129 protein-coding genes and 4 tRNA genes (1 of these 133 running past the window's edge) are annotated in these 107637 nt (G+C 64.3%); 66 read left to right on the top strand and 67 right to left on the bottom strand.

Going from position 1 to position 107637, the window contains the following annotated elements; all coding sequences use genetic code 11:
* Nucleotides 1-148: 148 nt before the first annotated feature.
* Nucleotides 149-859, top strand: a complete 711-nt coding sequence (locus HSRCO_RS10795; protein WP_259517654.1) for a TFIIB-type zinc ribbon-containing protein — start codon at nucleotides 149-151, stop codon at nucleotides 857-859.
* Between the two features lie 49 nt (nucleotides 860-908).
* On the opposite strand, the gene HSRCO_RS10790 is transcribed toward HSRCO_RS10795, so the two are convergent.
* The 3 genes from HSRCO_RS10790 to glyA form a co-directional block, all read right to left on the bottom strand.
* Nucleotides 909-1844, bottom strand: coding sequence for an alpha/beta hydrolase (locus HSRCO_RS10790; RefSeq protein ID WP_259517653.1), 936 nt, complete (start codon nucleotides 1842-1844; stop codon nucleotides 909-911).
* Nucleotide 1845: 1 nt separating this feature from the next.
* Nucleotides 1846-2739, bottom strand: coding sequence for a bifunctional methylenetetrahydrofolate dehydrogenase/methenyltetrahydrofolate cyclohydrolase FolD (folD, locus tag HSRCO_RS10785; RefSeq protein ID WP_259517652.1), 894 nt, complete (start codon nucleotides 2737-2739; stop codon nucleotides 1846-1848).
* An 88-nt stretch (nucleotides 2740-2827) separates the two neighbouring features.
* Complete coding sequence (gene glyA / locus HSRCO_RS10780) at nucleotides 2828-4075, bottom strand: serine hydroxymethyltransferase (protein WP_259517651.1); 1248 nt, start codon at nucleotides 4073-4075, stop codon at nucleotides 2828-2830.
* Nucleotides 4076-4224: 149 nt separating this feature from the next.
* On the opposite strand from glyA, the gene tbsP reads away from it, so the two are divergent.
* The gene (gene tbsP / locus HSRCO_RS10775) at nucleotides 4225-5052 is read left to right on the top strand and encodes a transcriptional regulator TbsP (RefSeq protein ID WP_259517650.1); all 828 of its coding nucleotides are present in this window, start codon (nucleotides 4225-4227) and stop codon (nucleotides 5050-5052) included.
* 57 nt (nucleotides 5053-5109) lie between these two features.
* Nucleotides 5110-6816, top strand: a complete 1707-nt coding sequence (locus HSRCO_RS10770; protein ID WP_259517649.1) for a YcaO-like family protein — start codon at nucleotides 5110-5112, stop codon at nucleotides 6814-6816.
* Here HSRCO_RS10770 and HSRCO_RS10765 read toward each other — a convergent pair.
* From HSRCO_RS10765 to proC, 7 genes are all read right to left on the bottom strand, one after another.
* Nucleotides 6813-7937, bottom strand: a complete 1125-nt coding sequence (locus HSRCO_RS10765; RefSeq protein WP_259517648.1) for a DUF63 family protein — start codon at nucleotides 7935-7937, stop codon at nucleotides 6813-6815. The genes HSRCO_RS10770 and HSRCO_RS10765 overlap by 4 nt on opposite strands.
* An 82-nt stretch (nucleotides 7938-8019) precedes the next feature.
* Nucleotides 8020-8469, bottom strand: a complete 450-nt coding sequence (locus HSRCO_RS10760; protein WP_259517647.1) for an Lrp/AsnC family transcriptional regulator — start codon at nucleotides 8467-8469, stop codon at nucleotides 8020-8022.
* Between the two features lie 42 nt (nucleotides 8470-8511).
* Nucleotides 8512-9321 (bottom strand): inositol monophosphatase, encoded by an 810-nt coding sequence (locus tag HSRCO_RS10755; RefSeq protein ID WP_259517646.1) that lies wholly within the window; start codon nucleotides 9319-9321, stop codon nucleotides 8512-8514.
* Nucleotides 9322-9481: 160 nt separating this feature from the next.
* A complete protein-coding gene (locus HSRCO_RS10750; protein WP_259517645.1) occupies nucleotides 9482-10708 on the bottom strand; it encodes a hypothetical protein in 1227 nt (408 codons plus the stop codon).
* Between the two features lie 355 nt (nucleotides 10709-11063).
* Nucleotides 11064-12395 carry a glutamate-5-semialdehyde dehydrogenase gene (locus tag HSRCO_RS10745; RefSeq protein WP_259517644.1) on the bottom strand — a complete coding sequence of 444 codons (1332 nt, stop codon included), beginning with the start codon at nucleotides 12393-12395 and terminating at the stop codon, nucleotides 11064-11066.
* A complete protein-coding gene (proB, locus tag HSRCO_RS10740; RefSeq protein WP_259517643.1) occupies nucleotides 12388-13233 on the bottom strand; it encodes a glutamate 5-kinase in 846 nt (281 codons plus the stop codon). The genes HSRCO_RS10745 and proB overlap by 8 nt, the downstream gene beginning before the upstream one ends.
* Complete coding sequence (gene proC, locus HSRCO_RS10735) at nucleotides 13214-13987, bottom strand: pyrroline-5-carboxylate reductase (protein WP_259517642.1); 774 nt, start codon at nucleotides 13985-13987, stop codon at nucleotides 13214-13216. Before proC ends, proB begins: the two co-directional genes overlap by 20 nt.
* A gap of 249 nt (nucleotides 13988-14236) precedes the next feature.
* On the opposite strand from proC, the gene HSRCO_RS10730 reads away from it, so the two are divergent.
* Entirely contained in the window at nucleotides 14237-15214 is a 978-nt protein-coding gene (locus HSRCO_RS10730; RefSeq protein WP_259517641.1) for a hypothetical protein, read from the top strand.
* A 361-nt stretch (nucleotides 15215-15575) separates the two neighbouring features.
* Here HSRCO_RS10730 and HSRCO_RS10725 read toward each other — a convergent pair.
* Nucleotides 15576-15659: transfer RNA gene (locus tag HSRCO_RS10725), tRNA-Leu, on the bottom strand.
* Nucleotides 15660-15771: 112 nt separating this feature from the next.
* Between HSRCO_RS10725 and HSRCO_RS10720 the strand changes: the two genes are divergently transcribed.
* Both HSRCO_RS10720 and HSRCO_RS10715 read left to right on the top strand, forming a co-directional pair.
* On the top strand, nucleotides 15772-16260 hold the full coding sequence (locus HSRCO_RS10720) for a DUF309 domain-containing protein (protein ID WP_259517640.1): 489 nt from the start codon (nucleotides 15772-15774) through the stop codon (nucleotides 16258-16260).
* Between the two features lie 38 nt (nucleotides 16261-16298).
* Entirely contained in the window at nucleotides 16299-17087 is a 789-nt protein-coding gene (locus tag HSRCO_RS10715) for a succinylglutamate desuccinylase/aspartoacylase family protein (RefSeq protein ID WP_259517639.1), read from the top strand.
* Here the strand turns inward: HSRCO_RS10715 and HSRCO_RS10710 are convergent.
* Nucleotides 17084-17533, bottom strand: coding sequence for a UPF0179 family protein (locus tag HSRCO_RS10710; RefSeq protein ID WP_259517638.1), 450 nt, complete (start codon nucleotides 17531-17533; stop codon nucleotides 17084-17086). The genes HSRCO_RS10715 and HSRCO_RS10710 overlap by 4 nt on opposite strands.
* A gap of 79 nt (nucleotides 17534-17612) precedes the next feature.
* Between HSRCO_RS10710 and HSRCO_RS10705 the strand changes: the two genes are divergently transcribed.
* The gene (locus tag HSRCO_RS10705) at nucleotides 17613-18020 is read left to right on the top strand and encodes a universal stress protein (protein ID WP_259517637.1); all 408 of its coding nucleotides are present in this window, start codon (nucleotides 17613-17615) and stop codon (nucleotides 18018-18020) included.
* A gap of 44 nt (nucleotides 18021-18064) precedes the next feature.
* On the opposite strand, the gene HSRCO_RS10700 is transcribed toward HSRCO_RS10705, so the two are convergent.
* Complete coding sequence (locus tag HSRCO_RS10700) at nucleotides 18065-18379, bottom strand: hypothetical protein (RefSeq protein WP_259517636.1); 315 nt, start codon at nucleotides 18377-18379, stop codon at nucleotides 18065-18067.
* 297 nt (nucleotides 18380-18676) lie between these two features.
* On the opposite strand from HSRCO_RS10700, the gene HSRCO_RS10695 reads away from it, so the two are divergent.
* Nucleotides 18677-19720: a hypothetical protein gene (locus HSRCO_RS10695; protein WP_259517635.1), complete on the top strand. Its 1044-nt coding sequence runs from the start codon at nucleotides 18677-18679 to the stop codon at nucleotides 19718-19720.
* A 157-nt stretch (nucleotides 19721-19877) separates the two neighbouring features.
* Here the strand turns inward: HSRCO_RS10695 and HSRCO_RS10690 are convergent, their stop codons facing one another.
* Together HSRCO_RS10690 and HSRCO_RS10685 are read right to left on the bottom strand one after the other, a co-directional pair.
* Nucleotides 19878-20297, bottom strand: coding sequence for a CBS domain-containing protein (locus tag HSRCO_RS10690; RefSeq protein ID WP_259517634.1), 420 nt, complete (start codon nucleotides 20295-20297; stop codon nucleotides 19878-19880).
* 123 nt (nucleotides 20298-20420) lie between these two features.
* Nucleotides 20421-20684 (bottom strand): hypothetical protein, encoded by a 264-nt coding sequence (locus tag HSRCO_RS10685; RefSeq protein ID WP_259517633.1) that lies wholly within the window; start codon nucleotides 20682-20684, stop codon nucleotides 20421-20423.
* 132 nt (nucleotides 20685-20816) lie between these two features.
* On the opposite strand from HSRCO_RS10685, the gene HSRCO_RS10680 reads away from it, so the two are divergent.
* A complete protein-coding gene (locus HSRCO_RS10680; protein WP_259517632.1) occupies nucleotides 20817-21203 on the top strand; it encodes a VanZ family protein in 387 nt (128 codons plus the stop codon).
* A 45-nt stretch (nucleotides 21204-21248) separates the two neighbouring features.
* Here HSRCO_RS10680 and HSRCO_RS10675 read toward each other — a convergent pair whose 3' ends face one another.
* Both HSRCO_RS10675 and HSRCO_RS10670 read right to left on the bottom strand, forming a co-directional pair.
* Nucleotides 21249-21647 carry a PPOX class F420-dependent oxidoreductase gene (locus tag HSRCO_RS10675; protein ID WP_259517631.1) on the bottom strand — a complete coding sequence of 133 codons (399 nt, stop codon included), beginning with the start codon at nucleotides 21645-21647 and terminating at the stop codon, nucleotides 21249-21251.
* A gap of 108 nt (nucleotides 21648-21755) precedes the next feature.
* Nucleotides 21756-22730 carry a hypothetical protein gene (locus tag HSRCO_RS10670; protein ID WP_259517630.1) on the bottom strand — a complete coding sequence of 325 codons (975 nt, stop codon included), beginning with the start codon at nucleotides 22728-22730 and terminating at the stop codon, nucleotides 21756-21758.
* A 324-nt stretch (nucleotides 22731-23054) separates the two neighbouring features.
* On the opposite strand from HSRCO_RS10670, the gene HSRCO_RS10665 reads away from it, so the two are divergent.
* From HSRCO_RS10665 to HSRCO_RS10655, 3 genes are all read left to right on the top strand, one after another.
* A complete protein-coding gene (locus HSRCO_RS10665; RefSeq protein WP_259517629.1) occupies nucleotides 23055-24101 on the top strand; it encodes a radical SAM protein in 1047 nt (348 codons plus the stop codon).
* An 84-nt stretch (nucleotides 24102-24185) separates the two neighbouring features.
* A complete protein-coding gene (locus HSRCO_RS10660) occupies nucleotides 24186-25643 on the top strand; it encodes an ATPase domain-containing protein (RefSeq protein ID WP_259517628.1) in 1458 nt (485 codons plus the stop codon).
* Between the two features lie 48 nt (nucleotides 25644-25691).
* Nucleotides 25692-26744, top strand: coding sequence for a sensor histidine kinase KdpD (locus HSRCO_RS10655; protein WP_259517627.1), 1053 nt, complete (start codon nucleotides 25692-25694; stop codon nucleotides 26742-26744).
* 511 nt (nucleotides 26745-27255) lie between these two features.
* Here the strand turns inward: HSRCO_RS10655 and HSRCO_RS10650 are convergent.
* A tRNA-Glu gene (locus HSRCO_RS10650) sits at nucleotides 27256-27330 on the bottom strand.
* 62 nt (nucleotides 27331-27392) lie between these two features.
* Nucleotides 27393-29354, bottom strand: coding sequence for a 3-hydroxyacyl-CoA dehydrogenase/enoyl-CoA hydratase family protein (locus tag HSRCO_RS10645; protein WP_259517626.1), 1962 nt, complete (start codon nucleotides 29352-29354; stop codon nucleotides 27393-27395).
* 157 nt (nucleotides 29355-29511) lie between these two features.
* Here HSRCO_RS10645 and HSRCO_RS10640 point away from each other — a divergent pair, with 157 nt between their 5' ends.
* Nucleotides 29512-30084, top strand: coding sequence for a DNA-3-methyladenine glycosylase (locus HSRCO_RS10640; protein WP_259517625.1), 573 nt, complete (start codon nucleotides 29512-29514; stop codon nucleotides 30082-30084).
* Here the strand turns inward: HSRCO_RS10640 and HSRCO_RS10635 are convergent, their stop codons facing one another.
* On the bottom strand, nucleotides 30085-31419 hold the full coding sequence (locus tag HSRCO_RS10635) for a RimK/LysX family protein (protein ID WP_259517624.1): 1335 nt from the start codon (nucleotides 31417-31419) through the stop codon (nucleotides 30085-30087).
* A gap of 121 nt (nucleotides 31420-31540) precedes the next feature.
* Between HSRCO_RS10635 and HSRCO_RS10630 the strand changes: the two genes are divergently transcribed.
* The 8 genes from HSRCO_RS10630 to HSRCO_RS10595 all read left to right on the top strand — a co-directional run bounded on the left by HSRCO_RS10630 (nucleotide 31541) and on the right by HSRCO_RS10595 (nucleotide 37825).
* A complete protein-coding gene (locus HSRCO_RS10630) occupies nucleotides 31541-32572 on the top strand; it encodes a succinylglutamate desuccinylase/aspartoacylase family protein (RefSeq protein WP_259517623.1) in 1032 nt (343 codons plus the stop codon).
* A gap of 84 nt (nucleotides 32573-32656) precedes the next feature.
* The gene (gene sdhC, locus HSRCO_RS10625) at nucleotides 32657-33049 is read left to right on the top strand and encodes a succinate dehydrogenase, cytochrome b556 subunit (protein ID WP_259517622.1); all 393 of its coding nucleotides are present in this window, start codon (nucleotides 32657-32659) and stop codon (nucleotides 33047-33049) included.
* On the top strand, nucleotides 33049-33417 hold the full coding sequence (locus HSRCO_RS10620) for a succinate dehydrogenase (protein ID WP_259517621.1): 369 nt from the start codon (nucleotides 33049-33051) through the stop codon (nucleotides 33415-33417). The genes sdhC and HSRCO_RS10620 overlap by 1 nt, the downstream gene beginning before the upstream one ends.
* A 1-nt stretch (nucleotide 33418) precedes the next feature.
* Nucleotides 33419-34264, top strand: coding sequence for a succinate dehydrogenase/fumarate reductase iron-sulfur subunit (locus HSRCO_RS10615; RefSeq protein ID WP_259517620.1), 846 nt, complete (start codon nucleotides 33419-33421; stop codon nucleotides 34262-34264).
* A gap of 3 nt (nucleotides 34265-34267) precedes the next feature.
* Complete coding sequence (locus HSRCO_RS10610; protein WP_259517619.1) at nucleotides 34268-36097, top strand: FAD-binding protein; 1830 nt, start codon at nucleotides 34268-34270, stop codon at nucleotides 36095-36097.
* Between the two features lie 246 nt (nucleotides 36098-36343).
* Nucleotides 36344-36631, top strand: a complete 288-nt coding sequence (locus HSRCO_RS10605; protein ID WP_259517618.1) for a hypothetical protein — start codon at nucleotides 36344-36346, stop codon at nucleotides 36629-36631.
* On the top strand, nucleotides 36631-37203 hold the full coding sequence (locus HSRCO_RS10600) for an adenylate kinase (RefSeq protein WP_259517617.1): 573 nt from the start codon (nucleotides 36631-36633) through the stop codon (nucleotides 37201-37203). Before HSRCO_RS10605 ends, HSRCO_RS10600 begins: the two co-directional genes overlap by 1 nt.
* Before the next feature lie 124 nt (nucleotides 37204-37327).
* Nucleotides 37328-37825, top strand: coding sequence for a metallophosphoesterase family protein (locus HSRCO_RS10595; RefSeq protein ID WP_259517616.1), 498 nt, complete (start codon nucleotides 37328-37330; stop codon nucleotides 37823-37825).
* 30 nt (nucleotides 37826-37855) lie between these two features.
* Here HSRCO_RS10595 and HSRCO_RS10590 read toward each other — a convergent pair whose 3' ends face one another.
* The 6 genes from HSRCO_RS10590 to HSRCO_RS10565 form a co-directional block, all read right to left on the bottom strand.
* Nucleotides 37856-38845, bottom strand: coding sequence for an LLM class flavin-dependent oxidoreductase (locus HSRCO_RS10590; protein WP_259517615.1), 990 nt, complete (start codon nucleotides 38843-38845; stop codon nucleotides 37856-37858).
* A 300-nt stretch (nucleotides 38846-39145) separates the two neighbouring features.
* The gene (locus HSRCO_RS10585; protein ID WP_259517614.1) at nucleotides 39146-39340 is read right to left on the bottom strand and encodes a XapX domain-containing protein; all 195 of its coding nucleotides are present in this window, start codon (nucleotides 39338-39340) and stop codon (nucleotides 39146-39148) included.
* Between the two features lie 50 nt (nucleotides 39341-39390).
* Nucleotides 39391-39843, bottom strand: coding sequence for a ferritin-like domain-containing protein (locus tag HSRCO_RS10580; protein ID WP_259517613.1), 453 nt, complete (start codon nucleotides 39841-39843; stop codon nucleotides 39391-39393).
* Between the two features lie 46 nt (nucleotides 39844-39889).
* A complete protein-coding gene (gene purD / locus HSRCO_RS10575; RefSeq protein WP_259517612.1) occupies nucleotides 39890-41173 on the bottom strand; it encodes a phosphoribosylamine--glycine ligase in 1284 nt (427 codons plus the stop codon).
* Between the two features lie 70 nt (nucleotides 41174-41243).
* Nucleotides 41244-42761, bottom strand: a complete 1518-nt coding sequence (locus HSRCO_RS10570; RefSeq protein WP_259517611.1) for a phosphoenolpyruvate carboxykinase (ATP) — start codon at nucleotides 42759-42761, stop codon at nucleotides 41244-41246.
* Between the two features lie 137 nt (nucleotides 42762-42898).
* A complete protein-coding gene (locus HSRCO_RS10565) occupies nucleotides 42899-43273 on the bottom strand; it encodes a co-chaperone YbbN (RefSeq protein WP_259517610.1) in 375 nt (124 codons plus the stop codon).
* 118 nt (nucleotides 43274-43391) lie between these two features.
* Between HSRCO_RS10565 and HSRCO_RS10560 the strand changes: the two genes are divergently transcribed.
* A complete protein-coding gene (locus HSRCO_RS10560) occupies nucleotides 43392-44306 on the top strand; it encodes a PLP-dependent cysteine synthase family protein (RefSeq protein ID WP_259517609.1) in 915 nt (304 codons plus the stop codon).
* Here the strand turns inward: HSRCO_RS10560 and HSRCO_RS10555 are convergent.
* The 9 genes from HSRCO_RS10555 to HSRCO_RS10515 all read right to left on the bottom strand — a co-directional run bounded on the left by HSRCO_RS10555 (nucleotide 44303) and on the right by HSRCO_RS10515 (nucleotide 53147).
* On the bottom strand, nucleotides 44303-44755 hold the full coding sequence (locus tag HSRCO_RS10555) for a DUF5804 family protein (RefSeq protein WP_259517608.1): 453 nt from the start codon (nucleotides 44753-44755) through the stop codon (nucleotides 44303-44305). The genes HSRCO_RS10560 and HSRCO_RS10555 overlap by 4 nt on opposite strands.
* A complete protein-coding gene (locus HSRCO_RS10550) occupies nucleotides 44752-45954 on the bottom strand; it encodes a tRNA sulfurtransferase (RefSeq protein ID WP_259517607.1) in 1203 nt (400 codons plus the stop codon). Before HSRCO_RS10550 ends, HSRCO_RS10555 begins: the two co-directional genes overlap by 4 nt.
* A gap of 37 nt (nucleotides 45955-45991) precedes the next feature.
* Nucleotides 45992-47197 carry a methionine adenosyltransferase gene (locus HSRCO_RS10545; RefSeq protein WP_259517606.1) on the bottom strand — a complete coding sequence of 402 codons (1206 nt, stop codon included), beginning with the start codon at nucleotides 47195-47197 and terminating at the stop codon, nucleotides 45992-45994.
* 93 nt (nucleotides 47198-47290) lie between these two features.
* Entirely contained in the window at nucleotides 47291-47836 is a 546-nt protein-coding gene (cyaB, locus tag HSRCO_RS10540) for a class IV adenylate cyclase (protein WP_259517605.1), read from the bottom strand.
* A gap of 87 nt (nucleotides 47837-47923) precedes the next feature.
* Nucleotides 47924-48781, bottom strand: coding sequence for a bifunctional 2-polyprenyl-6-hydroxyphenol methylase/3-demethylubiquinol 3-O-methyltransferase UbiG (locus HSRCO_RS10535; protein WP_259517604.1), 858 nt, complete (start codon nucleotides 48779-48781; stop codon nucleotides 47924-47926).
* The gene (locus tag HSRCO_RS10530) at nucleotides 48781-49212 is read right to left on the bottom strand and encodes a 6-carboxytetrahydropterin synthase (protein ID WP_259517603.1); all 432 of its coding nucleotides are present in this window, start codon (nucleotides 49210-49212) and stop codon (nucleotides 48781-48783) included. The genes HSRCO_RS10535 and HSRCO_RS10530 overlap by 1 nt, the downstream gene beginning before the upstream one ends.
* The gene (locus HSRCO_RS10525) at nucleotides 49209-50216 is read right to left on the bottom strand and encodes a zinc-binding alcohol dehydrogenase (RefSeq protein ID WP_259519796.1); all 1008 of its coding nucleotides are present in this window, start codon (nucleotides 50214-50216) and stop codon (nucleotides 49209-49211) included. The genes HSRCO_RS10530 and HSRCO_RS10525 overlap by 4 nt, the downstream gene beginning before the upstream one ends.
* 169 nt (nucleotides 50217-50385) lie before the next feature.
* Nucleotides 50386-51165, bottom strand: coding sequence for a CDP-alcohol phosphatidyltransferase family protein (locus HSRCO_RS10520; RefSeq protein WP_259517602.1), 780 nt, complete (start codon nucleotides 51163-51165; stop codon nucleotides 50386-50388).
* On the bottom strand, nucleotides 51162-53147 hold the full coding sequence (locus HSRCO_RS10515; protein ID WP_259517601.1) for an aldo/keto reductase: 1986 nt from the start codon (nucleotides 53145-53147) through the stop codon (nucleotides 51162-51164). The genes HSRCO_RS10520 and HSRCO_RS10515 overlap by 4 nt, the downstream gene beginning before the upstream one ends.
* A 73-nt stretch (nucleotides 53148-53220) precedes the next feature.
* Here HSRCO_RS10515 and HSRCO_RS10510 point away from each other — a divergent pair, with 73 nt between their 5' ends.
* The 3 genes from HSRCO_RS10510 (at nucleotide 53221) to HSRCO_RS10500 (ending at nucleotide 55823) form a co-directional block, all read left to right on the top strand.
* A complete protein-coding gene (locus tag HSRCO_RS10510; RefSeq protein WP_259517600.1) occupies nucleotides 53221-54321 on the top strand; it encodes a glycosyltransferase in 1101 nt (366 codons plus the stop codon).
* A 37-nt stretch (nucleotides 54322-54358) separates the two neighbouring features.
* The gene (locus HSRCO_RS10505; RefSeq protein ID WP_259517599.1) at nucleotides 54359-54727 is read left to right on the top strand and encodes a hypothetical protein; all 369 of its coding nucleotides are present in this window, start codon (nucleotides 54359-54361) and stop codon (nucleotides 54725-54727) included.
* A gap of 124 nt (nucleotides 54728-54851) precedes the next feature.
* Nucleotides 54852-55823: a peptidylprolyl isomerase gene (locus tag HSRCO_RS10500; protein WP_259517598.1), complete on the top strand. Its 972-nt coding sequence runs from the start codon at nucleotides 54852-54854 to the stop codon at nucleotides 55821-55823.
* 128 nt (nucleotides 55824-55951) lie between these two features.
* Here the strand turns inward: HSRCO_RS10500 and HSRCO_RS10495 are convergent, their stop codons facing one another.
* From HSRCO_RS10495 to HSRCO_RS10480, 4 genes are read right to left on the bottom strand one after another with little or no spacing between them, the layout of a single operon-like run.
* The gene (locus HSRCO_RS10495) at nucleotides 55952-56578 is read right to left on the bottom strand and encodes an ATPase domain-containing protein (protein ID WP_259517597.1); all 627 of its coding nucleotides are present in this window, start codon (nucleotides 56576-56578) and stop codon (nucleotides 55952-55954) included.
* Nucleotides 56579-56605: 27 nt separating this feature from the next.
* A complete protein-coding gene (locus HSRCO_RS10490; protein ID WP_259517596.1) occupies nucleotides 56606-57211 on the bottom strand; it encodes a P-loop NTPase in 606 nt (201 codons plus the stop codon).
* Between the two features lie 39 nt (nucleotides 57212-57250).
* Nucleotides 57251-57619, bottom strand: a complete 369-nt coding sequence (locus tag HSRCO_RS10485) for a hypothetical protein (RefSeq protein ID WP_259517595.1) — start codon at nucleotides 57617-57619, stop codon at nucleotides 57251-57253.
* A 2-nt stretch (nucleotides 57620-57621) separates the two neighbouring features.
* Entirely contained in the window at nucleotides 57622-58104 is a 483-nt protein-coding gene (locus tag HSRCO_RS10480) for a hypothetical protein (RefSeq protein WP_259517594.1), read from the bottom strand.
* Nucleotides 58105-58282: 178 nt separating this feature from the next.
* On the opposite strand from HSRCO_RS10480, the gene pyrB reads away from it, so the two are divergent.
* The 10 genes from pyrB to HSRCO_RS10430 all read left to right on the top strand — a co-directional run bounded on the left by pyrB (nucleotide 58283) and on the right by HSRCO_RS10430 (nucleotide 64793).
* Entirely contained in the window at nucleotides 58283-59185 is a 903-nt protein-coding gene (pyrB, locus tag HSRCO_RS10475) for an aspartate carbamoyltransferase (RefSeq protein WP_259517593.1), read from the top strand.
* Complete coding sequence (pyrI, locus tag HSRCO_RS10470) at nucleotides 59182-59646, top strand: aspartate carbamoyltransferase regulatory subunit (RefSeq protein ID WP_259517592.1); 465 nt, start codon at nucleotides 59182-59184, stop codon at nucleotides 59644-59646. The genes pyrB and pyrI overlap by 4 nt, the downstream gene beginning before the upstream one ends.
* Nucleotides 59647-59902: 256 nt before the next feature.
* Entirely contained in the window at nucleotides 59903-60733 is an 831-nt protein-coding gene (locus tag HSRCO_RS10465) for a hypothetical protein (RefSeq protein WP_259517591.1), read from the top strand.
* A gap of 67 nt (nucleotides 60734-60800) precedes the next feature.
* The gene (locus tag HSRCO_RS10460; protein ID WP_259517590.1) at nucleotides 60801-60995 is read left to right on the top strand and encodes a DUF1918 domain-containing protein; all 195 of its coding nucleotides are present in this window, start codon (nucleotides 60801-60803) and stop codon (nucleotides 60993-60995) included.
* A 40-nt stretch (nucleotides 60996-61035) separates the two neighbouring features.
* Complete coding sequence (locus tag HSRCO_RS10455; protein WP_259517589.1) at nucleotides 61036-61449, top strand: RNA-binding protein; 414 nt, start codon at nucleotides 61036-61038, stop codon at nucleotides 61447-61449.
* Nucleotides 61450-61500: 51 nt separating this feature from the next.
* Entirely contained in the window at nucleotides 61501-62199 is a 699-nt protein-coding gene (locus HSRCO_RS10450) for an RNase P subunit p30 family protein (protein ID WP_259517588.1), read from the top strand.
* Between the two features lie 71 nt (nucleotides 62200-62270).
* The gene (locus HSRCO_RS10445; RefSeq protein WP_259517587.1) at nucleotides 62271-62693 is read left to right on the top strand and encodes a hypothetical protein; all 423 of its coding nucleotides are present in this window, start codon (nucleotides 62271-62273) and stop codon (nucleotides 62691-62693) included.
* 60 nt (nucleotides 62694-62753) lie between these two features.
* Complete coding sequence (locus HSRCO_RS10440; protein WP_259517586.1) at nucleotides 62754-63233, top strand: Rpp14/Pop5 family protein; 480 nt, start codon at nucleotides 62754-62756, stop codon at nucleotides 63231-63233.
* A 4-nt stretch (nucleotides 63234-63237) separates the two neighbouring features.
* A complete protein-coding gene (gene psmA, locus HSRCO_RS10435) occupies nucleotides 63238-63981 on the top strand; it encodes an archaeal proteasome endopeptidase complex subunit alpha (protein ID WP_259517585.1) in 744 nt (247 codons plus the stop codon).
* An 86-nt stretch (nucleotides 63982-64067) separates the two neighbouring features.
* Nucleotides 64068-64793, top strand: coding sequence for a ribosome assembly factor SBDS (locus HSRCO_RS10430; RefSeq protein ID WP_259517584.1), 726 nt, complete (start codon nucleotides 64068-64070; stop codon nucleotides 64791-64793).
* A gap of 25 nt (nucleotides 64794-64818) precedes the next feature.
* On the opposite strand, the gene HSRCO_RS10425 is transcribed toward HSRCO_RS10430, so the two are convergent.
* Complete coding sequence (locus HSRCO_RS10425; protein ID WP_259517583.1) at nucleotides 64819-65139, bottom strand: FUN14 domain-containing protein; 321 nt, start codon at nucleotides 65137-65139, stop codon at nucleotides 64819-64821.
* Between the two features lie 81 nt (nucleotides 65140-65220).
* On the opposite strand from HSRCO_RS10425, the gene hflX reads away from it, so the two are divergent.
* Nucleotides 65221-66531, top strand: coding sequence for a GTPase HflX (gene hflX, locus HSRCO_RS10420; RefSeq protein WP_259517582.1), 1311 nt, complete (start codon nucleotides 65221-65223; stop codon nucleotides 66529-66531).
* On the opposite strand, the gene moaC is transcribed toward hflX, so the two are convergent.
* Genes moaC through HSRCO_RS10400 form a run of 4 tightly spaced genes read right to left on the bottom strand, consistent with a single transcriptional unit; the run spans nucleotide 66532 to nucleotide 69708 of the window.
* Nucleotides 66532-67014, bottom strand: coding sequence for a cyclic pyranopterin monophosphate synthase MoaC (gene moaC, locus HSRCO_RS10415; RefSeq protein ID WP_259517581.1), 483 nt, complete (start codon nucleotides 67012-67014; stop codon nucleotides 66532-66534).
* A complete protein-coding gene (locus HSRCO_RS10410) occupies nucleotides 67011-68444 on the bottom strand; it encodes an NAD(P)H-hydrate dehydratase (RefSeq protein WP_259517580.1) in 1434 nt (477 codons plus the stop codon). The genes moaC and HSRCO_RS10410 overlap by 4 nt, the downstream gene beginning before the upstream one ends.
* Before the next feature lie 40 nt (nucleotides 68445-68484).
* On the bottom strand, nucleotides 68485-68766 hold the full coding sequence (locus HSRCO_RS10405) for an acylphosphatase (RefSeq protein ID WP_259517579.1): 282 nt from the start codon (nucleotides 68764-68766) through the stop codon (nucleotides 68485-68487).
* Between the two features lie 39 nt (nucleotides 68767-68805).
* Entirely contained in the window at nucleotides 68806-69708 is a 903-nt protein-coding gene (locus HSRCO_RS10400; protein WP_259517578.1) for a DNA-3-methyladenine glycosylase, read from the bottom strand.
* Between the two features lie 86 nt (nucleotides 69709-69794).
* Between HSRCO_RS10400 and HSRCO_RS10395 the strand changes: the two genes are divergently transcribed.
* Nucleotides 69795-70226 (top strand): DUF555 domain-containing protein, encoded by a 432-nt coding sequence (locus HSRCO_RS10395; RefSeq protein ID WP_259517577.1) that lies wholly within the window; start codon nucleotides 69795-69797, stop codon nucleotides 70224-70226.
* Between the two features lie 169 nt (nucleotides 70227-70395).
* Here the strand turns inward: HSRCO_RS10395 and HSRCO_RS10390 are convergent, their stop codons facing one another.
* Nucleotides 70396-70635, bottom strand: a complete 240-nt coding sequence (locus HSRCO_RS10390; RefSeq protein WP_259517576.1) for a UPF0058 family protein — start codon at nucleotides 70633-70635, stop codon at nucleotides 70396-70398.
* 168 nt (nucleotides 70636-70803) lie between these two features.
* On the opposite strand from HSRCO_RS10390, the gene HSRCO_RS10385 reads away from it, so the two are divergent.
* Together HSRCO_RS10385 and HSRCO_RS10380 are read left to right on the top strand one after the other, a co-directional pair.
* Complete coding sequence (locus HSRCO_RS10385; RefSeq protein ID WP_259517575.1) at nucleotides 70804-71202, top strand: translation initiation factor IF-2 subunit beta; 399 nt, start codon at nucleotides 70804-70806, stop codon at nucleotides 71200-71202.
* A gap of 1 nt (nucleotide 71203) precedes the next feature.
* Nucleotides 71204-71824, top strand: coding sequence for a class I SAM-dependent methyltransferase (locus tag HSRCO_RS10380; protein WP_259517574.1), 621 nt, complete (start codon nucleotides 71204-71206; stop codon nucleotides 71822-71824).
* Between the two features lie 8 nt (nucleotides 71825-71832).
* Here the strand turns inward: HSRCO_RS10380 and HSRCO_RS10375 are convergent, their stop codons facing one another.
* The 3 genes from HSRCO_RS10375 to HSRCO_RS10365 are packed head-to-tail and all read right to left on the bottom strand — an operon-like array spanning nucleotide 71833 to nucleotide 72518.
* Entirely contained in the window at nucleotides 71833-72018 is a 186-nt protein-coding gene (locus HSRCO_RS10375) for a hypothetical protein (RefSeq protein ID WP_259517573.1), read from the bottom strand.
* A gap of 58 nt (nucleotides 72019-72076) precedes the next feature.
* Nucleotides 72077-72343 (bottom strand): elongation factor 1-beta, encoded by a 267-nt coding sequence (locus tag HSRCO_RS10370; protein ID WP_259517572.1) that lies wholly within the window; start codon nucleotides 72341-72343, stop codon nucleotides 72077-72079.
* A gap of 1 nt (nucleotide 72344) precedes the next feature.
* Nucleotides 72345-72518: an HVO_2753 family zinc finger protein gene (locus HSRCO_RS10365; protein ID WP_259517571.1), complete on the bottom strand. Its 174-nt coding sequence runs from the start codon at nucleotides 72516-72518 to the stop codon at nucleotides 72345-72347.
* Nucleotides 72519-72615: 97 nt separating this feature from the next.
* Here HSRCO_RS10365 and HSRCO_RS10360 point away from each other — a divergent pair, with 97 nt between their 5' ends.
* From HSRCO_RS10360 to HSRCO_RS10340, 5 genes are read left to right on the top strand one after another with little or no spacing between them, the layout of a single operon-like run.
* Nucleotides 72616-73452 (top strand): NOP5/NOP56 family protein, encoded by an 837-nt coding sequence (locus tag HSRCO_RS10360; RefSeq protein ID WP_259517570.1) that lies wholly within the window; start codon nucleotides 72616-72618, stop codon nucleotides 73450-73452.
* Nucleotides 73449-74078, top strand: a complete 630-nt coding sequence (locus HSRCO_RS10355; RefSeq protein ID WP_259517569.1) for a fibrillarin-like rRNA/tRNA 2'-O-methyltransferase — start codon at nucleotides 73449-73451, stop codon at nucleotides 74076-74078. The genes HSRCO_RS10360 and HSRCO_RS10355 overlap by 4 nt, the downstream gene beginning before the upstream one ends.
* Nucleotides 74079-74131: 53 nt before the next feature.
* Nucleotides 74132-75205 carry a glutamate--cysteine ligase gene (locus HSRCO_RS10350; RefSeq protein ID WP_259517568.1) on the top strand — a complete coding sequence of 358 codons (1074 nt, stop codon included), beginning with the start codon at nucleotides 74132-74134 and terminating at the stop codon, nucleotides 75203-75205.
* Between the two features lie 49 nt (nucleotides 75206-75254).
* Nucleotides 75255-75836, top strand: a complete 582-nt coding sequence (locus HSRCO_RS10345; protein WP_396266396.1) for a winged helix-turn-helix domain-containing protein — start codon at nucleotides 75255-75257, stop codon at nucleotides 75834-75836.
* 25 nt (nucleotides 75837-75861) lie between these two features.
* A complete protein-coding gene (locus HSRCO_RS10340; RefSeq protein ID WP_259517567.1) occupies nucleotides 75862-76353 on the top strand; it encodes a phosphopantetheine adenylyltransferase in 492 nt (163 codons plus the stop codon).
* On the opposite strand, the gene HSRCO_RS10335 is transcribed toward HSRCO_RS10340, so the two are convergent.
* Nucleotides 76354-76662, bottom strand: a complete 309-nt coding sequence (locus HSRCO_RS10335; RefSeq protein WP_259517566.1) for a transcription initiation factor IIB family protein — start codon at nucleotides 76660-76662, stop codon at nucleotides 76354-76356.
* Between the two features lie 114 nt (nucleotides 76663-76776).
* On the opposite strand from HSRCO_RS10335, the gene HSRCO_RS10330 reads away from it, so the two are divergent.
* The 3 genes from HSRCO_RS10330 (at nucleotide 76777) to HSRCO_RS10320 (ending at nucleotide 78722) form a co-directional block, all read left to right on the top strand.
* Nucleotides 76777-76860 (top strand) — tRNA-Leu (locus HSRCO_RS10330).
* A gap of 454 nt (nucleotides 76861-77314) precedes the next feature.
* Entirely contained in the window at nucleotides 77315-77977 is a 663-nt protein-coding gene (locus HSRCO_RS10325) for a hypothetical protein (protein WP_259517565.1), read from the top strand.
* A gap of 229 nt (nucleotides 77978-78206) precedes the next feature.
* Nucleotides 78207-78722, top strand: a complete 516-nt coding sequence (locus HSRCO_RS10320; RefSeq protein WP_259517564.1) for an ester cyclase — start codon at nucleotides 78207-78209, stop codon at nucleotides 78720-78722.
* Nucleotides 78723-78808: 86 nt separating this feature from the next.
* Here HSRCO_RS10320 and HSRCO_RS10315 read toward each other — a convergent pair whose 3' ends face one another.
* The 3 genes from HSRCO_RS10315 to HSRCO_RS10305 all read right to left on the bottom strand — a co-directional run bounded on the left by HSRCO_RS10315 (nucleotide 78809) and on the right by HSRCO_RS10305 (nucleotide 80881).
* Complete coding sequence (locus HSRCO_RS10315; RefSeq protein WP_259517563.1) at nucleotides 78809-79126, bottom strand: zinc ribbon domain-containing protein; 318 nt, start codon at nucleotides 79124-79126, stop codon at nucleotides 78809-78811.
* A gap of 103 nt (nucleotides 79127-79229) precedes the next feature.
* Complete coding sequence (locus tag HSRCO_RS10310; RefSeq protein ID WP_259517562.1) at nucleotides 79230-79448, bottom strand: hypothetical protein; 219 nt, start codon at nucleotides 79446-79448, stop codon at nucleotides 79230-79232.
* A gap of 191 nt (nucleotides 79449-79639) precedes the next feature.
* Nucleotides 79640-80881: a cation:proton antiporter gene (locus HSRCO_RS10305; protein WP_259517561.1), complete on the bottom strand. Its 1242-nt coding sequence runs from the start codon at nucleotides 80879-80881 to the stop codon at nucleotides 79640-79642.
* A gap of 423 nt (nucleotides 80882-81304) precedes the next feature.
* On the opposite strand from HSRCO_RS10305, the gene dacZ reads away from it, so the two are divergent.
* Both dacZ and HSRCO_RS10295 read left to right on the top strand, forming a co-directional pair.
* Entirely contained in the window at nucleotides 81305-82117 is an 813-nt protein-coding gene (gene dacZ / locus HSRCO_RS10300; protein WP_259517560.1) for a diadenylate cyclase DacZ, read from the top strand.
* Nucleotides 82117-82890 (top strand): mechanosensitive ion channel family protein, encoded by a 774-nt coding sequence (locus tag HSRCO_RS10295; RefSeq protein WP_259517559.1) that lies wholly within the window; start codon nucleotides 82117-82119, stop codon nucleotides 82888-82890. Before dacZ ends, HSRCO_RS10295 begins: the two co-directional genes overlap by 1 nt.
* Here HSRCO_RS10295 and HSRCO_RS10290 read toward each other — a convergent pair.
* Complete coding sequence (locus HSRCO_RS10290; protein ID WP_396266395.1) at nucleotides 82887-83408, bottom strand: acyltransferase; 522 nt, start codon at nucleotides 83406-83408, stop codon at nucleotides 82887-82889. The genes HSRCO_RS10295 and HSRCO_RS10290 overlap by 4 nt on opposite strands.
* Before the next feature lie 75 nt (nucleotides 83409-83483).
* Here HSRCO_RS10290 and HSRCO_RS10285 point away from each other — a divergent pair, with 75 nt between their 5' ends.
* A complete protein-coding gene (locus HSRCO_RS10285) occupies nucleotides 83484-83708 on the top strand; it encodes a helix-turn-helix domain-containing protein (protein WP_259517557.1) in 225 nt (74 codons plus the stop codon).
* On the opposite strand, the gene HSRCO_RS14550 is transcribed toward HSRCO_RS10285, so the two are convergent.
* Both HSRCO_RS14550 and HSRCO_RS10280 read right to left on the bottom strand, forming a co-directional pair.
* Nucleotides 83689-83856: an HEWD family protein gene (locus HSRCO_RS14550; protein WP_310795434.1), complete on the bottom strand. Its 168-nt coding sequence runs from the start codon at nucleotides 83854-83856 to the stop codon at nucleotides 83689-83691. The genes HSRCO_RS10285 and HSRCO_RS14550 overlap by 20 nt on opposite strands.
* 137 nt (nucleotides 83857-83993) lie before the next feature.
* Nucleotides 83994-84998, bottom strand: a complete 1005-nt coding sequence (locus HSRCO_RS10280) for a DUF5784 family protein (protein ID WP_259517556.1) — start codon at nucleotides 84996-84998, stop codon at nucleotides 83994-83996.
* A 97-nt stretch (nucleotides 84999-85095) separates the two neighbouring features.
* Between HSRCO_RS10280 and HSRCO_RS10275 the strand changes: the two genes are divergently transcribed.
* Both HSRCO_RS10275 and HSRCO_RS10270 read left to right on the top strand, forming a co-directional pair.
* Nucleotides 85096-85482, top strand: a complete 387-nt coding sequence (locus HSRCO_RS10275) for a hypothetical protein (protein WP_259517555.1) — start codon at nucleotides 85096-85098, stop codon at nucleotides 85480-85482.
* Between the two features lie 278 nt (nucleotides 85483-85760).
* A complete protein-coding gene (locus HSRCO_RS10270; RefSeq protein WP_259517554.1) occupies nucleotides 85761-86186 on the top strand; it encodes a CBS domain-containing protein in 426 nt (141 codons plus the stop codon).
* On the opposite strand, the gene HSRCO_RS10265 is transcribed toward HSRCO_RS10270, so the two are convergent.
* From HSRCO_RS10265 to HSRCO_RS10255, 3 genes are all read right to left on the bottom strand, one after another.
* Nucleotides 86187-86669, bottom strand: a complete 483-nt coding sequence (locus HSRCO_RS10265) for an N-acetyltransferase (protein ID WP_259517553.1) — start codon at nucleotides 86667-86669, stop codon at nucleotides 86187-86189.
* Entirely contained in the window at nucleotides 86666-87865 is a 1200-nt protein-coding gene (locus tag HSRCO_RS10260) for a phosphoglycerate kinase (protein WP_259517552.1), read from the bottom strand. Before HSRCO_RS10260 ends, HSRCO_RS10265 begins: the two co-directional genes overlap by 4 nt.
* Before the next feature lie 74 nt (nucleotides 87866-87939).
* Nucleotides 87940-88488, bottom strand: a complete 549-nt coding sequence (locus tag HSRCO_RS10255) for a CBS domain-containing protein (RefSeq protein ID WP_259517551.1) — start codon at nucleotides 88486-88488, stop codon at nucleotides 87940-87942.
* Between the two features lie 134 nt (nucleotides 88489-88622).
* Between HSRCO_RS10255 and udk the strand changes: the two genes are divergently transcribed.
* Nucleotides 88623-89240 carry a uridine kinase gene (udk, locus tag HSRCO_RS10250; RefSeq protein WP_259517550.1) on the top strand — a complete coding sequence of 206 codons (618 nt, stop codon included), beginning with the start codon at nucleotides 88623-88625 and terminating at the stop codon, nucleotides 89238-89240.
* On the opposite strand, the gene HSRCO_RS10245 is transcribed toward udk, so the two are convergent.
* On the bottom strand, nucleotides 89241-89561 hold the full coding sequence (locus HSRCO_RS10245) for a DUF5785 family protein (RefSeq protein ID WP_259517549.1): 321 nt from the start codon (nucleotides 89559-89561) through the stop codon (nucleotides 89241-89243).
* A gap of 214 nt (nucleotides 89562-89775) precedes the next feature.
* Here HSRCO_RS10245 and HSRCO_RS10240 point away from each other — a divergent pair, with 214 nt between their 5' ends.
* Together HSRCO_RS10240 and HSRCO_RS10235 are read left to right on the top strand one after the other, a co-directional pair.
* Nucleotides 89776-90300, top strand: a complete 525-nt coding sequence (locus tag HSRCO_RS10240) for a DoxX family protein (protein WP_259517548.1) — start codon at nucleotides 89776-89778, stop codon at nucleotides 90298-90300.
* Nucleotides 90301-90318: 18 nt separating this feature from the next.
* Nucleotides 90319-90531 carry a hypothetical protein gene (locus tag HSRCO_RS10235; RefSeq protein ID WP_259517547.1) on the top strand — a complete coding sequence of 71 codons (213 nt, stop codon included), beginning with the start codon at nucleotides 90319-90321 and terminating at the stop codon, nucleotides 90529-90531.
* Between the two features lie 191 nt (nucleotides 90532-90722).
* Here HSRCO_RS10235 and HSRCO_RS10230 read toward each other — a convergent pair.
* Nucleotides 90723-90806, bottom strand: a tRNA-Ser gene (locus HSRCO_RS10230).
* A 199-nt stretch (nucleotides 90807-91005) separates the two neighbouring features.
* Between HSRCO_RS10230 and HSRCO_RS10225 the strand changes: the two genes are divergently transcribed.
* Nucleotides 91006-91218 (top strand): hypothetical protein, encoded by a 213-nt coding sequence (locus HSRCO_RS10225; RefSeq protein ID WP_259517546.1) that lies wholly within the window; start codon nucleotides 91006-91008, stop codon nucleotides 91216-91218.
* Nucleotides 91219-91304: 86 nt separating this feature from the next.
* Here HSRCO_RS10225 and HSRCO_RS10220 read toward each other — a convergent pair whose 3' ends face one another.
* Complete coding sequence (locus tag HSRCO_RS10220; protein ID WP_259517545.1) at nucleotides 91305-92063, bottom strand: DUF2064 domain-containing protein; 759 nt, start codon at nucleotides 92061-92063, stop codon at nucleotides 91305-91307.
* 118 nt (nucleotides 92064-92181) lie between these two features.
* On the opposite strand from HSRCO_RS10220, the gene HSRCO_RS10215 reads away from it, so the two are divergent.
* Nucleotides 92182-92382 (top strand): hypothetical protein, encoded by a 201-nt coding sequence (locus HSRCO_RS10215; RefSeq protein ID WP_259517544.1) that lies wholly within the window; start codon nucleotides 92182-92184, stop codon nucleotides 92380-92382.
* Here HSRCO_RS10215 and HSRCO_RS10210 read toward each other — a convergent pair.
* From HSRCO_RS10210 to aroA, 3 genes are all read right to left on the bottom strand, one after another.
* The gene (locus tag HSRCO_RS10210; RefSeq protein WP_259517543.1) at nucleotides 92373-94124 is read right to left on the bottom strand and encodes an acetate--CoA ligase family protein; all 1752 of its coding nucleotides are present in this window, start codon (nucleotides 94122-94124) and stop codon (nucleotides 92373-92375) included. The two genes, HSRCO_RS10215 and HSRCO_RS10210, sit on opposite strands and share 10 nt — an antisense overlap.
* A gap of 41 nt (nucleotides 94125-94165) precedes the next feature.
* Nucleotides 94166-95323 (bottom strand): chorismate synthase, encoded by a 1158-nt coding sequence (gene aroC, locus HSRCO_RS10205; protein WP_259517542.1) that lies wholly within the window; start codon nucleotides 95321-95323, stop codon nucleotides 94166-94168.
* A 63-nt stretch (nucleotides 95324-95386) separates the two neighbouring features.
* Complete coding sequence (gene aroA / locus HSRCO_RS10200; RefSeq protein ID WP_259517541.1) at nucleotides 95387-96670, bottom strand: 3-phosphoshikimate 1-carboxyvinyltransferase; 1284 nt, start codon at nucleotides 96668-96670, stop codon at nucleotides 95387-95389.
* A gap of 78 nt (nucleotides 96671-96748) precedes the next feature.
* On the opposite strand from aroA, the gene HSRCO_RS10195 reads away from it, so the two are divergent.
* The 8 genes from HSRCO_RS10195 (at nucleotide 96749) to HSRCO_RS10160 (ending at nucleotide 104169) form a co-directional block, all read left to right on the top strand.
* Nucleotides 96749-97921 (top strand): Xaa-Pro peptidase family protein, encoded by a 1173-nt coding sequence (locus tag HSRCO_RS10195; RefSeq protein ID WP_259517540.1) that lies wholly within the window; start codon nucleotides 96749-96751, stop codon nucleotides 97919-97921.
* A 69-nt stretch (nucleotides 97922-97990) separates the two neighbouring features.
* Complete coding sequence (locus tag HSRCO_RS10190; RefSeq protein ID WP_259517539.1) at nucleotides 97991-99685, top strand: thiamine pyrophosphate-binding protein; 1695 nt, start codon at nucleotides 97991-97993, stop codon at nucleotides 99683-99685.
* A 73-nt stretch (nucleotides 99686-99758) separates the two neighbouring features.
* Complete coding sequence (locus tag HSRCO_RS10185) at nucleotides 99759-100727, top strand: NADPH:quinone oxidoreductase family protein (protein ID WP_259517538.1); 969 nt, start codon at nucleotides 99759-99761, stop codon at nucleotides 100725-100727.
* A 56-nt stretch (nucleotides 100728-100783) separates the two neighbouring features.
* Entirely contained in the window at nucleotides 100784-101509 is a 726-nt protein-coding gene (locus HSRCO_RS10180; protein ID WP_259517537.1) for a prephenate dehydrogenase/arogenate dehydrogenase family protein, read from the top strand.
* Nucleotides 101499-102899, top strand: a complete 1401-nt coding sequence (locus tag HSRCO_RS10175) for a small ribosomal subunit Rsm22 family protein (protein WP_259517536.1) — start codon at nucleotides 101499-101501, stop codon at nucleotides 102897-102899. The genes HSRCO_RS10180 and HSRCO_RS10175 overlap by 11 nt, the downstream gene beginning before the upstream one ends.
* Nucleotides 102900-102948: 49 nt before the next feature.
* A complete protein-coding gene (gene surE / locus HSRCO_RS10170) occupies nucleotides 102949-103716 on the top strand; it encodes a 5'/3'-nucleotidase SurE (RefSeq protein WP_259517535.1) in 768 nt (255 codons plus the stop codon).
* A 52-nt stretch (nucleotides 103717-103768) separates the two neighbouring features.
* Nucleotides 103769-103987, top strand: a complete 219-nt coding sequence (locus tag HSRCO_RS10165; protein WP_259517534.1) for a hypothetical protein — start codon at nucleotides 103769-103771, stop codon at nucleotides 103985-103987.
* Between the two features lie 8 nt (nucleotides 103988-103995).
* Nucleotides 103996-104169 carry a hypothetical protein gene (locus HSRCO_RS10160; protein WP_259517533.1) on the top strand — a complete coding sequence of 58 codons (174 nt, stop codon included), beginning with the start codon at nucleotides 103996-103998 and terminating at the stop codon, nucleotides 104167-104169.
* Between the two features lie 3 nt (nucleotides 104170-104172).
* Here the strand turns inward: HSRCO_RS10160 and HSRCO_RS10155 are convergent, their stop codons facing one another.
* Nucleotides 104173-104877, bottom strand: coding sequence for an SDR family oxidoreductase (locus HSRCO_RS10155; protein WP_259517532.1), 705 nt, complete (start codon nucleotides 104875-104877; stop codon nucleotides 104173-104175).
* Nucleotides 104878-105352: 475 nt separating this feature from the next.
* Here HSRCO_RS10155 and HSRCO_RS10150 point away from each other — a divergent pair, with 475 nt between their 5' ends.
* Nucleotides 105353-107035 (top strand): hypothetical protein, encoded by a 1683-nt coding sequence (locus HSRCO_RS10150; RefSeq protein WP_259517531.1) that lies wholly within the window; start codon nucleotides 105353-105355, stop codon nucleotides 107033-107035.
* Between the two features lie 11 nt (nucleotides 107036-107046).
* On the opposite strand, the gene HSRCO_RS10145 is transcribed toward HSRCO_RS10150, so the two are convergent.
* A complete protein-coding gene (locus HSRCO_RS10145) occupies nucleotides 107047-107352 on the bottom strand; it encodes a chorismate mutase (RefSeq protein ID WP_259517530.1) in 306 nt (101 codons plus the stop codon).
* On the bottom strand, nucleotides 107349-107637 hold the 3' end of the coding sequence (locus tag HSRCO_RS10140; RefSeq protein WP_259517529.1) for a shikimate kinase. The gene runs 560 nt beyond the window's last position; only the last 289 of its 849 coding nucleotides appear in the window; the start codon falls outside the window, past its right edge; its stop codon occupies nucleotides 107349-107351. The genes HSRCO_RS10145 and HSRCO_RS10140 overlap by 4 nt, the downstream gene beginning before the upstream one ends.

Genomic DNA, 107637 nt, shown 5'->3' with positions numbered 1-107637 from the left:
TCAGAGCGACTTCCTCTATCCTCCGTCGTCAGGAGGTCTGCGTGTGACGACATGTCACTCGAATCTTGTTCAACGAGACTGATAACCCTTCTGGTCGGTCAGTCGCCACGCCGCTGGGCATTTCACTCGCGCGGCCCAACGGCCCTCCATGCGTATCCGCGGTGACCGCACGTGCCGGGACTGTGGCGCCCGGTGGTCGTACTACGAGACGGGGAGCGTCACGTGTCCGGAGTGCGGGAGCATCCGGAGTACGGGCGACGGAGAGCGCACACGACACACCGACCGCTCGGCGTCCCTGGACCTGCGTGAACCACGCTCGACCGCCGCCGAGGGGGATCTGGAGACGGCCCTCGACGAGGCTGCCGACGCCTGTCTCGACTACGTCCGAAAGCGGGGATTCGTCGATGAGGGGTCGCTGCGCGATCTCGACGAAGCGTACGTCCACGCCCAGGAACTCCGCCACGCGGCCTCGCTGGGGGTGAGTCGGCTCGAACTGTCCGATACCGAACGGGCGTATCTGCTCGACCTCCTCGGGGCCGAGGCCGGTGACCGCCCATCCGCCAATTCGGTCCCGGAAACCTTCCGGGCGGCGAGGGGTCTCGGCGTCGCCACCGCGGTCCGGGACTACCGAGACGATATCCGACAGTGGCTCGCCGCGGCAGAAGATCGGCCCGCGGCCCGGTCGCTGCTCGAATCGGTCGCCGAACACGGGAAGCGGATCCGCGCCCTCGACGGCCAGGTGGATCCTGGGCAGACCGCCCAGCTACTCGCTGCAACACGGGCCGTGGGCACGTACTGCCGAACGGGTGCGGAATCCGATCTGGAGGCCGCACGGGAGACGCTCGCCGCAATTTCCTGACGATCGCTATCGCGTCGTGACGCGGAGCGAATTCGTGCCGAGGGCCGAGCTACGATAGCGCCCGTTCCAGGTCTGTACCCACGGCCGCAATCACGGCCGTCGCTCGCTGTACGTGGCCGATCATTCCGACGAATCCGTGGACCATGGCCCCTTCCTCCCGATGGACGACCGGGACGCCAGCCGATTCGAGCGCGTCGGCGTACGCGACCCCTTCGTCGTGGAGGGGGTCGAACCCCGCGGTTACTACCGTCGCCGGCGGCAGGTTCTCGTGTGAGCAGGCAGCAAGCGGGAACGCGTAGGGGTTGGCCCCGTGCAGCGGGTCGGTGAGGTACTGCTCGCCGAACCACTCCATCTCGTCTCCGGAGAGGAAGCGACCGGTCTCCGGGTCTGTGAGCGAATCCCAGTCGGTCCCAGCGCTCGTCGCGGGATAGAACAGTATCTGATAGTCGATCTCGGGGCCACCGCGGTCCCGGGCGAGCAACGAAACGACCGCTGAAAGGGTTCCGCCGGCACTCCCCCCGGCGACGATCACCTCGTCGGTCCCGCCGAGGTCGGTCGCGGTAGCTGCTGCCCACTCGGTTGTGGCGTACGCATCGTGGACCGCTGCCGGGAACGGATGTTCGGGTGCCAGGCGGTAGTCCACCGATACGACGACGGTGCCCGTCAGGTCGGCGATGGCCCGGCAGGTCGCGTCGTGGGTATCCAGCGTTCCGACCACGAACCCGCCACCGTGGAAGAACACTGTCGTCGGGACCGGTCCGTCGCGGTCCGGTCTGTAGATTCGGACGGGGATCGGACCCGCGGGCCCGGCAATCTCGCGGTCCTCGGTGTCGACCTCGCCGTCCCGATAGCGACCGGTCGAAGCCATCGTCTCGAACAGATCCCGAGCCTCCTCGACCGAGAGCGTCGAGAGGTCCGGGACGTCCAGGCGTTCCATCTGGTCGAGAATGGCCTGGACCTCGGGATGGGGCTGGTCGGCGCGCATTCTACGGTAACTCGACGGGGACGTCTTCCTGGCGACTGGCCGCCTTGACGGTGTTGTAGAGCAACATCGCTCTGGTCATCGGGCCGACGCCGCCGGGAACGGGGGTGATGGCACTGGCCTTCTCGGCCGCGGAGTCGTAGTCCACGTCGCCCACCAGTTCGTAGCCCTTCTCCGTGTCCGCGTCGACGCGGTTGACGCCGACGTCGACGACCACCGCTCCTTCACTGAGCATCGAGCCGTCGACGAGTTCCGGAACGCCGGCAGCGGCGACGACGACGTCGGCCTGGCGGGTCTTCTCGGCGAGGTCCCGTGTCCGGGAGTGACAGACGGTCACGGTCGCGTTCCCGCCCTCGGCCTTCTGGATGAGCAGGTTGGCCATCGGTTTCCCCACGATGTCCGAGCGGCCGACCACGACGACGTCTTTCCCCTCCGGGTCGAGGTCGATGGATTCGAACAGTTTCTGGATGCCGTGTGGCGTGCAGGGCTTGTAGCGGGCGTCGCCGGCCACCAGTCGGCCGACGTTCTCCGGGTGGAACCCGTCGACGTCCTTCTCCGGATCGATGCTCCGCAGGACGGCTTGCTTGTCGACGTGGTCGGGGACGGGCATCTGGACGAGGATACCGTCGACGTCGGTGTCGGCATTGAGGTCCTCGATGGTCTCGAACAACTCGTCGGCGGGTGCGTCCGCGGAGATGCGCACGTCACGAGCCTCGATGCCGACCTCTTCGCAGTCGCGCTGTTTCATCGAGACGTACGTCTCGCTCGCGGGGTCGTCGCTCATCAGAACCGTCGCCAGCGTCGGCGTCACGTCGGCGTCACGCAGTGTGTCGACGCTGTTTGCCAGTTGTTCGCGGACGTCGGCGGCGACGGCCTTCCCGTCGATGACAGTGGTCATTACCGGGTCGTCGTCGCGCGAGCGCCTTCAACCTACGGGTTCGTGCTCACTTCTGAAGAATCGATACAAAATCTATCCACGAACGTGGTTATTCGTAGAGGGGATGGGCGTCGGTCAACGAATCGACCTCGGCTGCGACTTCGGCGAGGACGGCCTCGTCCTCCACGTTGTCGACCACGCGGGCGATGAGGTCGGCGACCGTCTCCATCGCTTCCTCGTCGAAGCCGCGGGCGGTGAGCGCTGGCGTCCCGATCCTGATACCGCTGGGGTCGAATGCGGAGCGCGTCTCGCCCGGGACCGTGTTCGCGTTGAGGACGATGCCCACCGCCTCGAGGGCCGCCTCCGCATCTCCGCCGGAGACGTCCGGGTGGCTCTCTCGGAGGTCGACGAGCACGAGATGGGTATCGGTCCCACCGGAGACCAGCCCGAAGCCGTGTTCCTGGAGTCGGTCGCCGATGGCCTTCGCGTTGGCGACGACCTGTTCGGCGTACTCGGTGAACTCGGGCTGGAGCGCCTCGCCGAACCCCACAGCTTTGCCGGCGATGTTGTGCATCAGGGGGCCGCCCTGGGCACCCGGGAACACCGCACTGTCGACGTCGTCGGCGAACTCCTCGTCCGTCATGACGATGCCACCGCGACCCGCGCGGATGGTCTTGTGCGTCGACCCGGTGACGAAATCGGCGATGCCGACCGGCGAGGGGTGGACGCCCGCCGCCACCAGGCCGGTGATGTGCGCGATGTCGGCCATGTGGTACGCGTCGGCCGCGTCCGCGGCCGCCTGGATTTGGTCCCACTCCACCTCGCGTGGATACGCCGAATAGCCCGAAACGACCATGTCCGGGTCGAATTGCTCTGCTAACTCCTGGACCTCGTCGTAGTCGATGCGTCCGGTTTCGGCGTCGACCTCGTACTGTTCGACCTCGTAGAACTTGCCCGCGAAGTTCGCGGGGTGGCCGTGGCTCAGGTGGCCGCCATGGGTCAGGTCGAGCGAGAGGATCTTATCGCCCGGCTGGAGCACGGCGAAGTAGACGGCCATGTTGGCCTGCGACCCGCTGTGGGGTTGGACGTTGACGTGTTCGGCTCCCCAGAGTTCCTTCGCCCGCTCGATGGCGAGTTCCTCGACGGCGTCCGCGTTCTCACAGCCCGCGTAATAGCGCTTGTCGGGATAGCCCTCGGCGTACTTGTTGGTGAGCACGGAGCCCTGTGCGTTCAGGACCGCTTCGCTCACGTGATTCTCGCTGGCGATCATGGAGAGCGTCTCGCGCTGGCGGTCCACTTCCGCATCGAGTGCATCGGCGACGTCGGGGTCGACCGCTCGTACCGTCTGGTAGTCCATGGTCGGGATGCGTCTTCGTGGAATGATAAACGTACCTACCGCGGCAGCCGGTTCGGTCCCCCCGGCGACCGTGTGCCACGATACAGGGGGTTTTACGCCCCAAACCGTCGATAAAATTAAGTGTCTATTCAGGTAACACCTATGTACGCATGACCTCCACGTTTCTGGGTACCGCGGTCGCCGACATCCTCGATGCGGTACTCGCCGACGACCCCGATTACCTCTACGTCGTCAACCCCTCTCCACACGTGTTCGAACGGCTCACGGAGGCGGCCGTCGCCGTCGAGGCGGACCTGCCAGCGATTCGAATCCTCGGCGAGGTAGAGATGCTGAAGGGGAGCGTCGCCGACTTCCTCGTCGCGAGTACGGTCGCAGACCTCGTCGCTGCAGAGGTGCTGTCGGTCCGAACGCTCTCGTCGTCGGCGTTCGGTTCCACCATCCTCTCCGAGGACAGGGCCGTCTCGCTGATCGAAGCCGGCGATGTGGTGGGTGGCCTCTCGACGACCGATGCCGAGTTCGTCGCCACGACCGTCGAAGCTACCGAGGCGGCGTGGGAAAACGCGGGGTCGTTCTCGGTGCGAACCCCGGCCATCTCGCGGGTACTCGAGACGCTCGAGGAGGCTATCGGTGTCGAGGTACGCGAGGATTTCCAGGCGACACTCGACACGCTCGAGACGGTACGGGGCGAGGACGGCGACCTCGACGAGGTGACGATCAGTCTGCTTGTCGCGGCGAAAAACGGCGTGCTCCTGTACGACATCAGCAAGTGGGGCGAGGACGTGGGCATCGCGAGCAAGGCGACGTTCTCGCGGACCAAGACGCGCCTCGAGGACGTCGGCCTCATCGACACCGAGAAGGTCCCTATCGACGTCGGTCGCCCCAGACTCCGCCTCCGTCTCGCCGGCGGTCTCGACGCAGCCGACGACCCTGCAACGATCGTCGAGACCGCCGTCGACCACCTCTCCGAGAACCCCTGAACTTAACCTTTCCCTGTGCACTATTCCGGCTATGCGAACCTATCTGGAGGCCAGGCCGTGACGGTCGGTCTCGTTGGCGATGGGCCGGCGGTCGACGTGGTCGAGGCCAGCCTCGCGGACGTCGATGTTGATGTCCTCACCGGGGGTGTGGACGTCGTCTCCTCGGTCGAACTGGCCGTGGTCGTCGGACTCGCGGGCAGTGAGGGGTTCCGACGGGCGAACGACCTCGCTCTCGAGTCGGCGATTCCATGGATCGGCGTCGAGATCGGTGGTATCGGCGGCGTCCCCGTGGCCGACGTCGACGCGACCGTGTCGGCGTTCGACCCCACCGGCGGTTGTTTCGAGTGTCTCCACCACCGGGTGCACTCCGGCGGTGTCGACCCGACCGGGAATCCCACGGCCGACCGGAGCGGTGTCCGGGTCGCCGGCGCGTACGCGGGGCAACTCGCCGTCCAGGCGATGTCGGGAGCGGACGTCGCCGGAACGGTCATCGAGGTCCCGTACGCCCGCCGCGAACTCCTGCCCGTCCCGCACTGTCGGTGTGCCCCGGACGAGGAACCGGCCATCGACCGCTCGGTCCTCTCGCGGTCGCTCGAGGAATCGGCCACCCGTGCGGAGCGAGCGATCGACGACCGGATCGGCATCGTCTCTCGGATCGGGGAACACGATTCGTTCCCCGCCCCGTACTACCTCGCCACCCTCGCCGATACCACGCGATTCTCGGACGCTTCGGCACCGGACCGCGCCGCTGGCGTCGATTCGGAGTGGAATCGGGCCTTCATGAAGGCACTCGGCGAGGCACTCGAACGGTACAGCGCGGCGGTCTATCGGGAATCTGACTTCGTGACGGGGGCCCTCGCGGACGTCGACGGCGTCTCGCCAGAGCGGTTCGTTCGCCCCGACGACGCGACTGACCCCGCCCCGGCCGACGAACTGCCCTGGGTCGACGGGATCGACCTCGTCGCGGACGAGTCCGTCCTGTTACCGGCGGAGTTCGTTCACTTCCCGCCGCCGGAGGAGGTGTACACCACCGCCATCACGACGGGACTGGGCCTCGGCAACGACTGGACCGACGCGGTCCTCTCGGGGCTGTACGAGACCGTCGAACGCGACGCGACGATGCTCGGATGGTACTCGACGTTCGAACCGCTCGGACTCACCGTCGACGACGAGCGATTCGCGACACTCGAACGGCGAGCGCGTGCCGAAGACCTGTCGGTCACCTCGCTGTTGATGACCCAGGACGTGGACGTTCCCGTCGTCACCGTCGTCGTGCAACGCGAAGACTGGCCGTCGTTCGCGGTCGGGTCGGCGGCGAATCTGGACGGCGCGACGGCCGCCAGCGCGGCGCTCGCGGAGGCCCTCCAGAACTGGATGGAACTGCGAAACATGGGGCGGGACCAGGCAACCGACGCCGAGGGGGCTATCGGCCGGTATGCGGACTTCCCCCGGGAGGTCAGGTCGTTCACCGACGTCACCGGAACCCTCGATATCGCCTCGGTCGGGAGCGAGGAGTCGCTGTCCGGCGAGGCCGAACTCGACGCCCTCCTCGACCGTATCGCAGCGGTCGATCTGGACACCTACGTGGCGACGCTTACGCCGCGTGACGTAGCGGAGATCGGCTTCGACGCCGTCCGCGTTCTGGTCCCGGGCTCACAGCCGCTGTTCGTCTCGACGCCCTTCTTCGGGGAGCGGGCCAGGACGGTTCCGCGAGAACTCGGGTACGAACCGAGACTCGACCGTCCGTTCCACCCGTACCCCTAGATTCCGAACGTCGCCCGGAGCATGTCGCGGGTTCCGGGGCCGAGGCCGACGGCGATGACCGCGATGAGCAACAGCACGGTGAACCGTGGGTCCTCCTCGAACATCTCCTCGTCGAAGAGCGCGATGACGACCAGTGCGGCGACGATTTTCACCAGCAGGAACGGCCAGGCCGTGCCGATGACGGACGCTACCGATTCCGGGAGGACGGATTCGGCGATATCGATGATCCCCCGATTGACCGGATGCTTGGGAACCAGGTCGTTGGGTAGTCCGAGCTCCTGTCCCCAATCGAGAGCGAGGACGTTGGAGACGCCGTCGACGGAGTGGGCCCACAGGATGACGCCACCGAGTAGCGGCGTTCCGGACGCCATCCACGGGAGCCTCCGCCGGATCGGTATCCACAACCCGATGGCGATGGCGAAGGCCCCGCCCATCGTGAGGACGGTGAATATCGGGTGGAAGTACACGTAGGTGGTACTCACGGACAGGAAGACGAGGTAGCCGAGCGACCCGACCAGCAACGCCGTGCCGAGCCCAGCCAGCGGCCACTCGAGCGTTTCCGTCAGGCCCCGTCGATGGGCCCAGACGCTCAGGAGGAGGGCGCCGACCGTGATGAAGAAGACGGTAAAGTAGATGAGCGGACTGATGAGGAGCGTGTTCCACGGGTATTGGATGGCTGGCTCGACCCCCTCGGGGACGGCGTCCATCGCGTCCTCGACGACCCGGAGTGCGCCACCGAACAGCATGAACGGGATGAGCGGGTAGATGAACGAGATCTTCTCACCGAGTTCCAGGCGGCGGAGGAGGAAGACGACGCCGACGAGCGAGAAGATGAGGGTGAGGGCGTAGCCCACCTCGGAGACGAGCGTGTATCCGGGATAGGCGGTCGGACCGCCGGCTGCCTCGCAGGCCGAACTCGAGGCGTACAGCTGTGGCGAACCACCGTTCCAGGCCGCACAGGCGGCGTTGAAGGCGTCGGCGTAGACCGGTCCCCAGAAGTACTGCCAGATGAAGCTGCCGTAGACGAGGTCCGGGAACAGGAGCGACCCGCCGACGAGGCCGACGACGATGACGACCACCGCCGCGGTCCAGGCTCGCTCCGTTGACGTTTCGGGGAACATTATCTTCGTGTTGTTTGCATCGGACCGGCGATTTGAGGGTACCGGTTTCCAACGATAGCACCGCGGGGTGGGCGCCGTCCGTTCACAGCGGTAGTTCCGTGGCGTCGTATTCGTGGCCGAGGACGACCATCGTCTGCGACCGCACGATACCGTCGATATTCGGTACCCTGTCGAACATCAGTTCGCGGAGTCCCTCCGTGTCCGGCGTGACGAGTTGGACCAGCGCGTCCCACTCGCCGGTGGTCAACAGGATCTCCTGGACCTCCTCGAGTTCCTCGAGTCGGGCGAGCGTCTCGGCGGATCGACCCTGTTCGATGCGGAAGCCGACGACCGCCTCGACGTCGAGGCCGACCGCCGCCGGATCGACGTCCGCGTGATAGCCGCGGATCACGCCTTCCTCTTCCAGCCGCTTCACCCGGTCGTGGACGGTGGCACTGGACATGTCGATGCGTCGGGCGATTTCGCTGTACGGCGTCCTGGCGTTCCGCTGGAGCTCCCGGAGGATGGCACGGTCGGTGTCATCGAGGCTCATACCCCGACCACCGTCCCCCGGGACCAATACTGTTGTGTCGGCTCAGTCGCCGGTCGAACGCTGGGCCACCTCGCGGGCGGCAGCCAGCACCGTCTCGTGAGCACGGTCGTTCGAGGCGACGAGACCGCTGTCGGTCGGCCGCCAGCGCTCTCCCTCGAGGTTCGTGACCCGCCCACCGGCCAGCCGGATCATGTGGACGCCGGCGACGGTGTCCCAGGGATTCGTCCGCTGGTTCGAGATGACGCCCTCCACCTGTCCGCTCGCGACCATCGAGAGACTCGCCTGTGAGCAACCATACCGACGGGCGTCCCCGAACGTCTCGACGATTCCTCTGAAGGCAGCGCCGTATTCGGCCCGCCGGTCTCTCGGCCACCACGTCGTCGGGACGACCGTGAACGTCTCCGGGTCACGCCGCGTACTCACTCGAACCGGATCATCGTTGAGTCGCGTTTCGCGCTCGTCGGCGACGTAGACGTCATCGAGCGCCGGGAAAACGTTCGCGGCGGCGATGGTCTCCCCGTCCAGCACTGTGGCGACGGACGTTCCCCACGTCTGGATCCCGCGCACGTAGTTCGCCGTGCCGTCTATCGGGTCGACGATCCAGGCCGGCCCCGACTCGGGGACGGATTTCAGTTCGTCGCCCTCTTCGCCGACGACCGGTTCGCCGGGGAACATCTCGCGGATGACATCGATGACGCGGTCCTGTGCATCTCGGTCGGCCTGGGTGACGACGTCGGTCTTTCCCGCCTTCGTCTCCACGTCGATGCCCGTGCGGAAGAACTCGTTCGCGACGCTCGCGCCCGCCCGTGCGGCTCGTTCAGCGGTCGCGACCCGGTCTGCGGTCCTCCTCATCGTGTCGAGTGAGTGGGCGCTGGTTGATAGGAACTCCGGTGGTGGGTGGTCGGAGGCTGTCCCGGTGGGCTTCAATCGACAACAAATCTGGCCGCATCGCGTGTCCTACTCGTCACACCAACCGGAAAAAAGAAGCTCGCCGATCGGGACGCCGGTTCGTCTACGCTCCGAGATCCTCGGGGTCGAAGTCGCAGGTCGCGACGAGGTTCTCGTCGACGATGTTCTCCACGAGATACCAGTCGGACTCGTCGTAACTCGGATAACCGTCACCGCCTTCCGAAACGCCATCGTACGCGTCCCAGATCTTCACGGCGCCGAGTGGCCAGTACCAGTCGTCGGGCACGACCACGAGTCGGATGTCGCCCTTGTGGACCTCCACGGGCTTCGCGAGGTTCTCCAACCAGGGGTCGAAGAACAGGCCGTCACCGTGGAAGCCGAGTTCGCTAACTTCGTCGGGAATCTCGATGGCACACGGCTCGTCGAAGTCGACCGTGAGCGTCGCCCACTCGTTCGGTTTCGTACAGCCATCGAATTGACCGGGGACTTCGGCGTTCTCCAGGTCGGCGAACACCTCCTCGGTGTTCGGGAACACGGTGACGTCGAGATCCGACCCTCCGGAGAAGGATCCCGAGGCACTCTTCCCTTCGATTGTACTGCCGCCCTCGTCTTTCACGACGAGTTCGTACGAACCATCCCTACACAGGACGTCGCCCGGGAACAGCATGTGCCACTCGTGGTCGTCGCCAGCGCCACGCGCCTGCGGAACGATATCGAACGTGAACTCCGTGACGAGCGGATCGTCGTTCTCGTCGAACCCGACCGCCTCGTACTCGCCCAGCAGGTCGACGACCCAGTCGTTGACGTCCCAGTCCGAATCGGACTTGGGCAAGTCCTCGTAGGACAGGTTGATCGTGCCGAGAATGTCCTGTGGTTCTTTCACACAGAACTGCAGATTGCTGATAGCTGCGGTGTTGCCACCGCCGTTTTCCAGACCGCCCTCCGCGTCGTACGAATAGCCTGGATCGACGACTTCATCGCAGTCCATCCCGCCGAAGGCCATCACCTTGGACACGAAGTAGGGATCCGCCGTCTCCCATTCGACGGATATCGGTTCGCAGTCTTCGCCCTCTTTGCTCTCCCAGTTCGTGATCTCGATGAGGCCGGTATCCGTCTCCTCTTCGAAATAGCAGTCTCCGTCCTCCTCGACGAACTCGAACTTGACGTAGGTGGCGTCTTCATCGCACGAGAAGTCTTTGAAACACGGCGCTCCGCCAGTCGCACCGACAGTGGGCACGCCGATGAGCCCCATTCCGGAGACGAGTGCTGCCGTTTTCAGTACCGACCGACGGTCGATTCCACTATCCGCGTCTTCGCCTTGCTCTGTCATCGTTGAATGCTCCCCCAGCGAGGGACTCCCCGCCTGTGGGATGTAGACGTACGCCCGAGCCCAACATGAAAACATGTTGTCACGAAGTCGGGATATGTCGACGAGGTGTGTACCAGTTCGACATGCAGGTACCGACGCAGGGTAACGGCTACTCGACAGCATCACTCGTGCCTCAGAGAAGCAAAAGCGGGACAGTCCGTCCAGTTGGACTTCCACATCACGCCGTTCGTTGTGTTCTCAGGATCGACCGGACACCTGTTCCGTGCTCGCGATTCGGTCTACGAATGGCTCATCGTGTCGAATCGGGGCCTGCTGTGCCACCGGGCACGAAGCGACCCGCACCGGGCCATCGTCTCTACTCGTCGGCCAGTCGACCGTGGTTCCAGTCGCCGTCGAACGGTTCGTGACTGAACGGGGCCGCGTCGGCGCCCGAGTAGGTCGCGACCCGCTGTCCGTCTCCCTCGAGGTAGTACTTGTAGGTCGTGAGTCCGTCGAGGCCGACCGGTCCGCGGGCGTGGATCTTCCCGGTACTGATCCCGACCTCAGCGCCGAGACCGTACCGGAACCCGTCGGCGAATCTGGTCGAGGCGTTGTGGAATACGCTCGCGGCGTCGACCCCTCGCATGAAGACGTCCGCGTGGTCGGCGTCCTCGGTGACGATGGATTCGGTGTGCTTCGAGCCGAACGTGTTCACGTGGTCCATCGCCTCCGTCAGCGAGTCGACGACTCTGATGGAGATGATAAGGTCCCCGTACTCCGTCTCCCAGTCCGTCTCCGTGGCCTCGATGGCGTCCACAGTCGACCGCGTCCGCTCGTCACCCCGGATCTCGACGCCGGCGTCCTCGTAGCGGTCGGCGATGGCCGGGAGGAACTCCGCGGCGACGTCCTCGTGCACCAGGAGGGTCTCCGCGGCGTTACAGACGGCCGGGTACTGCACCTTGGCGTCGTAGGCGATGTCGGTCGCCATCTCGACGTCCGCCGCCTCGTCCACGTAGACGTGACAGACTCCTTCGGTGTGACCGAGGACCGGAATCTTGGTGTTGTCCTGGATGTGGCGAACGAACTCGGTGCTTCCCCGGGGCATGAGGAGGTCGATCTCCTCGTCCATGTCGAGGACCTCGTCGACCGCCTCGTGGGCTTCCACGAGATGTGCCCAGCCATCGACGAGGTCGGCTGTCGCTTCGCGCACGACGTCGTAGAGCACCCGGTTGGAGTGGAGTGCTTCACTGCCGCCCTTCAGGATGACCGCGTTACCGGATTTCAGACTCAGCGCGGCGATCTGCACGAGTGCGTCCGGACGAGATTCGAAGACGGTGGCGATGACGCCGATGGGGACGCTCACCCTGTAGAGTTCGAGCCCGTCGTCGAGTCGGCGGGCCTCGAGGGTTTCACCGAGCGGGTCGTCCTGTGCCGCCACGCTTCGGACCATCTCGGCGATGGTATCGATCTTCTCGTCGTCCAGTTTCAACCGGTCGACGAGCGCCTGGCTGTACTCGCCACGCTGGCGCATCGCCTCGGCCTCCTCGACGTCTTTCTCGTTGGCTTCGAGGATCCGAGTCCGGTTGTCATCGAGCGCGTCGGCGATCGCGTGGAGTGCGTTCCGCCGGGCCTCGTCGGTGGTCTGCGCCAGATCGAGTGCGGCCCTCTGTGCAGTTCTCGCCTTCGTGATGGTGTCGGTGTCAGTCATGGCTGTCTCCGTCGACTGGAACGAAGATGGTTCCAACTGGCTCGCCGTCGGCGATCCGATCGAGGACGTCATCGGCGGTCGATCGGGCGATGACAGCCGGGATCCCGTGCTCGGTGACCTCCCGGGCGCCCTCGACCTTCGTTCGGATCCCGCCGAACTCGCCGTTCGCACTCGACTCGACGAGTCGGTGGACCTCGTCGTAGTTCCGCCCGACGGCCTCGATCCGTTCGGCGTCCGAATCGGTCTTCGGATTGGTGGTGTAGACCCCGCCGACGTCGGTGAGGGTCACCAGCAGATCCGCCTCGACGCCGATCGCGACCGACGCGGAGAGCATGTCGTTGTCGCCGATCTTGATCTCGGCGATGGCGATGGCGTCGTTCTCGTTGATGATGGGGACGACACCCCACTCCAGGAGCGTCTCGACCGTGTTGTGGAAGTTCGTGAACCGCTCGGGGTCCGCCAGGTCCTCCTGGGTGAGCAGGATCTGTGCGACCTTCCGGTCGTGGCGTTCGAACTGCTCGGTGTACCGGCGCATCAGGTGGCTCTGTCCGACCGTCGATGCCGCCTGCAGGTTCTCGATCGTCTCGTTCGGGACGTCGACGTCCCCCTTTCCGGCCCCGATCGCGCCGGAGGAGACGAGGAGTACCTCCGTCCCCCGGTCGAGGAGGTCGTCGATGTCGTCGACCAGCTTCGCGAGTTTCTCCTCGTCCAGGTTGGAGTCCGCGTCGGTGAGCGAGTTCGTTCCGGCTTTTACCACCACTCGCTGGGCGTCGGCGGCGAGTCGCCGCGTCGACTCGATGCTCGATCGATCGACGACCTCAGTCGTCGGCGAAGTCATCGGTGATCTCCATGGAGCGTTCTTCGGCGGCCTGGACCGTCCGCTCCAGGACCTCGTCGACGTCGCTGTTCCACAGGACTTCCATCCCTTCGATCGTCGTCCCACCCTCCGACGTGACCGCGTCGACGAGTTCGTCGAGACTCTTCTCGGACGCCATCGCTATCTCGGCGGCCCCCTTGAACGTCTGGGCGGCGAGCAGTGCGGCGTCCGCTTTCTCGAATCCACTCTTCACGCCGGCTTCCGCGAGCACCTTCATCAGGTAGAACGCGAACGCCGGACCACTCCCGTTCAGCGCGGTCGAGATGTCCATGAGCGATTCGTCGACCACGACGTACTTCCCGAGGTCGTCGAGGATGGTCTGTACGTCGTCATCTCCTTCCGCGGTCACGGCGGTGGCCATCGAGCCGTATTCCACCGCCAGGTTCGGCATTCCGCGGACGACGGTGGCATCGACCTGCTCTCCGATGAAGTCTGTTGGCACCGCCGCGGCGAACGAGAGCAACGTCTGCTCTCTGTCCATGTCGAGGGCCTCCAGGACGGGCGATACCGTCTGGGGGCGGACGGCGAGAATTACGACCGATGCGTCCGAAGCCGCGCCGACGCGTTTCGTGGTCCGGTTCACGTACGGTTCCACTTCGGCGAGGGCCGCCTCGTCCAGGTCGCACGCCGTAATCGTGTGCGACCCGGCCCTCGCCAGTCCCTTTATCACTGCACTTCCCAGGTGACCGCAGCCGATGACGCTGACCTCGACCATTATCTGTGTGTGACTCTGTAACAGAAGGATATACGCACGTCGGAACCTGCAACGTGTGACGCGGGCAGGACATCGTCGTGCGTGGATTCGGCGTGCACGGTGCCGACAGCAGTGTCGGTCACCGCCACGACGAGGGTACCGTCTCCATCTACCACATTGATCTCACTCATTATCGAATGGTTACCGCAGGTTCTTCGGTTCCGAGAATCACCCGCTCATTCCACTATTCATCTTGAGGTACTGTCATATATGAAGCGAAGAACGATCATCACTACGAGTGCAACCGTCGGTCTGGCGTTCCTGGCCGGCTGTAGCTCGGCGGAACGAACGGACAGTCCGACAGAAACCGCAACGACCTGGGCGGATGGGGAGACGACTTCACAGACGGACGGGGACGCTTCGGACGGGCCGTCCGTCGTTGTCGAGCCATCGACGACTGCACTGGAGTACGGTGCCGACTATTCGGTAGCCGTCACGATGGAGGCCGGGAGCGAACCGATCGAGACACGCACCGAAATCTGGTGGGATACGGAGGCCGATCCGGGATGGACGTCGGCCCCGGGAACCAACGCACAGTGGAGTATCTCCGCCGGAGGATCGGAGACAAAGACCTTCGATATCGTCCCGCCGTCCACCGGCGACGTGGTATTCGCCGTCACTGATCTGGACCAGTTCATGGACATCCTCGACGAATGGGAACTCACGGTCGAGCCGCCCCTGGCAGCGCTGGACGAATCGATTTCGTTCTACGACGGGCTGACCGTCACCATGGGAGCCTCGCTGGAAGACGAGATCCAGGCGAGCACCGAATCGTATGGCGGTCAGGAGGCCTACGACGAACGAGCGATACGGCCCGGTATCGACGACGCCCGCTGGCTCGTACTGACGATCGTCGTCGAGAACGAGTCCGGTAACGACGACATCCGGGTACCGGACCACCGTGATATCGACGTGCTGGCGGCGGGCAACCAGCTAGAGTCTCAGGATCTCATGTTCACGACCGAACCGCCCCTGTTCGAGTTCGTCGGCGATCCACCCGACCCGGACCGGGAGGAGTACTGGGTCGAACTCCAGGAGGAGCCGGGCTATTACCGCGAGTACGGCTCGACCAGTCTCGCGCCGAACTCGTTCGTCGAGGGGTGGATCCCGTACGTCGTCAGCGACAGCGTCGCGCTCGAGGACGTGGCGGTCCTCCTGGAGCACGGCGTCCGCGCGCGATGGGAGTGATTCCGGTTCGCCGGATTCGACCGAGCGACCTCCTCTGGTATCGCGTTTTCTCGGCCCGCACGACGACCTCGATCACACATCGTGTCGGGTGGGGGAGGGGGTACCAATCTCACGACGCTTCGCGTCTTTCGAGCACCCGCTCGCAGTGCTCGCGGGAACCCTCCGGGAGCGGATGCTTCTCGATACGGTTCATCTGCAGAAGCGTTTTGCGAGGGAAGTCCGTCCCGTGGACTTCCGCATCACGGCGCTCGCGGTGTGCTCGCGCCGGGCGATGCGAGGGAGGGGATTTGAACTTCAGTCGGACTACGTCCGACAGCGTTCAAATCCCCCCTGCATTCGTCGCGCAGGCCGCGCGATTTCATGCGAGGGAGGGGATTTGAACCCCTGGACCCCTACGGGAGCGGATCTTGAGTCCGCCGCGTTTTCCTGGCTTTGCTACCCTCGCACGCAATGAGGTGTCTGCGCCTGGTCCGCTTTAGGTTTGCGGACTCGGCCCGATACGAGCGAGTCTCGATGGGAAACCAACCGACAACCCGGTCCGTCCCGTAGCCTACTATATGGACGATCATACGCGCGATGCCTCCGTCGCGCCGCCACCCGCGGGACGAGCGCCCACCGGGTGGCACCCCGGCGCCGAGGTCTGGGAGCACGCCACGCTCCGCCGGGCGGTGGAGCACGGGATTCGGCTGTTCAACGAGGGCGCATATCACGACTCCCACGACTGCTTCGAAGACGAGTGGTTCAACTACGGGTCGGGGAAGACCGAGAGCGCGTTCCTCCACGGGATGGTGCAGGTCGCGGCAGGGGCGTACAAGCACTTCGACTTCGAGGACGACGAGGGGATGCGGATGCTGTTCACGACGGCGGTGCAGTACCTGGAGGGGGTTCCCGAGGATTTCTACGGCGTCGACGTCGAGGGCGTCAGAGACCTCCTCGAAGCCGCACTCGACGATCCGGCCCAGGTAGACGAGTGGGTGATCCGTCTCGATGGAGGAGTGCTCGCGGCCCGTTCGGTCGATTACGAGTACGCCGAACGACTCCCGTAACCCAAGGGATTAGTGCGTCAGGGGCGTGCTCTTTCACAATGCGTGTGGCACAGCTGGGTGCCGGGCAACCGGACGTCGCGGTGGTCGGATCCATCCACGGCGACGAGCCCTGTGGGGCGACGGCTATCGAACGCCTCATCGAGGACGACCCGCCGGTACGGAAGCCCGTGAAACTCATCATCGCGAACGACGAGGCCCTGGAGCGGGACGTGCGATACGTCGACGCGGACCTCAATCGGGCCTTCGACGACGACGTTCCGGAGGATGCCCTCGAACGTGGCCTCGCTGACCAACTCGCGACCGAACTTCGAGGGACGACCGCACTCTCGATCCACTCGACGCAGTCCTACCCCTACCCCTTCGCTATCTCTGCGGGGATCAAAGAGCACGTTCGGGCCATCGCGCCGAAACTGTCAGTGCGGGCACTGGTGGACACGGGGTCACCGAACGAGGGGCGAGTCTTCGAGGCCGACGCCGACATCATCGAGGTCGAGGCCGGTCTCCAGAAGAGCGATGCGGCGGCGGAGAACGCCTACCGCCTCGTGCGCGAGTTCCTGACCGCGACGCGAGTGCTCCCCGGGGAGACCACTTCGAAGGAGCTTCCGTTGTACCAGATGGGCGAACCCATCGAGAAACCCGAGGCGGCCGCGTACGAGGTGTTCGCCGAGAACTTCTCGCGCGTCGAGGCGGACGAACCGTTCGCCTCGGCGGACGGCGTCCGGATCAGCGACCCGACCCCGTTCTACCCGGTGTTGCTCTCCGCGTACGGCTACGAGGACATCTTCGGCTATCGCGGCGAGAAACTCGGGACCATCTCCGCGAACTAGCGTCGCTCGGGCGGGCCGAGTTCGACCCGTTCGAGCTCCCTGTCCAGGGCACAGTAATCGTGTGGCGGGTCGCCGAGTGTCTTCTCGATCCGATATTCCCGATCGAAGTCGGCGCCCATGGGTTCACAGAGGGCGTGGCTCGGACACTCGGTGTGTGGGCACGGACCGGCGAGTGTGATCTTGCTGCCCGAGAACGCGCCCTTGGCGGGGACGTTCGCCTCGAACGGCACCCGCTCGACCTCGACCGCCAGTACGCCGCCGTCGTGAACGGCACACTCGAGTTCCTGGCCCCCGTCGCGAACGTCGGTCACCGTGTATCTGACCCCTTTCTCCAGATTGAGACATTGCTTCCGATATGGACAGTCGGCACAGGCTGGCGCCTCCCCTCGATAGACGAAACTGGTGTCAGTCTCGGCGAGTCTCGTGCCGACGAGGGTGAGCGACATGGTCTCCGTTGGATCGGCGACCGGTTAAACATCTCGGCGTTTTTATGGTGGCCCCCACAGAACCCGCGGACGACAACCGATGTACCGACTGCTGGTCCCTCTCGACAACAGTATGGAACGCGCGAACAAACAGGCCGCCTACGTCTCGGCCCTCCCGTGTGCGAACGAGTCGGTCGAAGCCGTGCTCGCCCACTCGCTCACGGACGAGGAGCGCTCGGTTCCGGAGGACATGCAGCGGGCTGATCGCGTCGAGACGGTCCGGAGAACGATGGAGATGCTGGCGGACGCAGGCATCGACGTGGACACGGTTGACCTGTCTCCCCCGCCCGCGGAGGGGATCCTGGCGCTCGCCGCCTCGGAAGAGTTCGACGAGATCGTCATGGGCGGTCGAAAGCGCAGCCCCACGGAGAAGGCGATCCTGGGGAGTGTTAGCCAGACGGTCGTGTTGAACGCCGAGATACCGGTGACCGTGACGGGCGGTACCTGAGCCAGCCGAATCCCCGTCGCGTCGTACGGCGAGTCGGTCTGTCCTCAGTCGAATTCGAGTCGCGACAATCGATATCGATAGGTCGCCCCCGCCGTCTCGACGACGAGGTACTGGTTCCGCTTCGTCCGCTCGATTTTGTCGAAGTGATCGCCCAGATTTCCCGGATTGAGCGATTGTGGCGGGTCCTGGAGGGTGAAATAGAACGTCCCACTGTCGTCGCCGCTCCCATCGGCGACCGCAGCGTCGACTGCGAGTGTCCGTCCATCGTTCTCGACGATGACGGTACCGGTGAGTGCCCACGTCCGCTCGCTGTACTGGAGTTCCTCCCCACCGAGGCCTGGCCAGACTGTCTCGTTCATAGTGACGATTCGACGTGACGGTTCATTGACCTTTCGGCCCGGGGGCTGGCCGTGGTCGGAAGGGGTAATTCGAACGAGCGTCGATCCGGTGCGGATACCGTGAACGCAGTCGAACACCGACCGGTCGTCGCCGCTGGAGGGGGTTTGCATGGGCAATCCCTGGGAACGTACCCAGCGAAATCGACCACGGGACCGTTTAATGCGATTGAAATGGGCGTAATTCGGCTGTGCTATCTGCCGGGTTGATACGCCTGAGGCCGGTACCGGATGCACGGACGCCCCACCGTCCGGATAGCAATGAAAGTTGGAACACTAGCCGTCCTCGCGGTTTCGGCGCTCGTGATCGCCTCTGGCGCGACTGCAGCCATGGCGACACAGGGTTCGGGACCGCTCGATTTGATGGCCGACGGAGAACAGGTACCCGCAGACGAGATCGAAACAGACGGTGCGGTCGACATCACCGTCGACGGAAACGTGACGCCGGGTGAATCGGTTACCCTCACGGCCCTCCTGGACGGCGAACCAGTTCGATTCGCCGAGGTGAGCGTCAACGGTGACGATACGTACGCGACCGACGAGAACGGTTCCGTCGTCGTCACGGTCCCGGACGACGATGAGTTCGAGGTCGAGGTCGAAGTCGAACGGGAAGGTGAACTCGAGATCCCACTCGAGGATGACGACGGCGATGCCGAAGGCCATAGCGACGCGGAAGTCGAAGAGGGTGACGAAGACGAGTCCATGGACCTCAGCGTCGATGGAACCGTTAGCGCCGGTGAGAACGTGACGATCACCGCCACCCACGCGGACTATCCGGTCGCCGGCGCAACCGTGTCCGTGGACGGCGAGGACGTCGGTGAGACCGACGCCAATGGGACCATCATGGTGACCGTCCCCGACGCGGACGGGTTCGAGGTCGAGGCCGAATACGAAGCGGAAGGCGAACTCGAGATCCCGCTCGAATCGGAAGAACAAACAGATGACGACGACGGCGACGCGGATGACGAGGGGCAGATCGACCTGCTCGTCGAAGGAACACTCGAGCCGGGTGAGGACCTCTCAGTCACCGCGATGGACGCGACCGGCGAATCGATCGCCGATGCCACGGTGATGGTCAACGACGAGACCGTCGGTCAGACGGAAGAGAACGGCTCGATCACGATCGAGGTCCCCGCTGACGACGAACTGGAAATCGAGGTCACCGATGACGACCGCGAGGCCGAGATAAGCGTCGACTTCGAGGACACAGAGACCGAAGACGATAGCGACGAAGCGGACGAGGAACGTGACGATGACGACGAAGACGAGGACGACAGGCCCGACAGCGACGAAGAAGACGAGTGAGCTAGCGAGCCACTGCGCCCTCCAGCCCCTGTCTCGTCGTCCGCTCTCTCATCATCTCGTACAGCGGATCGTCCCCTCTTTTCCGCCCTCGGTATTACCCATCTGGGGGTGCCCACTCCTGGAATCATCGCCGCAGTGCCTGTGTAGCGGCAGGTCCTCAGTATTCGGGTCGCTGGGCGCGGATGACGTTCGCGAGTTGCTGTTGCTCGTCGGCCAACAGTTCGGTCAGGTCGTCGGCCGTGATGATTCCGACGAGCACGTCACCTTCACAGACCGGGAGCCGTCTGATTCCGCTCTCTGCCATCAGATCGGCCGCTTCGTAGAACCCAGCCTCCGATCCAATCGACGTCAGCTCGGTCGTCATCACGTCCTCGGCGGTCTGGGTACCCGGGTCGACGTCCGCTCCGACGACACGGAGGGCGAGGTCCCGGTCGGTGACGATGCCGACCGGTTCGTCTCCCTCGGTGATGACGATGCTACCGACGTCTTTGCTTTCCATCGAGTTTGCGAGTTCGGTCACCGACGTTCCTGGGTCGGCGGTCACGACCTCGCTCCGGGCCAGATCCTCTATTGGCATGTGGATGACCTCCGGACGGACGTACTGCCGCCAACTAGTTAAACAGCTGTCATTATTCTCACCGGTTGGGAGGACGACACGTTTGCCGCGTGGCAAGGGGCGTCTCCGCGCAGAGGCCACCGATCAGCGCATCGTCGTCGCCAGAAGCGCGACGAGGTAGACGTGCCAGACGATGGCGCCGGCCTTCGCTCGCCCGGATGGGGCCGGTCGCGGTGGGTTTCGAAAGATGGCGTCGTAGACGAAGACCGTCGCGATGAGCGACCCGATGAGCAGTCCGATCCGGACCGGGAACTCCGTCACGACGCCGACGACGATTCCAGCGGCGAGACTGACCGCGATCGCGAGCAGGACTCCGTCGTAGTAGGTCAAGGACGTGCCGTCGTACATGTCTGCGATTTGATCGCCGAATCGGTTAGTTGGCTGAACGATTTTCAGAGCCTGGGAACGATGGCTGTGTCGGTGTCGTCTCCGCTACGACCACCCTCGCCAGCCATAACCCCCGCATCCGTAGAGTACCATATGCGACAGTGGTCCACCGACGGCCGATGGGTGGCAGTCGTTGCATGGACGCTCGTCCTTCTCGTGGCGACACTCTTGCCCGCACCGCTCGAACGCAATCCGAAGTGGGACCCGATTGGCCCGGATACGGTTCTGCATTTCCTCGGCCACGCGGGCTATGCTATCGCACTCGCCAACGCCTTCGGAGCGGCCCGTCACGACAAGCGGACTGCGGCCGTTCTCTCGATAGCCGTCTCGGCTGGGTATGGATTCGTGATCGGTCGGCTACAGCAGTGGGTGCCCGGTCGGGCGAACGAACCGTCTGACCTGCTGGCCGGCCTGTTCGGCACCTGCTGTGCGGTCGTTGTCTGGTACGGCCGTGCCCGTCCATCCGATCGGTCTCCCTGATGGCTCTCCGAGACCGACTGGCGGGCCCTGGTGACCTGGGTCCCCTCACTCGCTCGTCAGCACCTCGTCCGGTCGGATACGGAGGACGACCCGTTCGGTCTGGATCGGATTCTGGTAGGAATCGACGTCCATGTAGCGCCGAGCGAGTTCGTCGATGTGGTCTCTCGCCCCGTCGGTCGTCACCTCGTCCACCGTGCCCGTCACCGAGAGGAACCGATAGGGGTCGTCCGGGTCGACCATGCTCACCGCGACGGTCGGGTCGGACCTGACGTTTCGCTCCTTTCGCCGGCCCCGCTCCGTATTGACCAGCAGGCGGTCGTCGGTCTCGTCGTAATCGATCCAGACGGGTGTCGCGTGCGGAGTGCCGTCCGGCGAAATCGTGGTCACGTGGGCGAACGTGGGCTTTTCGAACAGGTCCCGGTAGGACGTCGGAATGGTTGCCATATGTCCGACGTCGGCGGTCGTTCGATTAATTCTGTCGGCCTGATAACCGATCCGTCGCCCGAGCGGGGCTATACTCGATGATTTCCGTTCCGGGGTAGGTACGTCGATTCACCCCTCGAACTCGGCACTCGCTCGGTCGACGGACTCGTTCAGGTCGTCGTCGGTCGTAATCGCATCGTGTAACCACTGTTCGTCATTTCCAGCGGTCGCCTCGACGATACGGACGAAATCCGCCACCGTGATCGGTCCATCGTGGCGGTTCATGGCCCGATAGACGTCGACGAGGGTCCGCTCGCCGTCACTGCCTGCACGGACCTCGGCGTCGACGACGTAGAGCAGTTTCGCGCCCCGGTGATAGTTGGCCCGCGTCCCCGTCCACTCCGCGGGATTGGATAGCGTCGTCTCCGGATACGTATCCTCGAGCATCAGCCGTTCGCGCACGTCCTCGTCGGTGACTGGATCGTACTGTTCTTCCATGACCCGATAGGAGTAGTACGTCGCGCTCGCTTCGCTGAACCACCGCATCTCGGGGGCCAGTGCGAACGACCGTTGGGAGTGGACGTACTCGTGGATCCAGACGCTCCCGACGGTCCCGTCCCAGAACGCCGTCTGCGCGATGTATCCACTATCGCCGTACATCATCCCGGCTGACGGGAGCGCACTCGGCGCGATGACCAGGGTCACCTGGCCGTTGGGATTCGGGTCGAAGGAGTACGGCGAGAGGAACTCGTCGAGGAAGTAGGCTTTCCGTGCCGGGTCGACGTCCATCCCGGTCGGTGCGACGACCATCACGGGCTGGTCATCGATCTCTTCTGTCGCCGAGGAGAGGTCGCCGACCAGCGCCCGTTCGCCGACAGTGACGACCCCTGCGTCGGGATCGCTTCCGACCGCTTCGAGCTCGGGTGGTAGCGACGAACGGGGGACGAACGCCCAGTTCTGGTGCTCGTCGGATAGTTTCGAGCGGACACCGTCGACCTCGAACTGCTTCGTCTCGTTCGACGCGGTCAGGTACGTGACGGTCACCGTCGTATCCCCCGAGACGTCCGTCACGACCGCTCCCTGGTCACTCCCAATTTCCGTCACAGCGAGTCCTGTGAGGGTCAATCCCGCTCCTAGGATACCCGTGAGTACCACGACTGCGACGACTGCTGACAGGTTTCTGCGGGCCAACTGCGGTACTGGGAGTTTTTCGAGCATGGCCTGACCGATCCGATATATCGATCGATAGTCCCGAGTCGTAGAGAGTCTTCCGCAGATCAGACAATTTCGTTCCCGTATTTTCGTCTTCGGCCAGGGACGCGCCCGGTCGATGCCGACGGTCAGAGATCCATGCGTACCGACGCCGGCCTGGACAGGAGGTCCGGCGCCACGCAATAGGGATACCGCTGCAGCGGATAGCCGAACACGATGACCGGCCCCGTCAGTACGGCCACCGACCCGACCGAGGCAGTCCTCTCGGAGTCGGCGCTGTCGGTCCACGGCGTCTGTGAGTACGTCGTCAACGTGGCGACTGGCTGTCGACACGGCTGTGCGTTCTGTTACGTTCCCTCCACACCGCCGGTCAGGGCTCGGACGGAGATGATCTCCGCGAACGTGGCCGTCGACTCCCCGCGGGAGGACTGGGGTGCGTACGTGCTCTACCGCGAGGACCTCGCCGACCGGCTCGATGCACACCTCGATAGAAAACGGACCTGGCGGGAGACCGACCTCGGTGGGGGCATCGTCGGCGTATCCTTCAGCACCGATCCGTATATGGACGACCGGGCGGCCGCCATCGCCACCGACGTGGTCCGCGTGCTCGCAGAACACGGAAAACCCGTCCGCGTGCTGACTCGAAATCCGAGCAGAGCGGTCCGCGACCTCGAGACCTTCGAGCAGGCGGGTGAGTCCGTCACGGTCGGGACCTCGGTTCCCTCACTCGACGCCGAGGCCGTCGGCGCACTGGAACCGTTCGCTCCGCCGCCGGAACGCCGACTCGAAGCCCTCCAGACGTTCGCCGACGCGGGTGTTCCGGTGTACGTCCTGGCCTCACCGACGTACCCCGACCAGAACGACGGTGAACTCCGCTCGCTGTTCGAACGGATCGCGGCGGTCGATCCCGACGTCGTGTTCCACGAACCGTTCAACGTGCGTAGTGCCCGGATGCAACAGACGATACGGGCGGCCAGCGAGGGTGGCTGTGACGAACTCGCGGCGACATTCGAGCGATTGGACGATACCGCCGCCTGGGTCGAGAACGCGTTCGAACAGTCCAGACAGGTGCTGGCCATCGGTTCCGAGCTCGATTTGCCGGTTCATCTGTGCCCGCATTACCAACTCACGCAAGCCGCCGACGGCGAGATCCGCGAGTGGTTCGAGGCGTGGCGTGGTCGACAACCGCCGGAGCGGTTCGGCGGTCGCCCGCTACCGGGCGGCCCGCCCATACCACCTGGCCCTCGCAGTGGCGGCGAATGAGTTCGCGTCCAGGCGGGACGGAAGGGTATCCGTACCGAAAAATTTATTCAAAATGTGAATCGTAGGAAACGATTACACTATTTCATGCAACCCGAAATATCTTCACTGAGCTCTGGCGTGCCCGCGCTGGATACCATTTTACACGGTGGATACATCGTCGGTCGCCTCTACCTGATCCGGGGACATCCAGGCACGGGAAAAACGCTTGCCGGGATGCACTTCCTGGAAGAGGGGATCCAGCAAGGAGAAACGGTGCTGTTCATTCATGGCGAGGAATCAGAGACGGAGATTCTGGCAAACGCTGCGCAATTCGATATCGACCTGTCGGATGCCAATTTCCTCGATTTGGGTCCCGAGTCGGAGTTCTTCACCGAAAGCAAGTCACACGATCTGGTCGATCCGAGTGACGTCGACCGCGATCAGCACACGGAATCGATCTACAACGCCATCGCGGAGATCAACCCGAGTCGGGTCGTGATCGATCCGATCACACAGATACGGTACGTAGAGGCAAATGAGTACGAATTTCGGAAGCGAATCCTCGCGTTCATGCGATTTCTCAAGGGTCGTGAGACGACGGTCTTAGCCACGACGACGCCGTCGCAAAATCAGGAGTTCGACGTGGAAATGCAGTCTCTCGCGGATGGTGTCATCGAAATGGAGCGGGGAGAGGGTGGCCGGCGTGTCGAGATCACGAAACATCGTGGCTACGGCCAGGCAGAAGGCGACCACGGCCTGGAAATCCGATCCCAGGGTCTCGAAGTCTATCCCGCACTCATCCCAGAACAACGTGACCGGTCGTTCGATCCTGAACGAATCAGCTCCGGGATCGATGGGCTCGATACGTTGGTCGGTGGTGGAATCGAGTCGGGCACGGTGACCATCGTCAGTGGCCCGACGGGGGTCGGGAAGACTACCACTGGGTCCTTATTTCTCACCGAAGCCGCCCAGAACGGGACGACCGCCACGCTCTATCTCTTCGAGGAGAGCGAGGAAACCTTCACGTATCGCCTCGATGCACTCGGGATGCCGATTACCGAACTCAGAGAGCAGGGGACCCTACAGGTACGGGAAGTCGAACCGTTGTCACTCTCGGCTGAAGAGTTTGCGGAGATGGTTCGTTCGGATGTCGAGGAGAACGGCACCGAACTCGTCATGATCGATGGGATCGACGGGTATACGATGTCGCTGCAGGGAACCGAAGAGGGACTGGTGAGGAAACTGCATTCGCTGACGCGAGTCCTGAAAAACCGGGGCGTGAGCGTGTTCGTCACCGACGAAATTTCGACGATAACCGGGCTGACCTCGGCGACCAGTTCCAATATTAGTTATATTGCCGACAATATCTTGTTCTTGAGCTATATGGAGGTGGATGGAGAACTGCACAAAGTGATCGGAACGCTGAAAAAGCGAGCAGGGGACTTCGAACAGACGCTCCGTGAGTTCGATATTTCCCAAGCGGGAATCTTCGTGGGTGAGCCGTTGTCTGGCGTTTCTGGGATTCTGGATGGGTCACCGCACTTTACGAGTCCCGCAGAATGAGCATCGAGTCAACAGATACCAACCGACATCATTCGAGGTCAGAGCACCATGCACACTGTCCAGTTACTCATCGAAGATAGCGGTAATCGGGAGGTGATCTCGGAGTTTCTCGACGATACGTACGATATTCTGACCGGAGACGACGTCGAGCAGGCGGACGCGTATCTCGTCGAGGATTCCCTCTACTCCGGGGTTCGCGACGATCTGCACCAGGTCGTCGTGTCGGAGCGGCCCGTATTTCGTCCGGTCGTACTGATCCGGGGCGCGAAAGCGCAGTCGTCCTCGATTCAACGAGACGTCCTCGAGGAGGACGAGCGTTCGCTGGTCGTCGATAGTATCGACGCGCCGGTCCGGGGGCCAGTGGTTCGACGGCGACTTGCATCACTGCTCGAGCGCAGAGAACAGTCTCGGGAACTCCAGCAGAAGATTGAACAGGTCGAACGGCAACGGGATGCGCTCAGCGTGCTCAACCAGATGGTCCGCCACGATATCCGAAACGACATGCAACTCGTCCTTGGCTATGCCCAACAACTCGCAGACTCCGTCGACCAGGACGGTGCGGACGCTCTCGAGACCGTCATCGATTCGACCGAAGAGGCGATCGAATTGACCACCGAGGCACGGGAACTCACCGACCTGCTCTTGGAAGCGGACTCGAATATCGGATCGATCCGGATCAATGACGTGGTCGAAGACGAACTTGCGGCGGCGAGGAACGCCCACCCCGACAGTATCATCGACTACCGACGGCCAGAGACTGACCTGACAGTCACCGGTGACAAGATGTTCTCATCAGTGATCCGAAATCTGGTGTCGAACGCAATCCGGCACAACGATGCTGAAACCCCGAGGGTGTCCGTTTCTCTCACACACAACGGGGGTTCCGCGTTCCTCTCCGTTGCCGACAACGGGCCTGGCATCCCAGACGAGCAGACTCCGGACATCTTCGAACGGGGATCCATGGGTGACGAGAGTCGTGGAACGGGAATCGGCTTGTATCTGGTATCGATGATCGTCGATCGGTATGGGGGCGACGTCCACGTGACTGACAGCGAGTCCGGTGGCGCCGAATTCGTCGTCGAATTGCCGATTGCCGAGTAAGAACTACCCGCGTTGCATTCCACGGTGGCGGTCGGCCGTAGTGACCTCTCGTACGACTCCCGGGGCATCGTTTTCTCGTGTATTTTTCTTCTCGGTTACGGCAGGTGTGCCGAAATGAATCGATCGTACCGGTGGGGTTTCGAACCCGATGGCGAATCCTCGCTGCGCTCGGATTCGCGTAGTTCAAATCCCTTCCGTGCGCGCTTCGCTCGCTCGAAAACTCGCTCGCTGTAGTGCTCGCGGTTCCACCGCTCACAGTATCGAGACACTCGCTTCGCTCGTGTCTCGCATGCTCCGTCAGGGATGTGAACCAATACCAGACGTGCTCACTTCGCTGCGCGCGACTGGTAGGGTGTCAAATCCCTTTCCGTCGCATTTTCTCACTTCGTTCGAAAAGTGCTCCGTCAGGGATTTGAACCACGCCCAGAAATGCTCGCTCCGCTGCGCCTTTCTGGTCTACTTCAAATCCCTTCCGTGCGCGCTTCGCTCGCTCGAAAATCGCTCGCTGTAGTGCTCCGTCAGGGATTTGAACCCTGGTCCTCGGCTCGAAAGGCCAAGATGATTGGCCGGACTACACCAACGGAGCGACATCACCCAGTTACCGGGTGGTTCTAAAAAGGATGTCGTTCTGCGCCTGCCCTCGCCGTGTTACTTGCCCTCGAACTCCGGCTCGCCGTCGCCCATGAACGCGGTGATGCCCTCCATCAGGTCGTCGGTGTTGTAGAGCATCCCGAACGCCTGGGCCTCGATCTCGAGGCCGGCCTCGGTGTCGTCGCGTCCCGCGAGCATCGCGCGCTTCGTGTACTTCTGGGCGACCGGCGGGCCGGAGGCGAGGTCACGGGCAACCTCCCAGATGCGGTCTTCGAACTCCTCGGTCGGAACGACCTCGTTGAGGAAGCCGAACTCTTTCATCGTCTCGGGGTCGAAACGCTCGGCGGTGAAGATGATCTCCTTGGCGCGCCCCTCGCCAACGATGTTCATCAGGCGCTGGGTGCCGCCCCAGCCTGGCAGGAGGCCGAGGTCGTGTTCGGGCTGTCCCAGCTCGGAGCGTTCCGAGGCGATGCGCATGTCGCCACACATCGACATCTCCATGCCGCCGCCGAGGCAGAACCCGTCGATGCCGACGAGCACGGGCATGTCGACACGCTCGAGCTTCCCGAAGGTCTGTTGCCCTTTCCGGGAGAGTTCGACCGCGTCGAGGGGGTCTGCACTCCCCGCCATCGCCTGCACGTCGGCTCCGGCGGAGCAGGCCCGGTCGCCCTCGCCGGTGATGAGAAGGGCGCGGACCTCGTCGTTCTCCTCGAACTCGTCGATGGCGTCGGCAAGGTCATCGAGGAGTTCGCCGCTAATGGTGTTCATGCGGTGTGGACGGGAGAGCTGGATGTGGCCGACGCGGTCCTTGACCTCGAGGTTGATCGTCTCGAGGTCCAGCGAATCCGAATCGTCCGCACTCTCGGCACCGTGGAACGTCTCGCCTGCTTCGGCCATGCGTTGGAGTTCGGCGGCCGGTTCGTAGCGCGGTTCGTCCTGCTCGACCAGAATCTCGTAGAGGTCCTCGATCCCACGCTCGTCGGCAGTCTTCGCTGGCCCTTCGGGATAGCCGGCCCCGAGCTGGACCGCCTTGTCGATGGCCGATGGCGGAGCGACATCGTCGCCGACGAGTTTCGCGACTTCGTTGGCCATCATCGCCATCAGTCGGTCGGCGAGGTCGTCGCGGACCTCGTCGGATGGGATATCTACCCCACCGTCGTCGTAATCGTAGAACCCCTTCCCGGTCTTCGTTCCGAGTTCATCGGCTTCGACCTTCTCGACGAGGAGCGGACACGGCTCGTACGCCTCCCCGAGGACGGACTCCATGTACTCGAGAACGTGCACGGACACGTCCACACCGACCTGGTCGGTCAGCTGGAACGAGCCCATCGGGTGGCCCATGCCGAACTTCGTCGTGGAGTCGACCTCGGCCACCGTCGCTTCGCCCTCGTGGACGAGCCACGCGGCCTCGTTGAGGACGGGCACGAGGACTCGGTTCACGATGAATCCCGGGCTATCCTTCTGGACGCGCACTGGCGTCTTTCCGAAATCCTCGGCGAGCTCCTCGGTGAGGTCCAGCACCTCGTCGTCGGTGTGGCCGCCGCGGATCACCTCGACGAGGTCCATGCGCACTGGCGGGTTGAAAAAGTGCATCCCACAGAACTTCTCGGGACGGTCGGTCACCTCCGAGAGGTCCGTGATCGAGAGGCTGGACGTGTTCGTCGCGAAGACGGTGTGCTCGGGTGCGTACTCCTCGATCTCGTCGTAGACGGACTCCTTGATGTCCATCTTCTCCGGGACCGCCTCGATGACGAAATCGGCGTCTTCGACTGCCGTCTCCATGTCGACGAGCGCCTCGACCCGGTCCAGGGCGGCATCGGCCTCCGCCTCGGGGATGCGGTCTTTCTCCGCGAGTTTGCCCAGCGACCACTCTATCTGCTCGTACCCGTCCTGGACGAACTCCTCTTTGATGTCACGCAACTTCACCTCGTACCCGGCGAGAGCCGCGACTTCGGCGATTCCGTGACCCATATTACCGGCGCCCATGACCGCGATGGTCTGGATACTGTCGAGGTCCATATGCACACGGTCTTGCGGGCGACGATTGAAGCTTTCTGTATTGCGCCACGTGAACGTAACGCACGTTTACTCCGGTGCAAACCCGACTCCCGTGCATCGTCGTTTCTCCGCGGCGCGCGCCGACGCGTATATCCGGGCTCGGTTCTCTCCTTCCGACATGAGCGACCCCATCGACGCCCTTCGGTCGGACCCACACCTCGGGACAGTCGTCGAGGATCACGGTCCTATCTCCGTCGAACCGGCTCCCGATGCCTTCGAGCGCCTCCTCTCCTCCATCGTCCGCCAACAGGTCTCGATGGACGCCGCGGCTGCGATCGAAGGCCGGCTATTCGACCGCGTCGACCCGACGCCAGCGAGCATCCTCGAGGCGGACCCCGATGCGATGCGGGAGGCGGGACTTTCGGCTGCCAAGACGGAGTACGTCCGCAATCTCGCCGACGCATGGCTGTCGAACGGGTGGTGTCGGTCGTACTTCGCGGACAAGACCGACGACGCGGTCATCGACGAACTGACGACCGTGAAAGGGGTCGGGGTATGGACGGGAAAGATGTTCCTCTTGTTCGGCCTGGGGCGTGAGGATATCTTCCCCGTCGAGGACCTCGGTATCAGGAATGCGATGTGGGACCTCGTCGACGAGGACCTGACTAGAGCCGAAATGGTCGAGACGGCGACAGCGTGGGCACCGTATCGTAGTTACGCCAGCGAGTACCTCTGGCGCACTATCGACTGATCACTCCTCTTCGTCGGTGACCGGTTCCTCGCCGTCGCTCCGGTGGCGAACGTCGACCTGGTAGTCCTGCAGGATGTCGCGTCCGAGCAACAGTTGGTACTCCATGTGGCTACGGTCCTCGAGACTCGCCTGGACGGTATGTCGGTCGCCGCCGATACCGACGACGATGTCGACGACGGGTCTCGACTTGCCACCCTTGTGACTGCCTGATTTCACCTTTGTCATGCTCTTGATGGGCCCGGCACCGATCTTCGCGGCCAGTCGCGTGTCGATGCTGGTCCGAGACGCGCCGGTGTCGGATTTCGATCGGATTCGCTCGGTGCCGCTGGTCCCGCTGACGAGGACGTCTTCGATGTAGCCGATGACCTTCCGTTCGCCGTCTCCCTGGGTGGGTCGTTTCGGCACGTTCGGCGGCATCGAGTCGTCGAGGACACCGGCGAGTCGCTGGACCTCGTCTTCGTCCACCTCGCCGCCCCCCATCTCGATTGCCTGTTTGGCGATATGGGCCGCCGGACTGATGCCGGTCGCTTTGTACAGCCCCTTGAACCCGGCTGTCGGGTTGACCTCGAGGAGGAACCAGCCGTCGATCCCCTTGACGAGGTCTACGCCTGCGTAGTCAAGCCCCAGGATGTCGGCGGCTTCGAGTGCCATGTCGGCGGCCTCGTCCGGGACGTCGTCGACGCCCTCGACGTCGCCACCGAGGGCGACGTTGGTCCGCCAGTCGTTTTCCGGCGCGTACCGGTTCATCGACGCGACGATCTCGTCGTCGACGATGTAGACGCGCAGGTCGCTGTGACGCTGGTCTTCGTTCTGGTCGATGAGCTCCTGGAGGAAGGCAAATCGGTCGCCGACGCGGGGATTGACGGTCTCCCCCTCGGTGATCTTCCAGGTACCGCCGCCGTGGGTGCCGATCGCGGTCTTGTAGACGACTTCGTCGCCGAACTGCAACCGCTCTTCGTTGAGGCGGTCGGCGTCGAGCGAGAGCAGGGCGTCCGGGATCCTGACGTCGGTGTCGCCCATCGCCGTGGCCGTCGCGAACTTGTGGAACGCGGTGAGGACGTTCTCCGGCCGGTTGAGCATCGGACGGAGCTGTGACAGGCTCTTCGCGAGCCCCAGCAGTTCCGATGGCTGCTCGGTCTTCGATAGTAACAATCGATTGAGGATGACGTCGACGTTCGGTTCGAGCGTGACGGAGTTGTCATCGATGTCGACGACGAGATTCTCCTCGCGGAGCCAGATCCCCTCGTGGCCCAGTTCGTTGACGGCGTTGATGATTGCCTTCGTCTCTTTGCTCGAATGGAGACTCAAAACGCCCACAGAAACGGATCGATCCATACATCTAATGAGGGGAGGGTCCGGTAAAACCGTTCTGTGATTGTTCTCGGTTTCGATTCGAAGACCGAGCAATTCGAACGACCTCCGAACACGTATAAAGGTCGCACTCCCATCCCTCGACATGACCGAGGGGGCGTTCACGTATAACGGCGGAAAAGTCGACCCCGGCGAAACCGCCAACATCCGATACAGCATCAGCGAAACCTACCTCGGAGACCCGATCAGGGTGCCGGTGACCATCGTCAACGGCACGGAACCCGGTCCCACTATCTTTCTCTCCGCGGCCGCTCACGGTGACGAGTTGAACGGAATCGAGGTCGTTCGGGAAGTCGCCTTCGAATGGGAGCACGACGACCTGCACGGGACGCTCATCTTGCTGCCCGTGCTCAACGTTCCGGCCTTCCTCTTCCAGCAACGCTATCTCCCCATCTACGACCGCGATCTGAACCGTTCGTTCCCCGGCGACCAGACCAGTACCAGTGCCAAGCGGATGGCCTATCAGCTCTTCAAGAACTTCATGGAGCCGGCGGATCTCGGTATCGACTTCCACACCTCGACGCGCGGCCGGACCAACATGCTCCACGTCAGGGCAGACATGGCCGACGAGGAGGTGTCTCGGCTTGCGCACGCGTTCGGCTCACACGTGATCATCGATTCGGAGGGATCCGAGGGAACGCTCCGCAGAGAGGCGACCGATGTGGGTGCCCCGACCATCACCATCGAGATGGGCGAGGCCCACCGGTTCCAGCGCCCCCTCATCGACCGCGCACTGGACGGGGTTGCCAGCGTGTTCGCCGAATACGGTCTCTGGCCTGACGAACCGGTCCACTGGCCTGGCTGGCGGACGATCATCGACACCAAGCACAAGACGTGGCTCCGGTCGGACGCAGGTGGACTCGTCGAGATGCACGTGGAGCGCGGTGATATGGTCGAAGAAGGAGCACCTATCGCCACCATCTCGAACCCGTTCAAGACCGAGACCACGCACGTCGAGGCCCCGTTCACTGGTCTCCTCGTCGGGGTCCTCGAAAACCCCGTGGTCTATCCAGGCAATCCGCTCTGTCACATCGTCGAACTGGACGACAGGACTCGTCGGGCCTTCTCGGGCACACTGGTCGATTCGCACGAGGAGCACCGTGGTCGCAAAAGCTGAGAAATCCGACCGACGGCGTGGAATTGTACCGCACAGAACAGGGTAGTAACTTCTATGTGCTGTGGGTCACACCTTCAATGTGGTATGAGTCAGTCGTATGACCGGGGCCCCGTCGAGGACTTCGGACGATGGACGGAGTTCTCGGCTGGCATGTGGGCCTGGGTATTTCACAAGTTCACCGGGTGGGTGTTGATCGGGTATCTGTTCGCCCATATCGCGGTGCTCAGTTCAGCTATCGCTGGACCAGAGGTATACACGCAGACGTTACAGAACCTCGAGAGCATCCTCCTGGTGCGAATGCTCGAGGTCGGACTGCTCGCGGTCGCCGTGTTCCACACGCTCAACGGCGTCCGCTTGCTACTCGTCGACCTCGGCATCGGACTTGAATCGCAAGCAAAGAGCTTCTACGCGTCGCTCATCGTGACGGCCATCATCGTGATCGCGAGCGTCCCGAACTTCATGGGGGGTGCGTTCTGATGGCGGAACAGTACTCCTCTTTTAAGTCGGGCACGACGCTATGGTTCCTCCAGCGCGTGACGGCGGCAATCCTCATCGTCACGTTGATGTTCCACTTCTTCTGGTTGCACTTCGTCAACCACGCGGCGGAGATTACCTTCCAGGGAACCGCCTACCGAATGGAACAACTGGGCTACTTCGCGACGATGCTGTTGTTCCTGTTCGCCGGTGCGTTCCACGGCGTCAACGGCGTCTACAACGCGTTGATCAATCAGGGACTCACCGGAACACCGAAACGCGTTCTCAAGTGGGTTCTCGTGGGGGCGGGCTTCGTCCTGGTGGTCCAGGGGATCCGCGTCGCATTGGCCATGAGTGGAGGCGCAATCTGACATGAGTACGGAGACACCAGAGACCGAGGACAGCGATGTACCGGACCCGCAGACGCGCCGCCTGAAGGAAAAGGAGACGCGAAAAGCGGCGAAAGAGGAGGCGGCGGCGGACGTCATCGAGGGCGAGACGGTCGAACTCAAGGTCTTCCGGTACGACCCGGAGATCGCCGACAAGCAGGAGCCACGCTTCGACACGTTCCACGTGCCGAAGTTCGAGGGGATGACGGTCCTCGACGCACTCATGGACGCCCGCGATCGGTACGACCCGACATTGACGTTCCGGCACTCGTGCCGACAGGCCGTCTGTGGCTCCGACGCCCTGTTCGTCAACGGCCGACAGCGACTGGCCTGCAAGACCCAGACCGTCGACCTCGACGAGCCAATCCAGATCGAACCGCTGCCCCATCGCCCCGTGGTGAAGGACCTGGTCGTGGACATGGAGCACTTCTACGACCAGATGCGGTCGGTCGAGCCGTTCTTCGATCCCGACGAACTCCCGGGGCCGGACCAGCAGCAACTCCAGACTCCCGAGAACCGGGAGCAGGTCAAGATGAGCACACGGTGTATCTGGTGTGGGGCCTGCATGTCATCGTGTAACATCGCTGCAGGGGACAACCAGTACCTCGGGCCGGCCGCGCTCAACAAGGCCTACCGCTTCTACTTCGACGAGCGCGAGGGCGAGAATCGACAGGAAGAACGCCTCAAGATCGTCGAGGAGGAGCACGGCGTCTGGCGGTGTCAGACACAGTTCTCCTGTACGGAGGTCTGCCCGAAGGACATCCCACTGACCGAGCACATCCAGGCACTCAAACGCGAGGCAGTCAAGAACAACCTCAAATTCTGGTAACCAATGTACGAACACGACGTACTCGTCGTCGGTGGTGGCGGTGCGGGACTCCGCGCAGCCATCGCTGCACACGAGGAAGGAGCGGACGTGGCGATCGTCTCGAAGATTCATCCGGTGCGTAGTCACACGGGCGCCGCCGAGGGTGGCATCAACGCGGCCCTGCAGGAGGACGACTCCTGGGAGGACCACGCGTACGACACGATGAAGGGGTCGGACTACCTCGCGGACGCCCCCGCGGTGGAGACCTTCGCCCAGACTAGCCCCGAGGAGGTCATCCAGCTGGAACACTGGGGGATGCCCTTCTCCCGGAACGAGGACGGCACCGTGATGCAACGGCCGTTCGGCGGACTCTCGTACCCCCGGACGACGTACGCCGGCGCCGAGACGGGACATCACCTGTTGCACACCCTGTACGAGCAGGTCGTCAAGCGAGGTATCGACGTCTACCAGGAGTGGTTCGTCACCCGACTCGCCGTCACCGACGAGGAGGACCCCGAAGACCGGTCGGCCCACGGGTTCGTCGCCATCGACGTCAAGAGCGGCGAAGTAGCCGGCTTCAAGGCCCGTAACGGCGTCATCCTCGCGACTGGTGGCGCCGGACAGGCTTACGATCACACGACGAACGCCGTCTCCCTGACGGGTGACGGTATCTCGATGGCCTACCGCGCGGGCGTTCCCATCGAGGACATGGAGATGATCCAGTTCCACCCGACGACGCTCCCGTCCACCGGCGTCCTCATCACCGAGGGTGTCCGTGGCGAGGGCGGTCGCCTGTTCAACAGCGAGGGTGAGCGGTTCATGTTCGAGTACGGCTATGCGACGAACGACGGCGAACTCGCCAGCCGAGACGTCGTCTCCCGAGCCGAACTCACGGAGGTCAACGAGGGGCGCGGCATCAACGACGAATACGTCTACCTCGACATGCGCCACCTCGGCGAGGAGCGAATCATGGACCGCCTCGAGAACATCGTCCACCTCGCGGAGGACTTCGAGGGCGTGAACGCGCTCGAAGAACCGATGCCGGTCAAACCAGGGCAACACTACATGATGGGCGGTATCGAGACCAACGAACACGGCCAGACCTGCATCGATGGCCTGTACGCGGCCGGCGAGACGGCCTGCGTGAGCCTCCACGGGGCGAACCGACTCGGTGGGAACGCCCTGCCCGACCTGTTCGTCTTCGGTGCCAATGCTGGCAGACACGCCGCCGGCGTGGACCTGGGCGACCCGATGATCCCCGTCGGGCCGGACGACGACGCCGAACGCGCGGACGTCGACTGGCCGGTCGAACCCGGTGCGGTCGAACCCGTCGTCGAAGAGCCCGCCGCCGACGGTGGCGTCACGGACCCAGCTGCGGTCGTCGAGACCGCCGTCGAGGCCGAAAAAGCCCGCATCGACGAACTCCTCTCGCGTGAGGACGGGGTCGAACACATGGAGATCCGCAAGAAGGTCCAGCAGGCGATGACCGAGTGGGTCAACGTCTTCCGCGAGGAAGAAGGTATCAAGAAGGCCCTGAAGGAGATCCGCGAGGCGCGGGAGATGTACAGCGACGTCTACGTGACGGACAAATCGCGGACCTTCAACACCGACCTCCAGCACACCCTGGAGACGGAGTCCGTCCTCGACGTCGCGGAGTCCATCGCGATGGGCGCGCTGGCCCGGACCGAGTTCCGCGGCGCCCACTGGCGCAAGGAACATCAGGAGCGCAAGGACGACGAGTGGATCAAACACACGATGCTCTCCTGGAACGACGGCGAGCCGGAGATGTGGTATCGCCCGGTGCTGCTCGAGGGCGAAGATACCGAGTGGGAACCCAAAGAGCGTAGCTACTGACACCGAGCGCACCGTCCACGGCCAGTCCGGTTTTACGTTGGCCTCCGTCTGTTGGCACGTCGCTTCAGTCTCACCCCCGACTGTCAGATGACTGGTTCAGTCGGGTCGATTCGATCGATGCCCCGTTCGCCGGCGTCGGACATCGAAATTCCAGGATGGTGCCGACCGCTCGGTTACAGCGACGGATACCAGTGGAAATCGACGGTGTCGCAAAACCTATATGATAAATGATTAAAGAAGGAGTGAATGCGACTACCAGAGACACGAGACCTGTTCGCCCGCGAGTTGACGTTCCCGACGTCCCACCGGACCGTTATCGAGGCCATCGGCGAGACGGAGCTCCAGGCGCCAACGGGGCAAAGCGAGTCTATCGAGGAGGTGCTCGATCGAACTTCGAACGAACAGTACCGGTCGGCAGACGAGCTCTACGACGCGTTGATGACGTTCGTCAGTGACGAATTCATCGGTAGGAAGTTCTACGACGATCGGGGAAGCACCCCGAAGGGAGAGGGCGAAGAGGAGGAGGTCTTCTGATGAGCGTCACCCTCCTCTCGGGTGTTCCCGGTGTCGGACTCACGAGCATCAGCGAGCGCGCGCGACGAGAACTCGACGAAGAGTACAAGCTGATCAACTTCGGCGACGTGATGTTGGAACACGCCGCCACGCGGGACTGGGCGAGCAGGCGGTCGGAACTGGGCACGCTCACCCGACGACAGACGAGACGGCTCCAGCGACGTGCCGGCGAGTACGTGGCCGACAGCGCCGAGACCGCGGAGATACTACTGACGACCCATCTGGCGGTCGAGACGGACGCCGGGTACCTCCACGGATTTCCCGATGCGGTCCTTCGCGACGTGAATCCTGGGCAGTTCGTTCTCGTCGAGGCCGCGCCGGAGACGATATTCGACCGCCGAACGGAGGCCGACCGCGAATACGGCGATGCAACGGTGCGAACCATCGAGTTCGAGCAGGATATCAATCGAACGGCGGCCTTCGAATACGCGGTCAACGTCGACGCGCCGGTCAGACTCGTCGAGAACGAGGGAGACATCGACGGGGCAGCCGCGGCGGTGGCGGACGCACTCCGGACACGGGAGACGGTGTAGTAGGTTCCCAGGGGACGGCTACGCCCAACCCACGCGCCCGACTGGGCTCCCCGCTTCCAATCGTCGAGTCTGCGGAATATCTCACGCCCCAGCGATTATTCCGACCGAGACCAAACAGACGACCATGGCTCGACTTGCGGTCGTCAGCGACACGCACATACCGGAACGAGCGGATGCGATTCCGGACTCGTTCAGGGAGCACCTCCGCAGCGCCGACCACGTCATTCACGCCGGCGACTTCACGACGGCAGCAGTTCACGAGGACCTCACCGACCTCGCCGACGGAAATCTGACCGCAGTGGTCGGCAATATGGACCCGCAGAACCTCGACCTGCCCTCCGTGGGGACCCTCGAGGTCGAGGACCGGACGTTCGTCGTGACCCACGGGACCGGAAGTCTCCACGAGTACGAGGAACGCGTCGCGAGGATCGTTCGCGAGGAGGGTGGCGAGGACGCCATCGGTGTCGCCGGGCACACCCACGAGGTGGTGGACACGACAGTCGATGGAATCCGACTCCTCAATCCGGGGAGCTGTACCGGTGCAGCACCCGCCACCGCCAGGACGATGCTGACCGTCGACATCGCGGGAGCCGATCTCGATGTAACGGTCCACGAACAATGAACTCCCGGCGGACGAGAGCGCCCCCACCCGTCAGTATCTGCTGGAGCCGCAGCGAACGACGTCCGCAAAGCGGCGTAACTGGGTGCGCTGATCCCGCGTCGTGAACCGAACGATCACGTTCTCGACCCCCGCGTCCTCGTACGCGTCGATGGTGTTTGCCACGTCTTCGGGTGGTCCGAAGGCGCCCCGGGCCTGGATCGCCTCGTCCGTGAGCCGGTCCCGTTCCGGGTAATACCGCTCGTAGAACGACCGTACCTCCTCGAGCGCGTCGGCTTCCGTCTCGCTGATGACCATATCGAGATACACCGCAGGCTCGAAGCTGTCCGGGTTCCGATCGGCCTCGCGGAGCAACGAGTGGATTCTGTCCAGGGACGCTTCGTAGGCTGGCGGCGAGACCCCGATCGGAAGCCATCCGTCCCCGTAGCTGAGGAGTCGATCACGGATCGAGATGGGGAATCCCTCGGACGGATCGAACGCCGCCGTTGGGATGTAGATCGGCGGTTTGCGGGTCGGCCCGAAGCCGATACTCGCTTGCTCCAGATCGAAGAACTCGCCCGCGAAGCTCACTGGGTCACCCTCCCACAGTCCGTTCACGATTTCGAGCAACTCGTCCATCCTGGCCCCACGGGTGTCGAAGTCGATCCCGAGGTTCTCGTACTCTCGCTGGACGTCGGCCCCGATGCCGACGCCGATGCCTAGGCCCAGCCGTCCCCCGCTGATCTGATCGATCGTCGCGGTGAGATGGGCGACGTGGACCGGGTTCCGAAGGGTCGGGAGATACACGGCGGTTCCGAGGTCGACGGCGTCGGTCACGCTAGCGATGGCCGCCAGTGTCGAGAGGGGTTCGAGACGTGGTTTCGCGAGGACGCTGTCGCCGACCCACACCCCGTCAATTCCCAGCGCCTCGGCGCGTCGAGCGAGACCGATCACTTCCGTCTCGGTCTTCGCGGTGAGCGACGTCTCGTTCTCGCTCGAGAGGACGATTTCCCGTGTCGGTAAGAGGTATCCGAACTTCGGCATACCCCATCATTGGTTGGCACTCACATACATCCTGCCGGTCGGAATCCTCCTCTATATGTAGCCCATCGATTACGGAGGCCACCGGAGACCCCCTTCTTTTCACCCGGGGAAATCCTCCGATCGACGGCCCACGATCGGGGAGGAGTGATGCGTCCGACCGCTCGTCCCCGGCTTCACAGCCGAGCGTTTATCTACGAAGCCGCGGCCACCCCTGACCATCCTGTGAGAACAGCGCGGGACGAACCCGGCTGGTGTGCGTCACTCCGTCTCGCGGCGATGTCGATGTGACGCCTGCAAGCCCTACAGTCCCAGCGCACCGAGCAGGTCGAAGCCGATACCCATGGCCTGCACGATCTTGTACCCCAGGTAGATGCCGACGATACCGAGCAGCCCCGAGAGGGTCGGCGGAGCCGGAATCGGGACCTGGAGGTACGCGAAGACGGCTCCGGCGACCGTTCCGGTCACCAGGGCGAGCACGGCGAGTGTCGTGTTCATATTGTAGATGGTGGGGGAGTCGAGAAAAAGCGGTTCGGAATGCCGACCGATCAGTCGGCGGCGTACTCCTTGCGGAAGCCGCGGAACTCCGTCCGGTGGGCTTCCTCGTCCGCGAGGAGGGTAACGGCGAGGTCCTCGGTGACCGGGTCGTCGGCTTCTTCGGCCGCCGTGATCAACGATCGATACGTCGCGATGGCGCCCTCCTCGGCCTCGACGACCCCGTCGATGACGGAGATCACGTCGGTCGTATCGGCCGGGGGCTGAAGACTCTCCTGGCGGGCTTCGAAATCCATCGACCCCGGTGGCGCCTCGTCGAGTTGCTTGAGCCGCTCGCCGAGTTGCTGTGCGTGACCGAGTTCCTCCTGGATGTCCGCCTGGAGCGATTCTTTGATCTCCTCGGCACGGACGCCGTCCAGGACGATGGAGTTGGCCATGTAGTTCATGACCGTCTCTATCTCGTCAGCGTACGCTTCGCGCAGCAGGTCGGTTACTTCATCTGCCATGGCGGTTTCTACGGCGACCACCTACTTAGAAGGGGGGCTTGCCGGGTTACTCGCCGCGGAGTTCGGCCATGTGCTCGATGCGGGACTGGACGAGTTCGTCCGTTCCGATATCGTGGCGGACGTGGAACCCCTCGTCGACGTCGGAGAGTGCATCGGCGGCGATGTCCTCGGCCGCCGCGATGGTGTCCGCAACGCCGACGACCGCAAACGAGCGTGACGTCGTCGTGAAGATACTGTCGTCGCGTTCGTCGACGGAGGCGTAGAAGAGCAACCCATCGCCCACGGACGCCTCGTCGAGCGCGACCCTCGCGCCAGCCTCGGGGTCCGTCGGATAGCCCGCTGGCACGGCGTACTTGCAGACGGTCGCCTGCGCGGCGAAGGCCAGGTCGGGGAGCGGTTCGCCGTCGCGGGCCGCGCGGAGCACGTCGAGAAAGTCCGTCTCCAGGATGGGCAACGTATTCATCGCCTCGGGGTCGCCGAACCGCGCGTTGAACTCGACGACCTTCGGTCCCTCGGTCGTGAGCATGAACTGCCCGTAGAGGATTCCGCGATAGTCCTCGAGGGCGTCGACCGTCTCCTCGATGATATCGACCGCTGCGTCGTACTCCGCGTCGGTCATGAAGGGGAGGGCGAACCTGGCGTCGGAGTAGCTTCCCATACCGCCGGTGTTGGGCCCCTCGTCGCCCTCGTAGGCGCGTTTGTGATCCTGGACCGCCGGGGTCACCCGTACGTCGCCGTTGGCCACGAACGCCTGAACCGTGAACTCCTCGCCGACGAGGCGCTCCTCGATGACCCATTCCTCGTAGTCGCTCTCACGGATGTAGGCGGCGGCCTCGGGCTTCGATAGCTGATCGCCGGTCACCCGGACACCCTTGCCACCGGTGAGTCCGCGGGGTTTGACGGCGACGTCGCCGTCGACCGACTCGACGTACGCCGCGGCAGGGTCGCGCGCTTCGAAGGTGGCGAACGCGGGCGTTCCCGTGATATCGTGTTCGGCCATGAACTCCCGCTGGAAGGCCTTGTCCGTCTCGATCCGTGCGTCGGCCTGTCGCGGGCCGAAGGCGTAGATTCCCGCGTCTTCGAGGGCGTCGACGACCCCCGCCTGCAGTGCTGCTTCCGGGCCGATGACCGCCAGTGACGCGTCGACGGACTCGGCGTATTCCACCACGCTCGACGCGTCTGTCTCGTCGAGGGTCTCGAAATCGGCGGCGATGCTGGCGATGCCGGGATTTCGGTTACTCGCACAGGCGTACAGTTCGGCGTCGGCGAGCGCGCGGGCGATGGCGTGTTCGCGACCGCCACCGCCGACGAGCAGGACGGAGTCACTCATTATCGACGGGGACGGGCCACCGTTGTGTAAAGGTTACCGTTGCTACCGCCAAAAATATCCACGGACGTGCTCAGTACGCGGCGTCGACGATGGTCTCCCGGAGGTCCTCGAACTGGGCCAGATACTCGCGTCGTTCCTCGCGCAATGCGGCGTGTTCCTCGGCGAAGTCGTCGACGACCGACGGTACGTCGAATCGTGAGACGTCCATGCCGGGGACTTCGTCCGGGACGGTCATCCCGATGTCGTCGTCCTCTCGCCACTCGACGGTCCCGCGTGCGGTCTCGGTGAGTAGCCGCACCGTATCCTCGACACCGATATCCACGGCGTCCCCGCCGATGGTCCCGGTGTTGATCACGAACGTATCGACGTCCAGATCGGCGATGAGGTCGTGGAAGCGGTTCCCCTCCGCCCCTTTGGAACCGATGATGAACGGGTTCGTGCCGACCACGCGGATGGACTCGCCCGCGCTGTCGGGGTCGCCGGCGCTCGTCTGCACCGACTCGCCCAGCATGAAGGCGGCCGCCGCCTGTTCGTCGGAGAGCTTCGCTATCGGCGGCATGAGCGGATTGCGGGTGATGAAAAACACCTGATCGATGGACTCGAGGTCGATGTCCTCGGACGCGCTCGACATCGTCTCCCGCTGGACGACCGCGCGGGAGTTCGTGGTGTGTTCGTCCCGGTCGAAGTCGACGCTCCCGTCAGCCGCGACGGAGACGTTCTCGAGGATGGCGCTCTCCCGGGTCGCGGCATCGTAGAGTTCGGGCTGTTGTTCACGTGTGAGACCGATGGTCTTGATGTAGAGTCCCTTGCCCTCGCTCCCGGCGACGACGCCGTCGGTCCGAAGCGCACAGACGTCGTCCTGGAGCATCTCCGCCGTCTCCGGGTCGTCGAGCCAGAAGCCGTGTCCCGTCAGCGTCGATTTGCCGGTCCCGGAGAGGCCGAGGAACACCTGGCCGACGGTCTCGAGGTCGCCGTCCCGTTCGAGACGCACGCGTTTGCTCCCCGCGTGGAGGCCCAGCCCGCCGGCTTCCTTCGCGCGGCGCATGAACAACCGGAGGAACGATTTCTTCGCCTCGCCGGTGTAGTCGCTGCCGAGCACGACGGTCAGTCCCTGGTCCGGGAGGACGCGGATTGCGGTCCGGTCGTCGTCCGGTATCTGGATGGTGACGAAATCCGGGTCGTCACCCTCGGCCGGTTCGAGGAGTTTCGCCCACCCGAGCGCGATGCGGCCGTACGCCTTCGGGACGAACAGCCTGGCGTGATAGGACTCTTCGGGGTGACGACCGACCGTGCGATCGACGCAGACGAACTCCTCGTCCCCGGCGTCGACGATGTCGAGTGCCTCCTCGACGAGGTCGTAATCTGCTCGCTCGAACTCGTCGTCGATGGCGTTTTTCGTCTTCTCAGCACTTCGGGACCGGTACTCGCTCACGTACGATGGCGCACCGAACGAGGTCGTTCGCTCCAGGTCTCGGGAGAAGGCGCGGAGGTCCTCGAAAGATGGATTCACCGTGACGTGGTCGGCGTCATTCGGTTGTCGGACGGCTTCGGACAGCCCGTTCTCGAGGGCGGTGCCGGAGTTACTCATCGGTTGGGACTCCAGCGTCTCGGTACAAAAGATGACCGTTTCCGCCAGGATAAAAAGTGATTGTTTCGGTCACGTCGTGTCTCACGGGCGTGAACTCGTCGGTCCCGCCGTCTGCGTACTGGCCAGATGAACCGTTCTCAGTACGTTGCCGCGTCGACGTCTCCGAACTGACTCGCGAGATGGACCGCCGCCGGGACTGGTTCTTCCTCGACGAAGCGGGCGATTTCCTCGCCGTCCCGCTCGACGACGATGCTCGGGATGAACTCGATGCCGTACTTCTCGGTTCCGTCGCCGTTCTTCTCGCGGTCGACCTCGACCTGTTCGATCCGGTCGTCCTCGATTCCCGCCGCGTCGAGTGCGGCGGCGAATTCGGGAAGTTGGTTTCGGGTGTCCGGACACCAGTCGGCGCCCCAGACGGTGATGACGACGTCCTCGTCCAGGTCGGCGAAGGCGTCGACGACCTCCCGGTGGGCGTCGACGTCCCAGTTGGGGGCGGGTTCCATCGATTCCATGGGTTCGCTCGCGGATTGGCGGCCGAGGCGTTTAATCTCCCCGCTCCCGGCAGCGACGAGCCGGCGGGGAGCGTCGCGGTCACCACTGGTAAGTACGCCGACGGTCTACCTCTCGACGATGTACGACTCCGTCCTGGAGACGATCGGGTCACCGCTCGTGCGCATCGACGGACCTGACGGAACGACCGTCGCGGCGAAACTCGAAGGACGGAACCCGGGTGGATCGGCGAAAGACCGGCCGGCACTCGAGATGATAACCGCGGCAGAGCGGGCGGGCCACATCGAACCAGGCGGCCGACTCGTCGAGGCGACCAGCGGGAACACGGGCATCGGTCTCGCGTTCGTCGCAGCGGCGCGTGGGTACGACCTCACCATCGTGATGCCGGCGTCGATGTCCCCCGAACGGCGCCGACTCATGCGGGCCTACGGCGCGACGGTCGAACTCGTCGATGGCGACGTCGGCGAGGCGAATCGACGGGCCGAGGCCATCGCCGCGGACGAGGGTGCCTTTCACATCTCGCAGTTCACGAATCCCAACAATCCCGAAGCCCACTACCGAACCACCGGCCCCGAGATCGCCGACCAGGTCGAGGGACGGACCGTCGATGCCTTCGTGGCGGCCGTGGGGACGGGCGGCACCATCTCGGGGACGGCCCGCTACCTCCGCGAGGAGTATCCCGACCTCACCGTCGTCGGGGTCGAACCGGCCGCGAACCCCTTCGTCTCGACCGGCGAACCCGCTCCAGACGACTACCAGGGGATGGGCCCATCGTTCGTCCCGGAGACGCTCGACGTCGAACAGATCGACGCGGTCGAATCGGTCGCCCTCGAGGACGCCGAGCGGGAATGTCGTCGTCTCGCGTCGACGGAGGGCATCCTCGTCGGACAGTCGAGTGGCGCGGCGAGCGTGGCAGCCAGACGGGTGGCCGAGCGACTGGCCGCCGATCCGGACGGCCCCGGGGAGCCACTGATCGTGACCATCTTTCCCGATTCCGGCGAGCGGTATCTCTCGACCGGTCTCTTCGACGATTAGTCGCCGAACTCGGAGTCCGTGACCCGGACCACGACCGTCTCCTCGACCTCGCGCAGGTCGTACTCCGGCACGCCGTCGACGGTTCGTGCGGCGAACATCGGCTCGACGAGTTCGCCGTCCTGCACCCCGTAGACCTTCAGATAGTCGCCGGACTGCTCTTTCGTTATGGCGCCGTTCCGAATCGCGGTCGCGAGGTCCCGGGAGAGCCACTCCGTCTCGCTGATGGAGCGGTCCTGGACGAACGCCTCACGGGCGAGTCTGACGAGATACCAGTTGAGGTCGTTCAACAGCGAGACCGCCGCCCCCAGACTCACCGTGTCCACGGCGAGTGCGTTCTCGAAGGGGGTTTCGAACTCGTAGGGGGCGAGTGCAGACCGCGCCGTCTCGTAGGCGAGTAGGTCCGCTTTGATGGCGACGTCCGCCTGGCCGAGGATACAGACCCTGGTCACGGTGCCCCCTCGACGACGCTTTCTGGCTCGCCGACCTCGATCACCTCGACGTTCTCCGCCGCTTTCGTGGCCCACTCGAACATCTCGGGTGGCTCGGCGGCTTCGACAGCCGCGACGGTCGCTCGCGTCGCGGGTTTGTCTGGAGCGACCCGATGACAGCCGGCGTCGATGGTCGAGTCCTCGTAGGTCCCGATCCGGCGGGCTTCGGCGATGATCTCCTGTTTGTCCCAGGTCAGCAGTGGCCGGTGGATCGGCAGCTCCGTGGCCCGATCGACTGCGGCGAGGTTCCGGACCGTCTGACTCGACTTCTGTCCAACTGCCTCCCCGGTGACCACGCCGGCAGCACCCTCCGCCTCGGCGACGTGTTCGGCAATCCGGTACATCAACCGCCGGAACGAGAGCATCCGCGTCGAGGAAATCGCTTCGACCAGTCGGTCCACGTACTCGCCGACGTGGACGACTCTGGGTCGCACGTCCTGGGCGGGCGCGAATCGGGAGAGCGTCTCGATGGTCGCGATGGCCCTGGCCCGGTGGTCGCTGCCGCCGTAGTCTCCAAGGTCGAGGTAGACCGGGACGATGGGCGACCCACGCCGCATCGCCTGCCAGGCGGCCACCGGCGAATCGATGCCACCGCTGACGAGTGCGACGAGCGGGGCCTGGCTTCCGAGCGGAAAGCCACCTGGGCCGTCTCGTCTCTCGGTGAAGATGTACGCGTCCTCGTCGCGGACCTCCACGTAAAACGGGTGATCCGGGTCGTCGAGGTCGACTCCGGGGTCGAACTCGGACTCGACGGCCTGCCAGATGGCGTCCCCACCCCGCTTGCCGACCTCGTGGCTCGTGAAATCGTGGTCGCCGGTCCGCCGCGCATCGACGGCGAAGGTCCCACCGTCGTAGGTCACGGTCGCTATCTCCGCCAGCGTCTCGGTTATCGCGTCGATCGACGCCGGGACGGTTCGTGCTGGACTGGCGGTGTGAACGCCGAAGACGTCCGTGACTGTGTCCGTCGCCACCTCCGCCGCCGGCGTTCTGACGAACAACCGTCCCCACTCGTGGTCCACCGTTCCCGAAACGCCCCGATCATCGAGCATTGCGGCGACGCGGTCGGCGAGGTCCCCCTCCATCGACGCCTGGACGTGGGCGGATTTCACACCGATGTCTCCGTGTCTGACGAGCACCGCGTCGGCACCGGGGACCGTCATGTCCGGGAGAACGGACCCGTACCCTATACCGCCTTCGCTAGAACGTCGTCAGTTCGCCGTCGATCGTCCGTTCGGTGACGTCGGCCACGTGGGCGAGTTCGTCGTCTACGATGTCCCGGACATCCTGCTCGATGTCGCCCAGGCCGACGCCGTCCTCGGTCGTCACGTGGACGTCGGCGACGTGGGGATCGTCGATCGGCGAGCCGATCTGGCTGAGCAGGCGGACACGGAGGTCCCGGATGCCGGCGACGTTGTCGACGACGCGGCCAGCGATCTGGTTCGAGAGGAGGTTGTAGATCTTGCCGATGTGGTTGACCGGGTTCTTCCCGCTCGTCGCCTCCATCGACATCGAGCGGTTTGGGGTGATGAGCCCGTTCGCGCGATTGCCCCGGCCCACCGAGCCGTCGTCACCCTGTTCGGCGCTCGTCCCGGTGGTGGTGAGGTAGATGGAGCCCTCGTCGTAGTCGTCGGCCGTGTTGACGTGCACCCGTACCTCCCGGTCCGTAAATTCGTAGGCGAGGTCGTTCACGAAGTCGCGGACCGCCTCGACCTCGGCCTTGTAGGCGTCCATGTTCGGAACGTAGGCGTCGACCATCGCGGCGGCGACCGTCAGATCGATCGTGTTGCCTTCGCGCTTGCCCATCACCTTGACGTCCTCGCCGAGGGCGGGGTGACTCTCGCCGAACTCCGCGTCGAGACGTCGTTCGGTCTCCAGGACGATGCGCTCGGTCTCGGTGAGCGGTGCGTGCCCGACTCCGAAACTCGTGTCGTTGGCCATCGGGACGGCCGCGCCCGTTTCGCTGAAGACCTCCTGGAGGTCCCCGGAGCCCTCCCCGAGTTTGACGTCGACGATGACATCCGACTCGAGGTCGAGGTTGGGAATCGTCTCGCGGAGGTACGAACGGGCGGCCTCCAGCGCGATGGCGTCGACGGGAATCGCGGTCCCGTCGTAGTATTTCGTCGCGCGACCCACGAGGAGGATGTAGATCGGTTCGATCACCTCGCCACCACCGAAGGCGGGGGCGGCGTCGCCGGCGACCAGTTGGGTCTCGTCGGTGTTGTAGTGGAGGACCTTGTCGAACCGGTCCATGTATTCCTGGGCGAGTGCCCGAGAGACGGCCTCGGCGATGCCGTCGCAGATGGAGTCGGGGTGACCGATGCCCTTCCGCTCGACGATCTCGACCTCCTGGTCTTCGACCGCGCCGCGGTCGAGGGCCTGCACTCGAATGTTTCGCTCGGTCATTGTCGAAGGTTACCTGCCGGGCGTTCTATAACTTGCGAAAAGAACTGGGGCCGACAATATGCGCCACGCGCATTTTCGGTGGCGTCCCGGGCGCTATCCATCGTCCTCGAGCAACAGTCCGAGATAGGACGTCCGAATCTGCGATTCGGGGTCGAGATCCAGGCGGCGGAGGACCTCGTAGGCGCCGTCTCGAACCGACGAGACTGCCTCCCGTTCCGCTTCGGCCTCGACCTCCACGAACCCTCCGAGCCCCGCCACGTCGTCAAGAGAGACGACGTAGTCGTCGACTTCCCACCGTTCCCGCGTCTTCTCGACCGTCGCCGCCGGTTCGAACCCCAGCGAATCGAGGATGGCTTCGAACGTCGGTAGTTCGACGATGGGCGTCTCGATCTCCTCGCGGGTCTTCGAATCGTCCTCGACGAGCGGTCCTTTGTAGGTGAGGACCGTCTCGGATTCGCCCGCTGCATCGACTTCCCGCCTGATTCGGAGCGCTTCGTCGGTCTCGGCGAAGTTCCGATGGGGCACGTCGTAGTAGACGTCCGCCTGCTCGACGGTTCCCACGCGAGTGGCCTCGAGTCGTTCCAGTGCACTCCGGACGGCGTCGTGGTCCGCACGAACCTTCACTTCGACCTCGTACATGACTGGTCACTCACTCGGGTCGGGGAAAAGTCCTGTACATCTTCGGGGAGTTCGGAAGAAGACCTGCTCTGCAGGGGACCGCGCCGTTCAGTCCCCTGCCGTCCGGTACAGGAGGTCGTAATTGTGGGCGACGTAGGTCAGTTCGCTCGCGGCCAACTGGCTTCGCCGGACCTCGAGCCAGTCCGCGAGGTCAGGAACCGGCGGCGACGCATTCGAGAGCGACGACTCGACGAAGTCGAGAATTCGAGTGAGGAAGTACGCCTCGTCGGTCGGATAGACTCCGTCTCGCGGGCGGACGATCCAGTCGGAGGACGCGACGGCGAGCAACTCGCCCGGGCTGTCCTGGAACTCATGGAGTAGATGGCGGCCAGCCCGGGCGTCACGACCGGGTCGGGCGTCGATGGCCTGGTGGTACGCGTCGATCACCTGTTCGTCGGCCGGGTGGTCCGGCTGGAAGACCGTCTCGCCGTCGAAGGTGAGCGGGAGATACGCCAGCCCTCCGGGGCGCAGCGCCGTCGTGATGGTATCGAGCAGGGCCGGTATGGGAACCAGGTCTGCGAACGAGGCCGCGACGAAGAGGTCTGCGTCGCTCACGTCCGCGAACGCGTCGAGCGCGTCACCCACCACGAACGAGACGGCCATGTCATCGACCCGGAACCCCCTCGGTGAGACGTCGACCTGCCGACCACCATTCCGGAGTTCTTTCGGGCGATCGTCCCTGGCGAAGGCGATGACTGTCTCGTCCCGGTCCACACCGCGATACGTGCCGTCGGTGATTCCCAACTCGAGTAGCCGGGGAACCATCGTCCCGGTTCCACAGCCCGCTTCCAGGATGGTCGGGTCTGGCGGCAGCGACCGCCGCACCGTCGCCAGCACTTCGTCGGCCATCGCCCGGTCGTCGATCGACCGTTTCGCCTCCAGGTACCGGATCGCTGCGTGGTCCATCACTCGAGTCGACGCCGGTGACTGGCCCAGGCGGATTCGTCCTCCCAGATGCGGACCACGAGGCTATTCGGGGTGGCGTCGGGCAGTTCGGCAGCGATACGGTCGCCGACGTGGCGGGCGAATCGCTCCACGCTGGGGTTCTCGCCCTCGAATTCGGGGAGGTCGTTGAGGAGGGCGTCGCGATACCGGCTCTCGATCTCGTCGAGGATGTCGTTTACGGCGTCGATGTCCACGAGATAGCCGTATTCGTCGAGGGCGGGTCCTGCGAATCGAACCTCCAGTTCGAAGTGGTGGCTGTGGATCTCTCCCTCCGGCCCGGGATCGGGGACCGTGAGGAAGTGTTGGGCGACGAGATCACGGCTGACGCCGAGCGTATAGGTGGTTTCGGGGCGATTCGTCTCGACCGTTGCAGTGTCGGTAGTTCGGGTCATTCGTAGGTCAGGAGTACCTGGATGGCGGCCTCCGGTCGTCTATCGAGCAGGTGGTACGCGGCGTCGGCCTCGGCGAACGGGATCCGATGGGTTATCAACGAGTCGGTATCCATCGTCCGGAGCCGGTCGAGGGCGACTGCCGCTCGCCGGTCGCGCGTGAACCGACCCCGCGAATCAGGCGCGAGCGTGCTCACCTGACTCGATTCGATGGACACACGGTCCCGGTGGAAATCGGCGCCCAGATCGATATCGGCCCGTTTGGTTCCGTACCACGAGCCGACGATCACGCGGCTGTCGTACCCCGTCACGTCCAAAGCGTCGTCGAGTGCCGCCGGATTTCCGGAGAGTTCGTAGACGAGGTCGGCTCCCGCCGGGTCGCCGTCGAACTCGAGTTCGGTCCGCACTTCCGCCGGCGCGATGGCCCGGTCGGCCCCGAGTTCTCGTGCGTGCTCGCGTCGCTGCTCGAGTGGTTCCACGACGGTCAGTCGGCCGAGGGGGAACGACGAGAGCAGGTCGACGGTACAGAGGCCGACGATACCCGCCCCGAAGACCACTACGCGTTCGCCGATCCGTGGCCGTCCGTCGATGACGAGCGACGTCGCGGTCTCGACCGAGGGGAATAGCGCCATCGACTCCACCGGCAGTCCTTCGGGCACCGGGATGAGGCTGTCGGGGGTGGCGGCGAATCGCGATTCGTGCGGGTTGAACGCGAAGACCGATCGCCCTCGCCAGTCGTCGTCGACGGATCGGCCGGTCTCGGTGACCGTCCCGACCGTGGCGTAGCCGTATTTGACCGGATACGAGAGGTCGCCGTCGAGTGCGTCGATGGTCGCGTCCGCTTCGAGACTCCCCGGCGCCTCGTCCCGATAGATGAGGAGTTCGGTGCCAGCGCTGACCGCCGAGACGGTCGTCTCGACCAGCACCTCGTCCTCTGCAGCGGTCACTCGGGACTCCTGGATGGCGGTCTCCCCTGGGGCGGTGAAGTAGAGCGAGCGCTGCTCCATCAGCCCGAACACCACTCCTGCGGTGGTGCTCGAGGGCGACTCGTTGCTCTGGGCCATTGCCGGGTCACCCGTGCATCGGCGTGGTGAGACGGCGTGGTTCCGTCGGTCGCGAGGGCCGGTACCTCATAGCGAGCTATACGGTTCACATCGATAACAATACCCGGCACGGTTAATATTGTTCCCCACCCCCACGCCGACCGCTGACGACCAGGTAATCTCTGAGGAACACCAGCAGGGAGGGGAGTAACGCGACCACGGCGAGCGTGTGAATCGTCTCGGCCGACACGAGCGGAGCGAGTGCGACGGTGATGAATGCCATCTGAAAACCCGCGAGCGGCCGCCGGACCCTGCTCTCGGGCAGTTCGAAGACTGGCCGGCCTCGCCGTTGTCGCCACGTTTTGCCCGCGAGGAACAGATATCGGGCCACCGAGAGCGAGAGGTACCAGACCGGCAACCGCCCCCAGAGGACGGCGACGACCGGTCCGACCACGAACCCGACCGAGTCGAACGCCATGTCCAGTTTCGCACCGAGGACGGTCGTCCGTCCGTTCATCCGCGCCAGGAACCCGTCGACGGCGTCAAGCGCGGACCCCGCCCCGTAGAGCAGGGCCGGAAGCCAGCCGATCCACCGGGTCGGTTCGAGAAACGCGAAACCAGCGATGGCCGCGAACAGGCCGCCTCTGGCGAGGGTCACGTGGTTCGCGACGCCGAGCGAATCGAACGCCGGTCGCGATGCCCCTGCAGGGTGGTTGTGCTCGAGGAGGCGGTAGCAATACGCCAGTGCAATGGCCGCGACCGCGGCTGTCGGAATCGCCCATCGGACGGCGGTCGACGTTCCTGCGAGAGTACCCACTCCGAGGGCGATCGCCAGTACTGAGAGGGTGAACCCCACGACCACGCGGCCGAACGGCCGTTCGAGTCCGGATCGGTCGACGGTCTGTCCGGTCATGGCTCGAACGTCGGGTCCTCGAGGGCGTCGATCCGTGCTCGTTCGGCGCTGTCCAGACGAATCCGGGCTGCTGCGAGGTTCTCGACGATGTGATCGCGGTCGTTGCTCGCGGGTATCGGGACCACGCCACGGGCACGATTCCAGGCGAGGACGACCTGCGCAGGGGTGCTGTCGTGTGTCTCGGCGACGTCGAGCAGGACTGGCTCTTCGAGGAGTCCGGGGGCGGAGAGTGGCGAGTGGGCGACGACCCGGATGCCCAGGTCCTGACAGGTCTCGACCAGCGCGCGCCGTGGTCGATACGGGTGGGATTCGACCTGGACGATCGCCGGGGGTATCCTGGCCGACTCCAGTACCGTCTCTAGCTGTTCGACGGTCACGTTGCTCAACCCCAGCGTGCGGGTGAGGCCCCGGTCGTGGAGTCGTTCCATGCGCCCCCAGGTCTCCGTCAGTGGGACATCGACCGTCGCAGGGTGTCCGGTCTCGTCGGTGGGGAAGGTCAACGCCTCCTGCTCGTCGACCGGTTTCGCTGCCAGATCCTCGAGCGGTCCCTGGTATGTCCAGGCTTCGGGCCAGTGGAGGAGGTAGGCGTCGAACGACTCGAGACCGAGTTCGGCCAGGCTCCCCTCGCAGGCCTCGGCGACGTGTTCGTGGTTCGTATTCCAGACCTTCCCGATGATGGCGTAGTGGTCCCTGTCCGGCGTCCCCGCCCTCGCGAGGAGGGCTCCGATCCGCGATTCGTTGCCGTAGAGTTCGGCGGAGTCGAACAGTCGGTAGCCAGCGTCGATGGCCGTCGCGATGGAGTCGATGCGGTCGACGTACGTGCCGTCTCTGTATCGTGAAGCGCCGAAACCGATCGGCGGCAGCCGTATCGCGGATCCCCGTCCCGGCTCGCGGGGCGATTCGGACCCCTGGCCGCCCGATGGCGGTCGGACCGGTGGCCCGTCGGGCAAGCTGGCGGAGAACCCGTGGCTGGGGACGCGAACGTCGCCGCCATCGGCGGCGGCCTCCTCGATGGCGTTACAGACGGCGACGACGTGCACGGCCCGCCGCGCGTCGTTCGTCGGACGCTCGCCGGCGCGGATGGATTCGGCCAGCCGGGTGGGGCCGTCGACGTACGATTGCGGTCGCGGCGGGGACGGGGGCGGCGCGGCGACGTATTCGCGACCGTTTGCACCGACCGATACCGCTTTCGGGCCGGCCGACATCGCACCGGTATCCGGGAGGTAGAGCGAGCCTTCGTCGCCGTGGATCTCGAGGCTGTAGAACTCGCGACTGCGATGGGGAACGTAGAGACTCGTCGAAAGTCGGACGGTGGGGCCGCTTTCGAAGTCGAGGGTTGCCTCGACGTGGGGTGCGCGACCGGGAGTGCCGTCCTCGCCGTCCGGCCAGACGTCGATGGCGTCGGCCGTCCTGACGCGTTCGACCGGCCCGAACCACGCGACGAGCAGGTTCAACGGATAGACCGCGCCATCGTAGAGCGGGCCGACCGCGAGGAACGAGTCGGGATTCTCGTGCCACTCCGTGACCCGCCCGACGTGGGCGTGGGCGTACGCGAGGCGAATCTCGCCGAAGCGACGGTCGCCGAGGAGGGTCCCGGCGTGTGTCTGTGCCGCTCCGCGATGATTGATCGGGGCCGCTGCGAGGGCCAGGTCGTTTCGTTCGGCTATTGCCAGCAGTTCGGCCGCGCGGTCGGCACTCATCGCCAGTGGCTTCTCGCTGAAGACGTGTCGACCCGCGGTCAGTGCCGTCTCGGTCACTCCCGCGTGGGCGGTGTGGCTGGTCAGGTTGACGACCAGGGGCGCGGCTTCCGCCGCCAATAGCTCCGTCAGGTCCTCGTAGGCGGTCGCCCCGTGGCTATCGGCGAGTGCTTGCGCTCGATCGAACCGCCGGTCGCACACCGCCGTCAGCTCCAGGGGGGCGGTTTCGAGACCGTCTGCGTACTGCTCTGCGACCGAACCCGCACCGACGAAGACGCATTCCACGCCACTGCATTCGAGAGCCAGGATAAAAATGTAAAGGCCACGAAATTATAACCCACCCCAGCGAAGGCAGTCCATGGCCGACGTCGCGGTCCTCCACAATACCCTCGACTTTCAGGGCGGTGCGGATACCGTCTGTTTGGCGGTGTGTGACGCGCTGGCCGACGACCACGACGTCACGCTCTTTACCGTCTCCGAGACGGCCCTCGAAGCCCTGTCCGACCGCTTTGACACCCCGTTGCCCGACGTCGACGTCAGAATGCCGACGGGCGCAAACCGAACCGCCCGAGCCCTCTCCTGGCTGGCGCCGTGGGTCGGTCCACAGCTAGCCTTTCGGAGCGTCCTCCTCCGTCGGTTCTTCCTCCCTGTCGCAGACGAGTTCGACCTGGCGGTGAGCACGGCGAACGAGGTCGCGGTACCCATTCCGTCCGTCCAGTACGTGCACTATCCGCAGTTCAAGATCCGCCGTGCGGCGGACGCCGACGCGGGCCGGTTGAACGCGCTCTGGAGTCGGGTGGCGGCCCCCGACGTGAGTGGCGGGACCGACACTGCCACCTACCTCGCGAACTCCGGATGGACCGCGGACGTATTCGAGGCCATCTACGGGACTCGACCGACGGTCCTGCACCCCCCGGTCGACCCGATATCGTGTGACACCACCTGGGAAGACCGTGAGACGGGAATCGTGGTCGTCGGTCGCATCGCCCCGGACAAACGGCTCGAGGAGGCGATAGCCATCGTGGACGGCGTGCGAGACCGGGGCCACGACGTCCACCTGCACATCGTCGGTTCGGCACCGCGGGCCTATCGCCGGTACGCCGATCGGATCGCTGCTGCGGCGGAGGAGCGACCTTACGTCCACCTCGAGACGGACGTACCTCGACGTCGCGTCATCGAGTTGCTGTGTGGGTATCGATACGGGCTCAACGTCAAAGCGGACGAGCACTTCGGCATGGCCGTGGCCGAATACGTCGCGGCCGGCATGGTCCCGTTCGCACCGGCGTCCGGTGGTCAGCGTGAGATTCTCCGCGGTCGAGCGGACCGATCGTTCGATTCTGTGCCCGAGGCAATCGACCTCGTCAGCGGGGCGATCGACCGCGACGACCGCCCGAGGCTCCAGCGCGACCGGTTCGCGACCGACGGGTTCCAGGAGGCGTTTCGGCAACACGTCAGATAGACAAAAGATTCAAGCCGGTACTGGGCTATGTTGACATATGTCAACGATGACCGACTCCGGGACCTCCATCCGGACCGAATCCCTCACTGGGCTCCACTGGCTCGCCATCGGCCTCGCCCTCGTGACGGGCGTGATACATCTCGTCCTCGGGGTGAGTTTCGTCTCGGACCCGATGGGCTGGTCATTCCTCTTCGCCGGTGTGGTCTTTTTCGCCGCCATCGTCGCGGTCCTATACGACTACCGACGGCGACTGATCTACCTCCTGGGTATCCCGTTCACCGGGGGGCAGATCGTGGCCTGGTACCTCGTGAACGCACCGGATTTCTCCCCGCTCGGTATCGGGGACAAAGTCGTCCAGGTCGTCCTCATCGTTGTCCTCGCACTGCTTTACACCCGTGAATCCTGAGCGCGGTGGTCGTGGCGCTGTCGAGTTGCCGTGACCGACGGGAGTCGTACCGACCCAGGGCGAGGCCCGTGTCGGACGTCCGAGAAACGTGATTCTTAAGGGTAGAACGGGACTCGGTACTGGTATGACCGATGAGAATACGGCCGACGAGCCCGAGGAAACCGACGAGGAGTCCACGGACGAGGGACTCCAGTCGGGCGACTTCGTGAAACTTGCGTACACCGCCCGCACCACCGAGGGTGGGGAACTCGTCGACACGACGGACCTCGAGACCGCCGAAGCCGAGGGCATCGAGACTGAGGAACGAGACTTTTCCCCCCGAACCATCGTCCTCGGCGAGGGCCACCTGTTCGCTGCCGTGGAGGACGACATCGAGGGCAAGGAGGTCGGTGAGGAGGGCTCCGTGGTCGTTCCCGCGGGCCAGGCCTTCGGGGAGTACCAGGAAGAACAGGTCCGCACGGTCAAGGCCGACAAGATCCCGGAAGACGACCGCTACCCCGGTGCCCACGTCGACGTCGACGGCGAGCACGGCCACGTCGAGACGATCATCGGTGGGCGGGCCCGCGTGGACTTCAATCACCCCCTAGCCGGCCAGGACATCGAGTACGACTACGAGATCGTCGACACCGTCGAGGACCGGGTCAAGCAGGCCAGTGGGCTGCTCAAGATGTACTTCGACGTCGACCTCGAGATGTTCATCGAGACCGACGAAGTGGAGACGGAGGTCACCGTCGAACCCGATGACGAGGACGAAGACGCCGAACCGGAGACGACCACCGAAATCGAGGAGCAGGAGACCCTCTACATCGAGAGCAACCCGCAGCTGCAGTTCAACCAGCAGTGGATGATGAGCAAACAGCAGATCCTCGGCGACGTCATGGAGAAGATCGGCGTCGACCGGGTCATCGTCCAGGAGATCATCGACGGCAGCGGGATGCCCGGCATGGGCATGGGCGGCATGGGCGGCGGCCTCGGCGACATCGACGCGGCCCTCGAAGACGCCGACATCGATGCCGACGAGATCATCGACGAACTCGACGAGGGTGACGAGGACCTCGAGGACGTCGACGCCGAGGAACTGCTCGACGAAGAGTAACCGACGGCGCGTTATTCTCGCAAGCGGTCCGTCGTTCGGAGACCGTGACCTGCAGGACGACCGATTTCGCCGAGTACGGATTCGAAGCAACCGACAGATCGGTTTTCCTGCGCTGTCGCGACCGGATTTCAGGCGATGTCGCGACTCGTGTCCACCCGAACACGTTCGGTCAGGTCCATCTTGATGGTCTCGGAGGGGACCCGGCCGCCGCGGAACTTCGTCACGGCCAGCCGGTTCTCGATGACGCCACTTTTCACCTCGGTGCGCAGGTCGAGGACGACGTCCGCCATGTGCTGGGTGGTCTCCCGGAGCATCGGCGTATGTGATCCGGACAGACAGTGAAGGATGGCGATGCTGCCGGTGTTCTGCATGTGGTTCGCGAGTTCGTTCAACACGGTCTCGTACCGGCCCCGGCTCGTCCGTTCCAGACCGTCGATAGGATCGACGATGACCGTCGTCCCTTCGCCCGCGCTCCTGAACGCCCGCCGGACCGCGTCGAGTGGGTCCTCACCTGAGACGTAACGGATGTCGGGTGACCCCGTCGGAGCGCGCGTCTCCTCGAACGCGTCGGCGACGGTGTCCTCGGTGCGATCGGTCGTCAGGTACAGCGTCGGGCGGGGACGGGTCAACTCGTACAGCAGGAGCTCTCCCTGGCTCGCTGGCGGGGACTGGTAGGCGACGACGCTCCCGGCCGGTAGCCCACCCGACAGTTCGCGGTCGAGGACCTCGACCCCCGTCGACAGCCGCTCCGGCATCGTCATTTGATACGCGCTCGGCCGTAGTTAAGCATTTACCCACCCCGACACCGCATCGTCGTACGCACGGCGTGCGTCTGTGGGTGGATCGGGAGACGCCGGCACCGGTATCACGGGAACGTCGCCGACGGACCCTCGGAGCGTCTCGGGCACCGTGGACGACCGGTTGACGATCCAGGCGACCACCTCGGTATCAACCCGGCGAGCGATCCTGGCCGTCTTCCTCGCATCCTCGACAGACGCCGGATCCGGCGTCGTCACCACGATTGCGTGGTCGGCCAGCCGGAGCGGGAGGATGGCGTCACGGGACCCACCGGCGGGCGTGTCGACGACTACTGGACTGTCGGTGACGAGCTGTCGGAGTGCCCGGCCGACCGGGCCGCCGGCGTACGACCCGATGATTCGGATCCCCTCGTAGCCGCGGGAGACGGTACTGGCATCGTCGATGGACACGCCGTCGGCGAGGGCCTCGATGCCGCCGTCGTCGACGTCGGCGACGAGATGGAGGTTGGGTGTGTCGCGGTCGGCGTCGACCACGACCGGATTCCGTCGCCGGGCGGCGAGCGCCACACCGACGCCGAGGGCTGTCGTCGTCTTCCCGACCCCACCTTTCCCTCCGGCGATTGCGAGCATGGGCAGCGATGGTCGGGGTTCGGTACAAAAAGGTTCGGCTCAGACGCCCGGGACGCCGACGACCTCGGTCACGGGGAGGCCGATGGCGGAGAGCACGATTGCCAGGACGCCGGCGACGATCCAGGCGACGAAGCCGGCCACGGCGGCCCCTCCCCAGCCCGTATCGTGTCTGACCTGAAGGACGCCGATCCACGCGAGCAGGGCGATGACGGGCCCGAGGAGCGGGATGCCGTCGAGGAACGCCCACACGAGCGCCCCGATACCGGCAGTGATCGTGGCCCGGACCAGGTCACCGTCGCCCGCGACGAGTTGCGTCCCCGCGGCGATGCCGAGGCCACCGACGAGCAGGCTGCCGAGGAGCGCTGCGAGACCATCGATCATCCCGGGTACGACTGTCGGCGGTGCCATGGTTATGCGTCCACCGTCGTGGTCACCGGTTCGTCACCGGTATCTTCGTGTCCGTTCCCACGCAGGCGGTCGGAGAGTGTGGCACCGAGGGAGCCATCCAGTGAACCGTCGACGAAGGACTGGATGCTCTGGTGGATCTCGGTCACGTGGTCCGGGACCGCGTCGGGCATGTCTATCGGTGGCCCGTCACCCTGGGCCCGTTTGGCCGGCGAGTCGGTGTCGTCCGCCTGCGAAACGGTTTCGGGCGTCGTGTCGGTCTGTGATCCGGGTTCGGATTCCCTGCCCGGCTGCGATGCGTTCTCGGAATCTGTGTCGGCTTGTGATGCGTGTTCAGGTACCGAGTCGGCTTGCGAGGTTTCAGTCGGAGCCGTGTCAGGTTGCGATGCATCTTCGGGAGGCGTATCTGCGGCCGGTGTGGCCGCGACGGCCCCTGAGACGAGGAGGAGGGCCGCGAGGCCGACGATCGTGATGTGTCGAAGGTTCATGGTTCGTTCGCATCGATTCGAGGGGGCCGAAGGGCCTTGAACGGGGGAAGCCCTGCAGTCGAATTGACCACGTTCATCCACGCTTTCTCTCGAATTCGCTCGATTTTCCGTCCAGTTTCACTCGCGTTCAGGGGGATATTCGGGACATTCAAGGCCTCCCGACACCCCGTTGCACTCGATGCGTCACGACCACATCATCACGGCCAAACAACTCTCGCGGGAGGACATCGAAGCCGTCCTCGACCTGGCGGCGGAGTTCGACCGGGACCTGTCGGGCCAGGCGGACCGACACCCGGGAAAACTCCTGGCGCTCGCGTTCTTTGAGCCGAGCACGCGCACGAAAATGAGCTTCGAGACGGCGATCAAACGTCTCGGCGGGGACGTCATCGACATGGGCCCCGTCGAGTACTCCAGCGTGACGAAAGGCGAGACGCTCGCGGACACCGTCCGCGTCATCGAGGGCTACGCGGACGCCATCGCGTTGCGCCATCCCATGGAGGGGTCGGCGACGATGGCGAGCCAGTTCATCGACGTTCCCCTGCTCAACGGCGGCGACGGGGCCGGCCAACATCCGACACAGACGCTTCTGGACCTCTACACCATCCGGGAGAATGCCGGCCTGGACGACCTCACCATCGGGATTATGGGTGACCTGAAGTACGGTCGGACGGTTCACTCGCTGTCGCACGCGCTCACGAACTTCGACACGCGCCAGCACTTCATCAGCCCGGAGAGTCTGAAACTCCCGCGTAACGTCCGCTACGACCTCCACGAGGCGGGGGCACAGGTCCGCGAACACGAGTCACTCGAGGCAGTCCTGCCCGAACTGGACGTCCTGTACGTGACGCGAATCCAGCGCGAGCGGTTCCCAGACGAGAACGAGTACCAGAAGGTCGCCGGTCAGTTCAACATCGACCTGGAGACCCTCGAGGACGCCGCGGACGACCTCTCGATCATGCACCCGCTCCCGCGGGTGGACGAGATCGACCCGGCCATCGACGACCTCGAGAACGCGACGTACTTCGACCAGGCCCACAACGGCGTGCCAGTCCGCATGGCACTCCTCGACATGTTGCTATGACAGACATCGATACCGAACTCCGCGTCAGCAAGATCCAGAACGGCACCGTCATCGACCACGTGACCGGCGGCGAGGCACTGCACGTCCTCGCGATCATCGGCATCGACGGCTCGGGCGGCGAGGCCGTCAGTCTGGGAATGAACGTCCCCAGCGACCGAATGGGGAAAAAGGACATCGTGAAGGTCGAGGGACGGGAATTGAGCCAGTCCGAAGTCGACGTCCTCTCGCTCATCGCACCGGACGCCACCATCAACATCATCCGCGAGTACGAGGTGACGGAAAAACACCGGGTCGAACGACCGGAGGCGGTCACCGGTGTTCTCGAGTGCCCCAACGCGAACTGTATCACGAACGCCGGCGAACCGGTCGAGACCCAATTTGCGGTCCTCAACGACGGCGTCAGATGTGAGTACTGCGATACGATCATCCGCGAGGACCTCACCGAACACATCGAGTCCTGAGCGAGCGTGAGTCGATTTCGGTGTACCGGTGTTGATTGGGTCGGGGATCACCCGTGATCGGTCGTGGCCGTTCGCGCCCAAAACGGTTTATCCGATACGCTCGTATAGTGATATATGGTCAAACGGATTCTGAAGATCGCCGTCGCACTGCTCCTGGTCGCCCTCATCTGGAAGCTGGTCCTGGGGGACGACGAGATGGAACCGATCGACAAGATAGAGTAAGCATCCTTTTTGCCGACCCACCCTGAGGTCGGGTATGTTCGGCGTCGTCACGCGAGAGGCCGAGGAACTCGACTGGCCGGAGTTCGACCGGGCGTTCTACGAGGTCAAGGACGTCACCGGCCGGCACACCGACCCGCAACCGAACGCGGTGAACATGATCTCCGCGTTCGGGGACAACGACGTGGGCCGGAACGATCCCTCGCTTTTGGCCGTCGACGATGCGGGGAATCGAGCGACGACCGACCGCCCTTACTTCGACTGGGCGTACGTCTGTCCGTCCGTCGAGGAGTACAAAGAGCGCCTCTACGACCTCGTCGCGTCGGCCGCCGACGTCAGCCCCGACGTCCGCCTCGACGACGTCGGGTTCCCCCGCGAGGAGTACTGCCACTGCGAGCGCTGCGAGACCGGGTTCGCCGAGAGCGACGAGGACTGGTGGGAGTGGCGAGCGGCCCAGGTGACCGACTTCGTCGCGACGGCCGACGAGCACATCCCCGGTAAGACGTATTTCACGCTCTACCCCGACCCCTATCCGGGCCATCTCTATCGACGGAACGGCGTCGACCTGGACGCGCTCGACGAATACGTCGACGAGTACGTCGTGACCCTGTACGACACCGAGTACGGGACGACGTACTGGCTCGAGGCTCTCGCCAAGGGGTTCGAAGACGAACTCGACGTCCCCTTCTCCATCGAACTGCTCGCCGCAGACGTTCCGGTCGACAACCTCGTCAGCGCGGCCCGTGTCGCGGACGCGTACGCCTCAGACGTCTACTTCGGGTACGACGGGAACAACGCGAGTGCGGCCATCAGACGCCTCGACGCCGAGACGCGAGACGGAAAGACGTTCGGCGAGCCGGGCGAGTAGCCGATGTTCCCGTCTGTACCGGGGCAGACCGGTTCGTTTTTCACCGACCCACCGAGTAATCGGGGGTATGAGCTTCGAAGAAGACGACCGCGTCGTTCTCTCCGATAAACACAGCGAGTACGATGGACAGGTCGGGACGGTGACCCAGGTGGTCGAGACGATGTTCGGCGACGCCAACTACACCATCGAGTTCGAGGACGGCCAGGAACAGGGCGTTCCAGAGGATAACGTCGAACTGGCCCCCGAAGACGACGAGGAATAGACGGCACGACTTTTCAGAACCCACCGCGTATCTGGCGCCAATGAGCGTTCCCTTTCACTACCTCGACCTCCGCACCTTCTGTTACGGAACGGAGTCGGAGGACCGCGTCGAGTCCGCCCTGCGGACCCTCCTTCCCGAGGACGTTCCGATCGAGCGGATGGAATCGGAGGGCCACATCGGGGACACGATAGTGGTTCTCTCGGCCCGGGTCGAGCGCGCGGACGAGATGCGCCACGTACTCGATGCGTTGGGCGAGGCCGGCGTTCTGGACGAGGTCAGCGCGGAACTCGACGATCGTCTCGACGATAACAACTCCCTGTTCGTCCACCTCGACAAACAGGCCGCAGCGCAGGGCGCCCTCGCCCTGGGAGCGGGTATTGCGCTCCGCGGGAAGGTCGAGGCGTATCCGGCCACCCGTGAGGCCGCACTCGAGAACGTCCGCGAAGCGCTCTGAACCGGCGAGGGCACCGGACGGTTTTTCTTCTCGTCGATGGAACGAAAATGCATGTACGAGGCGGTCCGCGTCGAGGCCGAGGGACGAACCACCACCGCCCGGTTCGCGGCGACGGCCGCAGATGCAGGGTTCGATGGGATCGTCGTCGCCGATCGATACGACGACCCGGCGCCGTTCGACGCGGACCGTCTCCGGGCGGCTTACGGTATCGACGTCGTCGATGGATTCGAGGTGAGGACGACTGAGAAAGGGGTCGCCAGTGGCGTGATCGCGGACCGACGCCGGAAGACGACGGTCCTTATGCTCCGGGGCGGCACGCCGACGATGAACCGGTACGCCGTCGAGACACCGGCCATCGACGTCCTCCGCGATCCGCTGCGGGGCGACGGCGACGTCAACCACGTTATCGTGAAGGCGGCAGCCCGGAACGACGTCCATATCGAGGTAAATCTGGGCCCCGTCCTCCGAACGTCCGGCGGGCCACGGGTGCAGGCGCTCCGCGGTCTGCGCAAACTCAGAGAACTGCTCGACCACTTCGACGCCCCATTCGTGGTGAGTGGTGGCCCCGAGACACATCTCCAGGTCCGGGGTCCCCGCGAACTTCTGGCGCTCGGACAGCAGTTAGGATTCGACGAGGACCAGATCCGCTCGGGCCTCGAGGCGTGGGGGGACATCGCCACGACAAATCGGGAGCGACTGTCCGAGGAGTACGTCGCCGAGGGCGTCCGTCGGGGACGATACGAACGGTGAAACGGCGTCGGAGTGAACCGACCATATCCGCCACAAACACTTATTGCTCGGCCGATTGTATGTGAGTTTACATGTCCACAGACAGAGCCCTTTCAGATCGACGAACGTATCTCAAATACGCGGGTGTGGCCGCGGTGACGGCACTCGCAGGGTGCGGTGGAGATGGCGGCGACGGTGGCGATGGCGGAGACGACGGTCCTACCCACGAAGTTCCCCATCCCGACGACGCCACGGTGCCGGATTCGGAGGTCAACGCCGAGTCACTCGGGGGGCAATCCCGCCCGGACGAACCCGACCAGGCAAAAGACGACGTTGGATACGCCCACGAACCGTCGGGGGATCAGTACTGCGGGAACTGTAGCCTGTACGTTCCCGACCAGAACGGCGACGGGTTCGGTGCCTGCGTCGTCGTTCAGGGAAAGATCCACCCCTGCGATTACTGCAACCTCTGGGCACAGTACGACGGCGACGACGCCGTCCCGTGTGAGTCCTGATCCTCGTTCGGGGCAACCGCTCTCCAAACGTCCTTGTACCTCCGCACTGAACGTAGGTCGATGAGACATCTCCCGAAACATCTCCGCCAGCGCTGGCGATATCTCGCCGTCGAACTCGAGACCTGGCCGGACGCCTCCGTCGACGAGGATGCGTTCCAGCGCAGTCTCTGGTTCGCCGCCCAGAATCTCGTCGGGGACGTCGGGAGCGTCGAGGCCGATCTGCGGGTCGTGAACTTCGCGTTCTCCGGTGGCGACGGCCGGGCGCTCCTCAGGACGCGTCGTGGCAACGTGGCCCTCGCGCGGGCCGCCCTGGCCTGTGTCGATAGCGTCTACGACGATCCGATACGGGTGACCGTCCGCGGGGTAAGCGGCACGGTCCGTGCTGGTGAAGAAAAGTATTTAGGCGGTCCGAGGGAAGGAACGGGACAGGAATCGGTCGTGTTCAGGAACGACTCACGCCGGGCCGTCGTCCGAGACGATCGGGTGGACGTCGACATCGACGGGGCGTTCGTGGGCGCGACACGAATCGATATCACGTGATACAATGCAGGGTCAAGCCAAACAACAGGCGTACGATCGCGGCATCACGATCTTCTCCCCGGACGGACGCCTCTATCAGGTCGAATACGCCCGCGAGGCCGTCAAGCGCGGGACGGCCTCCATCGGCGTTCGGGCCGCCGACGGGGTCGCGCTGCTCGTCGACAAGCGCATCCGTTCGCCGCTGATGGAACAGTCCTCCGTCGAGAAGTTGCACAAGGCAGACGACCACGTCGGCGTCGCGAGCGCGGGGCACGTCGCCGACGCTCGCCAACTGATCGACTTCGCCCGCCGAGACGCGCAGGTGAACCGTCTGCGGTACGAAGAGCCCATCGGCGTCGAGGCACTGACGAAGGATATCACCGACCACATCCAGCAGTACACCCAGGTCGGCGGGGCCAGGCCGTTCGGCGTGGCGCTGTTGATCGGCGGCCTGGAGGACGGCGAACCACGGCTGTTCGAGACGGACCCGAGTGGCACGCCCTACGAGTGGAAAGCCATCGCCATCGGGTCGGAACGGGGCGACATCCAGTCGTATCTCGAGGAGCACTACGACGAGGAACAGACCATCGACGAGGCCGTCGACCTGTCGCTTCGGGCACTCGCGTCGGTCCACGAGGAGGGGCTGTCGCCGAAGGGACTCGGCGCGGCCACCATCGACGCCGAGTCGGGCCAGTATATCCAGTTGACCGACGAGGAAGTCGAGGAGTACCTCGTCGACAACGATCTGCTCGCCGAAGACGAGGACTGAGTCGGATTCGCCCGGCAGTTTCTCTGTCGCAGTGGCGTCCAACCCATCAACTACATTTTTATCCGTTGGCGCCCCAATCGTGTGGTATGATTTCACTGGACGACGCGGTCACTGCGCGTCTCGAATCACACGGTGCGCGATTCGAGGTGCTGGTGGACCCGGACGCCGCACTCGCCATGAAGCGCGGCGAGTTCGATGGCGAACTGGAGGACGTCATCGCGGCTCGCGACGTGTTCGAGAACGCATCCCGGGGCGACCGCCCAGCCGAGGAGGACTTAGAGGAGGTCTTCGGGACGACCGATCCCCTCGAGATCATCCCCGCGGTCGTCGAGCGCGGCGAGATCCAGATCACGGCCGAACAGCGCCGGGAGATGGAAGAACAGAAGCACAGACAACTCGTCAACAAGATCGCGCGCAACGCGGTCAACCCGCAGATGGACGACGCCCCGCACCCGCCCGACAGGATCGAGGCGGCTCTCGAGGAGGCCGGCTTCGACATCGATCCGATGCAACCCGTCGAGACGCAGGTCGACGAGGCGCTCGACGCGCTCCGGCCGGTCATCCCGATCCGGTTCGACGAGGTGACCGTCGCGGTACAGATCCCCGCCGACTACGCGGGGAGTGCGCAGGCCCAGATACGTGGGTACGGTGACCTCGAACGGGAGGAGTGGCAACCCGACGGCTCCTGGGTGGGCGTGTTGACCTTCCCCGCGGGGATGCAAAACGACTTCTACGACAAGGTGAACGACATTACGAGCGGTCAGGCCGAGACGCGCATCATCAAGGACAAGGACGAAATCAGCACTCGGTGACCGGTCGAACGGCCGGAGCGGCGGATTACCCCTTCTTGAAGCCGACGAGGAAGCCACCGGTGAACCCGGCACCGACGGAGAGCGTCGAGATGATCGACGTCATCCAGGAGGGCGGTTGGCTCGCCGTGGCGACGTCGGTCGCCTCGATGAGGCCACCGGAAAGTCGATCCCATTTGACGACGAGGATGCCGCGGGATTCGAGGAAGCTGAACAGCGCGAGTTCGAGGCCGACGATGACGGCCACGATCTTCGCCACCATCTTGAACGCATATCCGATGATGAACCCGATGACGGCACCGGTGCCGAGTTCCAGTCCGATCGAACTGAGGTTGACGTCGAGAGCCATTAGCACCCACTCTGTTGTGCGAGACCAAGGTTCTTCTGCCCGCCGGAGGCTTAAGTGCGCTCGTCACGTATCTTCGGTCGAGTGACCGGAGCACAGCTATCCCCGGATCGGGCCGTGGTGGTAAAGCGCGTCGACGAGGGAACGGCGGAGACGACCGAGATTAGCGGTCTCGCCGAGGCCGCCGGCTACGCGGTCGTGGACGTCCTCACACAGACGCGATCGGCAGACCCGGCTCTCCAGATCGGGGAGGGGAAAGTCGAGGAACTCGCGAGCGTCGTCTCCCGAATCGGCGCCGGAACGGTCGTCTTCGACAATCGTCTCGGTCCCTATCAGACGTACAACCTGGGGACGAGATTACCGGACGGCGTTGAACTCCTGGACCGGTTCACCCTCATCCTCGAGATATTCGGACAGCGGGCACAGACCCGCAAGGCCCAGTTGCAGGTCGAACTCGCCGAACTTCGCTACGAACTACCACGGGCGGAGGCGAAGGTGAGCCTGGCCAAACGCGACGAGCGGCCGGGATTCATGGGGTTGGGGGAGTACGACGAGAGTCGGGAACAGGACATCAAAGCCCGGATCAGTCGCATCCGCGACGAACTCGACCGCATCGAGAAGACCGAGGACGAACGACGGGCGGAGCGCCGCCGGTCCGGATTCGACCTGGTCGCCCTCGCTGGGTATACGAACGCGGGGAAATCCACGCTGATGCAGGCGCTGGCGGCGGACCTGGAGGTCGGTGAGAACGAGGACCTCCACCCCGACCTCGATCCCACGGCGGAGCAGGCGGACAAGTTGTTCACGACGCTGGGGACGACGACCCGTCGGCTGGAGCTAGAGCGACGCCAGGTGCTGTTGACGGACACCGTCGGGTTCATCAGCGACCTCCCGCACTGGCTCGTAGAATCGTTCAAGTCGACGCTCTCCTCGGTCTATCACGCCGACCTGGTCCTGCTCGTCGTCGACGCCGCGGAACCCATCGACGACATCCGCGAGAAACTGGTGACGAGCCACGATACCCTCTACGAGCGCAACGAGGCCCCGATCGTCACCGTCCTGAACAAGATCGATCAGGTGGACGACGCCGAACTCGCGGAGAAACGGGACGCGCTCGCGGCCCTCGCACCGGACCCCGTCGCGATCAGTGCCAGCGAGGGGGAGAACCTCGACGCCCTCCGCGAGCGCATCGACGCGGAACTCCCGGACCGGCAACGTGAACGCCTCGTCCTGCCGATGACCGAGGAGACGATGAGCGTGGTCTCCTGGGTCCACGATCACGCGCACGTCGAGGACGTCGAATACGGTGACGAGGAAGTCGTCATCGACTTCGAGGCGCGACCGACCATCGTCGAGAAATCCCGTTCGAAGGCCAGCGAGATCGTCCGCGCCTGATCAGTCTCGCCGCCGTTTTTCCTTTTCGAGGACGCGCACGTTCTCGATCGCCGTGTCGGGATACTGCCCGTCCTCGTCTTTCTCTGCCGCCTTGACCATGTCCCAGACGACCCCCAGTCCGGTCGTCACGCCCTGCAATGCCTCCATCTCGCAGCCGGTCTTGCCGGTCGTCTCGACGGCGACCTCGAGGGTGACACGGTCCTCGCGGACGGCGAATTCCGTCTCCACGTTCGTGATGGGGATCTGATGGCACATCGGGACCGTCTCCCACGTGTGTTTGACCGCCTGGATCGCGCCGACACGGGCGGTCGCCAGCACGTTCCCCTTGCCGATCTCGTCGTTGCGGATGGCGTCGAGCGTCGAGTCGGTAAGGTGGATCTCCCCGGCCGCGACCGCTCTGCGTGCGGTATCCGGTTTTTCGCCGACGTCCACCATCTGTGCCTCGCCGCTCTCGGTCGTGTGTGTCAACTCGTCGTCGCTCATCGGCGATCACCCCAGAGGGCCCGTGGGAGTTCCGCCAGCAGGTCGGAGGCGAGCAGACCGAATCCGGTCTCCTCGACGACGGCGTCGCCCGCGGTCCCGTTCGCGAAGGCGCCGAGCGAGGCTGCCTCGACGGGGGATAGCTTGGCCAGCAGCGCCGCGGTCGCCCCAGCGAGTACGTCCCCCGTCCCACCGACCGTCATCCCCGGATTGCCGGTGCGGTTGACTCGCGTCGTCTCGCCGTCGGAGACGACGTCGTACGCCCCCTTCACGAGGAGCGTGCGGCCGAGGTCGGCGGCATACTCCTCGACGAGGTCGGCGCGCGTCTCCCAGTCGTCCGCCGTCGGCCCTCCCATCTCTGCGAGTTCTCCCTGGTGTGGCGTACAGACGAGTGTGGCGTTCGTTTCAACGTCCGGGACCGCCGAGAGGGCGTCGGCGTCGACGACCGCCCGGCCGTCGTATCGTTCGAGGAACTCCCCGACGGCGCGCACCGTGTCGCTCGCGTCGCCCAGCCCCGGACCGAGAACGACGACGTCCCGTCCCGCGGCACGTTCGAGCAGGTCGTCGACGTGCTGGGGGACGAGTCGAGTGCCGACGATAGGCTCGACGATGAGGTCCTCGCTGTACCCCTGTATCTCGTCGGCCACTGGTTCGGGCGCCGTGACGTACGCGAGGTCGGCGCCGGCACGGAGGGCCGCCTGTCCGGCCAGTGCCGGTGCCCCGGTGTACGGACCACCGCCGACGACCAGCACCCGGCCGAAATCACCCTTGTGGCTGTCCCGGGGCCGTTCGAGGGCGAATCGATCGCCGGGGCCCACGAATCGCTCCGCGGCGTCGGGGATGCCGATGTCGGCGACGGTCACGCCCTCCCGTCCCTCGAGTCCCGGCTTCAGGTCGTGGAACGTGACCACCCGATCGGCCTCGACGGCGATATCTCGAACCTCGCCGCTGTCGGCGTCCATGCCCGAGGGCACGTCGATCGAGACGATGCTGGCACCACTCTCGTTGATTGCTTCGATGACGCTCCGTTCGGGTTCTCGCGGTGCACCCGTGACGCCGGTGCCCAGGACCGCGTCGACGACGACGTCCGGCGACCCGAGGTCAAGCGCTGTCGAATCGCGCACTCGCCGTGTCGGTATCTCGGCGGTCTGGAGGGCGTCCCAGTTGGCCCGCGAGACCTCGCTCGCGATTCCTGTGGGCCGGCCCAACAGGTGTACCGCGACGTCGAACCCGGAGAGAAATCGGGCCGTCGCGAACCCATCGCCACCGTTGTTCCCACGTCCGGCGACGATGGCAACCGATTCGCCCGGTGCGGCCATCTCCCGGACCGTCCGGGCGACGGCGTTGCCGGCCGACTCCATCAACTGTTCCGGGGCGACGCCGAGGGCCGTGGCGTTACGGTCCACGGCCGCCATCCGGTCGCTCGTGATCATGCCCGACCGTTAGCGGGGGCCAATCGTAAAGGTGGCGCGCTCACCGCCGGATCTCGAAACCGTCGAGTTGCTCCGGCGACTCGAAATCGACTTCCACCGCTTCGACGGACGCGGCGGGACTGCCGTCGTGACACCACTCGACCATCGCTTCGACGCGGTCCTTCTCGCCCTCGAAGACGGCCTCGACGCGGCCGTCTGAGAGGTTTTGCACCCAGCCGTCCACGCCGTGGGCCCTCGCCGCGTCTCGAGTGTTCGCCCGGTAGTAGACCCCCTGAACGGTGCCAGTGATGTACACGTGGGCTCTGGTTCGTTGGCCACTCATGGCGGTTAGTTGCCCGTCCAGCCACAAAATCCTCTGGCCTCAGACGGGAGCTTCGATGGCGTCGCGGTGGCGAAGATAGTGGAACACGTAGGTCTGGGCGACCCCGGGGTATGGCCCCAACCTGTCTCGGAGGGCTCGCGAGGTCGACGCGTAATCGTCGCCCCGTACATCGGGGTAGTGCTCGTCGATGGCGGATCGGATCCAGGTGTCCAGTGGAACCGGGTCCGGGTACCCCAGCGAGAACAACAATACGCAGTCGGCGACCTTCTCGCCCACTCCGACGTAGCCCGTCGTGGTCTCCCGGGCGTCCTCGTAGTCACGTCCGCGGATGTCGTTCGCCGTCAGTACTCCCTCGGCGACCATCTCGGCCGTCGCGGTGACGTAGGGCGCCCGGTAGCCCAGTCCCAACTCGCGGAGTTCGGCCTCGGAGACGGCCGCCAGGTCGGCTGGTTCGGGGAACGCGTGAACGACCTCCTCGCCGATCCGATGGGCCGTCCCGTATCGCTCGGAGAGGGTCTGGACGAGCGCATGGATGCGCTCGACGCGCATCTGGGCCGAGAGGATGAACGAGACGAGCGTCGGGAAGAACGGCTCGTTCACGACGCGGAGGCCCGGAAATGCGGCCTTCGCCATCCCGGTGAGCCCATCGTCCGGGAGTGCCGCGATGGCCGTCGCCATCTCATCGGTCAACCCGAGTCGCTCCCGGAGTTCCTCCGTCGGGTCGGTGGTCGCCCGCCATTCGAGACCCGCATCCGACTGTCGGAGTGCGACCCCGGCCCCGTCGATGACGGTCCGGTACCAGGCGTTGTCACCGGTGGGGACCGTCGCCTCGTACATCCGGCCGTCCCGGCGCGTCCAAAGGAAGGTCTGTCCGCTCTCCAGTGTCGCCTGGAGGTCGAAGGGACCCGGCACCTCCGCGGTCGGTATCGTTCCCGTCTCCATCGAACGGGTTTGGGGAGGGTGGGGGAGAAACGTGTCGGTCGGGGCCAACCTATTTTTAATGGGGGCGCCAATAGTGTCACGTAACCATGGATTGTAGGGTCGTCGTCGAGGCGGCGGTACCGGTGTACGACGTCGAATCGTCGGACGAGGCGGTGCGCATCGCCATCTCCAAGACGGGCGATATGCTGAACCCGGACCTGAACTACGTGGAGATCAACATGGGCGAACGGCACTGTCCGCACTGCGGCGAAGAAATCGAGCCCGCCTTCGTGGCCGCCGACGAGAGTCTCGTCGCCCTCGAACTCGAGATGACGGTGTTCAACGTAGAACGCGAGGAGCACGCCTCGCGCATCGCTCGCAAGGAGATCGGCCAGCGCCTCGAGAACATTCCCCTCGAGGTTCTGGCGGTCGAAGTCATCGAAGGGGAAAACGACGAGGCAGCGGACGGTGGCGGGACGGACGAGGAGACCGAAGACGACGGCGTTCTCCCCGAGTTCGACGAATTGATGGAGGGGTGAAGTCCCAGGCCGGTTTCGCCGGCGCTTCTTCGAATCGCCGACCCTCGACTAGACGGTTTTCATCGGTTGTGTTGTATCGCCCTCGCACGACTGTAGTGGCGACACGGCTCAGTGTGGCAGCCGCTGGACGGGAGATGGTCGGTGACGGTCGAGACGTATCGGGTACGTATCAGTCGGCGCTGGGGGTGACGGTCTCGGTCCGTTCGATTCCGTCGAAGGCACCTGTGATTCCGTCAGCCAGCGCAAAAACAGCGGTCTTGTGGTCAGTTTTCGATTTGTGTATGGACGTCGGTCGGACACCAAGAGAATCGTATTCGTCGAGATCGAGTTCTGCTGGTGTCGTTTCCTCGTAGTAATTTCCTACCTCTGCGAGGAGTCCATGTAGATGGATAAGCTCCTGCTTCTTCATTGCAATCTGTCCTAGCGACTGTGGGGTTATAGTATTATCCTGAGAGCCGTTAACACACTTTGTTTGGGGCAAATTCGGCGGATAGGGCGGTTTTGCTCTCCATCGAGCGGGTCCGCAGGCCGGGTCGACGCTGAAAGGCTTTTAGGCGCGTACCTGCACACCGAAGATATGGACTACGACGAGCAACTCGAGCGGGCACTCGAGGACAAACCGGAAATCGCCGGTGAGGACGTCCGTTTCGACGTTCCCGACCCCGAGGTCCGTCCTGAAGGGCACGTCACGGTCTACGAGAACTTCCAGGCCACCGTCGATACCGTCGGTCGCGAGGAGGAACATCTGCTGAAGTTCCTCCAGGACGAACTCGGGACGAGCGCCCAGATCGACGAGCGTGGGCGGGCACGACTCACCGGCGAGTTCACCGAGCGTCGCATCCAGGCCGTTCTCGACGACTACGTCGACACCTACGTTCTCTGCCCCGAATGTGGCCTCCCCGACACGAAGCTGACGACCGAACACGGGGCGGAGATCCTCAAGTGCGATGCCTGTGGCGCCAGGTCGTCGGTCTGAGATGCCACATCCGATCTTCGGTAATCAGTATCGCGCCGCACGGATGTACCGGTACGTCGCGCGATTCTACGATCGGCTTCGCCCCCTTTTCACCGGCTTTGCCCCGACCCGGAAGCAGTACTTCTCGAAGCTACCACTGGCCGATGACGACCGCATCCTCGACGTGGGCTGTGGCACCGGCGAGAGTATGCGACGGGTCGCCGGTGGGGACCGCGAGGTCCACGGTGTCGACCTGAGTCCCCACCAGCTGCGCTATGCCACGGAGAAACCGTCCCTCCAGGACGCCACGGTGACGCTTGGGGATGCGGTGCGCCTCCCCTACCAACGGGACACCTTCGACGTGGTCATGTCAATCGGCTCCCTCCCCTACGTGTCCGACGTGGACGCGGCACTGGCAGATGCCCATCGGGTGACGCGACCCGGTGGGCGACTGTTCGTCGTCGGCCCGCGGTATCCGACCAATCCGATCGCCCGACGGGTGGCCGACGGGCTGGTGCATTTCCTCGAGCCAGAAGCGTTTACGGAGCGGTGTCGAGCCGCCGGCTGGTCCGACATCGAGACCGAGACCGTGCATATGGATTGGCTGGCCCGGGACGCGCTCGTCGTGACTGCCCGCGCCTGACCCGCCGCTTACCCCTGGAGTTGTTTCAGGGTCTCCAGGTCGCGGTTCGTTCGGAGAAATTCGGACGTTCGACGGGTCGTATGACAGTTCGGACACTCGTAGTTGGCGTCCGGCGTGGGGAGGTCACTCGGTGTCGCCTCCCACGTTTTCGAACATTCTGGACAGGCTAATTGGACGAACGCCTCGTGCGCCATACTGTTGAGTCCGACCTCGCGCGGGAAAAAGATTGCCGCCGGAAGCCGCCCGGTCGAATCAGATTCGGCCGACTTCGACGACCGAGACGGACTCGACACCGTCGACGGTGCTGAACGCCTCTTCGACGGCCTCGGTGCCGCCGGCATCGTCCGGAACGATGACCGTGGGGAGCAACGCGACGAGGCCGAAGGCCACGTCCTCCGTCTCGACCGAGTTGATCTTCGCGCCCTCGGGCAGGGAGGTCTCCAGTCGGTCGCGGAGTTCGTCGAGGTCCAGCTCGGGACTGTCCGGCATCACCTTGATGACGGCGGCGACTTTGCCCATCTCAGGGCCCCCTGAATCCGCAGTCCGGGCATTCGTAGAGGTTGCTCTGTTTGCGACATTTCGCACAGCGGTAGATCTGCTGGCCACACTCGGGACATTTGAAGGTGGCCGCATTCGTGCCGGAGATATTGATCCCGCACGAGACGCACCGCCGCGCCTGCTGGGTCTTGCTCATCCTTACTACCATTTGCCGTCTGTGGCGGTTTAACCGTTGTCTTTCGTCGCCCCGCTCGACGCGTAGGTTTAAACGCGAAGCCACGGAAATCGGAGGTATGCAATCGCAGGGCTGGTTCCAGGACCTGGACCCAGACGACGTCGACGGTGCCGTGGCCAGCATTCGCGAGGGGTCGGCGTCCTCGCCCCAGGAGTGGCCGTCGGAGGCCGTCGCAGCGGGGTTCGTTCCGGACGAGTCGGCCTACTACGACCGACTCCACGAGGTGACTGTCGAGGCGACCCGATCGCAGGTCGCGGAACGCGAACGGGCCGACGACCAACAACTCATCCACGCCGTCCGGACGATCGACGACCTGGCAGCGACGACCAACGAGTTGACGGAGCGACTTACCGAGTGGGCGGGCAGCTATTACGGGGAATCGGCGTCGGGGGCCGAGTACGTGGCGAAGATCGCCGGCCGCGAACCAGGGGATCCGGTGGAAGCGCGTATCGTCTCGCTGGCGAACCGCGTCACCGACCTCCAGGACGAACGCGAGACCATCGACGCGTTCGTCCGACGCGAAGCCCCTGCGGTCTGTCCGAACCTTTCGATGCTCGCCGGGCCGGTACTCGCCACACGACTGATCGCCCTCGCCGGCGGTCTCGAACAACTCGCGAAGAAACCGAGCGGGACCGTACAGGTTCTGGGCGCCGAGGACGCCCTGTTCGCTCACCTCAGGGGGCACGCGTCCTCTCCGAAACACGGCGTCATCTACACGCACGAGTACGTGCGTGGCACGACCCCGGAGCAGCGGGGGTCCGCAGCACGCGCGCTCGCCGGAAAGCTCGCCATCGCGGCCCGCATCGACCACTATTCGGGCGACCGCCGTCCCGGGTTGCAGGACGAACTCGACGAACGGATGGCCCGGATCCGGAGTCGGGGTGGGGACGAATGACGCTGCCAGCTGGCGTCGAGCGACGGACCTTCGACGGGACACGAGGTCTCGCAACGAGGGGAGAACCGGTGTACGGTGAGGCGACGGCGGACGGATGGCGTCACTGGGATCCACATCGATCGAAACTGGGCGCAATCCTCGAGCAGGGCATGGAGACGAGGGTAACGGACGGCGATTCCGTCCTCTACCTCGGGGCGGCCAACGGGACGACCGTGAGTCACGTGGCCGACTTCGCCGGCCCCACCTACGCCGTGGAGTTCGCGCCCCGTCCAGTGCGCGATCTGGTGGCTGTGGCCCGGACCCGCGACCGGCTCTTCCCACTTTTGAAAGACGCCCGTCGTCCCGAGACGTACGCACACGTCGTCGAGAGCGGCCTGGACGTCATCGTGCAGGACGTCGCAACCAGGGGACAGGCACGGGTCGCGAACGTGAACCGCCGCTTTCTCGCCGACGACGGCCGTCTCGTTATCGCGATAAAGGCCAGAAGCGAGGACGTCACCAGAGCGCCGCGAGCGGTCTTCGATGACGTCCTCGACACGCTCGCCGATCAGTACGTCGTCGACGCGACACGACGGCTGGAACCATTCCACGACGACCACCTGGCCGTCGTCGCCCATCCGAGATAGGGCACGGCCTGCTCAATGCACAATTAATTACGGTGTCGGGAACGTCCCTGTAGATGAAAATGGGTTCGCGTGCTGCGTTCACTGAGATGGGCACGGTCGGCGTGGAAGAGGAGTTCTTCGTGGTGGACGAGGACGGACACCCGGTCCCCGGGTCGGACGAGCTAGTGTACGAGCGCGACCCGCCATCCCTCCTCCGGGACAGCATCGACCACGAGTTGTTCAAGTTCGTCATCGAGACCCAGACCCCAAAACTCTCCGACCCGGGGCGCGCCCCCGACATGATCGAACGCTGTCGCGATGTGCTGGTGGAGTACGCAGCCGAAAGCGGGTACCGGATCGCTACGGCAGGGCTACACCCTACTGCAGACTGGCGTGATCACGAACACGCCGAGAAACCTCGGTACCGCTCGCAACTCGACCGCATCCAGTACCCCCAACATCGGAACACGACGGCGGGCGTGCACGTCCACGTCGGCGTCGACGACCCGGACAAGGCGATGTGGGTAGCCAACGAGACGCGGTGGTACCTGCCCCTGCTCCTCGCACTCGCTGTGAACTCCCCGTTCTGGAACGGGTTCGATACCGGACTCGCGTCGGCGCGAGCGAAGCTATTCGAGGGGTTACCGAACACCGGGATGCCCACCGCGTTCGATAGCTACGCGGAATTCGACCGATTCGAGAAGCGGATGCTCGAACACGGCAGCATCGAGGACCGGGGTGAGTTGTGGTTCGACGTGCGACCGCATTCCGGACACGGCACCGTCGAGGTCAGGGTCCCCGACGCACAGGTTCGCCACGATCACGTCGTTGCCTTCGTCGAGTACGTCCACGCACTCGTTGTCGACCTGGCGGAGCGGTACGAGGACGGCGAGTCGGGAACCGACGTCCGTCGGGAGATTCTCGACGAGAACAAGTGGCGAGCGATACGGAACGGCCACGACGCGTCGTTCATCGAAGCGGATGGTTCGTCGACCATCGCCCTCGAAGCAGCGGTCGACCGAGAGACGGATCGGTTGGGCGTCTCTGCTCTCGGCGACGTTCTCGAGCGGGAGAGCGGCGCCGAGCGCCAACGTCGAATCCTCCAGGAGCGCGGAGCGGGCGCGCTACGGGAATCGATCGTCCTCTGAGCAAATGGTTTAAACGGCCCCATCGCTTTTGTCCTCGATAAGACGACGCATGTCCGACGATAATCCTACAGACACCGACACGGACGCAGACGAGGGCGTTGAGATTCCCGTAGACACTGGTAGCGAGGATGAAATGGGTGGTGAGAGCGAACCCGCAGGTGGTGCGCGCGAACGACTCGAGGAGGAGGCCGACCGTGCGCGCTCGGAGTTCGATAGCCGGGTCGTCGACATCCTGTCCTGGGTTCTCGAGACGGAGACTCGCGCCCGTATTTACGTCCAGTTGCGTAAACTCCCCTGGAGTACCAGCGAGGAAGTCGCCGAGGGAACCGGTCTGTACCCGAGCACGGTCCGGGAAGCGCTGGCCGCACTCCACGAGGAGGGCGTGGTCGACCGGCAGAAGCGCCAGAGCGAGGGTGCCGGAAACAATCCGTACGAGTACATGGCTATTCCCCCCAGCGACCTCGTCGGAAACGTGGTCGGTCGGGTGCAGGACGAACTGAACACCCTGTTCAACCTCGATTCCCATCTCGACGAGACAGAACCCGAATCCCGCCCGGTCTCCATCGAGGTCACCGCCGAAGGCGAAGAGCCATCTGACGACGGCGCGGACGAGGAGAATCCCAACCCCTAAAGCCGAGGCATCCGTCCCGCTCTGTATGAACGTCGCCCTGGGCGGGACGTTCGACCCGATCCACGACGGACACCGGAAGTTGTTCGAACGGGCGTTCGAACTCGGTGACGTTACCGTCGGACTCACGAGTGACGAACTCGCACCGAAGACCCGCCACGAGGAACGCTACGTCCGCCCGTACGAGGAGCGATACGATGATCTCGTCTCGGAACTCGAACCGCTCGCAGAGCAGTACGACCGGGACTTCGAGGTCCGGACGCTCACGGAACCAACGGGCATCGCGACGGAGGCGCAGTACGACGCCCTGGTCGTCTCCCCGGAGACCCGCCCCGGCGGCGAACGGATCAACGAGATACGAGCTGAACGCGGGTACGATCCGCTCGACCTCGTCGTCGTCGACCACGTTCTCGCAGAGGACGGCGACATCATCTCGAGTACGCGCATCGTCAACGGAGAGATCGACGAACACGGCAACCTCACGCCTGACCGCGAGGGCCGGAAGCGCTCTAGAGCCTGATTACCAGTCTGGCGGTTCTAGACCCGCTTCGGTCAGTAATTCCTTCCAGCGGCGCTGTATCACGAGTCGCGACACCCCCGCCGCGTCGGCGACCGACGTCTGGGTTCGCTGGTCGCCCGCGATCAGCGACCCCGCGTAGAGACTCGCCGCCAGCGCGGCCTGCTTCGAGCGCTCCTCCTTCGGGAGGCGTGAGAGAAAGAGGTCCTGTGCGGTCGACCGGGCGGGCGAATCGAGGTCCAGTCGGTCCGCGACCGCTTGCAACTCGGCCAGCCATTCCTGCTGGTCCACCTCGTCGCCCGCCCGGTACATAGCCGATGGTAGGTCGTCGGACGGTTTAGCTACTGTGCTCGACGGACCTCGTGATGTTTAAGGGCGGAACCAGCGAAGTGTGCCATGCCCGTCGACGGCGAGTCGATGGAGCGAGCGCGGGTAGCCAAGCCAGGAAACGGCGCAGCGCTTAGGACGCTGTCCCGTAGGGGTCCGCCGGTTCAAATCCGGTCCCGCGCATGAGCGAACGAAGTGAGCGAAGAGCAGGACTGCGATTTGAATCAGGGAGAAGCTATGTTCCGACCGTGGTTCAAATCCGGTCCCGCGCAGTGAACGGAGGGCAGCGTCGCTGCCGGAAGTGAACGAGGAGGGACCGGGATTTGCAGCCCAGAGGACGAGCGAAGCGAAGTCCTCGCGGTTCAAATCCGGTCCCGCGCATGAGCGAACGAAGTGAGCGAAGAGCAGGACTGCGATTTGAAGTAGACCGAGGTTCTGCGCCTAGCGCAGGTTCTCGGGCGTAGTTCAAATCCGGTCCCGCGCACTAAGCGAAAGAGCGTAGCGACTGAGCGAGGGAGGTCGTCCGAAGTGAGACTCCGAGACACGAACCGGGTGGGACGACCCGAGAGAGCACGAGCCCACCGACGCTTGTAGCAATCCCCAGCGATTATCTCATCTTGACCTGTAGTACGCACCAGTGACGGGGCGCACGTTCGGAACCGGGTGGCTCGCCGACCGGTTGACCAGGTGGTACGCTCGGCTCCTCGACGAGAACGGGGTGGTCGACGAGACGGTCTACCGGACGCACGGCGAGGAACACCGGGTGTACTGGGTCGATGCCGACCGCTGGCCGATGGGTGGACAGTACACACCCTTCGGCACGGTCGTGTTGAACGCGGATCGGCTTGACGACCTCTCCACCGAGGCCGTCGACTACGTGTTCTTACACGAGATCGGCCACGGGCAGCGGTCAGCGATCAGCACCGTGTTTGTGTATGCGGTTCGAACCGTGGTGACGCTCGCGGCGGTCCTGGGACTCCCGTTACTGGGTCGACGGTGGGTCCGATCAGTCGGCAGGGCGTCGTCATCGGCGGAGGCTATCCGGTCTTCGTCGCGACTCAGCATCCGGGGGCTCGGACTCGTCGCCGGCGTGGGTTTCGTCTCGTGGCTGGACGAGGGGGCGGCAGAAGTCTTCGCCCTCTCGAAACTGGGTGTGACATCGTACCGGCGACGACGCCGGGAGTTTATCGATGGAGCGGACGTCGGAGTCGCCTTCCGGAGTCTTCGTCGACTGGTCTATCCCCCGCCACGTCTCGTGGTTGCGGTCGCGGAGTATCTGAACAGGAAACGGGCGCAGTAGCGACACCAACCGGGTTTCTTACACGAGTGGTAAGCCCGTCTTTCGAAATCGTCGATCGGGAGAACGCGGAGGAGTTTGCCGTATCCCGTCGAACCGGGGGTGTTGGCTTCGACCGGTACCACGACGGGTCCGGAGTCCGGCGCACTCGAATCGGAGTTCGAGTAAGCCCGTCCTCGGTCACGCTATGGGCTGAATTACAATGCCTCCGGTCGCCGTTTGGACAGTGGCTATGCCAGCAAAGACAGACATCGAGCAGTTGCGGGCACGAGAAGAACGGATGGTAGCGGAGGTCTGGAACGAGGGGGACATGGACGTTCTCGAGGAGTTGACCCACGAGGACTACGTCGGCCACTGGTTCTCGATGGAGGGTGGCGATACAGACCGTGACGGACTCCGGATGTTCATCGAGGAGACCCGGAAGGGGTTCTCGGATTTCCACATGGATATCGAATTCATGGTGGCAGAAGACGACATGATCACGGTCGGGTTCACGACGACCGGGACCCACGACGGTGAATTCATGGGCATCCCGCCGACGGACGTGAATCCCGGTGAAACGCCGGGGATCATGGTCCACCGCGTCGAGGACGGCAAGGTGGTCGAAGGCTGGGCTACCTGGGATGCGCTCGGGATGATGCAGTCACTCGGATTGGTGCCAGAGCAGTTCCGCATCACCGATTTCCTCGAGACAGGTGTGACCATGGCGCGGCAGGGCATCATGCGGCGGACCGCAGACGACGACTGATCGCTCTCGTTTTTCCGTTCCTTCGAACGGACGGATCACGAAACTCGTACTCGACCGTTCTAAATGGTCGCCTGGAGAATGTTCGGTCACCGCGTGAACGGCAAATCGGGGCCGTCGGCGGTGCCTCGTGGCCGCCCGCCGACGTCGATCGGCGAGACGCATTGCCGGCAGTACCGATAGCCCGGATCGTTCGTCGTATTGCAGTTCGGACAGACGACGACGTCGTCTCCGTACTCCCGTGCTGGCTCCGGATCGCTCGTTTCACGAGGCGTTCGTGACGACGCTATTCCATCAGCCTCGTCGGTCCGTTCGGCGCCCCGACCGAGCCAGTAGTACACCCCGACCGTGGCGAGGAGGTGTCCGATGGCGATCGCGATCAGTGCGTAGACCCACATCTGGGCCATAGCGAATAGATATAGACACTACGGAAAGTTGATTGTTTCGTCGTGTCGGATACTCGTCGTGATCCGCCCCGTGGTCCTGCGAAGCGACTATTGAACCGGTTTCTCAGGCGGAGTACGTCCCGCCAGTCTCGGTCACGAGCCCACGGGAATCGAGCAGGGAGAGCAGGTCGCGCACGCGATCGGCGTCGAACCCGACGGCCTCGCCGAGTTGCTCGGGTGACGCATCTTCGCCCTCCGCGAGTTCGTAGTAAAGGCGACGTGCAGAGGGAGACGATACAGACGTGAGTGAAGCGGCGTCTTCGGTGGACGTGGTGGCTGTCATTACGGCCGGAAAATCGGTATCCTGACATAAAATAGTACTGTACATATGCACTATATGACTTTCCTCTGTCGAAGAACCTTAATTGACCTAATAATTTCCGGTCCCAGGGTCGTGGCCGGTTACGAGACGAGAACGAATGGACCGACTGGAACGAGTCGCCGACGCGCATACGGTCGATCGAACCCGTATCTTCAGTCGGTCTCCTCACTCCCCGGCGTATCGAGGTAGACGAGTTCTCCCGATCGTTCGAGCCAATCGATCCCGATCTTCATCGTTGCGGGGACGAGCGCCGTCGTGAATATCGCCACGAAGACCAGCACGGAGAACAGTTCTTGCGAGATAACGCCCATCGAGAGCCCGATAGAGACGATGATGATCTCGACCGTGCCGCGGCCGTTCATGCCGAATCCGATGACGAGTCCCTCCCGGCTGCTCAGTTTCGTGGGTAATGCGAACAGCCAGCTACCGGCGATCTTCCCCACGAAGGCGAGGACGAGCATCAGGACGAGAAGGCCCAGTTCCTGGGTGAAGACGCTCAACGTGAGTTCGAAGCCGACGACGACGAAGAATATGGGGGCGAAGAACCCGATCGCGAGGTCGTAGATGACGGTGTACATGTGGTTGTAGATCTCCTCGTCGAGTTGGGCCTGCCGGAGGAACATCCCCGCGACGAATCCGCCGATGATGATGTGGAGATCCGCCAGCGCGGCCAGGTGGGCGAATAACAACGAGACGAGGAGTGCGACCGTGAACGCCGACGTCTTGTCGATGAATCCGTACCGATTCATCATCGCCTCGAGATACTCCCAGACCACCGGCAGAATGCGATCACCGAAGACGAGTGCCACGGCGAAGAAGGCGATAGCGCGTGCGAGGACCGCGGCGATCCCCCAGGCCGTGACGTCTCCGGTCTCGATGAAGCCCGTCACTCCTGCGAAGACGACCAGGATGCCGACGTCGGAGAGCAGGGCGCCGCCGAGCAACACGCCGGCAATGCGGGTGTCGAGCACGTCGAGATCCACGAGGATGCGTGATTTCGTGGCGAGCGACGTTGCGGCGAGCGCGATACCGATGAACAGCGATTCCGCGAACCCCGCGCCGAGGGACACACCACCGAGGTACCCGAGCCCGAACGGAACGACGAAGCCACCGATGGCGATCATCAATGCCTGTGGACCCAGTTCGAAGAGGTCGTGCAGGTCTATCTCCATTCCGACGTAGACCATCAGGAGGAACACCCCGAGCTCGGCGAGGATGTCCAGGACGGCGGTCGTCTCGACGAGACCAAGCAACGGGGGGCCGAAGATGATGCCGGCCAGTATCTCTCCCATCATCGCCGGATAGCCTACGCGTTCTGCCATGGTGCCGAATAGCCAGGCCAGTGCGATGACGGACAGCAGCGCGACGACGTCCAGCCCCGCCGCGGCTACCATGGATGGATATCTCCCCGTTGCTGACGACGCTGATAATTATGTACCGACGGTCCGCGTGTGGCTTCATCGGCGGATTGTGAGTCGGTCAGCTCTCGATAGTGGCCGGTTTTCGACGGCCGACGTTCGTCCATGTGCATTGGATTGGATCTGTGTTCTCTCGTCGGGCGGGTGCTTGCCCGTCCCGGATTCGCTGTAGACGGTTGGCTTCCTGGGCTGGGGGCGGGGTTTTCCCGTCGTGAGTCTGCATTAGCCGTTTCCGACTCTTGGGGTCGTCCTCTCGCGTGTGTGGATCGACAGACAAACCCATCCTCCATAGAACGTCGGATACTGGTCGACATTCTCCGGATCGTAAGCTACCGGACGTGGTAGAGGGGTGGTCGGGTCCACGAACCTTTTTCTCGTGGGCCCGTGTCCGTATACATAATGGCCGGGATTCGCGATCTCTTCGACCCAATCGTGTCCGACGTCGACGTGTTGTTTCTCTTCTCCCCGAGTAGTTCGTACTACGAGACGGCCCGCGACATCGAGAACCTCGACCTCGTCGTAGTCGACGACGAGAACGCCGTGGACGCGGCAACCTTCGTCAAACTCCCCCTCTCGTTCAGCGACATCCGTGAACAGATCAGATTCGGCCTCGAGGGGGCGCTGGACAGGGGGCACATCGAGGACGGTGCTGCGGTGGCGATCGCTGCACCGCTGTTCGGCGACGAGATAGATATGATGACGCGGACCCGAGCGGACCAGTCGAAGCACACCGGTATCTACGACCTCTTCGTCAAATCACGGGCCGAACCCGGCGTCATCCGGAACGTCTTCGAGGTCGCCATCGAACTCGGGCGCAAGGGACAGAAGGGGAAACCCGTCGGCGCCCTATTCGTCGTCGGGGACGCGGGGAAGGTGATGAACAAGTCCCGGCCCCTGTCCTACAACCCCTTCGAGAAGTCCCACGTGCACGTCGGCGACCCCATCGTGAACGTGATGTTGAAGGAGTTCTCCCGGCTGGACGGTGCGTTCATCATCTCCGACTCGGGGAAGATCGTGAGTGCGTACCGGTACCTCGAGCCCTCTGCAGAGGGTGTCGACATCCCCAAGGGACTCGGTGCTCGTCACATGGCCGCGGGCGCGATCACCCGTGATACGAATGCCATCGCCATCGTTTTGAGCGAAAGCGACGGCATGGTCAGGGCGTTCAAGAGCGGCGAACTGATACTCGAACTCGATCCGGAGGAATACTGATGGTATTCTGGGATCAGCTCACCGGTGCACAGCTCCGGTTCGTGGTCGGAATTCTGATCCTGCTCGGCGGGCTGATTCTGGGCTACGTCGTGGGGCAGTTCAATGCACGGGTGCTGCGCTCGATCGGCGTTCCGGCCGCCGTCGAGGGGACGACCGTGGAACGAACGGCCCGGAAGTTCGGGACGACCACGGTCGCGCTCATCGGCCGGGCGACGTCGTTGATCATCTACTTCGTCGCCATCCTCGTCGCCCTCGAGTTCCTGGGGTACTTCGGATCAGTCGTCTTCTTGATCCAGGCGGGGAACGTCATACCGAATCTCGTTCTGGCGGTTCTCATCCTGTTCGTCGGTCTGCTCATCGCGGACAAGGCCGAGGTGTTCGTGAGCGAATCGCTCCGGAGTGTCAAACTGCCAGAGATCGGCTTGATACCGACCGCAGTCAGGTACACCGTGGTCCTGGCTGCCGTTCTCCTCGCACTCGCTCAGGTCGGCATCTCGACGACGGTGCTCGTCGTCCTCTTCGGTGCGTACGTCTTCGCGGTCGTCGTGGTCTCGGTCGTCGCACTCCGCCACCTCCTCAGTTCCGGGGCCGCGGGTATCTATCTCCTGTTGAACCAACCATACGGAATCGGCGATCGCATCGCCGTCGGGGAGCGGGAGGGCGTCGTCCAGGAGGTGGACGTCTTCGTCACGTATATCGAAGCGGATGGACACGAGTACATCGTTCCGAACCACCTCGTCGTCCGTGACGGCGCCACACTGATACGAGATTAATCGTCCGCGATCGGCGCAGCCGGAACGCCGGCGACCGTCTCTCCCGCCGGCACGTCCTCGGTCACGAGCGAATTCGCCGCTACCGATGCGCCGGCACCGACCCTGACGCCCGGGAGAACGATCGCGCCGGCCCCGATCATTGCGTGTTCACCGATCGTTACCTCGCCAGTCCGGTACTCGTTCTGGAGGAACTCGTGGCAGAGTATCGTCGCATCGTAGCCCACGATCGCGTGATCTTCTATCGTGATTAACTCCGGCCAGAAGACGTCTGGCGTTGCCTCGAGTCCCCACGAGACGCCGTCACCGACGGTCATCCCGAGTCGACGGTAGAGCCAGTTTTTCACCCGGAGGCTCGGAGAGTGACGCGCCAGGACGATGGCGGCGTAGTTCCTGGCGACAACCACCGGTGACTTGGCATCGGGCCAGTTCCACAGCGAGTTCTGGCTGTCGCCCGTCGCGTGACGGGAGAGCCGTTCGTGACGCCGTTTGGGCACGGTACACGATTGTTCGGGGCCCATCGTAAAGACAGGGGGTTCGACTACCGTCGTTGGAAGCTTTTATTATCGTCGAAAATCGAAACTACAATCGACGACATGTCCATCCGACAGACGCCGAAACCACTCCCCGGTGAACTGCAGTCCCCTCGCGGCAAACTCGTCTATCTGTACCTCGTCCAGTCCGAGGGAGCGACGCTGGCGGACCTGAAAGCGGACCTTGACCTCGGAGCGCTCACGCTCTACAGCGTGTTGAAGACGCTTCGAGAGCGGGGACTCGTGCGACGAGAAGAAGACCGATTCGTCACTGCACGACCGGTGTGAACTCGCCGGTGATATCCCAGGAGTGGATGCAATAGACGTCCCCGACCGTTTCGGCTACCTGCCAGCTGTTCGCATTCTCGTCGTAGTGTTCCTCGCGCCCACATCGTACACACGATCGATGTGAGGGGGATCGGATCTGCGCGTTCATCACTGTGTGGATTGTAGTCACGGCACTTAAAGACACGGAACCGTGTCAGATATGCCGCCATCTGTAACGTGGTATCATACAGCACTAGAGACCCCTCCGCCGGCTCGTGGTTTACAGAACTATAATGGTCGTTGCTGTCAGTTCCGCAGGGTAATTGTCTGAATATCGAGGGGTACGGCGCCTTTCGTATACCCCTCGACGTACCCGTCCGGACGCATCCGATAGACGACTGCGGGTCGGTGTCGAACGTCGGGTCGCTCGTCGCGGACCGTCGCCCAGTCGTCGTCCCGGAAGCCCGAACAATCGACGAACAGCGTCACCCCACCGGCGTGGTCGTCCAGTTGCCCGTTGACCTTCGTCTCTGCGGTGTCGCGGACGGCTGCGACGGGGTGTGAGGCCTGCCGCCGATGGATCGGAGCCGGTCGGGTGACCTCTACCAGTGTGACAGACTGTTCGCCCTCTGCTCGGTAGTCGATGGAGTGTCCCGTCGAGACGGGGGCCTCGGGTTCGATATCGTAGCCGTTGTCCAGCAGGAGTTTGGCCGTGTTGAACTCCGCCATCGCACTCGCCATCCTGGTCCGGTCCAGAACCGGCGACGTCCCCAATTTGCCGGCCATCGTGTACCGATACTGATCGAGCGCGCCGGTCCCGAGGATCGACTCGTAGAGCTCCAGCGCGCTCTCCGGTTCGGCATCGGGAAAGCCTGCAGCATGCGTCGAGAAGAACTCGCGGGAGGACTCACGCCCGTCCTTCGAGAGGAATACCGGCAGGAAGAACCAGGAGACGTGCGGGTAGGGTTCCAGCCACGGCGATTCGTCGTATAACTGGGCCAGCAGTTCCCGTTGGGCCCACCGGGATAGCTGGTAGGGGACTTCGTCGAACGCGAACTTATCGGTTCTCCAGAGTGCGCTCGGCGTCTCCGTGTTTCCGAGCCAGAACGCCTCCGAGTCCGAGTACGCGAACAACGCGATATCGCCGTTGTCCATCTCGAATCGTACCCCTTCGTATCCGGACGGTGGGCGGTACCAGGGGTCTCCCTGGTCCGCTCCCAGGTTTGCGTCGAGGTCGCGATAGAGCTGGTCTCGAACCTGCGCTGGCGACCAGCCTCGACGCGAGTGTCGGAATCGAAGGGGTTTCGCCACGGTCGTGGTACTCGGCTGGCGGCTTTACGCTTTCCGTCATCGGTTCTCAATCGGTACGACCAGTACGTATTTGGGGTGTCACATTGTACCACACATTATGGCATCGGCAGAACTGGCACCGGAGGGCTTGGCATCACAGATCACGTCTGCCTGCCGCACTGCGGCTGGTGACGACGTCCGGAGTGTTACGTACTTCAATCGAAGTGACTTCGAGCAGATCTATCTCCGCTCCGACCTGACCCAGGACGCGGATCTCGGGGCGTTCGTCGAGCACGAGACTCTCGGATTCGACGCAGCAGAGGATTACCGCGGCTCCGAACTCGGCAACTACACGTTCACGGTCCGCCGGTTCGACAACGGGTTCTTGACCCGTGTCATCCGTGGGGGACACGGTGTCTTCGTCACACTCGACAGTCTGACCATCAACCGATCGGAGGAGATCGCCTCGGCACTCGAGGAGATCCTCGAGGCCGAGGTGGAATAAACGGTCCCTTCTCTCCCGACGTGCTGTCGAACTACCCGTCGACGGTCGGTCCGCTGACGTGACCGCAGGTCGAGCAGTGGCGATATCCCTGGACGTTGGCGAGTGCCGCTTCACAGCGTGGGCAGGTCATAGTCCGACCAATACTTCGACGAATAATAAATCCTTACACGACGATCGACGAAATCCTTCGGACTGGCTCCCGATTGTGCCGGAGACGAATGTACACCGCTACCCACCCGACGGCTAGCTTGAAACCGACGTCCGCCGAACGTCGGTGTATGCTGATCGAGGACATCATGACGAGGGACGTCGTCACCATCGATGCCGACGCGTCACTCCAGGCCGCCGTCGTCTCGATGCTTCGGTCGGGCGTCGGGAGTGTCATCGTCGAACGGGATGGGGTACCGAGCGGTATCTGTACCGAGACCGACGCGTTGCTCGCCGCCGCGAAGACCGAACGGCCGTTGACGGATATCCCCATCTCGGGGGCGATGACCGGCGACCTCGTCACCGGGTCTCCCGACATGACCGTCCGGAAGGCAATCCGAACGATGACCGATCACGGCATCAAGAAACTCCCGATAACCGCGGAATTCGACGTGGTGGGGATCGTCACGATGACCGACGTGGTGCTCCATCACTCCGAACTCATCGGGGAGGCCCACCGTCTCGAATCGGACCGATCTCGGTGGTCGGAGGACTGATCAGGTGTCTCCGTCACCGACCGGGCGTTCGAGTGTGACGCGGTGTGGACTGTATCCCCGGTCTTCGTACCAGTCTCGAGCCCGTTCATTTCCCACGAGTACCGAGAGGGAGAGTACGTCTACCCCCTCGTCTTCGAGTCCCTCTTCGGCGTACTCCAGTAACGCGGAACCGAATCCATCGCCGCGGTGGCGTGGAGCGACGTAGACGTTCTCCACGATCCCTCGTCGCACGTCCTGTTCGTACAGCCCTCGTTCGACGTGGAACATGACGAACCCGGCAACGGTCGTTCCGTCGTGGCCCCGCGCGACGCCGAGTCCAGCGGCGTGGACGTACTGTTCGATGATCGATCTCGCGGCCGATTCGTTCTCGGCACCCCGCAGGTGGGCGCCGTACTCGCGTTGTCCCTCGACGAGAGCGACCCAGTGAGCCGTGACGGCATCGACGTCGTCCATCGTCGCCGCCTCGACTCGTGTCTCGGTCACTGTTCGAGAACCGCTATCGCGGGGAGTTCCTCGCCGGTGAGCAACCGAAGGGCCGCGCCGCCACCCGTCGAGATGTGATCGAAGCCGTCGATCCCGAAGCGCCGCACGGCCGCGCTGGTATCGCCACCGCCCACGATACTGAATCCCGCATCGGCCACCACCTGGAAGAGCTCCCTCGTCCCGGCCTGGAACGACGGCTCTTCGAAGACACCGGCGGGCCCGTTGAGTATCGTGGTGCCAGCGGTCTTTAGTCGCTCACGATAGGATTCGACCGTCCCTGTTCCGATGTCCTTGATGGCTTCGTCGGTGGTCGGCGGGAGGTCCTCGACGGCGATCTCGACCCGGGTGCCATCCCGCTCGATGGCCACATCGGTCGGCAGGTGGATTTTCTCTGGATAGGCCTCGAGCAGGTCGGCAGCCCTATCGATCTCTTCCCAATGACCACGTTCGTAGATGATGTCGGCGGATCCATCGCCGAGGTCGTGACCCGCTGCGAGCATGAAGACGTTGGCCACGAGACCGGTCGTCAGGATCTGGTCCGCGAGTCCCTGTTCGAGACTGTGTCGAATCACCGTCATCGAATCGGGAATCTTGGCGCCCCCGACGACGTAGGCCCTCGGTGTGGGCGTCTCGTCGACGTTCCCGAGGATTTCGATCTCCCGTTGCATGACACGGCCCGCGTACGCCGGCAACGCGTGGGCGAAGCCGACCATCGATGGCTGGGACCTGTGGGCCGCCGCGAACGCGTCGTTGACGAACGCATCCAGGTGGGGGGAGAGCCGGGTGACGAGATGCGTCTGGGCCGCTCGAGCGGGGCCAAATTCCATATACTCCTCGCTGTAGAATCGAGTGTTCTCGAGGACGATAGCCTCACCGTCCGGCAGGTCGTCGATGGCGTCTCGAGCGGCTCCCGAGAAGGTCGTATCCGTGAACCCGACCGGTGCGTCGAGCAGTTCGTCGAGTCGTTCTGCGTGTGGGGCGAGCCCCTCGAACTCGTCGCCGCCCGGTCGCCCCTGGTGGGCCAGGATCGCGACCCGGCCGTCCCTTTCGAGGAGTTCAGACAGCGTATCGACGTGGGCCCGGAGCCGCGCGTCGTCGGCCAGCTCGGCGTTCTCGTCGAGCGGACTGTTGATGTCGACCCGGACACCGACCGCGCGGCCTGCGACCGTCAGATCGTCGAGGGTCTGAAATCCCATTTCGAATTGGTCCTGATTTGGCGGTGGCAAAAGCGTTTCTTTCGCGGGTTCCGCTCCCCTCGATCGTCGGCCATTTACATCTCTCGGCAGTCCGGACAGAGCAACTGGCCGTTGACGTTCACGAGGTCACGGGAGAGCGAGCCACACGCCTCGCAGATGCTCTGATTCGAGTATCCCTCCTCGGTTGTCGTGTTTGGGTTCGTGACGTTCTCTTCTACGGCGCGCTCCGCTTCTGGACCGTCGGGGCGTCCCCACGTGTATCGTGCCAGTTCGCTGGCCGTGATGACGCCCAGGACGTCGTCGTTGTTCGCGACCAGGATCAGGTCCGAATTCGTGGAGAGCATCTTCGTGGCGACGTCGCCGAGCGCTGCGTCGGACCCAAGTGTGGGTACGTCTCGTTGCATCACCTCGTCGACCGTGGTCGTCTCCGTGTCCTTGCCCTCGACGAGCAGGTCGAGGATGTCTCCTGCGGTGATGGTGCCGACCGGTTCACGACCCCGGAGGACCACGGCGTCCTGAACGCCTTCTTTGCGCATCACCGTCACGGCTCCGTGGACGGTGTCCGACTCGGAGACGCCGACGAAATCCCGGGTCATCACGTCTCTGAGGGTCAACTCGGCCATGGTTGGTAGTACCCGGTATCGATGCTAAAAGCTATCCCCGGCACGCTTATGCCGGGAGGGGGACAATAGTGTATGATTGGGTCTCGTCGGCCGAAAACGGGAGATATTTTGGCGTACTGTTCGCAGTTCTCGTAATGAAAATCCCCTCGTTCGCCATCGGCATCGCCGGTGGAACGGGTGCGGGAAAGACCACCGTCGCTCGAGAGATAACAGACCGGGTCGGCGAGGCGATCACACTCGTCCCGCTCGACAACTACTACGAGGACCTGAGCCATCTTCCCTTCGAGGAACGCGTCGAGGTCAACTACGACCACCCGTCGGCGTTCGAGTGGGAACTCCTCCGCGAGCAGTTCGATACGCTCCTCTCGGGTCAACCCGTCGAGATGCCCCGGTACGACTTCGAGAACCACGTCCGAAAGGAGGAGACGATCCACGTGGAGCCGACCGACGTCATCGTTCTCGAGGGTATCCTCGCCCTGTACGACGACGCGTTGAACGAGATGCTGGATCTCCACCTCTACGTCGAGACGGACGCCGACGTGCGCATCCTGCGTCGGATCCGCCGTGACGTCGTCGAACGGGGGCGCGAACTCGAAGGGGTCATGCAGCAGTACCTCTCGACGGTGAAGCCAATGCACGAACAGTTCGTGGAACCGACGAAGAAAGACGCCGACATCATCATCCCCGAGGGGGCGAACCGGATCGCTGTCGAAGTACTCCAGGAGAAGGTGCTGACCGAGCTGCGGTCCTGATCAGGCTGGTTCGGCGTCCGGCATGTACTCCCAGAGCCCGGTCTTCCTGATGGCACGCCCGACTGACCGGTGGAACTCCACTTTGTTCTCGAAGGACTCCTCTTCGACGTCCTCGAAGATGTCTGCGACGCTGACGACCGTCTTGTGGTTGATGCGGACCGGCCAGTCGCCGAACTCCTCGACGAACTCCGCCTTCTGGAGTGGGAACTCGTCCTCTTCGACCATCTTGGACAGCACCGCCATGTCGAAGTTACGCATGCCCTCGCTCCCCTTCTCGCCGTCCGGATCGTGTGGCCAATCCTGAGCGGTCGTGTCTGCCATGCACGAACGGTGGTCGGGAATCCCCAAAACCGTTACTCTCCTCGCCGCATTCCCAGAGCAGCCCGACGTCACGATCTCGGCGATGCGTAACGATATTCGCCTGACATAATTTCAGTACGGACCTTTCTGAAAGACGAATCCCTATCCGACGAAAACAGGCTCAAGGATATTTATGCCCCGTCCGTCTACTCATTCGGTGTAGTGGTGACGTTCCATGACCCAAGAAATCAACACAACCGTCTTCGGTAGCGATGTCTCGCTCCGATTCAGCGCGCCATGGGCTGCCTACTGGCTCGCGTTCGTGAGGATCCTCACCGGGTGGTATATCTTCCGCTCGGGACTGACGAAAATACTCGACTGGCCCTTCGACGCCTCTGGATACCTCCTCCAGGGGAGCGCCGGAACCGTTCTCGAACCGCTCCTCGTCTTCGTCGGCAACACCGGCCCCCTCCTTGCCGTCACGAACTTCATGGTTCCCGTCGGGGAGCTCCTCATCGGCGTCGGTCTCATCTTCGGCGGGTTCGTCCGCCTGGCATCGTTCTTCGGCGCCCTCCTGATGGGATTTTTCTACTTTACGAACGCGGACTGGGCCGCCGGTGCCTTCTCCATCGAGATAGCAGCGATGTTACTGTTCATGACGCTGGCCGTCTTCGGCGCAGGCCGCGTCTTCGGCATCGATCAGTACCTCGAGTCGATGAACTGGGCACAGAACCGCTGGGCACGCTTGCTCATGGGGTAACTACGAGGTGAATACACTATGTCAACACTAACCACGATCGACAAACTTGCGATGCTCCTCGGCGGCGGTCTGATCGTTCTCGGACTCCCCGTACTGGGATTCGTCCTTACCGTGACGGGAGAGTGTCCGTTGTTCTATCCGATCATCAGAGGCTATTTGGTCCTGCTCGGATTTATCGTCTTCATGCTCCTCGGGGTCTCGAAGTTGTTCTTGCCGGCCCCCGAAGCCTGATCGGCGACCCTGCTTTTTTGCGGTCGGTCTTCGTGTGGAACCCACAATCGTCGGCCGACCACTGTTCGTGCAGTACACGGTGTGGAGGGGAGTATGAACCGAAATCAGACGGTCGGTCTCACTCCGTTCGACCGCTGCGTCTGATAGGGTTCAAATCCCTCTCACGTTTTCCTCGCAGGCCGCTCGGAAAACGGTGAGGAGGGGATTTGAACCCCTGAGGCTCGAAAGCCACCTGCTCTCAAGGCAGGCGCGGTGGGCCGCTTCGCTACCTCACCACGATTTCACCTATCGTCCGGCCATTCTAAGGCCTATCGATTGCTCGCGTTTCGATTCTGGTGCCAGACAAATATCGGATAATTCGTACAATCGACCTGAAGCGGAACTTATCGCCCATACGTTCGCCGATTTGTGGGACACTCGATGGAATATTGGCTCGAAACGATTATTTATCAAATGTTGGTCGGTACTAGACGTATGGCGAAATCGACTCTCGACACGATCGACGATCTACTGGAAGCATCGATCGCTGAAACGGGCGATACCGAGGTTCATTACAAACTCCGGAGCGCGCGACAACTCCTCTCCGTGGTCGAAGACCGGCGGGAGAGCCTCGACGAACTCGTCGAGGAATCCGTCGAGGACGAGGCGTTACTCGACAACCTCCGAGATTTGGGGTATCTGGAATAGTCCCACTCGCCGATGACGCCGTTTCGTGATGGGGGGGGGAATTCTTCTCGTAGATGGCGATTTCGAAACGGGGATTCGCCGCCGACCTACCGACTGTCTCTTTCCGAGACGACCAGGTCTCCATCTTCGACCCGCAATCCTAGTTTGTCGACCGCGGCGGTCGTGTGGGTCGCGACCCGTTTGTCCGCCATCTGACGTGCGCGAAGGAGCGAGACGACCGTTTTGAGGTCCCGTGGCGTGGCGACGACCTCGCGTCGCCGGACGAAGTCGGCGGCGTAGCCATCCTCGACGGTCCTCGAGACCACGTTCTCGATGGGGACGCCGTCGAAGATATCCGCGAAGTCGATCGGTTCCTTGAAACCTGCGAGGAAGACGTCGCCGGCCGCTGCCGGGCCGACGACCGTCTCGCTACGACGGAGTTTGATCGCCGCCTGGTCGATGACCGACCGCTCGAGGAAGGGGACGCGGTGGTCGACGAAGACCGCAGAGGTCTCGCCTTCGTCGCGGAGAAGGTGGGTGAGCGCGTTTCCGATTCTGGCCGACGGGGTCGATCCGACCTGCACTTCGTACCGGACGTCGGTGAGGTCCTCCGCGTCGAGTGCCCGTGTTGCGACCGAACGGATCTCGGCTTCGGGGTTGCCGTCCTGGCCGTCCGGGAGCATGTCCTGGGATGGATAGTTCACGAGGACGTCGACGTTCGCCTCCGCGGTCACGGCGAAGAAGTCGGCGAGCATGGCCTCGTAGAGTGCGACGCCGTCGGCGGCAGACAACGCCGTTTTTTCGACGACGGTCGGCAGGACGACCCCCTCTCTCGGCGGGTCGACGAGCGCGACGACGACGGTCACCGCGATGCACCTCCGGGCTGCGGACGGGGAGCGAACATGGTGGGCCGTCGGGCCCGTATCGCCTTTAACTGCGCGGGTTCCGGGCGGATTTATCTATCCGCCGGTCGAACGACGGTACATGCGACTCGTTCCCGTACTCGCGGTCCTCGCGACGTTCGGTATCGCCGTCTGGGCCATCGAGGTGGCACTCGCGTTGCCCCCGGCTTTCACGTTCTCGGCCGGGGCCTCGCTCTCGCTCGGCGTCGTTGCACTGGTGATGGTCGCCATCGTCGGAACGGGGATCGTCGCGTCGCGGTCGACTGCGACTCCCTACTGGTGATCGCCGAGGTCGAGGCCGGCGTCCGTCACGCCGACCCCGCTCTCGGATGCGCGTACCGTGGCGTCGACCGTATCGACTGCCGGGAATGCCACCGGGATGGCGGCGATCCGCAGAACCGCGTCGACCAGGGTATCGACGTCGACGGCCTCCGTCCCGCGGGCCCCCTTGAGTAACTGGGATGCTCGGAGATCGTCGAACATCGACCGTACCTCGTCCCCGCTGGTGGGGCTGACCCGGAGGGCAACGTCGTTCAACACCGGGGCGTACTCCGCGATCCCGACGGCGACCACCGGTCCGATGTGGGGGAGATCTCGGGCGACGATCGAAACGTCGACACCGTCATCCGGACGGTCACCGGTGAGTCCCGCGGCCGCGAGTACAGCGCGGGCCCCGTCACCGGCATCGATGGCCGTCCTGACCTCGCCGACCGGTATCGGGGCGGACGATGCGGGTTCCGTCTCGCGTCGTGCCGCCGCGTCTCGCTGGTCGGCCAGGGCGCTCAACACCGCCACGGCCTGGAACGGGTCGAAGTAGTTCGGAATCCCGACGGCCCGCAACCGGGAGGCGGCCGCCTGGGTGCTCTCGCCGCCCATGAGCGCCGTGACGACCGGCGATTCGTGCTCCGATCGCGCCGACGCGACGTTCTCCGCCATCTCCTCGAAGGTGAACAACGGGTTCGGCGCCGAGATGACGACCGCTGCGTCGACGTCCTGATCGGTCAGTACTGCATCCAGGACGTCGCTGAACACGTCGATATCGGAGTCCGCGAGCAGATCGAGTGGATTACGGGCGTAGGCCCGGTCCGGGATGGCGGCCTCGAGTCGTTCGACGGTCTCCTCGGAGAGTTCGGCCATCGAGAGCCGAGAGACGCCCACCGCGTCGGTGGCCATCACCCCCGGCCCCCCAGCGTTCGAGACGATGACGACGTCGTCGCCCTCGGGAAGTGGCTGTTCGGCGAGTGCGGGGGCGAGGTCGAGCACCCGGTCGACGGAATCGACCCGGAGGACGCCGGCCTGTTCGAGTACCGCGTTCCGGAGGTCTGCCGGATCGATCGTCCCGAGCGAACCCGCGTCGATGGGATCGTCCACACACGCCCACTTCGGCGCGTGGACGGCGAGTGCCATCCCCGATGAGAGCGTGGATGCCGCCTGGTAGAACGAACGGTCGATGCGTTCGGGTCGTGCGAGGACGACGCTGGTGTCATCGTCCGCCCCCAAGGCAGTGATCGCGTCCGCCGGGCGGACTGTGGCGTGACGGCCGGTCGCCAGAACCGTCGAGAAGCCGATCTCGCGATACGTCGCTTCTGCGAGCAGCGAGCGGATCGTCTGTGGGTCCTCGCCGACGAGGGCGATAGCACCGTCCTCGATTGACTCGTCGACGTTCGCCTGGAGACCCAGGTCGGGGACGACGAGGGCTGCGTCTGGACCGACGAGGTCGACGTCGCCAGCGGCGGCGACCTCGACGAGTTCGAACCAACGCGGGTCCTCGACCGGGACCGTGACGAGAACGCTCCCGACACCGTTGTCGACGAGCGTGGCGACCGTCGACTCGATGCCGGTCGTCGTGGTGACGATGGCGAGGTCAGTGCCGACGAACCAGTCGTGCCGACCGGTCTCGGCCAGCGTCTTCGGGTCGAAGGTCTTCGAATCACCGATGGCGGACGCGGCCACGGCTGGGTCGTCTCGACCGACGACGGCCACGCGGTTCGGGGACAGGAGGGAAGCCAGTGCGGTATCTCCCATGAATTGTCGTGAACGTCGTACCGGGTCCCCTAACTCGTTTGCTATTCGTCCGCGTCGCGGGGGTTACTGGGGTGGTAGTCGGTGTCGTACTCCCCGACCCGACCGTCCAGCCGGTCGGGATTGAGACGACCACCGAGAAGCATGAAGTCGACCAGGGTGATGGCCAGGACCGCCTCGACCACCGGGACGGCACGGGGTGGGAGCACGGGGTCGTGTCGCCCGGTCACCTGCACCGTCTTCTCCTCGCCGGTCTCCCAGTCGACCGTCTGCTGTTCTTTCGGAATCGAGGTCGGTGCGTGGAGGGTCACTTCGCCGTAGATCGGTTGTCCCGTCGTGATGCCACCCTGGACCCCGCCGTGGTCGTTCTCGGCGGGGACTGGATCGCCAGACTCGTCGAAGGTCCACTCGTCGTTCCGTTCGATGCCCGCGTACTCCCTGGCCTCCCGCCCAAGGCCGAACTCGAAGGCCGTCGTCGCGGGGATGGCCAGCATGCCCTGGCCGAGTCGTGCCTCGAGGCTGTCGAAGCGCGGGGCCCCCAGACCACGGGGGACGCCACGCGTTTCGAAGTAGACCGACCCGCCGATTGAATCGCCCTTACGCTGGTACGCCTCGACGCGCTCTCGCATCTGCTCGGCGGTCTCGGGGTGAGCACAGCGAACGACGTTGTCGTCTGCGTGCTCTCGTATCTCCTCGAAATCGACCGGCGGGGACTCGATGTCGTCGATCTGGTTGACGTGCGCGGCGACCTCGACGTCCTGGGTCGCGAGGATCCGTTTCGCGATGGCGCCAGCGGCGACCCAGTTGGCCGTCTCGCGGGCCGATGAGCGACCACCACCGCCCCAGTTTCGCGTCCCGAACTTCGCCGAGTAGGTGAAATCGCCGTGGCTCGGGCGGGGTGCGGTGATGAAGGGTTCGTACTTCCCCGACCTCGCGTCTTTGTTCTGGATCGTCAGGCCGATCGGCGTTCCGGTCGTCACGCCGTCCTGGAGACCGCTCCTGATACGTACCGCGTCGGGTTCGTCGCGGCTGGTGGTCATCTTCGATTGGCCCGGCTTTCGCCGGTCGAGTTCGCGCTGGATGTCCGCCTCGTCGAGTTCGAGGCCGGCCGGGACGCCGGAGACGACGACGCCCATGGCCGGGCCGTGGCTCTCGCCGTAGGTCGTCACCTGGAAGAGGCGGCCGAAACGGTTGCCGTTCATTGTGAGTGCATCTGCGCGCGGTACATTTAGGTGTTGCAGTCGATGCAACCGACGGTCCCTGGCTTACTCGTCGACTGTCGCACCCAGCTCGTAGAGGAGGTCGAAGAAATCGGGGAAGGAGACGTCGACGTGTTCGGCGCCAGCGATGGTCGTCTCGCCATCGGCGACGAGTCCTGCCACGGCGAGGGACATGACGATCCGGTGGTCGGCCCGACCATCGACACGCGTTCCCTCCAGGTCGGTCTCGCCACCGTGGATGGTGAGTACGTCGCGTTCTTCCGCTACGGAGGCTCCCATCGCAGTCAGTGCTTCGGCCATGGCCGTCACCCGGTCTGTCTCCTTGTACCGGACGTGCTCGCAGTTCTCGATCCGCGTCGTTCCGTCGGCGACTGCCCCGAGCACCGCCACGGTCGGGAGCAGGTCGGGTGTGTCGCCGACGTCGACTGTCGTCCCTGACAGGTCGGAGCGCCGAACGCGAACGACACCGTCGGCCTCGTTCCACTCGATGTCCGCGCCCATGTCTCTCAGGATATCGACGATGGCCGTGTCTCCCTGCGGGTTGGGGAATGCGCCGGTGACGACGACCTCGTCGTCGCCGGCCACCGCTCCTGCAGCGAGCAGGTACGAGGCCGACGAGAAGTCGCCGGGAACGGTGTACTCGCCGTCCGTCGGCTCGTAGAACTGGTCGCCCGGGACCGAATACCCGTCGCTCGTTCGGCGGGCCGTCACCCCGAACGTCGAGAGGACGTCGAGGGTGATGTCGACGTACGGTGAGGACTTGAGCGCCGTCGTCAACGAGACGTCCACGCCCTTCTCGGTGACTGCCCCCGCCATGAGCAGGGCGGTGATGAACTGCGAGGAGACGTCGCCGGGGATCTCGACGGTCCCCCCGGTGATCGGCCCGTCGACGACGAGCGGCGCCTGCCCGTTCCCCCGGGTGCTACGAGCCGTGCCGTCGAGTTGGCCGACGGCGTCGAGGAGCGGTCCGTGCGGTCGCGAGCGAAGCGATTCGTCCCCCGTGAGGACGGTCGTTCCATCGGCGAGTGCGGCGGCCGCGGTCGCGAGTCGGATCGTCGTGCCGCTGTTGGCACAGTCGATCACGTCCGCCGGGACCGACGGTCGCCCGTCGAAGCCCTCGATGTCGAGCACGCCATCTCGATTCGTGACGTTCCCGCCGAAGTGCTCGACCGCGCGCATGGTGGCGCGCGTGTCGGCACTGACGAGCCCCTGCCGGACCAGCGCCCCCTCGGCATAGCCCGCCGCGAGGATGGCGCGGTGAGTGTAACTCTTCGACGGCGGGGCACGGGCACGGCCCGCGACCGTCGATCGTGTGACAGTGATGTCCATGGCAGTGACTGCGACCGGTATCCTCAATAGGGTTCCGGAGACGGTGGGATTTTGGTCGAAGGGAGCGCATCTCGGGGTATGGACGTCGACTTCTCTCGACTCGACGAGGCCCTCGCCAACCGGGGCCTCGACGGGCATCTCCTCGACGCGGACGCGACACTCGCCGATCAGCGCTACCTGTCCGGCTTCGACGCACCGGACCCGTTTCTCACGCTCTACACCCCCGATCGGACCGCGCTCCTCGTCTCCTCGATGGAGTACGGGCGCGCCCGGGTCGAGAGTCGAGCGGACGATGTCCGGCAGTTTCCCGATTACGACCGGCGGGACCTCGACGACGAGTACGGCTCGAAGGGAGGGCGGGCCCGGGCCATCGTCGCCTTTCTCGAGGAGTTCGACGTGACGTCGGTATCGACCAACGCCCGGTTCCCACTGGAAACGGCCGACAACCTCCGTGACCTCGGCGTGCGGGTCGAGCCGGATTCGGCGGACGCCGTCGAACGGACGCGTGCGGTCAAGACCGAGACGGAGATAGCGTCCATCCAGGAAGCCCAGCGGGCCAACGAGGCGGCGATGGCCGAAGCGGAGCGGCTCATCGCCGAGGCCACGGTCGAGGACGGCGTCCTCCAGGCGGACGGCGAACCGCTGACGAGCGAGCGGGTCCGGCGGGCCATCGAGACGACGCTGCTCGAACATGGCTGTGCCCTCGACGAGACGATCGTCGCCTCGGGTACCGATGCCGCCGTACCCCACGACCGCGGTAGCGGGCCGATCCACGTCGACGACCCCGTCATCGTCGACATCTTCCCCCGGGACAAGACGACGCGCTATCATTCCGACATGACGCGAACGTTCCTTCGCGGAACGCCGAGCGACGAGGTAGCCGAGTTCCACGAACTGACCCGGGCGGCGAAGGCGGCCGCCCTCGACGCCGTCGAACCAGGGGTCACCGGCGAGGCGGTCCACGATGCGGCGTGCGAGGTCTACGAGGCTGCCGGCTACCCGACGCTCCGAACCGACGAGGGGACCGACCGCGGGTACATCCACAGTACCGGTCACGGCGTCGGCCTCGAGGTCCACGAGCGACCGCGGATCGGCCGGAACGGCGAGGAACTCGAACCCGGACACGTCATCACTATCGAACCTGGGCTGTACGACCCCGCCATCGGCGGCGTCAGGATCGAGGACATCGTGGTCGTGACCGCGGACGGGTACGAGAACCTGACCGACTACCCCGAGGATCTGGTCGTCTGAGACGCCACGGCTGGTGTTCAGTACTGTGACGGCACAGTTTTTTTGCCCGCTCCCACCGCACCATCGACCATGACAGCGGAATACACGGGCGCCGACCTGTTCGTCGATGCGCTCGAACGGTACGGCGTCGACCACGTCTTCGGCAATCCCGGCACGACCGAACTCCCGGTCCTCGAGGCGCTCGGGGACAGCGACCTGGAGTACGTGTTGGGGTTGCATGAGGACATCGCCGTCGGGATGGCCGCGGGATACGCTCAGACCCGCCGTTACCACGCCCATCACGACGAATCTATCAATCCGGTCGGCGTCGTCAACCTCCACATCACGCCGGGGCTCGCACACGGTATCGGGAACGTTTACGCCGCGAGTTTCACGGGCGCCCCGGTGGTCGTCACGGCGGGCAATCACGAGCGTGATTTCCGCCACGAAGAGCCGATCCTGCACGGCGACCTGGAACGGTTGGTCGATCAGTTCACCAAGTGGAGCGACGAGGTCCTGGACGTGGCCGCGTTACCGACGATGCTCCGGCGTGCGGTCCGCGTCGCGCTCACGCCGCCGACCGGTCCAGTCTTCCTCGCGCTCCCGGCGGACGTGATGCGGTCTCCGACCGAACCCGATGCGATCGAACCACTCGGCCCCATCCCGAACGCCGGCGGTGGTGACCCCCAGCAGATCGGCCATGCCGCCGACCTGATCGCGACGGCCGGTGACCCGATTCTGGTGCTAGGCGACGCGGTGGCCCGAACCCGCGGTGGCGTCGAGGCCGCCGTCTCGTTCGCCGAAGCTGCCGGCGCCAGGGTCCACGGAGAGATGCTCGCCTGCGAGGTCACGTTCCCCACTCGTCACGACCTCTGGGTCTCTCACATTCCGCCCAGGGAGGACGTGGCCCGGCTACTCGTCGACGGCGACGTGGTCGTCTTCGTCGGTACCTCGACACACACTACCCTCCTGCCGCACGAGGGGGACCTGCTCGACCCCGAAACCACAGTCGTCCACGTCGGCGAGGACCACTGGGAGATCGGAAAGAACCACCCCGCCGACGCCGCTGTCGTCGGCGATCCGGCCCTCGTCCTGGAACGACTCGCAGAAATTTTGCGGGATCGAATCGGTGCCGACGAACGTGAGCGACGTGTCGAGCGGGTGCGACGACTCACGGAGTCCCTCGAACCGACCATCGAATCGATGGGCGTGGACGAACGCCCGGAGGGCGAGACCCGCGTGGGGAAACATCAGCTCGTCGACGCGCTCTCGACGGTCGCCGGCGACGCGTTCCTCGTCGACGAGGGAGTCACCGCGAAGTATCCACTCTTGCTCCGGTTCGAGATGGAACCCGAGCAGTTCATCTCCAACAAGGGCGGTGGCCTCGGGTACGGCCTCCCGGCCTCGGTCGGCGCGGCCCTGGCGGAATCACTCAGGGACGAGCCGCGAGACGTCGTCGGGTACGTCGGCGATGGGTCGTACCTCTACTACCCTCAGGCCATCTATAGTGCGGTCCGGGCGGATCTGGCCCTCACCGTCGTCGTTCCGGACAACCGCAACTACCGCATCCTGAAGGACAACGCCCTCCAGCTGTTCGGCGGCGAGGCGGACGACCGTAACTTCGTGGGGATGGACTTCGATCCGCCGGTGAACCTCGTTACGAACGCCGAGAGCCACGGCGCGCGCGGCCATCGCGTAGAGACGCCGGACGAACTCGAATCGACGGTACAGGACGCGATACAGCACGAGGGCGTCGACGTCGTGGACGTGCTCGTCTACGACTGACCGCCACACCGGGTCCGCGGTCGCTCCCACCACGGCCCCTGCATTGATGCGTCGGGGTCGCGAATCGGCGGGTATGCGAGCGGTAGCGGTGACGGAGTACGGCGACAGCGAGGTACTGGAGACCGTCGACCGAGACGTCCCCGACCCGGGGCCAGGCGAGGTCCGCGTCGCGGTCAGGGCGGCGGGGATCAATTTCGCGGATATCATGCAGCGGCGGGGCCACTACCAGGGCGGTCCCCGTCCGCCGTACGTCCCCGGTCTGGAGGTTGCGGGGGTCGTCGACGCCGTCGGTGAGGGCGTCGGTCGTGACGTGGGCGACGAGGTCATGGGATTCGCCGAGACGGGCGGGTACGCGGAGTACGCCCTCGCCAACGCGGCCGGGTTGTTCGACCTGCCCGAGGGGATGTCCTTCGCCGAGGGGGCAGGGTTCCCCGTGCAGTTCCTCACGGCCCACAACTGCCTCTTCGAGTGGGGCGGGCTGGAATCTGACGAATCCGTCCTGATCCACGCGGCGGCCGGCGGCGTCGGAACCGCCGCCGTCCAGCTTGCGGACGCCGCAGGGGCGATCGTCTTCGGGACCGCTTCGACGCCCGAAAAGCTGGAGCTCGCCGCCGACCTCGGCTGTGATCATCCCATCCAGTACACGGCGGCGGATTTCGTCGAGCAGGTTCGGGACAGGACCGAAGACGGCGTGGACCTCGTGCTCGACGGTATCGGTGGCGAGACGACTACGGCGAGTCTGAAAGCGCTCTCTCACTTCGGCCGGATGGTCTCCTTCGGGGCCGCCTCCGGTGAACCCGGTCGTCCCAACACGAGCGATCTCCTGTTCAACAACCATACGGTAATCGGCTACCACCTCGGGCAGGCGATGGCGCGCGATCCGACACGGGTCCTCCAGGCGGTCCCGAAACTGACGGAGCGACTCGAATCCGGCGCCCTGTCGGTCATCGTCGGACGGGAATTCGACCTCGAGGAGGCTGCCACGGCCCAGCAGTTCATCGAGGACCGGGAATCCACGGGGAAGGTCGTATTGCGCCCCTGAGGATCCGCCGTCACACAAGCGAATTCTTTTGCCGGACCCCCGGGTAGGAGTTGGCGATGGACGTGCTCATCGTCGGTGCCGGTGCCGTCGGCCGCTGGGTCGCGACGGTCCTGGACGGCCCCGTCGCGTTTGCAGACGCAGACGAGGACGCAGCCGTGAACGCGGCAGCCGAGCGGTCCGACGCTCGGGCGGTCCCCCTCGATGGAGACCAGACCTTCGACGTCGTCTGCGTCGCCGTTCCGATGCGGGCCGCGACCGATGTGATCGAGACCCAGGCAGATCGGGCGAATCGAGCGCTGGTCGACTGTACGGGCTCGATGGAGGCGCCGCTCGACGTGATGGCATCGGTCGCCCCCGACCTCGAGCGTGTCAGCTATCATCCGCTGTTCGCCCCGGAACACGCTCCGGGTCGCATCGCCGTTTCGACCGGCGAGGGCGGACCGACGACCGACGCCCTCACCGCGGCGTTCGAGGCCGCGGACAACGAACTCGTCACGGTGAGCGCCACGGAACACGACGAGGCGATGCGGACGATTCAGGGTCGAACCCACGCCGCCATCCTCGCGTTCGGACTCGCCGCGGAGGAAGTTCCCGACGAGCTCTCCACGCCCGTGTTCGCAGACCTCGAGGCTCTCAGGGACCGGGTGACCGGTGGAACGCCCGGCGTCTACGCGGACATCCAGGACGTCTTCGACGGCGCAGAAGCGATAGCGGCGGCCGCCAGCCAAATCGCCGACGCGGACCGGGAGGCGTTCGCAGCCCTCTACGACGATGCCCGTTGATCGATCCGCCGTCCGCGACGCGGCCAGGTACCTTCGGAACGTCAGACCGATCGATCCCGACGAGATCCGCGAGTACGTCGAGGGTCGGCCGGATGCCCGGGTCGTCCGCAGAATCCTGCGCGAGGAGGCGGGCTCCCTGGGGTTGGTCGAGTATCCCGACGGGACGTTCCGGCCCCCCGAGGCGGGGCCGATCCGTCCCACGTTCGAGAGCGTGACCGAAGTACCCCAGCAGTACGTCTCGGTGGTCGAGGACCTGCTGCTCGACCGCGATGGCCGACACTGGGCAACCGGCGAATCGGGGGCGCAGCTCCGTGAGACGATCCGCCGATTCAAGGCCGATTACTACCGGCAGCATCCGGTCGAGTACGACGAGGACGTGGCCCTGGGGTATGCGATCTACCATCTCCCCGCCTACTACGCGACCGCACAGTACGTCCTCTGGGACCTTGCCCGGGATGGACGACTCGACCGATCGCTTCGCGTCCTCGACGTGGGCGCCGGCGTCGGCGGCCCGGCACTCGGCCTGCACGACCTGATCGACCCGGACGGCTCCGAACCAGCACTGGTCGAGTATCACGCTCTCGAACCGAGCGCGGCGGTCACCGTGCTGGAACCCCTTCTCGAGACGACCGGTCAGAACTTCCACTGGGAGATCCATCGGGAGACGGCGGAGGCCTTCGACACGGAGGGCCCCTACGACCTCGTGCTCTTCAGCAACGTCTTGAGCGAACTCGACGATCCGGTCGACGTCGCTGACGAATACCTCGACTCGCTGTCCGAGGATGGAACGATGGTCGCCATCGCACCCGCCGACCGCAACACGAGTCTCGGTCTCCGGTCTGTGGAGCGGCGCCTCGAAGCGGGGGGTGCGACGGTCTATGCCCCGATGGTCCGTCTCTGGCCGGACGAGCGCCCAGACGTCGATATCTGGTCGTTCGACGAACGCCCGGCCGTCACCCCGCCGTCGTTCCAGACCCGCCTCGCCGCCGAGGCGGACCGTCCCGAGGAGTTCACGCACACCTCGGTGAAGTTCTCGTACTCGTTTCTCCGGCGGGACGGCCTTCGCCGGTTCGACGTGGCTGCCGACGCGAGACCCGTCACGAAACTCGCCGAGACCGACCGCCACGTGACCGACCGACTCGACGTCCTCGTGGCGAAGCTCTCGCGGGACCTCTCGGACGACGGCCACCCGCTTTACACCGTCAGCGACGGGAGTGAACGCGAGCGCCACTTCGCGGTGCTGGTGAACGAGACGGCACTCAACCGGCCCCTTCTGGAGGCGGCGTATGGTGACCTGCTCTCCTTCGAACGGGTGCTCGTGCTCTGGAACGACGACGAGGGTGCCTACAACCTGGTCGTCGACGAGGAGACCATCGTCGACCCGGTGTGATCGGACGGGGGCGGTGGGCTTTTGCGGTCGGACCACCCAGTGCAGACAGATGGACTCGCCGACGATCCTCCTGACGAACGACGACGGTATCGACAGTCCGGGTATCCGGGCGCTCGCCGACGGACTGTCCGACGTCGGCGATGTGACTGTCGTCGCCCCCGCCGACAACAGGTCCGCCGTCGGGCGCGCCACGTCGAGCGAGGCGCGCGTACAGGACCACGAACTCGGGTACGCACTCGACGGCACCCCGGTGGACTGCGTCATCGCCGGTATCGAGGCGCTGGGCCCGTCGCCCGACATCGTCGTGGCCGGCGTCAACCAGGGTGCGAACCTCGGGATGTACGTCCTCGGCCGGTCGGGAACCGTGAGCGCAGCCGTCGAAGCCGCCTACTTCGGGGTGCCCGCCATCGCGACCTCGCTGTACCTGCCGGGTGACCGATGGAAGTCGGAACCCGACCCCGAGGAGTACGACGAGGCGGTGCGCGCGACCCGGTATCTCGTCGATCAGGCCCTCGACGGGGACGTCTTCGACCAGGCCGACTACCTCAACGTGAACGCGCCGGCCCCGGAGAACGGCAAGACGGAGATGCGAATCACGTCGCCGTCCAGCGTCTACGACATGACGGCCAACCACGACGGCGAGACGGTGACCCTCCAGGACAACATCTGGCAACTGATGGAACACGACTCCTTCTCCGATGGGGAGGGGACCGATAGAAAAGCGATCATGGACGGTGTCATCAGCGTCTCGCCGCTCACCGCTCCGCACTCGACACGGCGCCACGACGAACTCGACCGTCTGGCCAACTCGTACTGACGCCGACCACCGCCGGGTAGCTTTTTTGCACCCCAGTGAGAATTATTGGGATATGGACACGAATCCATACTCGGTGGTCGCCCTGCTGGAGTTCCTGACTCCGGGGCGGTTCATCGACGTCGTCGAACGCATCGCACTCCGAAACTCGGGCGATGCACGGCTTCGACGCGGTGTCACGCAACTCGCCCGCCTGGAGGGCCTAACCTTCCTGTGGGTCTTCGAACGGGGAAATCGGCACCGACTGGATCCCGCGGGCTCCTCGGCGTGTTAGGACTGGTGATGCTCCTCGCGCCGGGGCGGACGGTCGATTTCGCGCTCCGCGCCGGGTACGCGAATGCCGACGATATCGAGGTACGTCGCGGCGTTGGGACCGCGACGCGGCTGGTGGGTCTCGTCTACGTTCTCGCGGCGCTGGGGATCGTGCCCCGGGACCGCGAGGAGCGACCCCGATAGCGGTCAGACCGACTGCGTGAGGCCGCCGTCCACCCGGACGTTCTGTCCGGTGACGTAGCCGGCGGCCGGCGAGAGGAGGAATCCGACCACGTCCGCTATCTCTTCGCGAGTCGCCGGTCGGTTCATCGGTATCGATTCGCGTGTCTTCTCGTCCACCTCGTAGGTTTCCACGAACCCCGGGAGCACGGCGTTCATCCGGATCCCCGCCGCGGCATACCGGTCGGCAAAGAGCTTCGTGAAACTGCCCAGGCCGGCTCTGAGCACCGACGAGACCGGGAAGTCGGCGCTCGGTTCGAACGCGGAGAACGTCGAGATGTTCACGAACGCGCCGCCATCCTGTTCACGCATGACCGGCGTGACGAGTCTCGCCAGGCGGACCACGTTCAACAGCACGAGGTCGAGGCCGGCGTGCCACGCCTCGTCGTCGATCTCGAGCAGATCGCCGGTGGCCGGATGGCCAGTATTGTTGACGACCGCGTCGACCCGACCGAACCGGTCGACGGTAGCCTCGACGAGGGTAGCGAGATCGTCCGGATCGGTGACGTCTCCCTCGAACCCGACACCGCCGAGGTCCTCGGCGACGTCGATCGCCGCCCCCGATTTCGAGAGCAACACCGGTGTGTATCCGTCGTCGGCGAGACGGCTCGCACACGCTTCACCGATTCCCTGTCCTGCGGCAGTCACGATCGCCACACGCTGGTCTCCCATGGCGATACCGCGGGTGCCGTCGGGATAAATGGACTGGCTGTCAAACGACGGTGTGATTGTTCGAAAACGGTGACGACCGTCGGTACCGATTTTGGCCCTGTTCGATCGAGTTCGTCTCGACTGGTGGACCGAACTGCCCAGCGCGTCGTGGTTCTCGTGAGGAACCGACCGACGAGTGCAGCGCTTCCCTCGCGACATCGCCACCTCGGTTTTCCTAAGAAGTCTTATGCTGTGTGGGACTCTGTACCACACACATATGGCCGTAAAAAGAACGCACAGGGTGGAGCGAAGACTGTCGGCTGCTGGAACGACCCGTCGACAGATACTCGCAGCGAGCAGTCTCGTGGCGGTTGGTGCACTCAGTGGATGCCTCGGCAGGCTCGCAAGCGCGACGACGAACACGGGTACATCGCCAGCAGCGCCGTTCGCTGGGATGGGCGAGTATACGGGCCCATCACCTACAGGCGACCCCACCGTGTACAAATTGGCCCCAACTGTCTCCGCAGCTGTCGGACCGATTTCCGACGAAATCGAACTCGAAGCGTGGGTAACCACAACCGGTATCGCAGCCACCTGTTGTTTCGACTACACCGGCGCCGACGCCGGTGGAAACACCCGCGCCAACTACAACAATACTCGGAGCAACAGATCGACTATCCGCGGACCGGACGACGCCGACGCAGACGCTGACGGACTCGACGACGCCGTCGAAGCTCGCTCGCACGCACTGGACCTGGAACACCACCTTCTCTCTCAAACGAACGCCGCAGCGGATTCCATCAGTAAGCGTTCCGCACGCACGGGGCGGCGTGGCATCGCAGTCATGGGTGAGACAATCGAAAACGTGCGGGCGACGCTCGAACGCTGCTCCGGGGACGTGTGCGTAACCGTCCGAGAACACGCAGATCACCGCGCCGGACTGACTCGGCAGGCGGCAGCGCACGTCGAGAACGGCGAGTGGGACGCCGCCAGTGACGCCGTTGAAGACGTCCGAGTGATCGTCGAAGCGGACATCACACTCCTCGAATCGTCGCTGGACGACGGTTCAGAAGGATCCGTCAGTAACCCTCGTCTACAGGCGTTGACTGGAGCCAGCGCCGAAGTGATCGGTGCACTCTACGAGTACCTCGCTGGTGAACCCGTACTCAGCGAGCAGTTCACCGTCACCGTCCCCGACGCTCGTCTCTCCGCCGGAAACGTCGCGCTCGTCGACGAACTCACGCCTCGCCGCATCATCGAGTACGTGACTGGTCGAGCCGACGACGATGGGCACGTCTACGCATGGGGGAAGCACACGCTCGCGAGCGGAAACGGCAACACGAGCCCGCTCTACGAGGGATCGGCGGTCGGTGGTGAGAACGCGCTCAACAGGCCGGGACTGATGAACCCCGGCGACGACAGTACCCTGTACAACGCCGACGCGTTCCGCTCTGCCGTCTCGGAACCCGTCGACACGGACATCCATCTCGAAACGTCAGACGGTAACGGGACGACCACCGTTCACGTCCAGAACGACCCGCCACAGGCGACAGAGACGACGCCCGCCCTCGCCGTCAGTGCTGACGGGTCGGCTCCCGAACCCGCGGACTTCGACGATTGGGGCCCTGAAAGCGGTGACAACGGGGCCACGTCGACACTCGTCTGCCCGGTTATGGTCGCGCCACCGGATTGCCCGTCGCCGTTCCCCGCCTTGTTGTACGTGCGTCGCTGTAAACACGCCGACCAGTACATCTACACGGGTGGATGGGTCATCGACGATGGCAGCCTCTACGAGAATTCGGTCACACTCGTGGCTGTGGGCAGTCCCACGGAAGTCATCGGTGTTGACGCTGGTGATGTGGACGGTGATGGCTACGGTGACGTGATGGCTCGCCACCTATCGGGGGACCGACAGCGACGCGGAGCGCGACTGTTCGACGGGACGGTATCGGATGCGGTCGCCGAAGGGGTCCTTTCGGAAGCAGCGGGCGAAGACATCATCCTTCGAAAGCGACCGGGGCGGTCGAAAACCGAAAGTGGAGACGATGGTGACGCGGAGAACACGTTCGTCTGTCGAGTTACCCATTTGACCGCACCAATCGTCCACTACACGCGTGCGAGCGCCTCTGATACAGTGAAGTTCAAAGCAGGGGCAGAACTCTCGAAGAGCGTCAACTGAGCCCGCTCCACTCACCGATTCTCGCGCTGTTCGATCTTGTTCAACTCGATGAGGAGCCGGAAGATGGCCTTGACAAGGTTCGAATCCACGTCGAACCGTTTCGCGTTCTCGCCGGCCCGGTCCATCACGGCCTGTTCCTGGGCCTCGTCGGTCGTTGCCAGGTTCCGTTCGGATTTGACCTCGGCGATGGCGTCGGCGACGTAGGTCCGTCGGGCGATGAGCTCGACGATGTCGCGGTCGATGTCCTGGATCTCCTGGCGGAGTTCGTCGAGCGAGCGGTCCTGCTGTGAGGTCTGGTCGTCGTTTGTCTCTGTCATATCGGTCCTGCCCCGTTCGTCTGCGTGGTCGTTTCGATGACGGTTCCCGGCCGGTCCTCCCAGACGTCGACGACGGGCGCGAGTTTTTCGCGGTCCCCGACGGCGACGTAACTCGGCCCCGTCCCGGACAGGGAGACGCCGTCGGCCATCGGGAGCGCCTCGACCATCGGTGCTGCCGGTTGGTCCAGGGCGGCGGCGAACGCGAACCCGTTGACGGTCATCGCCGTCTCATATCGACCGGCGAGTGCCAGTTCCGCCACCAGGTCGGCCATCGGTGCAACGTGG

It is taken from the genome of Halanaeroarchaeum sp. HSR-CO (assembly GCF_024972755.1).
Lineage (GTDB): Archaea > Halobacteriota > Halobacteria > Halobacteriales > Halobacteriaceae > Halanaeroarchaeum.
The sequence above is the reverse complement of the archived record's forward strand: the minus strand, read 5'-3'. Positions and strand labels throughout refer to the sequence as shown.

Bases quoted from the DNA above. Each gene is read 5' to 3' on its own strand.
- HSRCO_RS10795 (WP_259517654.1), top strand. From the start codon at position 149: ATGCGTATCCGCGGTGACCGCACGTGCCGGGACTGTGGCGCCCGGTGG.
- HSRCO_RS10790 (WP_259517653.1), bottom strand. From the start codon at position 1,844: ATGCGCGCCGACCAGCCCCATCCCGAGGTCCAGGCCATTCTCGACCAG.
- folD (WP_259517652.1), bottom strand. From the start codon at position 2,739: ATGACCACTGTCATCGACGGGAAGGCCGTCGCCGCCGACGTCCGCGAA.
- glyA (WP_259517651.1), bottom strand. From the start codon at position 4,075: ATGGACTACCAGACGGTACGAGCGGTCGACCCCGACGTCGCCGATGCA.
- tbsP (WP_259517650.1), top strand. From the start codon at position 4,225: ATGACCTCCACGTTTCTGGGTACCGCGGTCGCCGACATCCTCGATGCG.
- HSRCO_RS10765 (WP_259517648.1), bottom strand. From the start codon at position 7,937: ATGTTCCCCGAAACGTCAACGGAGCGAGCCTGGACCGCGGCGGTGGTC.
- HSRCO_RS10760 (WP_259517647.1), bottom strand. From the start codon at position 8,469: ATGAGCCTCGATGACACCGACCGTGCCATCCTCCGGGAGCTCCAGCGG.
- HSRCO_RS10755 (WP_259517646.1), bottom strand. From the start codon at position 9,321: ATGAGGAGGACCGCAGACCGGGTCGCGACCGCTGAACGAGCCGCACGG.
- HSRCO_RS10750 (WP_259517645.1), bottom strand. From the start codon at position 10,708: ATGACAGAGCAAGGCGAAGACGCGGATAGTGGAATCGACCGTCGGTCG.
- HSRCO_RS10745 (WP_259517644.1), bottom strand. From the start codon at position 12,395: ATGACTGACACCGACACCATCACGAAGGCGAGAACTGCACAGAGGGCC.
- proB (WP_259517643.1), bottom strand. From the start codon at position 13,233: ATGACTTCGCCGACGACTGAGGTCGTCGATCGATCGAGCATCGAGTCG.
- proC (WP_259517642.1), bottom strand. From the start codon at position 13,987: ATGGTCGAGGTCAGCGTCATCGGCTGCGGTCACCTGGGAAGTGCAGTG.
- HSRCO_RS10730 (WP_259517641.1), top strand. From the start codon at position 14,237: ATGAAGCGAAGAACGATCATCACTACGAGTGCAACCGTCGGTCTGGCG.
- HSRCO_RS10720 (WP_259517640.1), top strand. From the start codon at position 15,772: ATGGACGATCATACGCGCGATGCCTCCGTCGCGCCGCCACCCGCGGGA.
- HSRCO_RS10715 (WP_259517639.1), top strand. From the start codon at position 16,299: ATGCGTGTGGCACAGCTGGGTGCCGGGCAACCGGACGTCGCGGTGGTC.
- HSRCO_RS10710 (WP_259517638.1), bottom strand. From the start codon at position 17,533: ATGTCGCTCACCCTCGTCGGCACGAGACTCGCCGAGACTGACACCAGT.
- HSRCO_RS10705 (WP_259517637.1), top strand. From the start codon at position 17,613: ATGTACCGACTGCTGGTCCCTCTCGACAACAGTATGGAACGCGCGAAC.
- HSRCO_RS10700 (WP_259517636.1), bottom strand. From the start codon at position 18,379: ATGAACGAGACAGTCTGGCCAGGCCTCGGTGGGGAGGAACTCCAGTAC.
- HSRCO_RS10695 (WP_259517635.1), top strand. From the start codon at position 18,677: ATGAAAGTTGGAACACTAGCCGTCCTCGCGGTTTCGGCGCTCGTGATC.
- HSRCO_RS10690 (WP_259517634.1), bottom strand. From the start codon at position 20,297: ATGCCAATAGAGGATCTGGCCCGGAGCGAGGTCGTGACCGCCGACCCA.
- HSRCO_RS10685 (WP_259517633.1), bottom strand. From the start codon at position 20,684: ATGTACGACGGCACGTCCTTGACCTACTACGACGGAGTCCTGCTCGCG.
- HSRCO_RS10680 (WP_259517632.1), top strand. From the start codon at position 20,817: ATGCGACAGTGGTCCACCGACGGCCGATGGGTGGCAGTCGTTGCATGG.
- HSRCO_RS10675 (WP_259517631.1), bottom strand. From the start codon at position 21,647: ATGGCAACCATTCCGACGTCCTACCGGGACCTGTTCGAAAAGCCCACG.
- HSRCO_RS10665 (WP_259517629.1), top strand. From the start codon at position 23,055: ATGACCGGCCCCGTCAGTACGGCCACCGACCCGACCGAGGCAGTCCTC.
- HSRCO_RS10660 (WP_259517628.1), top strand. From the start codon at position 24,186: ATGCAACCCGAAATATCTTCACTGAGCTCTGGCGTGCCCGCGCTGGAT.
- HSRCO_RS10655 (WP_259517627.1), top strand. From the start codon at position 25,692: ATGCACACTGTCCAGTTACTCATCGAAGATAGCGGTAATCGGGAGGTG.
- HSRCO_RS10645 (WP_259517626.1), bottom strand. From the start codon at position 29,354: ATGGACCTCGACAGTATCCAGACCATCGCGGTCATGGGCGCCGGTAAT.
- HSRCO_RS10640 (WP_259517625.1), top strand. From the start codon at position 29,512: ATGAGCGACCCCATCGACGCCCTTCGGTCGGACCCACACCTCGGGACA.
- HSRCO_RS10635 (WP_259517624.1), bottom strand. From the start codon at position 31,419: ATGGATCGATCCGTTTCTGTGGGCGTTTTGAGTCTCCATTCGAGCAAA.
- HSRCO_RS10630 (WP_259517623.1), top strand. From the start codon at position 31,541: ATGACCGAGGGGGCGTTCACGTATAACGGCGGAAAAGTCGACCCCGGC.
- sdhC (WP_259517622.1), top strand. From the start codon at position 32,657: ATGAGTCAGTCGTATGACCGGGGCCCCGTCGAGGACTTCGGACGATGG.
- HSRCO_RS10620 (WP_259517621.1), top strand. From the start codon at position 33,049: ATGGCGGAACAGTACTCCTCTTTTAAGTCGGGCACGACGCTATGGTTC.
- HSRCO_RS10615 (WP_259517620.1), top strand. From the start codon at position 33,419: ATGAGTACGGAGACACCAGAGACCGAGGACAGCGATGTACCGGACCCG.
- HSRCO_RS10610 (WP_259517619.1), top strand. From the start codon at position 34,268: ATGTACGAACACGACGTACTCGTCGTCGGTGGTGGCGGTGCGGGACTC.
- HSRCO_RS10605 (WP_259517618.1), top strand. From the start codon at position 36,344: ATGCGACTACCAGAGACACGAGACCTGTTCGCCCGCGAGTTGACGTTC.
- HSRCO_RS10600 (WP_259517617.1), top strand. From the start codon at position 36,631: ATGAGCGTCACCCTCCTCTCGGGTGTTCCCGGTGTCGGACTCACGAGC.
- HSRCO_RS10595 (WP_259517616.1), top strand. From the start codon at position 37,328: ATGGCTCGACTTGCGGTCGTCAGCGACACGCACATACCGGAACGAGCG.
- HSRCO_RS10590 (WP_259517615.1), bottom strand. From the start codon at position 38,845: ATGCCGAAGTTCGGATACCTCTTACCGACACGGGAAATCGTCCTCTCG.
- HSRCO_RS10585 (WP_259517614.1), bottom strand. From the start codon at position 39,340: ATGAACACGACACTCGCCGTGCTCGCCCTGGTGACCGGAACGGTCGCC.
- HSRCO_RS10580 (WP_259517613.1), bottom strand. From the start codon at position 39,843: ATGGCAGATGAAGTAACCGACCTGCTGCGCGAAGCGTACGCTGACGAG.
- purD (WP_259517612.1), bottom strand. From the start codon at position 41,173: ATGAGTGACTCCGTCCTGCTCGTCGGCGGTGGCGGTCGCGAACACGCC.
- HSRCO_RS10570 (WP_259517611.1), bottom strand. From the start codon at position 42,761: ATGAGTAACTCCGGCACCGCCCTCGAGAACGGGCTGTCCGAAGCCGTC.
- HSRCO_RS10565 (WP_259517610.1), bottom strand. From the start codon at position 43,273: ATGGAATCGATGGAACCCGCCCCCAACTGGGACGTCGACGCCCACCGG.
- HSRCO_RS10560 (WP_259517609.1), top strand. From the start codon at position 43,392: ATGTACGACTCCGTCCTGGAGACGATCGGGTCACCGCTCGTGCGCATC.
- HSRCO_RS10550 (WP_259517607.1), bottom strand. From the start codon at position 45,954: ATGACGGTCCCCGGTGCCGACGCGGTGCTCGTCAGACACGGAGACATC.
- HSRCO_RS10545 (WP_259517606.1), bottom strand. From the start codon at position 47,197: ATGACCGAGCGAAACATTCGAGTGCAGGCCCTCGACCGCGGCGCGGTC.
- cyaB (WP_259517605.1), bottom strand. From the start codon at position 47,836: ATGTACGAGGTCGAAGTGAAGGTTCGTGCGGACCACGACGCCGTCCGG.
- HSRCO_RS10535 (WP_259517604.1), bottom strand. From the start codon at position 48,781: ATGGACCACGCAGCGATCCGGTACCTGGAGGCGAAACGGTCGATCGAC.
- HSRCO_RS10530 (WP_259517603.1), bottom strand. From the start codon at position 49,212: ATGACCCGAACTACCGACACTGCAACGGTCGAGACGAATCGCCCCGAA.
- HSRCO_RS10525 (WP_259519796.1), bottom strand. From the start codon at position 50,216: ATGGAGCAGCGCTCGCTCTACTTCACCGCCCCAGGGGAGACCGCCATC.
- HSRCO_RS10520 (WP_259517602.1), bottom strand. From the start codon at position 51,165: ATGACCGGACAGACCGTCGACCGATCCGGACTCGAACGGCCGTTCGGC.
- HSRCO_RS10510 (WP_259517600.1), top strand. From the start codon at position 53,221: ATGGCCGACGTCGCGGTCCTCCACAATACCCTCGACTTTCAGGGCGGT.
- HSRCO_RS10505 (WP_259517599.1), top strand. From the start codon at position 54,359: ATGTCAACGATGACCGACTCCGGGACCTCCATCCGGACCGAATCCCTC.
- HSRCO_RS10500 (WP_259517598.1), top strand. From the start codon at position 54,852: ATGACCGATGAGAATACGGCCGACGAGCCCGAGGAAACCGACGAGGAG.
- HSRCO_RS10495 (WP_259517597.1), bottom strand. From the start codon at position 56,578: ATGCCGGAGCGGCTGTCGACGGGGGTCGAGGTCCTCGACCGCGAACTG.
- HSRCO_RS10490 (WP_259517596.1), bottom strand. From the start codon at position 57,211: ATGCTCGCAATCGCCGGAGGGAAAGGTGGGGTCGGGAAGACGACGACA.
- HSRCO_RS10485 (WP_259517595.1), bottom strand. From the start codon at position 57,619: ATGGCACCGCCGACAGTCGTACCCGGGATGATCGATGGTCTCGCAGCG.
- HSRCO_RS10480 (WP_259517594.1), bottom strand. From the start codon at position 58,104: ATGAACCTTCGACACATCACGATCGTCGGCCTCGCGGCCCTCCTCCTC.
- pyrB (WP_259517593.1), top strand. From the start codon at position 58,283: ATGCGTCACGACCACATCATCACGGCCAAACAACTCTCGCGGGAGGAC.
- pyrI (WP_259517592.1), top strand. From the start codon at position 59,182: ATGACAGACATCGATACCGAACTCCGCGTCAGCAAGATCCAGAACGGC.
- HSRCO_RS10465 (WP_259517591.1), top strand. From the start codon at position 59,903: ATGTTCGGCGTCGTCACGCGAGAGGCCGAGGAACTCGACTGGCCGGAG.
- HSRCO_RS10460 (WP_259517590.1), top strand. From the start codon at position 60,801: ATGAGCTTCGAAGAAGACGACCGCGTCGTTCTCTCCGATAAACACAGC.
- HSRCO_RS10455 (WP_259517589.1), top strand. From the start codon at position 61,036: ATGAGCGTTCCCTTTCACTACCTCGACCTCCGCACCTTCTGTTACGGA.
- HSRCO_RS10450 (WP_259517588.1), top strand. From the start codon at position 61,501: ATGTACGAGGCGGTCCGCGTCGAGGCCGAGGGACGAACCACCACCGCC.
- HSRCO_RS10445 (WP_259517587.1), top strand. From the start codon at position 62,271: ATGTCCACAGACAGAGCCCTTTCAGATCGACGAACGTATCTCAAATAC.
- HSRCO_RS10440 (WP_259517586.1), top strand. From the start codon at position 62,754: ATGAGACATCTCCCGAAACATCTCCGCCAGCGCTGGCGATATCTCGCC.
- psmA (WP_259517585.1), top strand. From the start codon at position 63,238: ATGCAGGGTCAAGCCAAACAACAGGCGTACGATCGCGGCATCACGATC.
- HSRCO_RS10430 (WP_259517584.1), top strand. From the start codon at position 64,068: ATGATTTCACTGGACGACGCGGTCACTGCGCGTCTCGAATCACACGGT.
- HSRCO_RS10425 (WP_259517583.1), bottom strand. From the start codon at position 65,139: ATGGCTCTCGACGTCAACCTCAGTTCGATCGGACTGGAACTCGGCACC.
- moaC (WP_259517581.1), bottom strand. From the start codon at position 67,014: ATGAGCGACGACGAGTTGACACACACGACCGAGAGCGGCGAGGCACAG.
- HSRCO_RS10410 (WP_259517580.1), bottom strand. From the start codon at position 68,444: ATGATCACGAGCGACCGGATGGCGGCCGTGGACCGTAACGCCACGGCC.
- HSRCO_RS10405 (WP_259517579.1), bottom strand. From the start codon at position 68,766: ATGAGTGGCCAACGAACCAGAGCCCACGTGTACATCACTGGCACCGTT.
- HSRCO_RS10400 (WP_259517578.1), bottom strand. From the start codon at position 69,708: ATGGAGACGGGAACGATACCGACCGCGGAGGTGCCGGGTCCCTTCGAC.
- HSRCO_RS10395 (WP_259517577.1), top strand. From the start codon at position 69,795: ATGGATTGTAGGGTCGTCGTCGAGGCGGCGGTACCGGTGTACGACGTC.
- HSRCO_RS10390 (WP_259517576.1), bottom strand. From the start codon at position 70,635: ATGAAGAAGCAGGAGCTTATCCATCTACATGGACTCCTCGCAGAGGTA.
- HSRCO_RS10385 (WP_259517575.1), top strand. From the start codon at position 70,804: ATGGACTACGACGAGCAACTCGAGCGGGCACTCGAGGACAAACCGGAA.
- HSRCO_RS10380 (WP_259517574.1), top strand. From the start codon at position 71,204: ATGCCACATCCGATCTTCGGTAATCAGTATCGCGCCGCACGGATGTAC.
- HSRCO_RS10375 (WP_259517573.1), bottom strand. From the start codon at position 72,018: ATGGCGCACGAGGCGTTCGTCCAATTAGCCTGTCCAGAATGTTCGAAA.
- HSRCO_RS10370 (WP_259517572.1), bottom strand. From the start codon at position 72,343: ATGGGCAAAGTCGCCGCCGTCATCAAGGTGATGCCGGACAGTCCCGAG.
- HSRCO_RS10365 (WP_259517571.1), bottom strand. From the start codon at position 72,518: ATGAGCAAGACCCAGCAGGCGCGGCGGTGCGTCTCGTGCGGGATCAAT.
- HSRCO_RS10360 (WP_259517570.1), top strand. From the start codon at position 72,616: ATGCAATCGCAGGGCTGGTTCCAGGACCTGGACCCAGACGACGTCGAC.
- HSRCO_RS10355 (WP_259517569.1), top strand. From the start codon at position 73,449: ATGACGCTGCCAGCTGGCGTCGAGCGACGGACCTTCGACGGGACACGA.
- HSRCO_RS10350 (WP_259517568.1), top strand. From the start codon at position 74,132: ATGAAAATGGGTTCGCGTGCTGCGTTCACTGAGATGGGCACGGTCGGC.
- HSRCO_RS10345 (WP_396266396.1), top strand. From the start codon at position 75,255: ATGTCCGACGATAATCCTACAGACACCGACACGGACGCAGACGAGGGC.
- HSRCO_RS10340 (WP_259517567.1), top strand. From the start codon at position 75,862: ATGAACGTCGCCCTGGGCGGGACGTTCGACCCGATCCACGACGGACAC.
- HSRCO_RS10335 (WP_259517566.1), bottom strand. From the start codon at position 76,662: ATGTACCGGGCGGGCGACGAGGTGGACCAGCAGGAATGGCTGGCCGAG.
- HSRCO_RS10320 (WP_259517564.1), top strand. From the start codon at position 78,207: ATGCCAGCAAAGACAGACATCGAGCAGTTGCGGGCACGAGAAGAACGG.
- HSRCO_RS10315 (WP_259517563.1), bottom strand. From the start codon at position 79,126: ATGGCCCAGATGTGGGTCTACGCACTGATCGCGATCGCCATCGGACAC.
- HSRCO_RS10310 (WP_259517562.1), bottom strand. From the start codon at position 79,448: ATGACAGCCACCACGTCCACCGAAGACGCCGCTTCACTCACGTCTGTA.
- HSRCO_RS10305 (WP_259517561.1), bottom strand. From the start codon at position 80,881: ATGGTAGCCGCGGCGGGGCTGGACGTCGTCGCGCTGCTGTCCGTCATC.
- dacZ (WP_259517560.1), top strand. From the start codon at position 81,305: ATGGCCGGGATTCGCGATCTCTTCGACCCAATCGTGTCCGACGTCGAC.
- HSRCO_RS10295 (WP_259517559.1), top strand. From the start codon at position 82,117: ATGGTATTCTGGGATCAGCTCACCGGTGCACAGCTCCGGTTCGTGGTC.
- HSRCO_RS10290 (WP_396266395.1), bottom strand. From the start codon at position 83,408: ATGGGCCCCGAACAATCGTGTACCGTGCCCAAACGGCGTCACGAACGG.
- HSRCO_RS10285 (WP_259517557.1), top strand. From the start codon at position 83,484: ATGTCCATCCGACAGACGCCGAAACCACTCCCCGGTGAACTGCAGTCC.
- HSRCO_RS14550 (WP_310795434.1), bottom strand. From the start codon at position 83,856: ATGAACGCGCAGATCCGATCCCCCTCACATCGATCGTGTGTACGATGT.
- HSRCO_RS10275 (WP_259517555.1), top strand. From the start codon at position 85,096: ATGGCATCGGCAGAACTGGCACCGGAGGGCTTGGCATCACAGATCACG.
- HSRCO_RS10270 (WP_259517554.1), top strand. From the start codon at position 85,761: ATGCTGATCGAGGACATCATGACGAGGGACGTCGTCACCATCGATGCC.
- HSRCO_RS10260 (WP_259517552.1), bottom strand. From the start codon at position 87,865: ATGGGATTTCAGACCCTCGACGATCTGACGGTCGCAGGCCGCGCGGTC.
- HSRCO_RS10255 (WP_259517551.1), bottom strand. From the start codon at position 88,488: ATGGCCGAGTTGACCCTCAGAGACGTGATGACCCGGGATTTCGTCGGC.
- udk (WP_259517550.1), top strand. From the start codon at position 88,623: ATGAAAATCCCCTCGTTCGCCATCGGCATCGCCGGTGGAACGGGTGCG.
- HSRCO_RS10245 (WP_259517549.1), bottom strand. From the start codon at position 89,561: ATGGCAGACACGACCGCTCAGGATTGGCCACACGATCCGGACGGCGAG.
- HSRCO_RS10240 (WP_259517548.1), top strand. From the start codon at position 89,776: ATGACCCAAGAAATCAACACAACCGTCTTCGGTAGCGATGTCTCGCTC.
- HSRCO_RS10235 (WP_259517547.1), top strand. From the start codon at position 90,319: ATGTCAACACTAACCACGATCGACAAACTTGCGATGCTCCTCGGCGGC.
- HSRCO_RS10225 (WP_259517546.1), top strand. From the start codon at position 91,006: ATGGCGAAATCGACTCTCGACACGATCGACGATCTACTGGAAGCATCG.
- HSRCO_RS10215 (WP_259517544.1), top strand. From the start codon at position 92,182: ATGCGACTCGTTCCCGTACTCGCGGTCCTCGCGACGTTCGGTATCGCC.
- HSRCO_RS10210 (WP_259517543.1), bottom strand. From the start codon at position 94,124: ATGGGAGATACCGCACTGGCTTCCCTCCTGTCCCCGAACCGCGTGGCC.
- aroC (WP_259517542.1), bottom strand. From the start codon at position 95,323: ATGAACGGCAACCGTTTCGGCCGCCTCTTCCAGGTGACGACCTACGGC.
- aroA (WP_259517541.1), bottom strand. From the start codon at position 96,670: ATGGACATCACTGTCACACGATCGACGGTCGCGGGCCGTGCCCGTGCC.
- HSRCO_RS10195 (WP_259517540.1), top strand. From the start codon at position 96,749: ATGGACGTCGACTTCTCTCGACTCGACGAGGCCCTCGCCAACCGGGGC.
- HSRCO_RS10190 (WP_259517539.1), top strand. From the start codon at position 97,991: ATGACAGCGGAATACACGGGCGCCGACCTGTTCGTCGATGCGCTCGAA.
- HSRCO_RS10185 (WP_259517538.1), top strand. From the start codon at position 99,759: ATGCGAGCGGTAGCGGTGACGGAGTACGGCGACAGCGAGGTACTGGAG.
- HSRCO_RS10180 (WP_259517537.1), top strand. From the start codon at position 100,784: ATGGACGTGCTCATCGTCGGTGCCGGTGCCGTCGGCCGCTGGGTCGCG.
- HSRCO_RS10175 (WP_259517536.1), top strand. From the start codon at position 101,499: ATGCCCGTTGATCGATCCGCCGTCCGCGACGCGGCCAGGTACCTTCGG.
- surE (WP_259517535.1), top strand. From the start codon at position 102,949: ATGGACTCGCCGACGATCCTCCTGACGAACGACGACGGTATCGACAGT.
- HSRCO_RS10165 (WP_259517534.1), top strand. From the start codon at position 103,769: ATGGACACGAATCCATACTCGGTGGTCGCCCTGCTGGAGTTCCTGACT.
- HSRCO_RS10160 (WP_259517533.1), top strand. From the start codon at position 103,996: ATGCTCCTCGCGCCGGGGCGGACGGTCGATTTCGCGCTCCGCGCCGGG.
- HSRCO_RS10155 (WP_259517532.1), bottom strand. From the start codon at position 104,877: ATGGGAGACCAGCGTGTGGCGATCGTGACTGCCGCAGGACAGGGAATC.
- HSRCO_RS10145 (WP_259517530.1), bottom strand. From the start codon at position 107,352: ATGACAGAGACAAACGACGACCAGACCTCACAGCAGGACCGCTCGCTC.